This window comes from Pseudomonas sp. Pseusp21 (assembly GCF_059492145.1).
Genome location: NZ_CP168520.1, coordinates 2,739,469 through 2,853,504, shown reverse-complemented (window position 1 = coordinate 2,853,504; position 114,036 = coordinate 2,739,469). Strand labels below are relative to the sequence as shown.

Below are 114,036 nucleotides of genomic sequence, written 5' to 3'. Positions count from 1 at the left end.
TGTGAAGTTAAGACCCTGACGAACGCCTGGCAGTTCGCCGTTATACTCGCCGCTCTGTTTTGGAGCCAGTATGAATTCGTTGCCGATCGATGACGTTTTACCCGCCCTGCGTGAAGCCCTCGCGACACGTCACGAAGCCGTGCTCGAAGCGCCGCCCGGCGCCGGTAAAACCACCCGCGTGCCCTTGGCCCTGCTCAATGAAGCGTGGCTGAACGGGCAGACCATTCTCATGCTCGAACCGCGTCGGCTGGCCGCCCGCGCAGCCGCAGAACGGTTGGCCAGCGAGCTGGGCGAGAAGGTTGGTGAAACCGTCGGTTATCGCATCCGCCTCGACAGCAAAGTCGGCCCCAACACCCGCATCGAGGTGGTCACCGAAGGCATCCTCACCCGGCGCTTGCAGGACGACCCGGCGCTGGAAGGCGTGGGTCTGCTGATCTTCGACGAATTTCACGAACGCAGTCTCGACGCCGATCTGGCGCTGGCCCTCAGTCTGAACGGTCGCGAGCTGTTTCGAGCTGAACAACCGCTGAAGATTCTGCTGATGTCCGCCACCCTTGAAGGCGAACGTCTGGCCGGCTTGCTCGACGACGCACCGATCCTGCGCAGCGAGGGCCGGATGTTCCCGGTGACGATGCGCTGGGGCCGGCCGTTCCAGCCCGGCGAGTACATTGATCAACGCGTCACGCAAACGGTGCTCGAAGCGCTGCACGATGAAACCGGCAGCCTGTTGGTGTTTCTGCCGGGGCAGGCGGAAATCCGGCGGGTTCATCAGCAACTGGCGGACGCCATCGGTGAGCGCAGCGACGTCTTGCTCTGCCCGTTGCACGGCGAACTCGACCTGAATGCACAACGCGCCGCCATCGACCCGGCCCCGGCGGGCCAGCGCAAAGTGGTGCTGGCCACCAACATCGCCGAGACCAGCCTGACCATCAACGGCGTGCGCGTGGTGATCGACGCCGGGCTGGCGCGGGTGCCGCGTTTCGATCCGGGCAGCGGCATGACTCGCCTCGACACACAGCGCATCTCCAAAGCCAGCGCCACTCAGCGCGCGGGCCGGGCCGGGCGTCTGGAGCCGGGCGTGTGTTATCGCCTGTGGTCGCAGGACCAGCATGAGCAACTGGCGGCTTATGGCAGCGCGGAAATCCTCTCGGCGGATCTCGCCGGGCTGGCCTTGCAACTCGGTCGCTGGGGCGTGGCGCCGAGTGATCTGATCTGGCTGGACGTGCCGCCGGCCGCCGCTTATGCACAGGCTCAAGACCTGTTGCAGCGCCTCGGTGCACTGGACGGTGAAAGCCTCAACCGCCACGGTCAGGCCATGGCCGAATTGCCGGCCCATCCGCGCATCGCTCATTTGCTTTTGCGCGGTCAGGCACTGGGTCTGGCGAACATGGCATGCGACGTCGCCGCGTTGCTCGGCGAGCGGGACATTTTGCGCGGCGCCGGGGCGGATCTGCACAGTCGTCTGGTGCTGTTGTCCGGCGAAGAACGCGCGGCGCGCGGTGCCCAGGGCGGCGTGCAGCGTGCCCGGCAACTGGCGCGGCAATATCGCGGCTACCTGCGTGGGCAACCGAGCGAGCCGGTCGCCGATCCGGATCACCCACGCTGGCTCGGCGCCTTGCTGGCGCTGGCCTACCCGGATCGCGTCGCCCAGCAGCGACGTGCCGGTGGCGCCGAATATCGTCTGGCCAACGGCCGCGCGGCGCTGTTCGCCGAAGCCGACAGCCTGATGAAGGAACCGTGGATCGTGATCGCCGACCTCGGCAGCCGCCAAGGCCAGCGTGAAGAGCGGATTTATCTGGCGGCAGATTTCGATCCGGCGCTGTTCGATTCGGTGCTCGCCGAACAGGTGCACAACGTCGATCAACTGGACTGGGACGAGCGCGAAGGTGTGCTGCGCGCCGAGCGCCAACGCAAGGTCGGCGAACTGATCCTCAGCCGCGAGCCGCTGACCGGTCTCGACGAAAACGCCCGCAGTCAGGCGCTGGTCAATCTGGTGCGGCGCAAGGGTCTGGAACTGCTGCCGTGGACCCCGGAACTGCGCCAGTGGCAGGCGCGAGTCGCGTTGCTGCGCCAACTCGATCTTGACGCCAAGGGCGACAGCCAATGGCCGGATGTCAGCGACGCCACACTGCTGAAAACCCTCGAAGACTGGCTGATGCCCTACCTGAGCAAGGTCTCGCGCCTCAGCCACTTCGCCAACCTCGACCTGTCGAGCATCGTCCGAAATCTGTTGCCTTGGCCACTGCCGCAACAGCTCGACGAACAGGCGCCGCATCACCTGAGCGTGCCGTCGGGCTCGTCGATTCGACTCGACTACAGCGAGCAACCGCCGATTCTCGCGGTGCGCTTGCAGGAGCTGTTCGGCCTCGCCGACACACCGCGCATCGCCGGCGGCCGGCAAGTGGTCAAACTGCACCTGCTGTCGCCCGCACGGCGCCCGGTGCAGGTGACGCAGGATCTGGCCAACTTCTGGCGCAGCACCTATGCCGAAGTGAAGAAGGATCTGAAGGGGCGGTATCCGAAGCACTATTGGCCGGATGATCCATTGGTGGCTGAAGCCACTGCTCGGGCAAAACCACGGGGTACGTAACAGACGGCATTCAGGTAGGCCTTCCATCTTCCTCAATTATGCGTAATTATTTCTTTATTCATAAATTATGTATTTTGACATAAAGGCTCATAATGACTCCGGAAACCAAGGACTCGCTGCTCTTCCCTCGCACCAACCTGGCTGAAGGAATCCTGGTCACTTTCGAGTCACGCCTGCAGAACGCCGCGACGATATTCGCGCCTCGGCGCAAGGGCAAAACCACCTTTCTGATCAACGATCTGATACCGATTGCCAAGGCACACGGCTTTATTGTTGCAACAGCAGACCTGTGGTTTGACAAGGCGCATCCTGAGCGGGTGATCGCGGGTGCGTTGTATGAGGCCATCCACGGTACAGGGTTCTTGCGACGCAACTGGCTGAAGCTCATGCGACCGGGGTCTCTGGTCCAGTCGGTGGAGGCCGGCGCCAGTACCGACGGCGTAACAGTGAAGGCCGAGCTGGCGAAGGAGGGCGGACTGAACCTGATCGAGCTCTTCGAGCGCTTCCGGATACTCGGTAACGGCAAGGCGCTGCTGATCATCGATGAGGTTCAGCATCTGGCGAGCCGGAAAGAATTCGAAGACTTGACTGCTACGCTCCGTTCGCTACTGCAGCACGCGCACGGTGAAGTCTTTGCAGTGTTTACAGGGTCCTCCCAGGATGGCCTGCATCGAATGTTTCGTCGTACCAAAGCACCGTTCTATCAGTTCAGCCACGAGATCCAGTTTCCTAATCTTGGCCTGGAATTTGTCCAGCATCTGGGCCAGCGGTTCCAGGAAATCACCGGAAGGGAGTGGGAGGTAAACGCCGCTTTCGAGCGTTTCGCTGCCCGGGGATACATGCCCAAGTACATTCGCGACGTATTCCTGCTGTGCCTTACTGAGGGGCTCAGTGTGCGAGATGCAGATCATCGAGCCTGGAGCACTATGACCGACGAAGGCAACTTCGAAAACCTGATCCTGGAGATGGCACCTCTGGATTTCACCGTACTTATCGGGCTGGTGAGGGGGCTTCCCATTTTTTCTACCGAAGGACGCGAGTGGATTGGCAGCGAGATGCCCGGTGGCCACGTGCCCAGCGCGGCGACGGTTCAGACTGCCTTGAAGCGCCTGCAACGCCGCGACCTGGTCGGCAACCTCGGGCATGGTGAGTGGGCGATTGAAGACATTGCCATGGAAGGTTACTTGCGTCGGAACTTCGTTGAAATTGACCCTCAACTCGGTACGGAAAACGATCAATAGGTTTTTTGGGGGTTGGCATCGGCTTTCCGGCGACAGCCTGAGTTTTATAAAGCTGGTATCAAAAGATCGCAGCCTGCGATCTTTTGATTTTCATCGGCTGGCCTTCGCCGTCAGCTGCTCCCGACAATAATCGGCAAACAGCTGCGCCGGTTTGGTCAGTTGTCCGCGTTTGAGCCACGCCGCCACCAGGCCTGACCCGGTGACGTCTTCGACGATGTCCACGCACACGACTTTCTTGCCGTCGTAGGTGCATTCCGAATGCGGGCGGGTGACCAGGATCGAGAAGCCGAAACCCTGGCCGACCATGCCGCGCACCATTTCGATCGACGGCGAGCTGAACTCGATGCGTGGCGACAGGCCGAGTTCTTCGAACAGGCTGACGAAGTAGGTGCGGCTCGGTTGCACGTCGAGCAGGATCATCGGTTCCAGGCACAAGTCGCGCAGCGAAACCTGTTTGAGCTGGGCGAAGCGGTGATCGGCCGGGAGCAGGGCGTAAGGCCGTTGGGCCGGCATCAGCGGTTCGGTTTCGATGGTGGCGTCGAGGTCGTGCTTGTACAGGATTGCCAGATCGAAGGTGCCCGAGGTCAGGCCTTGCACCAGTTCCTGTTGTTCGCCGTCGCGGATGCGGATCTTCACCCCCGGATACAGCGCCGAGAAGCCGGCAATCAGTTGCGGCAGGTACAGCGGTGCCACCGTTTCAAAACAGCCGATATCGATCTGCCCGGCCACCACGTCGTTGTCGGCGAGGGCGTTCTGTTCGAACTCCTTGGCCATGCGCAGCAGTTCCTGAGCCTTGCGGAAGAACCGCGCACCGCTCGGCGTCAGGGACACGCCCTGGGCGTGATGGCGGATCAGCAGTTGCACGCCGAAGCTGTCTTCCAGCCCCTTGATCGCTGTGGAAATCGCCGGTTGCGCGATGTACAGCTTGCGCGACGCTTCGGCGACGCTGCCGCATTCGACGGTGGTGATGAAGTATTTCAACTGACGCAGGTTGTAAGCGGCCACGGTGAACCTCAAAGCGAACGGATTTCACATCCAAGCAATTTGTAAGCCGCCGGCCTCCGTTCTGTCGGCGGTTTTTTTGTCCCTGAACAATAGCCCCATACGCGCGCGAAGGGGCCATCGGCTGGTTACCTTTTTTATTGTCTGCGAAGACATTTTTACTGGTTTTAGCGCGCACGGGCCTGAGCGACTATCGACCCCGCACTGTTCTCAAAAGAATAAAAGTCCAAGGAGCAACCACCGTGTTCGAGCTTGCAGACTGGCAGCGCAAGGCCGCTGAATTGAGCTATCCGTACCAGGCCGTGATCGACGGCAAACTGCGTGCGGCGCAGTCGGGGCAGACCTTTGCCGCGATCAACCCGGCCACCGGCCAGCTGCTGGCAAACGTCGCCGCGTGTGGTGAAGAGGATGTTGACGCGGCGGTGCAGAATGCGCGACAGGTGTTCGAGGCCGGCACCTGGGCCGGGCGTTCACCGACCGAGCGCAAGCAAGTGCTGCTGCGGCTGGCGGATCTGATTCTGGCCAATCGCGAAGAACTGGCGCTGCTCGATTCGCTGAACATGGGCAAACCGGTGATGGACGCTTGCAACATCGACGTGCCGGGCGCCGCCGGGGTGTTGCGCTGGTACGCCGAAAGCCTCGACAAGCTCTACGATCAGGTCGCGCCGAGCGCCTCGAACGTGCTGGCGACCATCACCCGCGAAGCGCTGGGCGTGGTCGCGGCTGTGGTGCCGTGGAACTTCCCGCTGGACATGGCCGCGTGGAAACTCGCCCCGGCGCTGGCGGCGGGCAATTCGGTGATTCTCAAACCCGCCGAGCAATCACCGTTCTCCGCGTTGCGTCTGGCCGAGCTGGCGCTGGAAGCCGGGCTGCCGGCCGGTGTGATGAACGTGCTGCCGGGGCTCGGCGAACAGGCCGGCAAAGCCTTGGGCCTGCACCCGGATGTCGATTGTCTGGTGTTCACCGGCTCGACGCAGGTCGGCAAATATTTCATGCAGTACTCCGCGCAGTCGAACCTCAAACAGGTGTGGCTGGAGTGCGGCGGCAAGAGCGCCAATCTGGTGTTCGCCGACTGCAAGGATCTGGATCTGGCGGCGCAGAAAGCCGCGTTCGGGATCTTCTTCAATCAGGGCGAAGTCTGCTCGGCCAACTCGCGGTTGCTGGTGGAGCGCTCGATTCATGATGAGTTCGTCGAACGACTGAAGGCCCAGGCCGAACGCTGGCAGCCGGGCGATCCGCTGGACCCGGCGAGTGCGGCCGGGGCGATTGTCGACACCCGTCAGACCGAAAGCGTTCTGCGCTTCATCCATCAGGCCGAACGCGAAGGCGCGACCCGCGTCTGTGGCGGCCGTCAATTGAGTTTCAACGGCTCGGACAACTTCGTTCAGCCGACGATTTTCACCGACGTGCAGCCGCACATGACCCTGTTTCGTGAAGAAGTGTTCGGCCCGGTGCTGGCGGTGATGCCGTTCGATGACGAGGCCCACGCCTTGCGACTGGCCAACGACAGCGTCTACGGTCTGGCGGCGTCGCTGTGGACCGATGATCTGCACCGCGCGCACCGGGTGGCGCGGCAATTGCGAGCCGGTACGGTGTCGGTCAACAGCGTCGATGCGCTGGACGTGACCGTGCCGTTCGGCGGCGGCAGACAATCCGGTTTCGGCCGCGATCTGTCGCTGCACTCGTTCGACAAATACACCCAGTTGAAAACCACCTGGTTTCAACTGCGCTCATGACAGCCGCTCACAACAAGAAAGGAGATCCGGCGATGACCACCTCACGTGAAACCCGCGACTACCAGGCCGCCGATGCAGCGCACCACATTCATGCGTTCGTCGACCAGAAGGCCCTCAACGACGAAGGCCCACGGGTGATGGTGCGCGGTGAGCGTCTGCATCTGTGGGACAACGACGGTCGGCGCTACCTCGACGGCATGTCCGGGCTGTGGTGCACCAACCTCGGTTACGGGCGCAAGGATCTGAACGCCGCGGCGAGTCGGCAACTGGAGCAGTTGCCGTACTACAACATGTTTTTCCACACCACCCACCCGCAGGTGATCGAGCTCTCCGAGTTGCTGTTCAGCCTGCTGCCGGGCCACTACAGCCACGCGATCTACACCAACTCCGGCTCCGAGGCCAACGAGGTGCTGATCCGTACCGTCCGCCGTTACTGGCAGGTGCTGGGCAAGCCCGAGAAGAAAATCATGATCGGCCGCTGGAACGGCTATCACGGTTCGACCCTGGCGGCGACGGCCCTTGGCGGCATGAAGTTCATGCATGAAATGGGCGGGATGATTCCCGACATCGCGCACATCGACGAGCCGTACTTCTTCGCCCACGAAGGCAACCTGACCCCGGCTGAATTCGGCCTGCGGGCGGCGCAGCAACTGGAAGCGAAGATCCTCGAACTGGGCGCCGACAAGGTCGCCGGATTCATCGCCGAACCGTTCCAGGGCGCGGGCGGGATGATCTTCCCGCCGGAAAGCTACTGGCCGGAAATCCAGCGCATCTGCCGCAAGTACGACGTGCTGTTGTGTGCCGATGAAGTGATCGGCGGCTTTGGTCGCACCGGCGAATGGTTCGCCCACGAATACTTCGGTTTCGAGCCGGACACCCTGTCCATCGCCAAGGGTTTGACCTCCGGTTACATCCCGATGGGTGGCCTGATCCTGTCGAAGAAAATGGCCGACGTGCTGGTGGAGCAGGGCGGTGTGTTCGCCCATGGTCTGACCTATTCCGGGCACCCGGTGGCGGCGGCTGTGGCGATTGCCAACCTCAAGGCATTGCGCGATGAAGGCGTGGTGACGCGGGTCAAGGATGACATCGGGCCGTACCTGCAACAGTGCCTGCGCGAGGTGTTCGGCAATCACCCGTTGGTGGGCGATATCCAGGGCACGGGCATGGTTGCGGCGTTGCAACTGGCCGAAGACAAGGCCACGCGCAAGCGCTTTGCCAATGAGAACGACATCGCCTGGCGCTGCCGCACGATCGGTTTTGAAGAGGGGGTGATCATTCGCTCGACACTGGGGCGGATGATCATGGCGCCGGCGTTGATTGCCAGTCGTGAAGAGATTGACGAGCTGGTGGGTAAGACGTTGAAAGCGCTGGATCGTACGGCGCAGGAATACGGCCGGCTCTAACTCCCCCGATCGCTCGTTCCGTGTCCTGATCGTTCCCACGTCGAGGCGTCGAACCGTCTGCGTGGGAATGCCTCAAGGGACGCTCCGCGTTCCAGCTCTCGAATGGGACGCAGAGCGTCCCGGGCTGCATTCCCACGCAGAGCGTGGGAACGATCTCCGCCAGACTTTTTCCCATCTGCACCCACCTCGGGCACCCCCGCCCGACGCGCCCTTTCGCGGTGCGCACTACCCAGTTTTTTCATCGTTCGCGTCTAACTATTTCCTCGTTTTCCTGAGGCCAAGCCTGGGTCAACATCGATTTCGCCAGCCAAGGCATTGCCCGCCAGAGTCCAGCAGAGACCGCAGCGTGCAACCGCGAGACCACGGCTGGCCGTACTGCCCATGACAACTAAATCAACAGCGTTGGGAGTGCTCCATGAACAAGTCCTTGTTTACCCGTCTTGCAGGTCCTCTGGCGATTTCCGCCCTTTCCGTCACCGCCGCTCAGGCTGGCACCTTGTCGATCGGCCACACCACGTGGGTCGGTTACGGCACCCTGTATCTGGCTCAGGATCTGGGCTACTTCAAGGAAAACGGCCTGACCGTCGAATTGCCGGTGGTCGAAGAAGCGTCGATGTACATGGCCGCCCAGGCGTCCGGGCAATTGTCCGGCTCGGCCTCGACCATCGACGAAGTACTCAAGTACCGTCCGCAGTTCTGCTTCAAGGCCGTGGCCGCGCTGGATGACAGCCATGGCGGCGACGGTGTGCTGGTCGGCAAGAACGTGAAGAGCCTGCAAGAACTCAAGGGCCAGGCCGTGGCCGTCAACGAAGGGTCGACCTCGCAGTTCTGGCTGTCGTACCTGCTGAAAAAGAACGGCATGAGCATGAGCGACATCACCGTGCAGAACATGACCGCCGACGATGCCGCCACCGCGTTCATCGCCGGTCGCGTGCCGGCCGCCGTGACCTGGGAGCCGCACCTGTCGATGGTGCGCGACAAGCAGCAGGGCAAGGTGCTGATCGACAGTAGCAGTACGCCGGGGGTGATCGTCGATGTGGTGGCGCTCAATTGCACGGTGATCGAGAAGCAGCCGGAAGACGTCAAGGCGCTGGTCGCCGGCCTCTATAAAGCGGTGCAGTTCACCAAGGACCATCCACAGCAAGCCTACGAAATCATGGCCAAGGGCGTCGGTGGTTACCTGTCTGATCCGAAGGCACTGGCCGCCGCCGCGCAGGGCGTGCGCTTCTACGATCAGGCCATGAGCGAAAAACTGCTTGGCTCGCCGGGCAAGCCGGGTGACAGCGAGCCGTTGATCAAACTGGCCAACGAAACCGCCAGCGAATTGCAGGGCAAGCCCTACAACGTCAGCAACGACGATCTGGTGGATAACCGTTTCGTCAGCCCGCTCTAGGAGACTGCTCATGTTCAAGCGCAATTCATGGCTGAGCCGTTGCATCACGCCGAAGACCGGCTTGCCGGTGCCGGTGGTGTGGAGCGCCAGCGGGCTGGCCTGGGTGTTGCTGGTCGGCCTGTGGGCCGGGTTGTCCTACGGCGGCATCGTGCCGGAGATGTTCCTGCCGACGCCCGGCGCGGTGGTCGAGGCCGCGGTGCGCCTGAGCCGCAATGGCACCCTCGGCCAGCATGTCTGGGCGAGTGTCGAAGTGGTGATGGTCGGTTTCATTGTTTCGTCGCTGGTGGCGGTGCCGCTGGGGTTGCTGATGGGCAGCTTTCGCATCGTCCAGGCGTTCCTCGAACCGCTGGTCAATTTCATTCGCTACCTGCCGGTGACCTCGTTCGTGCCGCTGTTCATCCTCTGGATCGGTATCGGTCTGGAGCAGCGGGTGTCGGTGATCATTTTCGGTGTGTTCTTCCAGCAACTGGTGATGATCGCCGACGTGTCCAAAGGCATCTCCAAAGACTTGATCAACGCCTCCTACACTCTCGGCTCCACCCGGCGTGACGCGGTGCTGCACGTGATCGCCCCGGCGTCGTTGCCCGGCGTGCTCGACACCTTGCGGGTGACCATGGGGTGGGCCTGGACCTATCTGGTGGTCGCCGAACTGGTCGCCGCATCGAGCGGCCTCGGTTACTTGAGCCTCAAGGCCATGCGCGGCTTTCAGGTCGATGTGATTTTTCTCGCCATCGCGATCATCGGCCTGCTCGGCCTGGTCACCGATCAACTGTTCCGCTTCTTGCGTTTGAGGATTGCCGCATGGGCTCAGTAACCGCTGCCAACCGTCGTTTCATCGAGCCGGTCGCCGCACCGGCACACGCCGCGCCAAGGTTGCAGGTGGACAAGGTCAGCCTGCGCTACAGCAAACCCGGCGGCGGTACATTCACTGCGCTGGAAGAAGTGTCGTTCGAAGTGCCGGATCAGCAGTTCGCGGTACTGGTCGGGCCGTCGGGTTGCGGCAAGTCGAGCCTGTTGTACCTCACTGCCGGCCTGGCCGAGCCGACCTCTGGCGAAATCTACGTCGGCGGCCAGCAAGTGCAGGGCCCCGGCGCGGATCGCGGGATGGTGTTCCAGAGCTACACGCTGTTTCCGTGGCTGACGGTGCGGCAGAACGTCGAGTTCGGCCTCAAGCGACGGGGCATGCCGGCGGCGCGGCGCAAGGAAATCGTCGATCACTATGTGCACGAAGTCGGCTTGTCCGGGTTTGCCGACAACTACGCCAAGCAGCTCTCCGGCGGCATGATGCAGCGGGTGGCGATTGCCCGGGCACTGGCCAACGATCCGCAGATCCTGCTGATGGACGAACCCTTCGGCGCCCTCGACAGCCAGACCCGACTGCAAATGCAGCAGCTGTTGTTACGGGTGTGGGGCAACAGCAAGAAGACCGTGCTGTTCGTCACCCACGACATCGACGAGGCGATCCTGCTTGGCGACCGGGTGTATGTGATGGGCGCGCGGCCTGGGCGGATCAAGCAGATTCTCGATGTGCCGATCGAACGCCCACGCACCCTGGACATGGTGATGGAGCGCTCGTTCATCGACATGAAACGGCAGATCTTCGGGCTGTTGCACGATGATCTCGAAGAGACTCATTGAGGTCAGTTGGGTGGCAGGAGGAACTTGGCAATCACCGGCAGATGATCGGAAATGCGCAACGTATCGTCCTGCCGCACTGTGGCTTCGACTCGTTTGATCTTCGGGCTGTAGAACAAATAATCGACCGTGCGGTCCGGGCCGTTGAGGCCGGGGTCGTTGGGGTAATGGGTCAGCCATTTGGCGCGGTCGATGCCGCTGGCTTCGTTGTTGGTCGGGATCATCGGGTACTTGTCCCACAGCACATGCAGCGCACTGTCGGCGGAGTAAGGCGTGCGCTGCTCGGTGGGCAGGCGCCGGTACTGGCCGAGCGGCAACAGGTTGAAGTCACCGCCGATCAGCCACGGCGTGCCGTGGCTTTCGTGTTTGTCGAGAACCTTGGCCACCGCGGTCACCTGCGCCTGCAAGGTGTCGTCCGGCTGTACGGCGCGATTCAGATGGGTGTTGAACACCACCAGTTGCCCGCCATCGCTGAGCGGCAAAGTGGTGGCGAGCAGCGCATCTTTCGGCTGGAACTGACGGCTGATGAGGTTCGCCGGCTGCACCGGCAATTGCAGGCGCTCGGCGTGTTCGATGCGGTAGCGGCTGAGGGTCGCGAGTTGCCGGCCGACGCTGCCGAAGATGTGCGGTTCCGGGACGAAGTCGGCCTTCCAGTCAAAGGCGTGGGCGCTGCACGGATAGAGGTCGGTCAGACGTTCCTGCAACAGCTTGAGCTGGTTCTGATAGTCGCTGGCCTTGGCGCCGTCATCCAGTTCCTGCAACAGCACCACGTCGGGCTGTTCGTCGCGGATCACCCGCGCCACTTCATCGAGGCTGAACGCCATGTCTTCCGGGGTCGGGGCTTCGTCGTCGCCTTGCGCCAGGTCATTCCAGAACACGTAGCGCTTGCCGGCCAGGTATTGCACGTTCCAGGTCATGACTTTCAGGGCCTGGCCGGGGACCAGCGTCGGCGGTTGCCCGGTGCAACTGACCGGCAGGGTTTCCCGGGCGTCGGGGCGCCAGGTCAGGCTGTAGATCAGCGTGCCGATCAGGGCGAGGGCGAGCAGTACGGGCAACAGGATGTAGCGCAGTAGACGGGTCATGGCTCGGCTTATAGCGATACGGAAGTGGTCCCGAGCATACCCGAGACCCATCGATCAGCCCAAGCTCGGTGCAGTCAGACTAATCCGTCACGTTTGTCGGGCAATTCGCTGATCAGCATGAACAGGCGGAACAGCACCACGCTGGTGAACAGTTGCAGGAAGCTGTGACCGCTGTCGATCAGCACTGCAATCAACGGATTCTGCGGATCGGGATAGACCTGCAGGGTCAGGCCCTTGAGCAGCCACAGCGGCCCCATCACACACAGGATGCACGCCAGAATCCGCAGAAAATGCCCGCGGCTCAGGCGCAGGCTTTCCTTCATCGCCTGCAACGGGCCGTAACCGCGCAGCACCAGCAGATACTCACCGAAGGCCAGAGTGACCATCAGCCACAGCCCCGGCAGGAAATACAGGGAAAGACCGAGCAGGATCAACAGCGTGTTCAGCGCGGTCAGCAGGGCAAAGCGCGGCCACAGACGAGCGGCCATCGCCAGCAGATCGCGGGTTTGCGGGGATTCGCCGCGGGTGCGGGCATCGAGAAACAGAATCAGCGCGGCGGTGTACAGCGGATACACCAGCAGGCCGACGATCACGCTGATGGCCGAGTAACCGTCCGGGTCGCTGGCATGGTCGACCACCTGTTGCAGCACGGCTTCGACAATCACCAGCGGCAGGCACAACTGGACGATCCGGCCCAGATTGCGTTTGAAAAAATACAGGGAGTCGCGCAGCACATCGAAGGCATTCATCAGTCGGTATCGCAGGTCAAAAACAGTGGCCCACTTTAACCGATGATCCGTTTCGCTGCGCAAACGTAAACGTTCGGTAAAGGTCATTGAAACATTCTGTTGCTGCCTCCATTACAGAGGTGCGCCTGCTCCGACGTGGAGGAGGGCAACGTTATCCCCGGCAATCTACGAGGTCGCCATGAACAGCGAAGAACAAACCCTGATCGATGGACTGTTTTCCCGGCTGCAACAGGCCGAAACGGAGGCAGCCCCGCGCGACGCCCAGGCCGAGGCGCGGATCAAGGAACACCTGACGCGCCAGCCGGCCGCAGGTTATTTCATGACCCAGGCGATTCTGGTGCAGGAGGCTGCCCTCAAGAGCCTCGACGAACAGAACAAACAACTGACTCAACAGGTCAAGCAATTGCAGGCCGAACTGCAATCGGCCAAGGCGCAGAGCGCGCCGCCGGCCTCCAGCGGTGGTGGCTTCCTGTCGAGCATCTTCGGTGGCAGCAGCTCGCGCCCGGCGCCGACCCAGAGCGCCCCGGCCTCCACTGGCGGCTGGCGTGAGCCGGCACCGCAGCAGAGCTTCGGTGCGCCCGCGCCACAACAGAACTTCGGCGCGCCACCTCCGGGTTATGGCCAGCAACAAGCGGCCCCGGCAGCCGGCAGCAGCTTCCTCGGCGGCGCCCTGAAAACGGCGGCCGGTGTGGCCGGTGGCGTGATGCTGGCACAAGGCATCAGCAGCCTGTTCCATCACAATCAGCAGCCGGAAGAAATCGTCGAAGTCATCAAGGAAGAGCCGGCCCAGGTCAACGACCAGAGCAACAACGGCTGGGGCGATGACCAGCGCATGGCCAACAACGACTCCTACGGTAATGACCAGGGCGGTTTTGCCGACACCGACTACAGCGACAACAACTCATCGTTCTTCGATGACGACGATTCCTTCGTCTGATTCGCCATTCGTCCGGGGCGCCTGATCGCCCCGGGCCGATTATTCGCGGAACCTTCCTTCGGGCTGGCATACTGAGCGCCTTTTTCGGGCCAGGTGCCTGATCCGGCTCATGCGCGTCAGCGCTCACAGGAACTCCGGTGAAAAAAATCGCAGTGTTCGCCGATGTGCAGAACCTCTACTACACCGTGCGTCAGGCCTATGGTTGCCACTTCAACTACGCGGCGCTGTGGGCGGATGTCAGCCAGCACGGGCAGATCGTCGAGGCCTACGCCTATGCGATCGACCGGGGCGACAGCAAACAGCAGCAGTTCCAGCAGATCCTGCGCAACCTCGGTTTCACCGTCAAACTCAAACCCTACATCCAGCGCAGCGACGGCTCGGCCAAGGGCGACTGGGACGTGGGCATCACCCTCGACATCATGGACGCCGCCGACCACGTCGACGAAATCGTCCTGGCCTCCGGTGATGGCGACTTCGACATGCTGCTCGAACGCATCATCAACAAGCACGGCGTGCAAGCGGTGGCCTACGGTGTTCCCGGCCTGACCGCCAACTCGCTGATCCGTGCCGCCAGCCGTTATGTGCCGATCGAAGGCGCACTGTTGCTCAAGAATTGAACGGAGTTGAACCCGGTTTGGAACGCATTGCAGTCATCGACTTTGAAACCACCGGCATCTCGCCGAGCAGCAGCTGCCGGGCCACGGAAATCGCCGTGGTCATGCTGGAAAACGGCCGCATCGTCGAGCGTTACCAGAGCCTGATGAACGCCGGCGTCCGCGTCCCGGCCTTCATCGAACAACTCACCGGCATCAGCAACGCCATGCTGCGCACTGCGCCTTCGGCCGAACAGGTGATGAACGAAGTCAACGAATTCGTCGGCTGCACGCCGCTGCTGGCGCACAACGCCGCCTTCGACCAGAAGTTCTGGGACTTCGAACTGGGCCGGATCAAACGCACCCGTTTGCAGAATTTCGCTTGCTCGCTGTTGTTGGCCCGCCGTTTGATGCCGGCAGCGCCGAACCACAAGCTCGGTACGCTCACCACCTTCGCCCAGTTGCCGCATACCGGCCAGGCGCACAGGGCGATGGCGGATGCGGAGATGGCGGCGAATTTGCTGGCGCATCTGGCGGATGAGTTGCGGCGCAAGCATGGGGTGCGCGAGCTATCGCACGACTTGCTGTGCAAATTGCAGAAAATCCCGGCCGCTAAAGTCGGCGAGCACTTAGAGCGTTATCGCTGAATTCCGGCCCCGGTTGATCGTTCCCACGCTCCGCGTGGGAATGCAGCCCGGGACGCTCCGCGTCCCAGCTCTCGAGCGGGACGGGAAGGTTACTTGCCGTTGCCTTCGATATGCCCCAACGGCACCCGCTTCTCTATCGCACTCGACAACACGATCGACGTCTTGCTGAACCCGAATTTCGCCACCCGGTTGATCAGCTCTTCCAGCTCGGTCATCGAGCCCACGGCTGCCTGCATGATCACGCACGGGTCGCCGGTGACGCGGTGGCATTCGGTGAGTTGCGGAATTCTGATCAGTTCGTCGTACACCTTCGGGTTGCCGTGCTGGTTCAGGCGCAGTTCGATAACGCACTGGATCGGCAGGCCGAGTTTGGCCATGTCGACTTTGGCCGAGTAGCCGGTGATGACGCCGCTGGCCTCGAGTTTGGCCACGCGTTCGGCGACGGCGGGGGCGGAGAGGTTCACTTTGCGGGCGAGGTCGGCGTAGGACGCGCGACCGTTTTCGAGCAGGGCGCTGAGCAGCATGCGGTCGTATTTGTCCAAGGTCGGACTCCTGAAAATGCCAGACTTTCGAAATCGCGGTTTTGGCCGTCGATCTCCGTGTTTTCAAAAGTGTACCGGCGCTATAAACAGGTTTTGTAACTTATTTTTAGCGGTTGGCCTTTCTAGAATAATCAATCCCCTGAGTCTGACTTTCGAGCTGCCCATGTCTGCCTTGCGCCGTTTTTCCTTGCCCTTGATCGCTGCGTTTTTTGCGTTGTACGTGATTTGGGGATCGACCTATCTGGTGATCCGTATCGGCGTCGAGTACTGGCCGCCGCTGATGCTCGGTGGCGTGCGCTTCGTGATTGCCGGCACGCTGATGTACGCGTTCCTGCGCTGGCGCGGGGCACCGGCGCCGACCTGGGCGCAGTGGAAGGCGGCGGGGATCATCGGGATTTTGTTGCTCAGCTTCGGCAACGGCGCGGTGACTTTGGCTGAGCACAGCGGCGTGGCGTCGGGTGTTGCCGCGCTGGCGGTAGCGACGGTGCCGCTGTTTACCTTGCTCTGCGGTTATTTCTGGGGCGCGCGCAACACTCGCCTGGAGTGGGCCGGGGTGGTGATGGGGATTATCGGTATCGCGATGCTCAACATGGGCTCCAACCTGCAATCGAGTCCACTGGGCGCGGCGTTGCTGATTTTCGCGGCAGCGAGCTGGGCGTTCGGTTCGGTGTGGAGCAAACACTTGCCGCTGCCTCAGGGCGCAATGGCCAGTGCCGTGGAAATGCTGGTCGGTGGGGCGGTGTTGCTGATCGGCAGCGCGGCCAGCGGTGAACACCTGCAGGCCATGCCGCCGCTGGAAGGCTGGCTGGCGCTGGCGTATCTGATCTTCTTCGGCTCGATCATCGCCTTCAACGCTTACATGTATCTGTTGAAAAACGTTCGTCCGGCGGCAGCCACCAGTTATGCCTACGTCAACCCGGCGGTGGCGGTGTTGCTGGGGATCGTGTTTGTCGGCGAGACCATCGGCATCGAAGAAGCGCTGGCAATGCTGGTGATCATCGGTGCGGTGGTGCTGATCAGTCTGCCGCAGTGGCGCCGTCCACGGCAGCTGCCGGTGGTCAGCGAGCCGGCTGCCATAGCGACGGAGCAGCGTGCGAATTAGGGTAAACTGCGCGCCATCGCACACTTTGCTCTGATTTTTCCTACGGTACTCCCATGACTTTCGCCACCCTTGGCCTGATCGAACCCTTGCTGCGCTCCCTTGAGAAGCTCGGCTACCAGACCCCGACGCCGGTGCAGGCGCAAGCCATTCCGGCCGTGCTGGCCGGTCGCGACCTGATGGCTGCGGCCCAGACCGGCACCGGCAAGACCGCCGGTTTCGCTTTGCCGCTGCTGCAACTGCTGGCGATGGAAGGGCCGAAAGTCACCGCCAACTCGGTGCGTGCGCTGATTCTGGTGCCGACCCGCGAGCTGGCCGAGCAAGTCCACGAGGCCGTGCGCCAGTACGCCGAAAACCTGCCATTGCGCACTTACGCGGTGTACGGCGGCGTCAGCATCAACCCGCAGATGATGAAGCTGCGCGGCGGCGTCGATCTGCTGGTCGCGACCCCGGGCCGTCTGCTCGACCTGTTCCGCCAGAACGCGCTGAAGTTCAACCAGCTGCAAACTCTGGTGCTGGACGAAGCCGACCGCATGCTCGACCTGGGCTTTTCCGAAGAGCTGGCGAACATTTATCGCGCGCTGCCGAAGAAGCGGCAGACGCTGCTGTTCTCCGCGACCTTCTCCGATGACATCCGCCTGCTGGCCGGGCAGATGCTCAACGATCCGCAGAGCATCGAAGTCAGCCCGCGCAACGTCGCCGCCAACACCGTCAAGCAGTGGGTGGTGACGGTGGACAAGAAGCGCAAGCCGGAACTGTTCGTGCACCTGATGCGCAAGAACAAGTGGAAGCAGGTGCTGGTGTTCGCCAAGACCCGTAATGGTGTGGACGCGCTGGTCGAGAAGCTCCAGGGCCTGGGCGTGAACGCCGACGGCATCCACGGCGACAAGCCGCAAGCGACCCGGCAGCGGGCGCTGGACCGTTTCAAGCTGAGCGAAGTGCAGATTCTGGTGGCCACCGACGTGGCGGCCCGTGGTCTGGATATCGAAGACCTGCCATTGGTGGTCAACTTCGATCTGCCAATCGTTGCCGAGGACTACATTCACCGAATCGGCCGGACTGGCCGCGCGGGTTCGACCGGTGAGGCGATTTCGCTGGTGTGCGCCGATGAAGTGAACATGTTGTCGGCGATTGAAATGCTGACCCGCAGCACGTTGAAGCGCGAGGTTGAGCCGGACTTCGTGCCGGAGCACCGCGTGCCGGATACCGATGCCAGTGGTCAGGTGATCAAGAAGCCGAAGAAACCGAAAAAGCCCAAGGCTTCCGGTGGTGGCGGTGGCAAGCGCAATCTGGGCAAGTGGGTGGACAGCGGCGAGACTCAGGCGCCGGAGCCTTCGATCAAGCCTGTGCGCAAGGTGCCGGTGTTCAATACCGGGCCGCGTAAGCGTAAGCCATAAGGGCAGCGGCGAGTTTCAAGCTGCAAGCTACGAGTTAAGGGCGGTTTGTCGTTAGCTTTTGGCTTGTAGCTTGCCGCTGTTGTTGAGCCACTTCAGCATTCCAGCTCCGGCCGCCCGGCCGCTGGCAAAACACGCCGTCAGTAGATAACCCCCAGTCGGCGCTTCCCAATCCAGCATTTCCCCCGCACAAAACACCCCCGGCAACGCCTTGAGCATCATCCGCTCATCCATCGCCTCAAACGTCACGCCACCGGCACTGCTGATCGCTTCATCCAGTGGTCGGGTTTTCACCAGCGTCAGCGGCAAGGCCTTGATCGCTCCAGCCAACAGTGCCGGATCAGCAAACGTCGTCGCATCAGTGAGCTCTCGCAATAGCGCCGCTTTCAACCCATCAATCCCGACCTGACTGTGCAGATGCTTGGCCATCGAGCGCGAACCCCGTGGTTTGCTCAACGCCGCCTGCAATTTATCCACAGGACGGCCGGGCAGCAGGTCGATGTGAATGGTCGCCGCACCGTGCACATTGATCGCCTCACGAATCGGCGCCGACAGCGCGTAGATCAAACTGCCCTCGATGCCGGTTGCGGTAATCACGCATTCACCCAAACGCGGAACGTCGTCATTCAAACCAATGGCGATATTTTTCAGCGGCGCGCCGGCGAATTTGCTGACCATCAATTCGCTCCAGGCCTGCACCTCGAAGCCGCAATTGCTCGGCTGCAACGGCGCCAGTCCTACACCGCGTTGTTCCAGCGGCAGCATCCACGCGCCGTCGGAGCCCAGTCGCGACCAACTGCCGCCGCCGAGGGCGAGCAGGGTGGCGTCGGGGGAAAGGGTTTTCTCGCCATCGGGGCTGTCGATGCGCAGCGCGCCGTTTTCATCCCAGCCGAGCCAGCGGTGGCGGGTGTGGATAACCACGCCGCTGTCGCGCAGGCGCTTGAGCCAGGCGCGCAGCAATGGCGCGGCTTTCATGTCGGTGGGGAACACCCGGCCGGAGCTGCCGATAAAGGTTTCGATACCCAGCTCGTGAATCCAGCGGCACAGTGCGTCGGCGTCGAACGCGCGCAGCAGCGGGGCGATGTTCGGGGCGCGTTCGGCGTAGCGCGAGAGGAAGGCCGGCCAGGCTTCGGAATGGGTGATGTTCATGCCGCCGACCCCGGCCAGCAGGAACTTGCGGCCCACCGAGGGCATGCCGTCGTACAGATCGACGCGGACTCCGGCCTGGCTCAGCACTTCGGCGGCCATCAGGCCGGCGGGGCCACCGCCGATGATGGCGACGTGAGCGGGAAGGGCGGCGGAAGTCTGGGTCATGGCAGCGGCAATAGCGTGGCGGAATAAGCCGCGCATTCTAGCAGCAGCGGCCATCGTCAGACCTGATCAAAAAACAACCAGTGCGCTGCAAGCCATGTTCATCGTGGGCTGTAGTCCCTTTCGCTCAGGTTATCCACAGGCCGTTCCACAGCCATTGTGGGTAACGCAGCACAACTCAATGACAACCCGATGACTGCCAGACGCGCTGAGCACTGTGATGCAGGATGCCGTGGCGGCGGGCGAGGGCGTGGCGATCCTTGCTGTAACCGCCGCCGATCACCCCGACCACCGGGATGTCGCGGCCCAGGCAGTGGCGCATCACGCTTTCGTCGCGGGCGGCGACGCCTTCGTCGGTCAGTTGCAGATAACCGAGGGCGTCGTCCTTGTGCACGTCGACGCCGGCGTCGTACAGCACCAGATCCGGCTGATACAGCGGCAGCAGATAGTTGAGCGCGTCATCGACAACCTTCAAGTAGTCGGCGTCGCCCATGCCGTTGGGCAGCGGAATGTCCCAGTCGCTTTCGGCCTTGCGTGCAGGAAAGTTCTTTTCGCAGTGCAGGGAAACGGTGATCGCTTCCGGGGTGTTGTGCAGAATCCGCGCAGTGCCGTCGCCCTGATGCACGTCGCAGTCGAAGATCAGCACCCGGTTCACTCGGCCGCTTTGCAGCAGGTAGTGGCTGATGATCGCCAGGTCATTGAAGATGCAGAACCCGGCGGGGTAATCGTAGTGGGCGTGATGGGTGCCGCCAGCGAGGTGACAGGCCAGGCCATGTTCCAGGGCTTTTTCCGCTGCCAGAATCGAACCGCCGACCGCCCGCACGGTGCGTCGGGCCAGGGCTTCGTTCCACGGCAGACCGAGGCGCCGCTGGTCTTCGCGGGACAACTCGCCACTCATGTAACGTTCGATATAACCGCGGTCATGGGCCAGGGCGAGAATGTCGGCGGGGCACAGCTCAGGGCGCAGCAGGTCTTCGTCGCGGGTCAGGCCGCTGTCCACCAGGTGATCGCGCAGCAGGCGGAACTTGTCCATGGGGAAGCGGTGATCCGCCGGAAATTCCGGGCTGTAGTCTTCGTGGTAGATCAGCGGCAACGGCATGGTGGACTATTCATAAAGGCTGCAGGAAAGAGTGCAAAGCCTAACAGCGATGTAGACTGACGGCATCAAGCGGAGGGGCGGGATGGAACCGATACTGGAGCTGCAAAGCGCAAGGCTGCTGATGCGCCAATGGCAGGACGAGGATTTGCCGGCATTCGCGGCGATGTGCGCCGATCCGCAGGTGATGCGCTACTTCCCCGCGCCCTTGAGCCGGCTGGAAAGCGCCGCGCTGATCGGTCGGGTGCGCGGGCATTTTGCCGAGCACGGTTACGGCCTGTGGGCGCTGGAGCGCAAGGACAGTGGCGAGTTCATCGGTTTTACCGGGCTCGGCGTAGTCGGCTTCGATGCGCCGTTCACCCCGGCGGTGGAAATCGGCTGGCGGCTGGCCAAGGAACATTGGGGCCTGGGATATGCCAGCGAGGCGGCGTGGACTGCGCTGCGCTGCGGTTTTGACCGGTTAGCCCTGAAGGAAATCGTGTCCTTTACTGCGCAGAGCAATCTGCCGTCGGAAAAAGTCATGCAGGCGATCGGCATGCATCACGATCCAGCCGACGATTTTGATCACCCGAAACTGGCGGTCGACCATCCGTTGCGTCGACATGTGTTGTACCGCATCACCCGGGAGCAATGGCTGCAGACCTTGCATGGCTAAGCCGACACGGACGTTTACAATGGCGCGATCAGTGGCTCGCGCCAGAATCTGAATTGGCCGTCGCAGCCAGGACTGCGCGGCATAGCGTTGTGTGAGGAGAGTCTGAATGAGCCAAGTGTTGGAAGATCTGGTGGATCTGCTGACCCTCGAACCGATCGAGGAAAACCTGTTCCGTGGTCGCAGTCAGGATCTGGGCTTTCGCCAGTTGTTCGGCGGCCAGGTGCTCGGCCAGTCGCTGTCGGCGGCCAGTCAGACCGTTGAAGAAGCGCGTCATGTGCATTCGATGCACGGTTATTTTCTGCGTCCGGGCGATGCCAAGTTGCCGGTGGTCTACTCGGTTGACCGCGTGCGCGACGGCGGCAGTTTCAGCACCCGCCGCGTGACCGCGATCCAGAAGGGCCACCCGATTTTCACCTGCAGCGCTTCGTTCCAGTACGACGAAGAAGGCTTCGAGCACCAGAGCCAGATGCCGCAAGTGGTCGGCCCGGAAAACCTGCCGTCGGAGCTGGAACTGACCCAGCAACGCGCGCATCTGATCCCGGAACACATGCGCGAAAAGCTGCTGTGCCCGAAGCCGATCGAAGTGCGCCCGGTCACTGAAAAAGACCCGTACAACCCGCAACCGGCGGATCCGATCAAGTACGTGTGGTTCCGCGCCGACGGTGCGTTGGCCGATATCCCGGCGCTGCACAAATACCTGCTGGCCTACGCCTCGGACTTCGGTCTGCTGACCACCTCGATGCTGCCGCACGGCAAATCGGTCTGGCAGAAAGACATGCAGGTCGCCAGCCTTGACCACGCCTTGTGGTTCCACAACGATCTGCGCGCCGATGACTGGTTGCTCTACGCCATGGACAGTCCGTGGGCCGGCAACTCGCGCGGGTTCTCCCGTGGCAGCGTGTTCAACCGCGCCGGACAACTAGTGGCGTCGGTGACTCAGGAAGGCCTGATCCGTCATCGCAAGGACTGGGCATGAGTCTGGCGGATGTGCGGCACTGGGTGTTCGACATGGACGGCACCCTGACCGTCGCCGTGCACGACTTCGCGGCGATCCGCGTGGCGCTGGCGATCCCGCCGGAGGACGACATCCTTACCCACCTCGCGGCATTGCCCGCCGAGGAAGCAGCGGCGAAACATGCGTGGCTGCTGGAGCATGAGCGCGATCTGGCACTCGGCTCGACCCCGGCGGTCGGGGCGGTGGAGCTGGTGCGCGACCTGCACGCCCGGGGCTATCGCCTCGGCATCCTGACCCGCAACGCGCGGGAGCTGGCCCACGTGACGCTGGAAGCCATCGGCCTGGCTGACTGCTTCGCGGTGGAGGATGTGCTGGGCCGCGATGAAGCACAGCCAAAACCGCATCCGGGCGGTTTGCTGAAACTGGCCGAGGCCTGGCAAGTGCCGGCGAGCGAGATGGTGATGGTCGGTGATTACCGGTTTGATCTTGATTGCGGCCGGGCGGCGGGGACTCAAACGGTGCTGGTGAACCTGCCGGACAATCCATGGCCGGAGCTGACCGACTGGCATGCGAAGGATTGTGTGGAGTTGCGGCGAATGCTGTTCGCCTAAAAAAACGGGGGCTTGGGCCCCCGTTTTTTATTGCTCGAACAGTGCTTTCTGGCCTTCCGGCGAGGTCAGCATGCCGTCGCCGTTATGACCGACCCCGGGCACTTCGATCAGGCGCTGATTGATCCCTTCAGGGTGACGACGCAGCAAGTAACCGAAAAACAGCTTGCCGCGCTCCAGTCGATAAGCCCCCTGGGCTTTGGCGGCGCAGCTCTTGTCCAGCGCCGGGTGTTGCGGGTCGGTGTCCTGCTGACCCAGCAGATAAATCACCTCGCGTTTGACGTAACGGCCTTCAAGCTGCGCGGGCGTTTGCCCACCCGCGTAGATCGGCGGGTCCACCAGACCGTACTTCCAGCGGTTGAAACCCGGACACTTGGCATGATCGAAGGCCACCGGGCGTTGCTCATTGAAATAGGCGTACGACGACGGGTTGGCCACCACATAACGCAAGCGAATGCCTTCGGTCTTGAGCGCCGGTTGTTCCTGGGCCAGCAGCGCGTAACGCTGCACCACCTGCGCGCCGCCGGAGTGGCCGAAGATCACGATCTGCTTCACGTCTGGAAACTGCTTGCGATCGCTCAGCCGCCCGACGATTTCGTCCAGTGCGGCGTAGGAACTCAGCGGGTTCGGCCCTGTGGATAACCCGCCGCCCATCCAGTCGTTGCCTTGCCAGCGCAGCACGCTGGCGGGTAACGAGTAGAGCGCCACATCGCTTTCGTTGAGAAACTGCGGGGCGATCACCAGGGTGTTGGCGGTTTGCCCGGCCAGTTCCGCCGCGACTTCGCCGCTTTTGCGATAGGTCTCGGCGTTGCGCAGACGGCCATGAATGACGATCAGCACGCGCTCGATTTTCGCCGGCGCCGGGCCGATGCCTACCGCCATTTCGCCGGCCTGCAATTGCAGGCGCCCGGGACTGATTGCGTCGACGCCGGCCGCTTGGGCGGTGCCGCCGATGAACAGTAAAGCCAACAGCCATTTATGCATTTACAGGTTTTTCGCCGCAAAGGTATCGCACTGGCCGACCTGGCCCTGGGCGAATCCGGTTTTGAACCAGCGCACCCTTTGCGCCGACGTACCGTGGGTAAACGAGTCCGGCACCACGCGGCCCTGACCCTGTTGTTGCAGGCGATCATCACCGATGGCGTTCGCTGCGTTCAAGGCTTCTTCGATGTCGCCCGGTTCCAGCCAGTTCAAGCGTTTCTGCGCGTTGTAGGCCCAGACCCCGGCCAGACAATCGGCTTGCAGTTCCTGGCGCACAAGCAGTCCGCCGTCACCTTCCATCTGCCGGCCTTGCTGACGGGCTGTCTGAATTTTCGCCGAGACGCCGAGAAGCGTCTGTACATGGTGTCCGACTTCGTGAGCGATCACGTAGGCCTGGGCGAAGTCGCCGGCGGCCTTGAAACGCTGGGCCATTTCCTGGAAGAACGCCATGTCGAGATAGACCTTCTGGTCTGCCGGGCAATAGAACGGGCCGGTGGCCGAGGTCGCCAGACCGCAGGCGGAGTTGACCCGGTTGCTGAACAGCACCAGGGTCGGGTCCTTATATTGCCGGCCGGCCTGCTGGAAGATCGCGCCCCAGGTGTCTTCGGTGTCACCGAGGATCGAACGCACGAATTCGGCCTGTTCATCGTTGGCCGGCGGTGCCTGACGGGTTTGCGAAGTGGGGGCCGATTGTTCGGTCATCTGCCCGGTGAGCTGACCGAGGATCTGCAGCGGGTCCTGTCCGGTGATCCAGCCGATGCCGACGATCAGCAGGATCGCCCCGAGGCTCAGCCCCTTGCCACCGCCGAAGCGCATGCCGCCACCACCGCCCATATCATCGCCACGGGCATCGACGACGTTGTCACTGCGTCGGCCTTTTTTCCATAGCATGTGGGAATCCTCTATCTGTAGGTGGTGATGAGTGTTGCTGGTGTGTGAGTGTGGCGCCAGTCCGGTCGTCCGTCTATTCGCACACACGCACAAAGGCCCGGCCTCGGGGTGACGAGGTCGGGCCTGTTATTGACGAGCGCGAGCGCCGGGAATTCAATCCGCCGAAGGATTTCTTTCGCCGGGTCAGGTATCAGCGGTCGAAGGCATCCCACACCGGCGCGAAGTCCGGGCTGACCTGACGTTCGCGCTTGGGCAGCGCGGCGATCAGCGCCCGGTCGTCATCGTCCAGTTCGACCTTCAATGACGACAGATTGGCCAGTTGATTGGTCTTGCTGCTGGCCTTGGGAATCGCCGCGACGTTGTCCTGATCCAGCAGCCACTTCAGCGCGACCTGGGTCGGCAGCACACCGTGTTTTTCGGCGATCTGCTGAATCTGTGGAATCTCCGAGACCTTGTTACGTGCCAACGGGGTGTAGGCCGTCAGCGCCAGATCGTGTTGACGGGCGTAGTCGAGCAGGGCGTTTTGTCCGAGCAGGACGTGGTACTCGACCTGAATGGCTGACAGAGGAATGCCGTATTCCTCGACGACTTCGCGCAGCAGCGGCAGCGGAAAATTCGCTACGCCAATGTTGCGAGCCAGACCTTGCTCCTTGAACGACGCGAGGGCTTCAAGGGTGCGCGGCAGGTCCCAGTCGGTGGTTGGCCAATGGATCATGAACAGGTCGACGTATTCACTGCGCAAGGCCTTGAGGCTGCGATCCAGCGAGTGACGCATGGCGTCCGGTTGCAACTGATCCCACCAGACCTTGGTGGTGACGTGGATCTGCTCGCGGGGTGTCGGCGTATTCGCCAGCGCCTGTCCGACTGCGTCTTCGTTGTTGTAGGCCGCTGCCGTGTCGATGTGGCGGTAACCGAGTTCCAGGGCTTGCTCCACGGCGCGGGTGCATTCGTCGCCGAGCATCGGCCAGGTGCCGAGGCCGAGTTTTGGCAGGTTCAGTCCTTGTCTGTTAACGATGTGCTGCATGGTCGATCTCCTGTTCGAAAGCCGTGACGCCCGCCATGTGCCGGGCTGCGATGTAACCGAAAGTCAGGGCCGGGCCGAGGTTGATCCCGCCCGCCGGATAATGCCCGCCCATGATGCTGGCCATGTCGCCACCGGCGGCGTAGAGCCCGGCGATGGGCCGGTCTTCGGCGTCGAGCACTTGCGCATGCGGGTTGACCTTGAGCCCGGCGAAGGTGCCGAAGCAGCCCGGCTGCACCTTCACCGCGTAGAACGGGCCTTGTTCGATGGGCGCCAAGCACGGATTGGACCGTTGTGCGGGATCGCCCTGTTTGCAGTTGTACGGGGTCGAGCCGCGACCGAACTGCGGGTCTTCGCCGTGCCGGGCATGGTGGTTGTAGTCATCGACGGTGGCGCGTAAACCCTTCGCGTCGATGCCGCATGCGCCGGCCAATTCCTCCAGCGTATCGCCGGTTTTCAGATAGCCGCTGCGGATAAAACCTGACACCGGCACCGGAAACGGCCGAGACATGCCGAGCCCGTAACGCCGCTGGAACGCGCGGGTGCAGATCAGCCAGGACGCGACCTCTTCGCCCTCGGGGGCGGCGGCGACCATGGCGCTGACGTAGTCGTAATAGCCGTTGGCTTCGTTGACGAAGCGCTGGCCGTTGCGCAGCACGCCGATGACGCCCGGTTTGCCGCGTTCGATGATGTGCGGGAAATGGCCGATGCTGCCGTCGGAATGTGGCACCTGCGAGACCGGCGCCCACGCCACGGGCGAGGCCACATCGGTGTTGACCCGGCCCCCAGCGGTTTCGCCCAGTCGCAGACCGTCGCCATTGACTGCCAGCGGAGGCAGTGCCCAATGTTCATGACCGCTGGGCGTGCGAGGGAACAAGGCCTTGCGTCGCTCGATGTCGTTGGCAAACCCGCCAGCGGCGAGCACCACGGCTTTGCGGGCATGGACAGTGATCGGGCCTTTTGTGGTGTTCACGCGAGCGCCGGTGATGCGTGATTCGTCGCGCAGCAGTTCCGTCACTGGCGCCGATTCCCACAGCAGCACGCCGAGGTCTTCGGCGGATTTCGCCAGCCGCGCCACCAGCGCCACGCCGTTGACCAGTTGCATCGCTCGGCCGTGCAGCGCCAGGTCCAGCAGGTGGCGAGTGAAACGCCGGGTCACGTGCCAGGCCGCCGACAACGAGCGAGTCAGATTGAGAAACGCCGACAGGTCCGCGCCGGCCATGATCGGCATGCCCATGAACGATGTTTCCCGCATCGTTGTGCGAAGACGCTTGAGCAGGCGCCCGACCTTTCGTCCGTCGTAGGGAGCGGCAATCACCGAGCGTCCGCCGGTGCCGGCGCCCGGTGTTTCGCCGTGGATGTCGGCGATGGCGTTGCCGTCGGCGAATTGCAGGGCGGTGTGTTGTTCGAAGAACGCCACCATGCGCGGGCCGGCTTCAAGGAAGGCGTCGATCATGGCCGGGTCGTAGTGCTCGCCGAGTTCGTGGCGCAGATAGGTGCGCGGCAATTCCACGTCTTCCACGATCCCGGCGCGCCGGGCCAGCGGATTGCACGGCACCCACGCCCAGCCGCCGGACCACGCGGTGGCGCCGCCGAACACCGGATCCTTTTCCACCACGATGACCTTCAAGCCATGCCAGGCGGCGGTGACGGCGGCCGACAAACCGGCGGCGCCGGAGCCGACCACCAGAACGTCGCAGTGGATATCGGGAAGGGCAGGCATCAGGAAACGCTCCAGCAATCAATTATTTTTAGAATCAGGTTCCAGAAAATAACCAGTGCTGGCGAAGCAGATCAACCGACTGACGCGCAAAGTGGGCGGTTATCGGACGCCAGGTTCCAGATTTCGCATTCCTCGGGATGTCTTCTAGAATCGGCGAAATTTCACCGAGAGCGCACCATGGCCGGCAGTCAAATCGAACGGGTTTTCAGCGTGCTGGAAAGCCTCACCAGTGATCCGCGCGGGCTGCCGATGCAGACCCTGGCCGAGCAACTGGACATTCCGAAGAGCGCGACGCATCGCCTGCTCGCCGAGCTGATCCGCTTGGGTTATGTGCGGCAGAACCCGGAGACGTTGCGTTATCACCTGTCGACCAAACTGGTGGCGATGGGCTTTCAATACCTGTCGAGCAGCGGTGCCGACATTGTGCAGCCGGTGCTCGATCGACTGGCCCAGGAGACCGGTGAGCTGGTGCGTCTGGGGGTGATCGACGGCGAGCGCCAGACCTGGATCGCCAAGGCCCAGGGCGCTCGTAGCGGTCTGCGTTACGACCCGGACATGGGCCGCGACGCGCCGCTGTTCTACACCGCGTCGGGCCATGCGTGGCTGGCGTGCATGAGCGACGCCGAGGCGTTGTCGCTGGTCGAGCGCCAGGGCGCGGAGGTGCCGGCGGATATCGGGCCCAATGCGCCGCGCTCCAATATTGAACTGCTCGAACGCCTGCGCGTGGCCCGGGAACAGGGCTATGCCTGTGTGGAAGAAAGCTCGGCGGTCGGCACTTCGGCGATTGCTGCCGTGGTGAAACATCCCGCCGATGGCCGGGTGATTGGCGTGCTCAGCATCGCCGGGCCAAGCGCCCGGATGTCGGGGGCGCGATTGCATGAACTGGCTCCGTTGCTGCTGACGTTCACCGAGGAGTTGTCGGCGGCCAGCCTGGCCTCGGAGTTGTTCGTTTAAGCAAAGCTGTGCGCTGTTCGCCCACTTTTCAACCGAGTGGGTGTGAGAATCTGGAACCGGGTTCTAAATTGTTGATGGAGTGAGTTTTCCTACAACAATCACAAGAGGATCGCACCTTGAACCCGCCCCTTCGAATCGCCCTGATCGGCGCCGGCAACATGGGCCAGCAACATTACCGGCACTTGAAGAATCTCACTGAGGCCACGTTATGCGCCGTGGGCGACCCCGGCCCTCAGGCACCGGCCCTGGCGGCGGAGTGGGGTGTGGCGCATTTCGCCGATCACCGTCAGATGCTGGAGCAGAACCGGCCAGACGCAGTGATCGTTGCCAATCCCAATAATCAGCACGTCAGCACCGCGCTGGATTGCTTGGCCGCTGGCGTTCCGGTGTTGCTGGAAAAGCCGGTGGGCGTAAACCTGGATGAAGCGCGGGAATTGGTGGCAGCGGTGAAGCGCAGTGGCGTGCCGGTGCTGGTCGGCCATCATCGGCGGCACAATCCGTTGGTCGTGCGAGCCCATGAACTGGTCAAGGAGGGAGCATTGGGACGGCTGACGCTGGTGACCGCGTTGTTCCAGCTGCGCAAGCCTGACCAGTATTTCGAAACCGCGTGGCGGCGCGAAGCCGGTGCCGGAATTCTGTTGACCAATCTTATTCACGACCTCGATCTGCTGCGTCATCTGTGCGGTGAAGTGCGTTCGGTGCAGGCGATCACCGACCATTCGGTGCGCGGTTTCGCCAATGAAGACAGCGCGGCGATCCTGCTGCAATTTGCCGGTGGAGCGCTGGGCACGCTGACCGGTTCCGATGCGGTGGCGGCTCCATGGAGCTGGGAGTTGAACTCTGGTGAGAACCCGGTCTATCCACGTCAGGCCGATCAACCTTGTTACTTGCTGGCGGGAACAGCCGGGGCCTTGAGTATTCCGCAACTCAAGCGCTGGCATTACCGCGCCGATCAGATGGACGCCGGTTGGCATGAGCCGTTGCTGGCGGTCGATGAACCGTTCACGCCTGACGAAGCCCTGCGGTTGCAGTTGCAGCATTTCGTCCGCGTGGTACAGCGGGAAGTCGAACCATTGGTGAGTGCCGCCGACGCCGCCCGCACGCTGGCGCTGGTCGAGGCCATCCGTGAAGCGGCGGCCAGCGGTCGCGCCACCGAACCCGCGCAGATCGAGGCCTGAACATGAACGAACGAATTCTGTCCCTGGCCAGCCTGACCGTGCTGGAGTTGTCGCCACCCGAGATGGTCGAGGTCGCGGCCCGTGCCGGTTACAGCCATGTCGGCCTGCGTCTGGAGCCGGCGACGCCCGAGGAATATCACTTTCCGCTGGTAGCCGATGGCGATTTGCGGCGTCAGACACTGGCGCGTTTGCGTGACACCGGAATCGGCGTGCTCGACGTGGAAATCCTTCGATTGAAGCCGCAGACAGTGGTGGCGGATTTCGAGCCACTGCTCAGCGTTGGCGCGGAGTTCGGTGCCAGTGAATTGCTGGTCGCCGGTAACGATCCCGACGAACAGCGGCTCACCGATAATTTTGCGGCACTCTGCGATCTGGCGGCGCGCTACGGTTTGCACCCGCATCTGGAGTTCATGCCCTGGACCGATGCACGCAATCTTGAGCAGGCGTTGCGCATCGTCGCCAAGGCCGGGCGCGAAAACGGTGCGGTGCTGGTCGATGCGTTTCACTTCGACCGTTCCGGATCGCGGCTGGAAGATCTGGATGGCGTGCCGCCCTCACGGCTGCGCTATGCACAGTTGTGCGATGTTGCCGGGCCGAGGCCGACGGACATGGCCGAGATCTTGCGTCAGGCCCGCAATGAACGACGGTTTCCCGGCGAGGGCGATTGTGACTTGAGCGGCTTGTTGCGCAGTCTTCCGGCTAACCTTCCCCTGAGTCTGGAAATTCCCACGGTCAAATTGCTGGAGCAAGGCGTGAGTGGATTGCAGCGGGCGCAAATGGCGATCGACCGGACACGGGAATTGTTGGCCCGGCTTTAAGTCTGCTTCAAGGGGCGAGGGCGCACGCGACCTCGTCACCGTTTATTTTTCATTCAGAGAGAGCCCATGACCGTCAGCACTCCGCTTTCCGGCGTCAACCAACCCTTCAAGGGGATCTTGCTGATTGTCGTGGCGACGTTCCTGTTCTCCAGCCACGACGCGCTGTCGAAATACCTTTCGGGTTTTTATCCGATCGTCATGGTGGTGTGGGCGCGGTATCTGGTGCACACGCTGCTGATGGCGGGGATTTTCCTGCCGCAGTCCGGGCTGCGTGTGCTGCGCACCAAACGCCCGTTGTGGCAATTGGCGCGGGCGTTGTGCCTGTTGGGGACCAGCCTGTTTTTCACCACGGCGTTGCTGTACATCCCGTTGGCCGAAGCCACGGCGGTCAACTTTCTTGCGCCGGTGCTGGTGACGGCGCTGTCGGTGCCGTTGCTCAAGGAACGGGTGACGCGCGGTCAGTGGATCGCGGTGGTGTGCGGGTTCATCGGGGTGCTGATCATCGTCCATCCGGGCGGTGATTTGTTCACCCCGGCGATTTTGTTGCCGTTCTGCTCGGCGCTGTTTTTCTGCTTCTATCAATTGCTCACCCGCAAGCTCGCGGAAGTCGACAGCCCGACCACCAGCAACTTTTTCGCCGGGTTGTGCAACACGCTGGTGATGAGTGCGCTGGTGCCGTTCTTCTGGCAGGTGCCGAGCCTGGGGCATGCGTTGTTGATGCTGGCGCTGGGCAGTTGCGGAATGACCGCGCACCTGTTTCTGACCCAGGCTTTCCGCCATGCCGCACCAGCATTGCTGGCGCCGTTCGGTTATTGCCAGATCGTGTTCGCGGGGTTATTGGGCTGGTTGCTGTTTGCGCACACGCCGACCCTGATGACGGTGATCGGGATCGCAGTGATCTGTTGCAGCGGGCTGGCGGCAGCGTGGCAGCAGAGCCGGCGCTGAAAGCAAACCGGCCTGAAATCAGGCCGGTCGGTGCAGGAAGGTTACTCAGTGACGGTAGGAATCTTGCGCGGTGCCATGAAGTACATCCAGGTCAGCGCGATGAAGTACATCGCCGGGATCAGGGTGAACAGCACGGTGTAGTTGTTGTTGGTGACGGTCAGGATGTGGCCGACGATCTGGGTCATGAACATCCCGCCGATCGCCGCGCACATGCCGCCGAAACCGAACACCGTGCTCATCATGTGCTTGGGCGTGTAGTCCATCACCAGGCTCCAGATGTTCGCCGTCCAGGCCTGATGCGCGCCGATGGCCAGAGAGATGGCGGCAACCGCGATCCACAGGTTGGCGGAGCCGGCGGCCATGACCACGCCGATGATGCAGCAGGCGAACAGGAACATCGACAGCAGCCGTGCCTTGATCGAGTTCATGCCGCGACCGATCAGGAACGAAGACAGAATCCCGCCGCCCACGCTGCCGAAGTCAGCGGTGACGTAGATGATGATCAGCGGAATGCCCATCTGGGTGACGTTGATGCCCAGGTTGTATTGCTGATTGAGAAACGGCGGCAGCCAGTACAGGTAGAACCAGAACACCGGCGCGGTCAGCGAGTAGGCGAGGGCGAAGGCCCAGGTGCCGCGCATGCGCAGGATTTTCGAGAACGGCACGCGGGCCTGTTCCGGTTCGACTTCTTTCTGGATGTATTCCAGCTCCGACTGTTTCACGCTCGGGTGATCTTCCGGGTTGAAATACTTCAGGCCCCAGAACAGCAGCCAGATCCCGCCCAGTGCCGACATGCACAGGAACGCAGCCTGCCAGCCCCACACGTGAAGGATCAGCGGCAGCAGCATCGGGGTGAACATCGCACCGACGTTGGTGCCGGCGTTGAAGATGCCGGTGGCCACGGCGCGCTCGCCGGCCGGGAACCACAGGCGTGTGGTCTTCACACAAGCCGGGTAGTTCGCCGCTTCAGTCAGACCGAGGATGAATCGGCAGACCATGAAGCCCACCGCCGAGGTCGCCAGACCGTGGGCGCCGGTGGCCAGGCTCCAGAGCAGCACCGCGCAGAAGAACACGCGCTTGACGCCCACCCGATCGATCAACCGTCCTTGCAACACGAAGCCGATCGCGTAGCCGACCTGAAACCAGAAGTTGATGTTGGCGTAGTCCATCGCCGTCCAGCTCATTTCCTTGGCGAGGATCGGCTGCATGACGCCGAGGGCGGCGCGGTCGATGTAATTGAGGGTGGTGGCGAAAAACACCAGCGCCAGCATGCCCCAACGGGTCTTGCCGACGGCCATGGCGCCGCGGATCTTGTCGCCGATGCCACCCGTGGCAGTGCTCATGGCCGGAGCCATGCGGGAAGTCTGTGAAGGAATCATGTGTTCCACCCGTTTTTGGATTTGTTATTTGGTGTGCTTTTATTGTGCACGCTGCGACCGGTGGTTCAGTTCCGGACTCAAGGTGAGACGGATGTTGGGCAGTGGACGAAAAATCGTCAATTCGCCAAACCGGCATTCTGTTCGATAATCGCACGCAAAACTAACCGGGTAGTACAGTTTAAATTGCTCAATGAAAAACCGGGACCAATAATTCGCTCACCCTATAAAAGCGGCGCAATTTCCGTAGCCGACGTCTCCACCGGGAGTTGAAACATGCAGCGATCCATTGCCACCGTCTCCTTGAGCGGAACCCTGCCGGAAAAACTCGAAGCCATTGCCGCCGCCGGGTTCGACGGGGTGGAGATTTTCGAGAACGATCTTCTGTATTACGACGGCAGCCCCCGGGAAATCCGGCAGATGTGCGCCGACCTCGGGATTGCCATCACCCTGTTCCAGCCGTTCCGCGATTTCGAAGGCTGCCGCCGCGATCGCTTGGAGCGCAATCTGGAGCGGGCCGAGCGCAAGTTCGACCTGATGCAGGAACTGGGCACCGACCTGGTGCTGGTCTGCAGCAACGCCTCCCCCGACAGCCTCGGCGATCAACAGATCCTCATCGACGACCTGCGCCTGCTGGCCGAGCGCGCTGGTGCCCGTGGCCTGCGCATCGGTTATGAGGCGCTGGCCTGGGGCCGTCATGTGAACACTTATCAACAGGTCTGGGACATCGTGCGTCAGGCCGATCACCCGGCCCTCGGCGTGTTGCTCGACAGCTTCCACACCTTGTCGCTCAAGGGCGATCCACGGGCGATTGCCGAGATTCCCGGCGACAAGATTTTCTTCGTGCAGATGGCCGACGCGCCGATCCTGGCGATGGACGTGCTGGAGTGGAGCCGGCATTTCCGCTGCTTCCCGGGGCAGGGCGAATTCGATCTGCCGGGTTTCCTTGCGCCAATCATCCAGAGTGGCTACACCGGGCCACTGTCGCTGGAAATCTTCAACGACGGCTTCCGCGCCGCGCCGCCTCGGGCCAATGCCGCCGACGGTCTGCGTTCGCTGCTGTATCTGGAGGAGAAAACCCGCCAGCGTCTGGAGCAGGAAATCCGTCCTGTGGATAACCGCGACATCCTCTTCGAAACGCCGAAGGCCAGCGAATACAACGGCATCGAGTTTCTTGAGTTCGCCGTGGATGAAAGCCTGGGCGCCAAGCTGTCGAACTGGCTGGAACGGCTGGGTTTCGTCAAGGCCGGACAGCATCGCTCCAAGAGCGTCAGCCTGTTGCGTCAGGGTGATATCAACCTGATCCTCAACTCTGAACCCTATTCGTTCGGCCACAGTTTCTTCGAGGCCCACGGCCCGTCGCTGTGCGCCACCGCCGTGCGGGTCAAGGACAGCGCCAGCGCGCTGGCCCGCGCCGTCGCCTATAAAGGTCAGCCGTATCGCGGACTGGTCGGCCCCAACGAACTGGAGCTGGCGGCGGTGCGTGCGCCGGATGGCAGCCTGATTTATCTGGTGGATCAGGAGGCGGATGTCTACGGCACCGACTTCAATCTGCTGCCAAATGCAGTGGCGGGCGGTGGTCTCAAACGCATCGATCACATGGCCATGGCGCTGCCGGCAGACAGCCTCGACAGCTGGGTGTTGTTCTACAAGAGCCTGCTGGATTTCGAGGCTGACGATGAAGTGGTGCTGCCCGATCCGTACGGGCTGGTGAAGAGCCGCGCCCTGCGTAGCCGCGACAGTTCGATCCGTCTGCCGCTGAACATTTCCGAGAACCGCAACACCGCGATCTCACACGCGCTGTCGAGTTATCGCGGTTCCGGGGTGCATCACATCGCCTTCGATTGCGACGATATCTTCGCCGAAGTCAGCCGGGCGAAAGAGGCGGGCGTGCCGCTGCTGGACATCCCGCTGAACTATTACGACGACCTGGCGGCGCGTTTCGATTTCGATGACGAATTCCTCAGCGAACTGGCGTACTACAACGTGCTGTACGACCGCGATGCGCAGGGCGGCGAGTTGTTTCACGTCTATACCGAGCCATTCGAGGGGCGCTTCTTCTTCGAGATCATCCAGCGCAAGAACGGTTACGCCGGTTATGGCGCGGCCAACGTCGCGGTGCGGCTGGCGGCGATGGCCAAATCACGCAGTGGCGCCGTTCGCCAGGCCAAGTTGTAGGAAATTCGTAAACGCGGGATTAAACACCGGTCGCGCGGCTTCCTTCACTGGATCGCGCGGCCCATAATCGCCAGCCTGTGCAGTGATGGCCGTGAGCCCGCAATGACAATGACTTCAGAACTTCCCGCAGCTCCCGTTCTACCCGCGGTAGAGCCGCGCAAAAGTCGCAAGAACAACCCGGAAAAGACCCGCGAGAATATCCTGCAGGAGGCGATCGTCGAGTTCGTCCAGCAGGGGCTGTCCGGCGCCCGCGTCGATGCGATCGCCGAGCGCATCCACACCTCCAAGCGCATGATCTATTACTACTTCGGCAGCAAGGAGCAGTTGTACGTCGAGGTGCTGGAGAAGCTCTACGGCGATATCCGCAACACCGAGAACCGCCTGCACCTGGCTGAATTGCCGCCAGTGGAAGCGATCCGGCGTCTGGTGGAATTCACTTTCGATCACCACGATCGCAACGTCGATTTCGTGCGGATCGTCAGCATCGAAAACATCCACAACGCCGAGTATGTGAAGCGTTCCGACGCGATCAAGGCGATGAACAACACCATCCTCGATTCCCTGGGCGAGATTCTGCGTCGGGGTGCTGAAGAAGGGGTGTTCCGCGCCGGGCTCGACGCGCTGGACGTGCATCTGTTGATCAGTTCGTTCTGCTTCTACCGTGTATCGAACCGCCATACCTTCGGAGAGATCTTCCAGATCGACCTGCCGGACGAAAGCATCAAGCAACGTCATCGCGAGATGATTTGCGAGTCGGTGCTGCGCTACTTGCAGGCGTGACCGAAATCGAGGGGGCCAGGCCCCCTCACTGTTTTATCCATTCATGCTTTGAAAATGCGCGAGCATTCGCTGCGCATCCGGCACCTTGCCGCTGAACAGCTCAAACGCCTTCACTGCCTGAAACACCGCCATGTTGCCGCCATCCAGGGTTCGGCAACCCAGGGCGCGGGCGTTGCGCAGGAGTTCGGTTTCCAGCGGGAAATACACAATCTCCGCCACCCACAACTCGGGCCGCAGCAGCGCCGCCGGCACGGGCATGCCGGGCAATTTGGCCATACCCATCGGCGTAGTGTTTACCAGACCATCGGCCTGACTCAGCGTGCTCCCCAGATCATGTCCGGCCACGGCCCGACCGGCACCGAAATGCTGATTGAGGTTGTTGGCCAGGCTTTCGGCGCGCTCCACGTCCACATCAAAAATGCTCAGTTGCCGTACGCCTTCGCTCAACAAGGCGTGGGCGACTGCCGCACCGGCGCCACCAGCGCCCATCTGGACCACACGTTCGCGGGCGACGTCTGGCAGGCCGCGACGAAAACCTTCGGCAAAACCCAGGCAATCGGTGTTGTGGCCGACGCGTTTACCGTCTTTCAGTACTACCGTGTTCACGGCGCCGATGCCTCGGGCTTCCGGGGACAATTCATCGAGCAGCGGGATGATTGCCTGCTTGCACGGGAAGGTGATGTTCAGGCCGGTGTAATTCATGCGTTCGGCGGCCTGCAACAGATCGGGCAGGGCGCTGCTGTCCAGTTGCAGTTGATCAAGGTCGATCAGCCGGTACAAGTAGCGCAGGCCCTGTTCGTCGCCTTCGTGTTCATGCAGTGCCGGAGTGCGGGAAGCCTGAATGCCGGCGCCGATCAGCCCGGCGAGTATCACGTTGTTGCGGTTCATGCGGTTCGCCCCTTCAGCCGCTGGCTGAAATGTTCCAGGGCCAGGCGATAGCCGTGGCTGCCGAAGCCGCACATCACGGCGGTGGCGATGGCCGAGACGAACGAGTGATGACGGAATGGCTCGCGGGCGTGGACGTTGGACAGGTGCACCTCGATCACCGGCAATTCGCTGGCGACCAGAGCGTCGCGGATCGCTACCGAGGTGTGTGTCCAGGCGGCCGGATTGATCACGATACCGGCGCAGCGCTGACGGGCGCCGTGAATCCAGTCGAGCAGTTCGCCTTCGTGGTTGGTCTGGCGAAACTCCACGGCCAGGCCGAACTCTTCGGCGGCGCGCCCGCACAGGGCAGAGATGTCGGCCAGGGTTTCGTGACCGTAGGTCGCCGGTTCACGGGTGCCGAGCAGGTTCAGGTTCGGGCCGTTGAGCACCAGAACGATAGGGGGCATGGGGGCAAACTCCACTTATTGTTTTTGGCTTGGGCCGAGGGTTTCGACCTGTGGAGTTAAATTGTACTAGATGGTTACTTTAATCAATTGCTCTGCATCGGCAGCCCGGTTTTGTGTGCGGTGATCGCACACAGGTGAAATCACTGCGGCAACTGCTCGACCAGAAAATCAATGAAAGCCCTGACGCGCAGCGGCATGTGGCGATTTTGCGGGTACAGCAAGGTGAACGGTCGCGAGCGTCCGCTGTAGGGCTGGAGCACTTCCACCAACGAGCCGTCGGCCAGTTCCTTTTCGACAATGAAGCGATAGGTCTGGAACAACCCGGCGCCATGTTTGGCCAGGGTCACGCCACCGAGCACGTCATCGGAGCAGCAGAAGTTGCCCTCGGCGAGGATTTCCCGTGGCGCGTCTTCCTCATAGAACAGCCAAGTGATCCGCCGCCCGCTGCTGGGCAATTCGTACTGAATACACTCGTGTTGTTCGAGGTCTTCGAGGGTCTGCGGCGTGCCGGCGCGTTTGAGGTAGTCGGGGCTGGCGACCATCACCAGCGCTGCGTCCTCCAGATGGCGGGCGATCAGGCCGGAGTCGGGGATTGCCCGCACGCGGATCGCCATGTCGTAACCCTCGCCGACGAAGTCGATGTTGCGGTTGCTGATGTGCATGTCGACCTTCACCTGCGGGAAGCGCGCACGAAACGCGGGCAACAGCGGCAGGATCCGGTGATGGGCGTAGGTTGTAGGAATACTGATACGCAGGGTGCCGGACGGTTCCTGCTGCTGGCCCATGACTTCCCGTTGCGCCTCGACCAGTTGCGCCAGCGCCTGGCTGCATTCTTCGTAGTAGCGACGGCCGCTGTCGGTCAGTTTCACGCTGCGGGTAGTGCGCGCAAACAACCGTACGCCCAGCCGTTCCTCCATGCGGGATACCGAGCGGCTCACCGCTGCCGGCGTCACCGAAGCCGCCTGCGCCGCGCCGGTGAAACTGCCGCACTCGGCGGCCAGGCAAAACAGCTCGATGCTGCCCAGCTGAAGATCGTCGAAGTGTCGTTGCATGATTGATTACACCGGGGAATGAGTCTTCGTATGTAGCAAATGCGTGGCCGCTGCGAAAGAACTGCTTACCATTTTGCGCGGGGCTTTCCTGAATCCCGCACTAGGCTCGAAAACGTAATGACCATTTGAGGCAGCAATGCCGATGGTCGGAATTGTCAGGGAATGGCAGTTTTCGAAATTCTTTAACCTAACGGATGGGTTAGCATGAAAGTGTGCAGTTACAAGGGATTGTCGGTGGTGATCATGCTGCGAGACGAACATTGTCCGCCCCATGCGCACGTTGATTCAGGTGCATGGAGTGCCCGTTTCAAATTCAGCTTCTGGCACAACGGCGTGGAGTTATGGGATGTGGTGCCCCTGTCGCGTCGGCCACCGATTGCAGTGCTCGAGGGGCTGCGTCAATCGCTGCGTGAAACTGTTCATCTGCGGCGGGCCCGTCGAATCTGGTGGACTCGATTGCAGACGGCGTGTCTCGATAATCAATGGTGGGACGGGGACTCGAACGAAGTGGCCGTCATGCGCGCAGTCACCGGAGCAACCTTCAGAATCGGATCGGCGTATTACGAACCAGAAGAAAACAAAACCCTGCTGGCCCTGGTTGGTGCTCGGGAAGGTGTGGAGATCGAACTATGAAAACAGTAAAAGCCGGTTTGCATGCTGATCGACCGGTAACAGAAAAGCGTCTCGATGAAGCTGTTGAGCGGGGAGGGCTGCGCCGACGCAGCAGCCTTCAAGCCGTGTCGGTGGCCTTTCAGAAACCCTGCCTGGTGATTCACTTCGAGGACGACAGCGGCGTGCTGCTCCCAGTGAATCTCTACCGCGAATTCGATGATTTCGAACCGGAAGACTTCACTGGATTGAACGTTGGCTTTGCCGGCACAGCGCTCTGCCACGACGGCAAGGATCTGCAGGTTTCCATCGCCGGCATGATCTCGGCCAGTCAACCTTTGATGGCCATGGCTGCCTCGGTGATCGCCTCTCGCAATGGCCGCCAGAGCAGCACCGCGAAAGCCGAAGCTGCCCGGGCCAACGGCAGGAAGGGCGGGCGCCCGCGCAAGATCGATCCCGTGCCATGAACAGGCACAAAAAAGCCGTCGCTCAGGACGGCTTTCTTGTATCTGGCAGTGCGATCAACGCCGGGTCAATAGCACGCCGGATTCCATGTGGTGAGTCCAAGGGAACTGGTCGAACAGCGCGCAGCGGGTGATGCGGTGCGTGTCGTGCAGTTGGGCGATGTTGGCTGCCAGCGTTTCCGGGTTGCAGGAGATGTACAGGATGTTGTCGAAGCGCCGGGTCAGTTCGCAGGTGTCCGGGTCCATGCCGGCCCGTGGCGGGTCGACGAACACGCTGCCGAACTCGTAGCTTTTCAGGTCGATACCGTGCAGGCGACGGAACGGGCGAACTTCGTTCAGTGCTTCAGTCAGCTCTTCGGCGGACAGGCGCACCAGCGTGACGTTATCCACAGCATTTTCGGCCAGGTTGCTCAGTGCGGCGTTGACCGAAGTCTTGCTGATTTCGGTGGCCAGCACTTTGCGCACGCGGGTCGCCAGTGGCAGGGTGAAGTTGCCGTTGCCGCAATACAGCTCCAGCAGATCGTCGCTGCGATCACCCAGTGCTTCGTATGCCCAGTTGAGCATCTTCTGGTTCACGGTGCCGTTAGGCTGGGTGAACGCGCCTTCCGGCTGGCGGTAGCTGAACGTGCGACCACCGACGTCGAGTTTCTCGACCACGTAATCGAGGCCGAGCACTTCGCGCTTGCCCTTGGAACGGCCGATGATGCTGACGCCCAGATCAGCCGCCAGTTTGGTGGCCGCTGTATGCCAGTGCTCGTCCAGCGGGCGGTGATAGCACAGGGTGATCATCGCGTCGCCGGCCAGGGTGGTCAGAAACTCCACCTGAAACAGCTTGTGGCTCAGCGCCGCGCTGGCCTGCCAGGCCGCTTTCAATTGCGGCATCAACTGGTTGATGCGCAGGCTGGCGATCGGGAACTCTTCGATCAGGATCGGCGTGCGTTTGTCGTCCTGGGAAAACATCGCGTAATGCCGCTCACCGGCCTCGCGCCACAGGCGGAATTCGGCGCGCAGGCGGAAATTCTGCAACGGCGAGTCGAACACCGTCGGCTCCGGTGCATCGAACGGGGCCAGCAGGTCACGCAGGCGCGTGACCTTGTCTTCGAGTTGTGCGGCGTAGGCCTGGGAATCAAAAGTCATGCGTTGAACCAACCCAGCTTGATCACGAACAGAATCGACAGGATCACCAGCGCCGGGTTCAGCTCACGGGCACGGCCGGACAGCAGTTTGATCGCAGTCCAGGCGATGAAGCCGAAGGCGATGCCGTTGGCGATGGAATAGGTGAAAGGCATTGCCAGAGCGGTGACCACGACCGGCGCGGCGACGGTGATGTCGTCCCAGTCTATTTCCGCCAGACCGGAAGTCATCAGCACGGCGACGAACAGCAGCGCTGGTGCGGTGGCGAAGGCCGGTACGCTGGAGGCCAGTGGCGAGAAGAACAACGCCAGCAGGAACAGGATCGCGACGACGATGGCGGTCAGGCCGGTGCGGCCGCCGGCGCTCACGCCTGCGGCAGATTCGATGTAGCTGGTGGTGGTCGAGGTGCCCAGCAGCGAACCGGCCATGGCCGCGGTGCTGTCAGCGATCAGTGCACGGCCCATTTTCGGCATGTGGCCGTCCTTGCCCATCAGGCCGGCGCGCTTGGCGACGCCGATCAGGGTGCCGGAGTTGTCGAACAGGTCGACGAACAGGAAGGCGAAGATCACGCTGACCAGACCGATGTCCAGTGCGCCCTTGATGTCCAGTTGCAGGAAGGTCGGGGCCAGCGAAGGTGGCATCGAGGTCACGCCGCCGAACGGGGTGAAGCCCATCACGATGGAAACGATGGTCACCGCGAGAATGCCAATCAGCACCGCGCCGCGTACTTTCAGGGCCTCAAGGGCGACGATCAGCGCGAAACCGAGGGTGGCGAGGATCGGAGCCGGTTGTTTCAGGTCGCCGAGGCCGACCATGGTCGCCTGGTTACTGACCACGATGCCGGCGTTGTGCAGGGCGATCAGCGCCAGGAACAGGCCGATACCGGCGGCAATCGCCGAGCGCAGTGGCAGCGGGATGCTGTTGATGATCCATTCACGGATGCGGAAGATCGACAGCAGGAAGAAGCACACGGCCGAGATGAACACCGCGCCCAGCGCCACTTGCCAGGTGTGGCCCATGTGCAGCACGACGGTGTAGGTAAAAAAGGCGTTCAGCCCCATGCCCGGCGCAAGGGCGATCGGGTAGTTGGCGATCAGGCCCATGACCGTGGAACCGATGGCAGCTGCCAGGCACGTGGCGACGAACACCGCACCTTTGTCCATGCCGGTCTCGCCGAGGATGCTCGGGTTGACGAACAGAATGTAGGCCATGGCCAGGAAGGTCGTGACGCCCGCCAGAATCTCGGTTCGCACGTTGGTGTTGTGTGCCTTGAGTTGAAACAGCCTTTCCAGCATGTCTGCTCCCCGTGGCGCGCGTGGCGCCGTGAATGTATCGACCTCAACAGCAAAGCACAGACCGTCGCAAGCGCCTGGAAAATTGTGGTGGGCCGGAAAAAGCCGCGCATCATACCAGCAGCGTGAGGAAGATGGCGGATGTTGGTGTCGATCGTCGGCGAAGTTTTGCACCACGGCCAAGTACGCCATACTGCGCGCTGTTTTTTCGGGGATGGATCGCATGAACAAGGGTTGGATGAAGACCGCTGGACTGATGGCCTTGCTGCTGGCCGGTGTACCGACGGCACTCGCGGCGTCGGCACCGCCATTGAGCGAGGTGAAAGTCATCAAGGTTCAGTCGTCGTCCTGCGGGCTCGAAGACATTACCGATGGCCAGGTGCAGACCCGTTGCGATCACAGCGCGCCGGGCATCAAGGTCTATGTGCTGGAAATCGGTTACGGCCAGAGCCAGCCTCAGGCAGCGCTGGACGGCTTTGAAGTGAACGGCACCCGAAGCCCGGTCTGTGCTTTCGATAACGGCAACCTGACCGAATGCACGCCAGGCGCGAAAACCGTCGGTTCGCTGTACACCTTCGATCTGGCGACCCGACAGGAAGGCACCTTTACCTTCAGCAACACGTCGATCAACGCCCCGCGCAATACGATGTCGACCCAGCTTTACATCAAGTAACGGCTGTCGCCGAACAGGGCAGGGCAAAGCTGACTACGCTTTAAGGATCACCCAGCGGATGGCGCCCATGACCTTTAGAGCCCTGATTACCCTCGCCGAGGGCATCGATGATCTGCAATGCGTGACCCTGATCGACGTGCTGCGTCGCGCCGGCGTCGAAGTGGTGGCGGCCAGCATCGAGGGCCGGCGCATGCTGACCTGCGCCCGAGGCACTCGACTGACCGCCGACGGCATGCTCATTGATGTGCTGGCCCAGACCTTCGACCTGATTGTCCTGCCCGGTGGCGCTGTCGGCGCGCAACACCTTGCCGCGCACCAGCCTCTTCAACAACTGCTAAAGGATCAGGCCAGTGCCGGACGACTGTTCGCCGCCATCGCCGAAGCCCCGGCCGTCGCCCTGCAAAGCTTCGGTGTATTACGCCAACGCCGGATGACCTGCCTGCCCGTCAGCAGTCATAACCTTTCCGGTTGCACCTTTGTTGATCAACCGGTGGTGGTCGACGGCAATTGCATCACCGCCCAAGGCTCCGGCGCCGCGCTGGCATTTGCGCTGACGCTGGTCGAGCAACTGGCGGGCAAGGCCGTCAGAGCGAAGGTGGCGGGGGAGTTGCTGGCCTGAGAAGTTCAGGCCTTCACCTCTTCCACCGGCACATGCATCCGGTCGCGGTTGGCCAGGGTCGGGAACAGTTTGATCCAGGTTCCTGTCACCACCAGCGTGCCGACCCCGCCCATCACCACCGCCGGCACGGTGCCGAACCAGTGGGCGGTGAGGCCGGATTCGAATTCGCCCAGCTGGTTGGAGGCACCGATAAACAGGCCGTTCACCGCGCTGACCCTGCCGCGCATTTCGTCCGGGGTTTCCAGTTGCACGAACGAGGCGCGGATCACCATGCTGATCATGTCCGCCGCGCCGAGCACCACCAGCACCGCCAGGGAGAACCAGAACGAGGTCGACAGACCGAAGGCGATAGTGGCAACACCGAACACGCCGACGGCAGTGAACATCACCCGACCGACGTTTCGCTCAACGGCAAACCGCGCCAGGAACAGCGACATCATCAACGCCCCGACCGCCGGCGCCGAGCGCAGCAGCCCGAGCCCCCACGGCCCGGTCAGCAGAATGTCCCTGGCGAACACCGGCAGCAACGCGGTGGCGCCGCCGAGCAGCACGGCGAACAGATCCAGCGAAATCGCCCCGAGAATGTCTGGACGGCTGCGAATGAAGCGGATTCCGGCCAGCAACGAATCCAGCGTCGCCTTGCCTTTGTTCAGCGGTGTTTGCCGCGCGGGCAGGTTGAGCATCAGCGTGCAGGCGATGACATACAGAATGACCGTCGGGCCATAGACCCACACGCTACCGAAGGCATAGAGCAGACCGCCGAGCGCCGGGGCGACGATGGTGGCCGATTGCTGCGCCGATTGCGCAGCGGCAACCGCCCGTGGGAACAGCGTGCTGGGCACGATGCTCGGCAGCAGCGCCTGGGTGGTCGGCATTTCGAACGATCGTGCGGCGCCCAGCAGGAACGCCAGGATAAAGATCATTTCCCGGGTGACATGGTCGGTGGCGCTGCCGATGGCCAGTGCCAGGGCAATCAGGGCCTGCAACGACTGGCAGATCGCCGCGACCTTGCGCCGGTCGTAGCGATCGGCAACGTGCCCGGTGTGCAGCATGAACAATACGCGTGGCGCGAATTCCACCAACCCGACCAGACCCAGGTCGAGCACATTGCCGGTCAGTTGATAGAGGTTCCAGCCGATCGCCACGGTGAGCATCTGAAAACCGCTGGCGGTGAAGATCCGGGCCAACCAGAACGCAACGAAGGGACGGTGGTGACGTAACAGCAAGGGCTCTTGGCTGGGCATTTGCGGGCCGGTCTTGATCGAGGGGAACCGCGAGATTATCACCAGTCTGTAACAGGAAGTTGCTATGACAGAAAATTTAGTTAGCCAGACATCGATTTTTCCCCGTCGTGGCGCGAGCTCCGGCCACGGACGTATTTCAGAGCGTTGCCAGGTCTGTGAGGCAACTTGTCACGCGGCAAAAGACCACGCGGTTCTCCGTCGGAAATGGGACTACTCTTTCAACGTTGATTGATCCAGATCAAGACCCATCGCGGAACTGATCCCGGACCCGTCGGCAGACTCCCTGCGTCGCGATGCCTGTAAAAAGAAGAACGAATTCGAGTTCGCCGCACTCCATACCCGTGGGGGCAGTGGTTCAAGGCCGCCAGTCCTGGAACCGTTATCTGATAGAGGAAAGCTTATGTTCGGTTTAGAGGCCCTGGATCTCGCCCGAATTCAGTTCGCGTTCACCATCTCGTTCCACATCCTGTTCCCGGCGATCACCATCGGTCTTGCGAGCTATCTCGCGGTGCTGGAAGGCCTGTGGCTGAAAACCGGCAATGACACTTACCGTGACCTCTACCATTTCTGGTCGAAGATCTTTGCCGTCAACTTCGGCATGGGCGTGGTCTCGGGGCTGGTCATGGCCTACCAGTTCGGCACCAACTGGAGCCGCTTCTCGGACTTCGCCGGTTCAGTCACCGGCCCGTTGCTGACGTATGAAGTGCTCACGGCGTTCTTCCTCGAAGCCGGTTTCCTGGGGGTGATGCTGTTCGGCTGGAACAAGGTCGGGCGCGGCCTGCACTTTTTCTCCACGGTGATGGTGGCCATCGGCACACTGATTTCCACGTTCTGGATTCTCGCCTCCAACAGTTGGATGCAGACCCCGCAGGGCTTCGAGATCGTCAACGGTCAGGTCATTCCAACCGACTGGCTGGCAATCATCTTCAACCCGTCATTCCCCTATCGCCTGATGCACATGGCGACGGCAGCGTTCGTCGCAACGGCCTTCTTCGTCGGCTCGTCGGCGGCCTGGCACCTGCTGCGCGGCAAGGACAACCCGGCGATCCGCACCATGCTGTCGATGGCGATGTGGATGGCGCTGATTGTTGCGCCGATCCAGGCAGTCATCGGCGACTTCCATGGCCTCAATACCCTTGAACACCAACCGGCGAAGATCGCCGCGATCGAGGGTCACTGGGAAAACGTCGGCGACGAAGCGACACCGCTGATCCTGTTCGGCTGGCCGGACATGAAGGAAGAAAAGACCAAGTTTGCTGTCGAGATTCCATACCTCGGCAGCCTGATCCTGACCCACTCGCTGGACAAGCAAGTCCCGGCGCTCAAGGAGTTCCCGCCAGAAGACCGGCCGAATTCGACCATCGTGTTCTGGTCGTTCCGGATCATGGTCGGTCTCGGCTTCCTGATGATCTTCACCGGTCTGTGGAGTTTGTGGCTGCGCAAGCGTGACTCGCTCTACACCTCGCGGCCGTTCCTGTACCTGGCGCTGTGGATGGGGCCGTCCGGCCTGATCGCGATCCTGGCGGGCTGGTTCACCACTGAAATCGGTCGTCAGCCATGGGTGGTCTACGGGCTGATGCGCACGGCCGATGCGTCTTCAAACCACAGTTTCATGCAGATGAGCATCACGCTGATCATGTTCGTGGTGGTGTATTTCGCGCTGTTCGGTGCGGGGCTGGGCTACATGATGCGCCTGGTGCGCAAAGGGCCGAAGACCGACGAAGGCAAGGAAACCAACGACGGTGGTCCTGGCCAGAAACGCACACCGGCACGTCCGTTGTCCGCTGCCGACGACGACGGCGCCGAACACGACCGCAGCCTGACCAAGGAGATTTGAGTCATGGGTATTGATCTTCCGCTGATCTGGGCCGTGATCATCATCTTCGGGATCATGATGTACGTGGTGATGGACGGTTTCGACCTGGGGATCGGGATTCTCTTCCCGTTCATCCCCGGCAAGACCGACCGCGACGTGATGATGAACACCGTCGCCCCGGTGTGGGACGGCAATGAAACCTGGCTGGTACTGGGGGGCGCTGCGTTGTTCGGCGCATTCCCGCTGGCCTATTCGGTGGTGCTGTCGGCGCTGTATCTGCCGCTGATCTTCATGCTGATCGGGCTGATCTTCCGTGGCGTGGCGTTTGAGTTCCGGTTCAAGGCCAAGGACGACAAGCGTCACCTGTGGGACAAGGCGTTCATCGGTGGTTCGGTGGCGGCGACGTTCTTTCAGGGCGTGGCGCTTGGCGCGTTCATCGATGGTCTGCCGGTGGTCAACCGGCAATATGCCGGCGGTTCACTGGACTGGCTGACGCCGTTCACGCTGTTCTGCGGCGCCGCACTGGTGGTGGCGTATGCCTTGCTTGGCTGCACCTGGCTGATCATGAAGACCGAAGGCAAGTTGCAGGAACAGATGCATGACCTGGCGCGTCCTCTGGCCTTCGTGCTGTTGGCGGTGATCGGTGTCGTCAGTCTGTGGACGCCGCTGGCCCATCCGGAAATTGCGACGCGCTGGTTCAGCATGCCGAATCTGTTCTGGTTCATGCCGGTGCCGATTCTGGTGTTGGTGACGCTGTACGCACTGATCCGTGCGGTGGCGCGAAACGCCAACTACATGCCGTTCCTGCTGACCCTGGTGCTGATCTTCCTCGGCTACAGCGGTCTGGGCATCAGCCTGTGGCCGAACATCGTGCCGCCGTCGATCTCGATCTGGGACGCCGCCGCGCCGCCGCAAAGCCAGGGCTTCATGCTGGTGGGCACGCTGTTCATCATCCCGTTCATCCTGGGTTACACCTTCTGGAGCTATTACGTGTTCCGCGGCAAGGTCACCCACGAAGACGGTTATCACTAATGGTGATCACGATGGCGCCGAGCGCGGCGCCATTTCCCGCAACCGGAGGATGCAAGCATGACCGGCAAACATTCCCTGCACGATATTGAAGAAGCCGAAAAAAAGCCGCTGTGGCAGCGGCTCGGCTGGTTGGCCATGATCTGGGGCGGCAGCGTCGGTGCTCTGTTCATCGTCGCCAGCCTGATGCGCATGTTCATGAACGCCGCAGGTCTGACCACGCACTGAGACTTCCCATCCCGCTGCCTTGCGGCACGGATTTTTGACCCTCCGACCGGAGGTTTTTTTTTGCCCGGATTATTTGCGCGCCTTGAGGATCACGAATTTCGGTGTGGCCGCCACTTGCTCGACACCCCGAAACAGTCGCGCCAGTTTGCTGTGATAACCCAGGTGACGGTTGCCGACGATGTACAGCGCGCCACCGAGCACCAGCGATTCGCGGGCCTGCTGGAACATGCGCCAGGCGAGGAAATCGCCGACCACCTGTTGCTGGTGGAATGGCGGGTTGCACAGGACTACGTCCAGCGATTGCGCTTCCTGGCCGGCCAGACCGTCGCCGGCGCGCACGATCACTTCACGTTCACCCAGCGCCGCGCGCCAGTTCTCGGCTGCCGATTGCACGGCCATGAACGATTCGTCCACCAGCGTGTAATGCGCATCGGGGTTTTGCAGGGCGCTGGCGATGGCCAATACACCGTTGCCGCAGCCAAGATCCGCGACTCGCGCAGCGCCGAGGTTTTTCGGCAGGTGCGGAAGGAAGGCACGGGTGCCGATGTCCAGCCCTTCACGGCAGAACACGTTGGCGTGGTTGAGCAGTTCGATGGCCGGCTCGTCGAGGTGATAGCGGGTCGGGTAGGGCGAGACGGCCGGTGCCTTGGCCTCGGGCGTGGCGATCAGCAGTCGGGCCTTCTTCACCGCCAGCGAAGCCTGAACCGCGCCGATGTAGCGTTCCAGCAGATCACCGGCGGCACGGGGCAAATGCTTGACCATCGCGGCTGCCACCACTTGCGCACCGGGCGCCAATTGGCCTTGCAGGCGAATCAATTGTTCTTCCAGCAGTGCCAGGGTTTTCGGAACGCGGATCAGCACCCGGTCAAATGGCCCGGCTAACGGCTCGCTGGCGGGAATGCCGCGCAGCGCATCGAATGCCTGACCATTGCGCAGCAGGTTTTTTTCAAGGCCTTGAAACGCCAGGAACGAATCACCGCTGGTGCTGACCTGCACCTTGCCCGAAAGGCTGATGGCCAATGCGCCGAAACTGTCGTTGAGCACCAATACTCGGGTCTCCGCCGGCAGATTTTGTTCGGCCACATGATTGAGCAAGTACTCGTCGGCTGCGTCGAAGGCTTGCAGCGGTTCGTTCTGCTGTTCGGGCTGGCGGATCAGATCGAGCTGGGCGAAGGGCGTATCGAGCAAAGGCATGGGGCGGGGACTCTGGGTAATCGACGGGTGTCCCGCGGCCCAGGGGGAGTGCGGCGGAACCGTCCGAGTGGACAGCGGCGCAAAAGATCGCGTCATCACTCAGGAAGGTTGCAAATGGTACGTTTTTTTTGTTGGCAATACTCGCCTGATTTCAGTACGGGTGAGTGGGAATAAACCCAGCCCTGGTGGCGGCGATGACGGCTGACACCTTGTTGCAGGCGTTGAACTTAACGATCAGGTTTTTGATGTGATAGTTCACGGTTCGTTCGGCCACATTCAGAATCTGGCCGATTTCCCAGGCTGTCTTGCCCAATGCGCACAGCCTTACGATTTCGAGCTCCCGGGTAGACAGTCGTACGGGCGGTGATTTGGCCTGTGCCGGCGGGAGGGCGTGGACGATCATTCCACTCAAGTGCTGCGTGATGAAGTGCATCACACCGTATTGTTCGTAGAGCTCCAATGCAGAGATTTCGCAATGGGGTCGTGCCAGACTGATGGTGCAGCACAGGTCGTTCTCTTCGTCGAGATACGACTGTGACCAGCCATGTTCCATCCCGTGATTCTGAAGCGCACTCCACATTGTCGGTGCCTTGGAAAATGCTTTCCTGGTCCAGAGAAACGGCAACATTGAATGATGGCAAAAAGCTGTAATCGGGTCGTTTTCACAGCAATGTTTTTCGTATTCGTCGTTCCACGCCTCTGTGAAGTTATTGATATAAAACGGTTTGAATGACTGGGAGTCAGGCCGCGAGACGGTAATACCGCAGAATTGGAAACCGATGTTGTTGGCAAAGTTTTTCAAGATCGGGAATGCGTTTTCAATATTCTTCGCGCGCGTAAGCTGTTCTATTTGATACTCCTTCCACCTTTCCATTTTAGTTGTTCTCCAGTGTTTCATTTCCGCGGGGGGGGGGGCAAATTGGATCCAAGGAACCAGCACGGGTGGAAGTGTAGGAGGGTTCCTACAAAGCTGTTGGATTTTTTTGTTCTTGGACGGTGGCAGAAACTGGAATATGAATAATGAGTCTTTATATGCAGGGGGTCATTTAAAGGGTTGTATCGCTTCGGTTTCTATAATCGATGTCCGATACTGGCTTTTAGATGATGGCACTTTGAAATATCATTACAAATTGTCGGTGTTCCACTGAAGATTAATGGGTAACACTTGAGTCATTGTTGATGGAGTAACCCAATGACTGCCAGCAGTGAAAAATTCAGCCGCCAGACATTGCTCGATGTACAGCCGCTGACCCCCAGTCTGTTCACCCTGCGCACCACGCGGGATGCCGGTTTCCGCTTCCGCGCCGGGCAATTCGCTCGGCTTGGCGTTACGCGTGAGGACGGCAGTACGGTGTGGCGCGCCTACTCGATGGTATCTTCGCCGTTCGACGAATTTCTCGAGTTTTTTTCCATCGTGGTGCCGGGCGGCGAGTTCACCAGCGAACTGAGCCGGCTGAAGGCGGGGGATACCTTGCTGATAGAGCGCCAGGCCTTTGGCTATCTGACGCTGGACCGATTCATTGATGGCCGCGATCTCTGGCTGTTATCCACAGGCACGGGCGTGGCGCCGTTTCTGTCGATCCTGCAGGACTTCGAAGTCTGGGAGAAATTTGAGCGAATCATATTGGTCTACAGCGTGCGAGAGGCCCGGGAACTGGCTTATCAACAACTGATCGCGGAACTGACACAGCGCGACTACCTCGCGGAATACGCCCACAAGTTCCAGTTTATTCCGGTGGTCACGCGTGAGCCGTATGCCGGCGCCCTCAACGGTCGCATCACTACGTTGATCGAAAATGGCGAACTGGAAAAGATGGCCGGTGTGGAGCTGACGCCGGCGCATTCCCGGGTCATGCTCTGCGGCAATCCGCAGATGATCGATGACACCCGGGCCTTGCTCAAGCAACGCGGCATGGCCCTGAGTCTGACCCGGCGACCGGAACAGGTGGCGGTGGAAAACTACTGGTAAGGAAACGGCGCCCTAAGGCGCCGTTTCAGTCTTCAAGGCTGGTTGTTCTGGGCCTTGAGCAAATCGCGGATCTCACCCAGCAATTCTTCCTCTTTGGTCGGTACCGGCGGCAGGGTAGGGGCTACAGCTTCTTCGCGCTTCAGGCGGTTGATGGCTTTGACGCCCATGAAGATCGCGAAGGCGACGATCACGAAGTCCAGAACACTCTGGATGAACTTGCCATACGCCAGCATCACGGCAGGCGCATCGCCCTGGGCAGCCTTGAGTGTGATGGCCAGGTCACTGAAATCCACGCCGCCGATCAGCAGGCCGATGGGTGGCATGATCACATCGCCGACAAACGATGAAACGATCTTGCCGAAGGCCGCGCCGATGATGATACCGACGGCCATGTCGACCACATTGCCTTTGACCGCGAAGGCCTTGAACTCGCTGAGCACGCCCATAGTTATTTCCTTGTTACAGATGAGTTTGGTGTACGCAGTGTAAATCAGCATAACGCGTCCTGCGCGAAACACCTTCTTACAAAGCCCGCTTTTATCGACACACCATTTCGCAATTAGTTTGCAAAGTGCCACTAATCGCGCGCGCAATACGCTGCAACGTGCTGATCTTCAAGAAAAAATGATCAATCATCGCGTTACGAACTTTCTATTTATGTTTGGCAAGCCGAGCTTCTAGCCTCTGTCTGGCGCACCTGGATGCGCCTCAAAAAAACAGAGGAGCCTGAAATGAATTCCATGCCTGGCCTGGGGGGCTTTCCCCTTCGTCGTACCTTCGGTTTATTGACTGCCGGCCTACTGACCCTTTCTGCGAATGCGGCGCCCTTGACCCGGGATAACGGTGCCGCGGTTGGCGACAACCAGAACTCGCAGACCGCCGGCGCCAACGGTCCGGTGCTGTTGCAGGACGTGCAACTGATCCAGAAGCTGCAACGCTTCGACCGCGAACGCATTCCCGAACGCGTCGTGCATGCCCGAGGCACCGGTGCCCATGGCACGTTCACCGCGACCAACGATCTGAGCGATCTGAGCAAGGCCAAGGTATTCGCTGTCGGCCAGGTCACGCCGGTGTTCGTGCGTTTCTCGGCGGTCGTTCACGGCAATCACTCTCCGGAAACCCTGCGTGACCCACGGGGTTTCGCGACCAAGTTCTACACCGCCGATGGCAACTGGGATCTGGTGGGCAACAACTTCCCGACGTTCTTCATCCGCGATGCGATCAAGTTCCCGGACATGGTGCATGCCTTCAAGCCCGATCCACGTACCAACCTCGACGATGATTCACGTCGCTTCGACTTCTTCTCCCATGTACCGGAAGCTACCCGCACATTGACCGAGTTGTATTCCAACTCGGGAACTCCGGCCAGTTATCGGGAGATGGACGGTAATAGTGTGCATGCCTATAAGTTGGTCAATGCCAAAGGCGAAATCCACTATGTGAAGTTTCATTGGAAAAGTTTGCAGGGGATAAAAAATCTCGATCCAAAACAGGTCGTGCAAGTTCAGGGCCGTGACTACAGTCATATGACCAATGACTTGGTAACAAATATTTACAATGGCAACTTTCCAAAGTGGGACTTGTACATTCAGGTCTTGAATCCGCAAGACTTGTCCAAGTTTGATTTCGATCCTCTTGATGCAACCAAGATCTGGCCAGGTATTCCAGAGCGAAAAGTTGGACAAATGGTCTTGAATCGCAATCCTGCGAATGTCTTCCAGGAAACCGAACAAGTGGCCATGGCTCCCTCAAATGTTGTTCCGGGCGTCGAGCCCTCGGAAGACCGTCTGCTGCAAGGCCGGATATTTGCCTATGCCGATACGCAAATGTATCGACTCGGCGCCAACGCACTGCAATTGCCGATCAATGCCGCCAAAACCGCCGTAAATAATGGCAATCAGGATGGCGCGATGAATGCCGGTGCGAGCACCTCGGGGGTCAACTATCAGCCAAGCCGTCTGCAACCGCGTGAAGAGACGCCAAGTGCGCGATACAGTCAGACCGCGCTGCAGGGCAGTACGCAACAGGCGAAGATCCAGCGCGAGCAGAACTTCAAGCAGGCCGGTGATCTGTATCGCTCGTTCAGCAAGAAGGAGCGCCAGGATCTGATCGAGAGCTTCGGCGGTTCGCTGGCCGGCGCCGATGACGAGAGCAAGCACATCATGCTGTCCTTCCTCTATAAGGCGGATCCGGAATACGGCGCCGGTGTGACCAAAGTGGCCAAGGGTGACCTGGATCGGGTCAAGGTCCTGGCGGCCAAACTGGTCGACTGACAGCGGCCCTCTCAAGCCCCGGCAACTGTCGGGGATTGACCGGCAGCAGCGCCGCGCGTCCGGCCAGCGGAGAAATCCGTCCCGGCGCGGCGCGCTGATCGACGATGGCTGCGTTATCATCGCGGTTTTTGCCGGGGGTTCAGATGGCCAAGGCCAAGCGCATGTACGGCTGCACCGAGTGCGGCGCAACCTTTCCCAAGTGGGCCGGGCAATGCGGCGAATGCGGCGCCTGGAACACCCTGACCGAAACCATGGTCGAGAGCGGCGGTGCCGCCGCCCCGAGCGGGCGCACTGGCTGGGCCGGACAGCAGGCCCAGATCAAGACCCTGGCCGAAGTCAGCATCGAAGAGATTCCACGTTTCTCCACAGCCTCCGGCGAACTGGACCGAGTGCTCGGCGGTGGTCTGGTGGACGGCTCGGTGGTGCTGATCGGCGGCGACCCGGGCATTGGCAAATCGACCATCCTTTTGCAGACCCTGTGCAACCTCGCCAAGACCATGCCGGCGTTGTACGTCACTGGCGAAGAGTCCCAGCAACAGGTCGCCATGCGTGCACGTCGTCTGGGCCTGCCGCAGGATCAATTGCGGGTCATGACCGAAACCTGTATCGAAACCATCATTGCCACCGCCCGTCAGGAAAAACCCAAGGTGATGGTGATCGACTCGATCCAGACGATTTTCACCGAACAACTGCAATCGGCACCGGGCGGGGTGTCCCAGGTACGCGAAAGTGCGGCGTTGCTGGTGCGTTACGCCAAGCAAAGCGGCACGGCGATTTTCCTGGTCGGCCACGTGACCAAGGAAGGCGCGCTCGCAGGGCCGCGGGTTCTGGAGCACATGGTCGATACCGTGCTGTATTTCGAAGGCGAGTCCGATGGCCGGTTGCGTTTGCTGCGAGCGGTGAAAAACCGTTTCGGCGCGGTCAACGAGCTGGGCGTGTTCGGCATGACCGACAAGGGCTTGAAGGAAGTCTCCAACCCTTCGGCGATTTTTCTCACCCGCGCTCAGGAAGAAGTCCCGGGCAGTGTGGTGATGGCGACGTGGGAAGGCACTCGGCCGATGCTGGTGGAAGTCCAGGCGCTGGTGGACGACAGTCACTTGGCCAATCCGCGCCGGGTCACGCTGGGTCTGGATCAGAATCGTCTGGCGATGTTGCTGGCGGTGCTGCACCGTCATGGCGGCATTCCGACTCACGATCAGGACGTGTTCCTCAACGTGGTCGGCGGGGTGAAGGTGCTGGAAACCGCGTCCGACCTGGCGTTGATGGCCGCCGTCATGTCGAGCCTGCGCAACCGTCCGTTGCCCCATGACTTGCTGGTGTTCGGCGAAGTCGGTCTGTCTGGCGAAGTGCGCCCGGTGCCAAGCGGCCAGGAGCGTTTGAAGGAAGCCGCCAAGCACGGCTTCAAGCGCGCAATCGTGCCCAAGGGCAATGCGCCGAAGGAAGCCCCGCCAGGCTTGCAGATCATTGCGGTGACACGACTGGAGCAGGCGCTGGACTCGTTGTTCGAGTGATCAGACGTCGATCAGCGCCCCGAGCTCGCGTTCCAGTTCGGTTTCGTCGGCCAGATTGAGTTCGATCAAGCGACGCAGGCGCTGAATCGACTCCAGGCTGATGTGCCGGCACACGAAACCGAGCTGGCCGTGATCTTCATGAGCCAGTTGCACATCCATCTCGATGTGCACGTCTTCGCTCAGATGAATGTCGACGAAAAAGTCCTGCTCGGGATTGCCCAGCCAGGGCTCGGGCCGCTCGATCAGCAGCCCCTTGAGCGAGAGGTCGATCAGCTTCACCGGCCAGATGTATTCGCCCTGGCTCAATTCGGTTCTGGCATCGAACGCGATACGTTTGAAGCGGCGACGCTCGGACGGGTGCTCGCTCATGGCGCAATCCTCAGGAAGGTCAGCTGACTATAGACCCGACCGGCGGGGTGATGCCAACGAATGGACTGTCTAGACCAATGTCGGGGTATGGCCTTTGCCGCCAACAGCGCTAAACTCGGGGTGGCTGTCTTTCTTGTCCACCCTGGCTGGAATAATAAAATGAAAAATAATAATAGCCTGCTACGCCACTTACCCTGGCTGCTGCTGGCAATCGTAGGAGCGTGCGCCCTTGGCGTAGTGGCATTGCGCCGAGGCGAGGCGATCAACGCCTTGTGGATTGTGGTCGCCGCCGTGGCCATCTATCTGGTTGCGTACCGTTACTACAGTCTGTTCATCGCTAATAATGTGATGCAACTCGATCCGCGTCGGGCCACCCCCGCCGTGCTCAACAACGACGGTCTGGACTACGTTCCGACCAACAAACACATTCTCTTCGGTCACCACTTCGCGGCTATTGCCGGCGCGGGGCCGCTGGTCGGTCCGGTGCTGGCGGCGCAGATGGGCTATCTGCCCGGTACGCTGTGGCTGATCGCCGGCGTGGTGCTGGCGGGCGCGGTGCAGGACTTCATGGTCCTGTTCATGTCCACCCGCCGCAACGGCCGTTCCCTGGGCGACATGGTGCGTGAAGAAATGGGCCGCATCCCCGGCACCATCGCGCTGTTCGGCTGCTTCCTGATCATGATCATCATCCTCGCGGTGCTGGCGCTGATCGTGGTCAAAGCCCTGGCTGAAAGCCCGTGGGGCATCTTCACCGTGATGGCGACCATCCCGATCGCGATGTTCATGGGCATCTACATGCGCTACATCCGTCCGGGCCGCATCGGCGAGATCTCGGTCATCGGCGTGTTGCTGCTGCTCGGTTCGATCTGGCTGGGCGGGCAGATTGCCGCCGATCCGGTCTGGGCCAAAGCCTTCAGCTTCACCGGTGTGCAAATCACCTGGATGTTGATCGGTTATGGCTTTGTCGCCGCCGTGCTCCCGGTGTGGCTGATCCTTGCACCGCGTGACTACCTCTCCACCTTCCTCAAGATCGGTACCATCGTCGCTCTGGCGATCGGCATCCTGGTGACCATGCCCGAGCTGAAAATGCCGGCCCTGACCCAGTTCGTCGACGGCACCGGCCCGGTGTGGAAGGGCGGTCTGTTCCCGTTCCTGTTCATCACCATCGCCTGCGGTGCGGTATCGGGCTTCCACGCGCTGATCTCCTCGGGGACAACGCCGAAGCTGCTGGATAACGAAACCAACGCCCGTTACATCGGTTACGGCGGCATGCTGATGGAATCGTTCGTGGCCATCATGGCCATGGTCGCGGCCTCAGTGATCGAGCCAGGCGTGTACTTCGCCATGAACAGCCCGGCCGCCGTGGTCGGCGGTGATGTGGTGGCTGTGGCAACCGCGGTCAGCAACTGGGGCTTTGCCATTACCCCGGAAGCCTTGCAAGCCGTGGCGCATGACATCGGCGAAACCACCATCCTGGCCCGTGCCGGTGGTGCGCCGACCCTGGCGGTCGGTATCGCGCAGATCCTGCACAGCGTCCTGCCGGGTGAAAACACCATGGCGTTCTGGTACCACTTCGCGATCCTGTTCGAGGCGCTGTTCATCCTGACCGCTGTGGACGCCGGCACCCGTGCCGGGCGCTTCATGCTGCAGGACCTGCTCGGCTCCTTCGTACCGGCACTGAAACGTACCGAATCCTGGACCGCCAACCTGATCGCCACCGCCGGTTGTGTGGCGATGTGGGGCTGGTTGCTGTATCAGGGCGTGATCGATCCGCTGGGTGGTATCAACACCCTGTGGCCGCTGTTCGGCATCTCCAACCAGATGCTGGCCGGTATCGCACTGATGCTCGGCACCGTGGTCCTGATCAAGATGAAGCGCCAGCGCTACATCTGGGTCACCCTGTTGCCGGCCACCTGGCTGCTGATCTGCACCACGACCGCAGGCTTCATCAAGCTGTTCGACGCCAATCCGGCGATCGGCTTCCTGTCGCTGGCCAAGAAATACAACGACGCACTGGCCGCGGGTCAGGTGCTCGCTCCGGCCAAGAACGTCGAGCAGATGCAGCACGTGATCTTCAACGCCTACACCAACGCCACATTGACCGCGCTGTTCCTGTTCGTGGTATTCAGCATCCTGTTCTATGCGCTCAAGGTCGGCATCGCCGCCTGGGGCAAAAAAGAGCGTACGGACAAAGAATCGCCATTCCAGGCCCTGCCGGACGCGTAACCAGAGGATTGCAGCATGTTCAATGACCTGAGTCGCCTCGGTAAATACCTCGGTCAGGCCGCGCGCCTGATGGTCGGCATGCCCGACTACGACACCTACGTCGAGCATATGCAGACCAAGCACCCGGACAAACCGGTGATGAGCTACGAGATGTTCTTTCGCGAACGTCAGGAAGCCCGTTACGGTGGCAAGGGTGGGCCGAAGTGCTGTTGATCTGACAGCCTTCGGTTGATGCAGTCCCCAGCTGTGGGAGCGGGCTTGCTCGCGAAAGCGGTGTGTCATTGAGCAATGATGTCGACTGACACGACCCCTTCGCGAGCAAGCCCGCTCCCACATTTGTTTTGTGTTGTTCATCAATTTTGCGAAGGGGATCGATGTTGTCTTCTCCAATACCTGTAACGGTGCTCAGCGGTTTCCTCGGCGCCGGCAAGACCACCTTGCTGCGCCATCTGTTGAAAGCCGAGCACGGCCTGAAAATCGCCGTGATCGAAAACGAATTCAGCGACGCCGGTATCGATACCCAATTGCTGGGCGACGAGCCGGTGCAAGTCATGACCCTGGCCAACGGCTGCGTCTGCTGCACCATTCACACCGACCTGACCAAGGCCCTGTATCTGCTGCTCGAACGGCTGGACAGCGGCGAAATCGCTTTCGATCGACTGGTCATCGAATGCACCGGTCTGGCCGACCCGGCCCCGGTGGCACAGACCTTTTTCATCGACGAAGAACTGCGCGAGCGTTACCTGCTCGACGGCATCATCACCCTCGTCGACGCGGCCCACGCCGAACAGCACCTGACCCAGACCATCGCCCAGGCGCAGATCGGTTTTGCCGACCGCCTGCTGGTGAGCAAGACCGATCTGGTGGACGAGGCTGCGTTCACGGCGCTCAGCGAGCGCCTGACCCGCATCAACCGCCGTGCACCGATCCGCGTGGTCGAGCACGGCAACATCGATCTGGCGGAATTGCTCGATGTGCGCGGTTTCAACCTGAATGCCGATCTCGGCGGCGGGGTGAGTCTGCGACCGGTGAGCAAGGCGCCGTCCATCGACCGGATTTCCAGTCTGGTGCTGCGTACCGATCAGCCGCTGGATATCGATCAGCTCAGCGAGTTCATGAATGAATTGCTGGAAGAGCACGGCAAGCAATTGCTGCGCTACAAAGGCGTGTTGAACATCGCGGGCGAAGATCGGCGGCTGGTGTTCCAGGGCGTGCTGAAACTCTATGGCTTTGACTGGGACACCGAGTGGGCGGAAGGCGAGGCGCGGGAAAGCGTGATCGTGTTTATCGCCGACGATTTGCCGGAAGAGAAAATCCGGTTGGGGTTTGCCAGGGTGGCGGCGAACTGAGTCCGCCGCGCTTTCAGTGCGTGGAACCGCTGAGAATCGTCTGCTCCAGGTGATCCAGATGACGGTTCATCAGCGACACCGCCTCGACGGCGTCATCACGCTCGATCGCCTCGACGATCCGGGCGTGATCCTGCCAGCCGCAACAGCTGTGCGTGGTCTCAGTGCATCGCGCAATCGCCAGTGAGGTCAGCGGCACCAGCGTGCCGAGAAAATGCGCCAACGGTGCATTCCGCGCCATTTTCGCCACCTGCAAATGAAACTCCCCGGACAGGCGAATCGCCGCCCCGCGCCGATCTTTATCCACAGCCTGACGCTCCCGTTCGATCAACGCTCGCAGGCGCTTCAGATCTTCAGCCTGTGCGTGCTGGCAAGCCAATCGAACCAGCGTGTTCTCGGCCAGGCGCCGGGCGTGCAGGGCCTGACGTATCTGCTCGGTATCCGGCGCGGCCACTCGTGGTCGATGGTTGGCCCGCAGTACGATGATCTGTTCGTGGGACAGTTGGGTCAGCACCCGACGCACATCGGCGCGGCTGACGCCGAACATCTGCTTGAGACTTTCTTCGGTGAAACGGCTGGCAGCATCGATGCGCTGTTCGAGGATTGCGTCGAACAGGCGCGGATACAGATCCTCCACCGGCGCGTGCAGGCGGGAGAAGGGCAGGGCCGTCGAGATCGGGCGAGGGTGCGACGGCGTGGCAAGACTGTTCATGGCCGGTCTCCAGTGTGAGGCGTTTCAGTGGCTCAGGTTGTCATCCGGAATATTCAGCTCGATGCCCATCCGCTGGCCTTCACGCAGGATGTGCCGACGCATTTCGGCACTGGCCTGGGCGCTGTTCTTGCTGCGGATCGCGCGCACCACGGCTTCGTTTTCTTCAAGGCGTTCGGCCAGGTGCTCCGGCGAATTGCGCAGCACCTCGGCGCTTTGCTTGAGGGCGTTGCTGGTCTGTTGCACCACACTCTGGAAAATCGGATTCGAGGTCAGGGTGAACAGCTCCTCGTGGAACGCGATGTAGGCGCTGACCCCGGCCTCGCTGTCGCCCGCTTCGAGGGCTTCGCGCATGTCCATCAGGGTCAGGCGCAGCTGGCCGACTTCCTTGCTGCTGATCGACTGCGCCACCAGCCCGACGATGAACGGTTCGAGGGTGTAGCGCAGTTGCAGCACGTCTTCGAGGCTGGCGCCGGCCACTGCGCTGTCGTGGCTCTGACTGTCACTGGCCTGGGCGTCGAGCACCACCACGCCTTTGCCGGGCATCGAGCGCACCAGGCCGAGGGTTTCCAGCACGATCACTGCTTCACGCAGGCTCGGGCGGCTGATGCCCAGTTGTTCGGCCAGTTCGCGCTGACCCGGCAGCATCTCGCCGGAGCGCCACTGACCACGGGCCAGCGCAGCCCGAAGTTTTTCTACCACTGAGTTGACGACGGTTGATGAAGTAATCATGGGTTCGCTCCATGTGCCGTGCCTGCATTGGCGCAGGCACGGCGGTCATTCAGAATTCTTTGGCCGCCGCTTGAGCGACGGTTTTTCTCGGCTGAAAGTTATAGCCCTGCTCGCCGTTGAGCACCTTGTTCGCCCGTTGCACGTCGATGTCCTTTTCCCAACGGGCGATGGCCACGGTGGCAACGCAGTTGCCGATCAGATTGGTCAGTGCCCGGCCGATGCCCATGAACCAGTCCACGGCCAGCACCAGCACCAGACCGACCACCGGAATCGCCGGGATGGCCGTCAGCGTGGCCGCGAGAATCACCAGCGCCGAACCTGGAATGCCGTGGGCACCTTTGGAGGTAATCAGCGATACCAGCAAAATCGTCAGCAGATCGGTCATGGCCAGTGGCGTGCCGGTGGCGTTGGCGATGAACACGATGGCCAGGGTCAGGTAGATCGAAAAACCGTCGAGGTTGAACGAGTAACCGGTAGGAATCACCAGCCCGACGGTCGAGCTGCCGATGCCCAGATGTTCCAGTTTGCGCATGATCTGCGGCAGCACGGCGTCGGAGGAGGCGGTGCCCATGACGATCAGCAGTTCTTCACGCAGGTACTTGAGCAGCGGCCACATGCGCAGGCCGGAGAGGCGCATCACCAGACCGAGAATCAGCGCGACGAAGGCGATGCAGGTCAGGTAGAACAAGCCGACGAGGCTGCCCAGATGTTGCAGCGAATCCAGGCCGTATTTGCTGGTGGTGAAGGCGATGGCGCCGAACACGCCGATCGGTGCCAGACGCACGATCATGCCCATGATGCGGAAGATCACGTGGCTCAGTTCGTTGATCAGCCGCGAGATTCCGGAAGCGGCTTCGCCCACCAGATTCAACGCACTGCCGAACAGCACCGAGAACAGCAGCACCTGGAGGATATTGTTATCGGCGAAGGCGCCGAGTACCGAGGTCGGGATCAGGTCCATCAGGAACTGAGTGGTGGTGTGCATATGCTGGCCGCGTTCGGCGATGTCGCCCATGTCGGCGGCGGACAGTTGCTCCAGATGGATGTTGGCGCCGCTGCCGATTCCGGTGGTGAAGGCGAACACGAGACCGATCACCAGGGCGATGGTGGTCAGCACTTCGAAGTAGATCACCGACTTGAGGCCGATGCGCCCGACCTTCTTCAGATCGCCCGCGCCGCTGATGCCGCTGACCACCACGCAGAACACGATCAGGCCGATGAGCATCTTGATCAGTTTGATGAAACCGTCGCCGAGCGGTTTGAGCTGGGCCGAGTATTCGGGAAGGGTCAGCCCGCAGACGATGCCGAGCATCAGTCCGAGAACCACTTGGAGGAAGATTGAACGCGAGCACCATCTGAGCATGGGAGGAATCCTGGTCGGTGTCCTGGCTGCCGTGCGCGGGGCGCATCAGATTCAGGACTTAATTATTGTGGTCTTACCGGTATGTCCAGTGCGGGTGCAGTCTAGGCGCTGTTTTTTACGGATCGCAAGTGAAAAATGACGAATTGGCATTACCGGTCTGACCAGTTGAGCGGCAAGTCCCATTCTTGAGCGATTCAGCTGTTTGAAAAAATCCGGGCGAAAAAAAACCGGCCAATCACTTGGCCGGTTTTCTTGCTGCGGGTTTAACGTCGCGATCAAGCGCCGTATACAGGCAGTTTCTTGCAGATGGCTTTGACTTTCTCACGAACGGCGTCGATCACCGCTTCGTTGTTCAGGTCAGCCAGGATGTCGCAGATCCAGCCCGCCAGCTCTTTGCACTCAGCCTCTTTGAAGCCGCGAGTGGTCACGGCCGGAGTACCGAAGCGCAGGCCGGAGGTGACGAACGGGGAGCGTGGGTCGTTTGGCACGGAGTTCTTGTTCACGGTGATGAACGCTTTGCCCAGAGCGGCGTCGGCGTCTTTACCGGAGATTTCCTGCTTGATCAGCGACAGCAGGAACAGGTGGTTTTGAGTACCGCCGGAAACCACGTCGAAACCGCGTTCGATGAACACGCCGGCCATGGCCTGGGCGTTTTTCACCACTTGTTGCTGGTAAGCCTTGAACTCAGGCTGCAGTGCTTCCTTGAAGCAGATCGCTTTGGCGGCGATCACGTGCTCCAGCGGGCCACCCTGGGCACCCGGGAATACGGCGGAGTTCAGCTTCTTCTCGATGTCGGCGTTGGCGCGAGCCAGGATCAGGCCACCACGTGGACCGCGCAGGGTCTTGTGGGTGGTGGTGGTCACGACGTCAGCGAACGGAACCGGGTTCGGGTAGACGCCAGCGGCGACCAGACCGGCCACGTGAGCCATGTCGACGAACAGGTAGGCGCCAACCTTGTCGGCGATGGCACGGAAGCGCGGAAAGTCGAGGATCTGCGAGTAGGCAGAGAAACCGGCCACGATCATTTTCGGCTTGTGTTCAACAGCCAGGCGCTCGACTTCGTCGTAGTCGATCAGACCGTTGGCGTCGATGCCGTACTGGATGGCGTTGTACAGCTTGCCGGAGGAGGAAACGCTGGCGCCGTGGGTCAGGTGACCGCCGTGAGCCAGGCTCATGCCCAGGATGGTGTCACCGGCCGACAGCAGGGCCAGGTAAACAGCGGCGTTGGCCTGGGAACCGGCGTGCGGCTGAACGTTGGCGTAGTCGGCGCCGAACAGCTCTTTGGCGCGGTCGATAGCCAGTTGCTCGACAACGTCGACGTACTCGCAACCACCGTAGTAGCGCTTGCCCGGGTAGCCTTCGGCGTACTTGTTGGTCAGTACCGAGCCTTGAGCTTCCATCACCGCTGGGCTGGTGTAGTTCTCCGAAGCGATCAGCTCGATGTGTTCTTCCTGGCGCTGGGCTTCTTGCTCCATGGCGGCAAAAAGATCGGCGTCGTACTTGGCAATAGTCAAATCACGGCTGAACATGGCGGTCCTCAAGGATCGGGGGGCAGAAAAGGGGGGCATTCTAACCCAACGGGTTTTGGATGGCATATGAAACGACATCATGTCGCAGACAAGTGGCGTTCATGACCAGATGTGTGGCGTCCGTGCCGGCCTTTTCGCTGACCAGCCGGTTTGCACAATAACCGAGGCCGCCCCGCGATTTTGTGATCGACATCAATCCCTGTGGAAACGAGCTTGCTCGCGAAGAACGCGCCGCCGATCTTCAGTCGAACATGAACAGCGCATCATTGCTGAACTGCGCTTCGAACCGGCCCGCCGGCATCGGCCGCCCGAACAGATAACCCTGAACCTCGTCGCAGCCATGCTCGCGCAGGAAGTCCAGTTGCTCATGGGTTTCCACGCCCTCGGCGATTACCGCCAGATTCAGGCTGTGGGCCATGGCGATGATTGCCCGGGCGATCTGCGCGTCCTGCTCGCCGGACGGCAGGCCGTCGACGAAGGTGCGGTCGATCTTCAGCACGTCGATCGGGAATTGCTTGAGGTAGTTCAGCGACGAGTAGCCGGTGCCGAAGTCGTCGACTGCAATGCTCAGGCCGAGGTTCTTCAGACCGGCAAGAATCTGCATCGCCTCGCTGACTTCGCGCATCAGGATACTTTCCGTCAGTTCCAGCTCCAGGCAAGCCGGCGGCAGGCCGGTCTCGCGCAGGATCGTGGCGATCCGCGTGCCGAGCTGGCCGTCGGAGAACTGCCGCGCCGAGATGTTCACCGAGACCTTCGGTACGCGCACACGGTTCTGGTGCCAGGTCTTGAGCTGACGGCAAGCCTCGCTGATCACCCAGTCGCCGACGTCCACCACCAGCCCGAGTTCCTCGAGCACCGGTATAAAATCCCCCGGTGGCACCAGCCCGCGACGGGGATGACGCCAGCGCAGCAGGGCTTCGGTGCCGGTCAGGCGTTTGCCGTCGCCGCTGAACTGCGGCTGGTAATAGAGCACGAATTCATTCTGCTCCAGGGCGTGGCGCAGGTCGCTTTCCAGTTCCAGACGTTCCAGCGCACTGGCGTTCATGTCGGCCTGATAGAACTGGAAGTTGTTCTTGCCGCGCTCCTTGGCGTGGTACATCGCGGTGTCGGCGTTTTTCATCAACTGGCTGAGTTCATTGCCGTCCTGCGGGCTCAGGGCGATACCGATGCTGGCGGTGACGAAGAACTCGCGCCCCTCCAGCACGAACGGTCGCACCAGACTGCCAAGAATCTGTTCGGCCACGTGGATCGCACGGTTCAGCGCCATTTCGCGGCTGGAGCGGTGTTGCAGCAGCAGGGTGAATTCGTCGCCGCCCATCCGCGCCACGGTGTCGTCATCATCGACGCAGGCCAGCAAGCGCGTGGCCATGTCCTTGAGCATGCGGTCGCCGGCGGCGTGGCCGAGGGAGTCGTTGATCGGTTTGAAACGGTCGAGGTCGAGGAACATCAGCACCACCCACGACTTCTGCCGTTCGGCCGATTGCAGCGCGGTGTGCAGACGGTCCTGGAACAGCGTGCGGTTCGGCAGGTGGGTCAGGGCGTCGTAGTAGGCGAGGCGGTGAATCCGCTGCTCGCTGGCCTTGCGCTCGCTGATGTCGCTGAAGAAACACACGTAACTGGCCAGGTCGCCCTCGTCATCGAGCACGGCGGTGATGCCGACCCACGCCGGGTAGTGCTCGCCGTTGCGGCGCTTGAGCCAGACTTCACCTTCCCAGGTGCTGTGCTGGTGCAACTGCTTGAGCACGTAGCGCAGGTGTGCGTCCTGCTGTTCGTCGACGGTCAGCATGTTCGGCAGCTGGTCGAGCACTTCACCCACCGCGTAACCGCTGACCCGGCTGAACGCCTCGTTGGCCTGCACGATGTAACCGGCCGGGTCGGTGATCAGGATTGCCGAGGTCGAGTGTTCGAATACCGTGGCCGCCATGCGCAGGTCTTTCTCGGCGCGGCGCTGCTGACTGATGTCGCGACCGACCCCGAGCACGCCTTCGAAGGCGCCATGCTCGTCCCACACCAGCACCAGGCGCAGTTCGATCGGGATCTTGCGGCCGTCGGCGCGCAGGCAGTCGAACAGGAACAGCTGGGTCTGCACCTGGCTGCGCAAAATCACCAGTTGTTCGGGTTTGCCCAGGGCTTTGCTGACGCGATCCATCAGGTGATAGATGCCGCTCAGTTGCTGCGGGTTGGCGATGGTCGACTGCCAGCCGTTCTGGAAAATCCACTCGGCGTCATAACCGAGCACGGCTTGCACCGAGGGGCTGACGTAGTTCAGCGAGAGCTTGCTGTCGGTGGAGAAAATCACGTCGCTGATGCTTTCGGCGAGCATCCGGTAGCGCTGTTCGCTGTCACGCAGGGATTCGCTGGCTTCGATCTGCTCGGTGATGTCCTTGGCCACGCCGATGATCCGCGTGACCTGATCGTGCTTGTCCCGGGCCAGCGCCTGTTCGCGAATATCGAAGCGCCGCCACTCGCCGTCGCGATGACGGAAGCGCAGCTGGCATTGCAACAACTGGCTGTAACCGGCGTGACGCTGCATCTGCCGTGAGCGGTGGTAATAGTCGGCGTCTTCCGGGTGCAGGAGAATTTCCCAGAAGTACTCGCCCATCTGATGCAGTTCGGTGCGGTTGTAACCGAGGGTCTGGCCGAGGTGATGATTGCTGAAGATCATCCGCTGGCTGATCACGTCCTGCACATACAGATGATCCGGCACGGTGCGCACCACATCCGACCAGAAACCTTCGCGCTCCAGCAGCGACAGTTCGATCAGCTTGCGGCTGGTGATGTCGTTGATGCTCAGGATCACGGCCTTGTAGTCGTGCTGTTCCTGCGGCAGGCGCAGCACCAGCCACAGGTGCTGGTCGCGGCCATTGATGTCCGGCAGTCTGATTTCCAGTTCCAGCTGCTTTTGCTGCTGCAGCACCGCGTCGAGCACCTGATTGCCGATGGCGCACTGACTGTGCGGCTGACCGTCGATCAACAGTTGCCAGGCGTGGTCGCAGGAATTGACGTTGAGCAGTTGCAGCGCGACCTGGTTGACCTCGGTCACCCGCAGTTCGTGGAGCAATTGCTGGCGCTGTGCCGGCTGGTCGAGCCAGGCCTTGAGCTGGTCGCTGGTCTGGATCTGGGCCCTTTCGAAAACCTGTTTGAGCCCCGAAAGATCCAGCACGCACAACGCCACGCCGGTGCCTTCGAAAATATCCTGATAACGCCGACGCCCCTCATGCACCTGACGCTGACGGCGACGCATGTTGAGCAGGGCGATAAACGGCAGCAGCGACAGCGCCAGGCCCAACAGGCATTTGCCGATGAACGCCGGCAGCAGTTGTTCGAGCACATGCTGGCGGTCGAACAGGCCACGCAGTTGCCAGTCGCTGCTGCTCAGCGGCACTGTCAGCACGCTGTTGGCGAGATCGTCCGGGGTCAGGACGCTGGTGCTGCCGACGGGCATCGCTTCGTCGCGGCTGATGATCTGATGGTTGATGCGGTTTTCCACCAGCCACAGAGGACGGATGCCTGTTTCGCCTTGTTTGGTCAGTGCTTTAAAGAAGGTGGGTGTCAGCCGCAGCGCCCAGTAACCGCGAGTGCTGCCACTGGCCTGATGCAGCAGCAGATGCACCACCGAACCGTCTTCGTCGTTGCTGAAGTAATGCGCCTGAGCGCGACTGCGGCGCACCAGATCGCTGAGGTAATCGGCGTCATGGCTGTCGGCGGCGCTGTCGCTGAGGATCTTTCCGGACGGGCTGAGCAGGGCCAGGCTGCGCAGGTCGGGCAGTGATTTCTGAAGTTTGCGCAGGAGTGCCTGCTGTTCGTCGGCCGACTGCGGTTGTTCGACGATCGGTAGCAGGTTGAGGGCGATCTGCGCGTTCAACGCCATGTTCAGGCTGACCTGAGCGGCGAGGTCGGCGGTGTAGTCGATGGTGTACTGACGCTGGTTTTTCTGGGTTTCACGCAGTTGATCGAGCAGTTGCCAGAACAGCAGCGCCAGCAGCAAAAGCACCAGCGTCGCCAGCGCGCCTTTCAAGGTTCCGCGCAGGGACGAGCCGGGCGCCGGTTGGGTGCTGCTCACAGAGGCTGGCGGAGTGACGTTGGACAAGCTGTAATCCTGCGGTCTGGCTGGACTGGCGCGACGTGCACTATAAGCCGGACGCCCAAGAGGCGGCTAGCATGCCTTGAGTTGTGGCGAAGTGCCAGCCCCACTCGGCTGGACTGCCTTCCGTCATTAAGGTAGCTTTGCCGGTTACGCGGGAGCGTTCCAGCTCCTAGACTCAGACTTTTTCAGCGCGCACGCATTGATGACCATCAAGTGAACGACGCGCATCGGTCTGGCCGGGCATCGCCTGCGCTCCAATCATTCATCTGTCACTGACCCAAGGTTCTCCATGGCTCAATACGTCTTCACCATGCATCGGCTGGGCAAAGTTGTTCCGCCGAAGCGGGAAATCCTGAAAAACATTTCGCTGTCTTTCTTCCCCGGCGCCAAGATCGGCGTACTCGGCCTCAACGGTTCGGGTAAATCCACGCTGCTGAAAATCATGGCCGGCGTCGACACCGAGTTCGAAGGCGAAGCGCGCCCGATGCCGGAACTGAACATCGGTTACCTGCCGCAAGAGCCGCAACTGGATCCGACCAAGACCGTGCGTGAAGTGGTCGAGGAAGCGGTCAGCGTGATCAAGGATGCGCAAGCGCGTCTGGACGAGGTCTACGCGGCCTACGCCGATCCGGATGCCGACTTCGACAAGCTGGCCGCCGAACAGGCCAAGCTCGAAGCGATTCTGCAGGCCAGCGACGGTCACAACCTGGAGCGCCAGCTGGAAGTCGCCGCCGATGCGCTGCGTCTGCCGGCCTGGGACGCCAAGGTCGAACACCTGTCCGGTGGTGAAAAACGTCGTGTGGCCCTGTGCCGTCTGCTGCTGTCCGCCCCGGACATGCTGCTGCTCGACGAACCGACCAACCACCTGGACGCCGACTCCGTTGCCTGGCTCGAACACTTCCTGCACGATTTCCCGGGCACTGTGGTCGCGATCACGCACGACCGTTACTTCCTGGACAACGTCGCCGGCTGGATTCTGGAACTCGACCGCGGCGCGGGTATTCCTTACGAGGGCAACTACTCGGGCTGGCTGGAAGCCAAGTCCGATCGTCTGGCCCAGGAATCCAAGCAGCAATCGGCCCACGAAAAAGCCATGAAGGAAGAACTGGAGTGGGTGCGCAAAGGCGCCAAGGCCCGCCAGTCGAAATCCAAGGCTCGTCTGCAACGCTTCGAAGAAATGCAGTCGCAGGAATTCCAGAAGCGTTCGGAAACCAACGAGATCTACATCCCGGCCGGTCCGCGCCTGGGTGACAAGGTCATCGAATTCAAGAACGTCACCAAGGGCTACGGCGATCGCGTACTGATCGACAACCTGTCGTTCTCGATGCCCAAAGGCGCCATCGTCGGCGTGATCGGCGGTAACGGTGCCGGTAAGTCGACCCTGTTCCGCATGCTGATGGGCAAGGAAACCCCGGACTCCGGCAGCATCGAGATCGGCGAAACCGTGCAGCTTGCCTGTGTTGACCAGAGCCGCGAAGACCTGGACGGCAGCAAGACCGTGTTCCAGCAGATCTCCGACGGTTCCGACCAGATCCGCATCGGCAACTACGAGATCCCGTCGCGTACCTACGTCGGTCGCTTCAACTTCAAGGGCGGCGATCAGCAGAAGTTCGTCAAGGACCTGTCCGGTGGTGAGCGCGGTCGTCTGCACCTGGCGTTGACCCTGAAGGAGGGCGGCAACGTCCTGCTGCTCGACGAACCGTCCAACGACCTCGACGTTGAAACCCTGCGTTCCCTGGAAGAAGCCCTGCTGGACTTCCCGGGCGCCGCCATTGTGATCTCTCACGATCGGTGGTTCCTTGACCGCGTCGCGACTCACATCCTGGCGTACGAAGACGACTCGCAAGCGGTGTTCTTCGAAGGCAACTACACCGAGTACGAAGCCGATCGCAAAAAGCGCCTCGGCGAAGCAGCGGCCCAGCCACACCGGGTACGCCACAAGAAACTGGCCTGATTACGGGTTGGTTGCATGAAAAAGCGGAGCCTTCGGGCTCCGCTTTTTTTTGCCTGCAATGCAGACTGTTTTATACCTTGTGTACTATTTGTTTTCATAAATGCGACATTTTTGTCTGTTGCTGTGTACATGTCGTTTGTTACAGTCCGGCTCAATCGCTTCCAACGACAACAAATCTGCCGAGACTTTTCCCATGATCGAATCCGTCGAATCCTTCCTCGCCCGTCTGAAAAAACGCGATCCGGATCAACCCGAATTCCACCAGGCCGTCGAAGAAGTCCTGCGCAGCCTGTGGCCGTTTCTCGAAGCCAATCGGCACTATCTGACCTCGGGGATTCTGGAGCGCATCTGCGAGCCGGAGCGGGCGGTGGTGTTCCGGGTGTCGTGGGTCGACGATCAGGGCAAGGTGCAGGTCAATCGCGGTTTCCGCATCCAGATGAACAGCGCTATCGGCCCATACAAGGGCGGTTTGCGCTTCCATCCTTCGGTGAACATGGGCGTACTGAAATTCCTCGCCTTCGAACAGACCTTCAAGAACTCCCTGACCTCATTGCCCATGGGCGGCGGCAAGGGTGGCTCGGACTTCGATCCGAAGGGCAAGAGCGACGCAGAAGTCATGCGTTTCTGCCAGGCATTCATGAGCGAGCTGTACCGGCACATCGGTGCCGACGTGGACGTGCCGGCCGGTGATATCGGTGTCGGCGCACGGGAAATCGGTTTCCTGTTCGGCCAGTACAAGCGCCTGAGCAACCAGTTCACCAGCGTGCTGACCGGCAAGGGCATGACCTACGGCGGCAGCCTGATTCGCCCCGAAGCCACCGGTTTCGGTTGCGTGTACTTCGCCGAGGAAATGCTCAAGCGCCGCGAGCAGAGCGTCGAAGGCAAGCGCGTGGCGATCTCCGGTTCCGGCAACGTCGCGCAATACGCGGCTCGCAAAGTGATGGATCTGGGCGGCAAGGTGATTTCCCTGTCCGACTCCGAAGGCACGCTGTATTGCGAGGCGGGCCTGAGCGAAGAACAGTGGCTGGCGCTGCTGGAACTGAAGAACGTCAAGCGTGGGCGGATCAGCGAATTGGCGGCGGCATTCGGCCTGGAGTTCCGCGCCGGTCAATTGCCATGGTCGTTGCCGTGCGACATCGCGCTGCCATGCGCGACCCAGAACGAGCTCGACGCCGAATCCGCGCGCACCCTGCTGCGCAACGGCTGCATCTGCGTGGCCGAAGGCGCGAACATGCCGACCACCCTTGAGGCTGTGGATATCTTTATCGAGGCCGGGATTCTGTTTGCGCCGGGCAAGGCCTCGAATGCCGGCGGCGTAGCGGTCAGTGGGCTGGAGATGTCGCAGAACGCCATGCGCCTGCTGTGGACCGGGGGCGAAGTGGACAGCAAGTTGCACGGGATCATGCAGTCGATCCACCACGCCTGCGTGCATTACGGTGAGGAAAACGGCCGGATCAACTACGTCAAAGGCGCGAACATCGCCGGCTTCGTCAAAGTCGCCGACGCGATGTTGGCGCAAGGCGTAGTTTAAGAACGCTCTATACGGATCACTTCAATCAGTTGATCGCCGGCCGGGCGCTGCCACAGCACTTCATCGTTGAGCCGCGCGCCAAGCAGCGCACGGCCCAGCGGTGAAGCCCAGTTGATCAGCCCGTTGGCCGCATCGGCCTGGTCTTCACCGACCAATTGCACCCGGTGCTCGGTGTCGTGTTCGTCGGCGTAGGTCACCCAGCTGCCGATCTGCACTTTGTCGGTAGATGTCGGGGCCGGTGCGACCTGAGCACTGCCGACCCGTTGATTGAAATATCGCAAATCCCGTTCGAGATCGGCCAGCCGCTGTTTGTCAGCCTGTTCGCCCTTGGCCGACTGCTCGGCGTGCAGGCTTTGCAGCTCGGCGACTTTTGCCTGCAATTGGGCAAACCCTTGCGGCGTGACGTAATTGGGCTGGGTGCTGACCTGCCGTTCGACCGGCTGATCGGCTTGCGCAGCGGCATTGTCTTCGTTGACGAAAGCGCGACTCATGGTGGGCTCCTGTTATAGCCGTTGGGCCATGGTCGCAGGCAAAAGGTTTCGCTGGATGTCTGGAAGCGACCTACTGCGAACGATAAGCCCGCGCGGCGCCCTGATCCTTCTCCTGCTGCCAGGCGCGCTCGCGTTCGTCCCAGTGTTCGTTGCGATACTGTTCGCGGTCCTTGTTTTCCAGCATCGCCTGACACTGGCGGAAACCGTCGCTCCAGCCCTCGGCGTATTGCTTGTCCTTGAGATAACGCGGCACATTCTTGCGAAATTCGCCGCTGATCGAACCGGCGGCCTGACGACCGCTGATGCACCCGTCATCGAAACCGTCGGCGAACGCCGGTGGATAACCCTTGGCAATCAAGTCTTCGTGGGTGCTCTGACAGCCACCCAGCAACAGCAACACGCCCGCAAACACCGCACACCGCCACATCACACTCTCCCGGGCCGTCATACGGCTGATAGGGAAAGTCTAGAAGCGGATTCGTCGATGGGGCGTGAAAGAAAGATCAAAACCTCAGTAGTGATACCACTTCACTTCCAGCATCACTTCGGTCTCCGGTGTTGCCAGATGGCTGAACTCGCGCTGCGCACTCAGGCGCAGGCCGAGGTTGCGCGACAGTTCCCACTGTTGGTTCAGACTCAGGCTACGGCGCACTTCACCGTTGAAGAAGTAATCGCCTTTGGCCTCCAGGCTGAGATTGCCCAACGGGTTTTTCCACAGTACGCCGGTATTGAAACCGCCTGCGGGGGAAACGAACTCGGCGAAATCATTGTTGTGTTCAACGCGCACCGTGCCGAGGGCAAAACCCAGCACATCGTCGCCCAATGCCCAGGTACCGCCACCGCCGCCGTTGACATGGCTGACCAATGTCTCGTCATCGTGCTTGCCCGGCACACGCTCAAGACCGCCGGTGACTTGCCAAGACAGCGGCTGCAACAGCGCATTGCGCGGCGTCAGTGAGCGGATGGTCGCCAGATCCAGTTGCTGGAATTGCCAGTGATTGCCTTCGTACTGGCGCAGCTTCATCTGCAGGATTTCGATCTGTGCGCCGAGGGGGAAACTCTCCGCGTTGTCGTTGAGGTCGTGATAGGCCATGCGCAAGCCGTACTCGCCGAACGCGCGGTCACCCCGAGTGCCGAGACCGGCCTGCCAGGTGCGCGATTCATGGCCGTCCTCGGGCAGGCCCGGTTGGGGAATTTGCAGCTCCGGCGCCGGGTTCTTGTTGATCGCTCGCAGCAATTCGAAACTGCGTTGCGCTCGCTGTGGATCACGCTCCTGGCCGTTGGCGCGGTAGCGCTCCAGCCGATACGCCGCGTCAACAATCAGCGCCTGGCGATCCCGGGGCAGGGCCTGGAAGGCTGGATCCTGCAATTGCTGCTGGTCGGCGCTGACTTTCAGCACCCAGTCCTGTTCTTCGCCGCTCAGGGGCTCGGCACGGCTGAGCAGTTCGCGCTCGCGGGACGGACGATATTCGATGTGCTCGACCAGCCCGGCTTCCTTCACCGCTTTGACGGTGTCGGTGGGGATCGCCGTCAGCGGGAATTGCTCGGTCAGTCGCAGGCTCGGACGGGCGACTTGCAACAGTTCGAGCAGGCGATAGGAGCAGTTTTCATCGAAGAAGAAATAGTCGAACTGGATCTGCTTCAGCTCCCACACATGCTCGACCATGCGCGCGGTTTCGGCTTGCGTCAGATTGAGCCGGTACTCCCACAGGTCGCGGTTTTCCAGGCTGCGGTATTCCGAGAGTTTTTCCTGATAAGGCACGAGTGCGAACAGTCCCGGATAACCACCCATCAGGCCTTTCCAGGCGTAAAGAATGCTGTTGTCCGAGCCTTCGATGTAGGCGCCGAAGTTGATCGCGTAACTGAGCAGCGAAGTCTTGTCGCTCTGCACGTCGGCCTGGTCGATGCGCAGCAGGGTATGGCCGAACATCGACGACGGGCTGTTGAGATAGGCCGCCGGGAAAATCATCACTGCGCTGTGGGGCGAGACGTCCTTGAACCATTTCTTGAATTCGGCGCAGTCCGGCGCCGGTAAGTCGGTCAGGTTCAGTTGATCTTTCAACCAGCGGGTGCGTGCCGGGTAGACGCACTGGGCGTGTTGCTCACCGAGGCTGGCGGGGGCGTACAGCGCTTGCACGGTGGCGGCCAGCTCATGGTCGGGGTGTTCGTTGCCGTCGGGTGCGAGGAAGAATTTTTTGTCGCTGACATAGCTGCGCCAGCCACCGAGCTTGGCGGTTTCGTAATGACCGAGGGAAATCCAGAAGCGGTCGTTGGCCAGTTGCTGCAAACGTTGAGGGTCGATGTGAGGCGCGGCGGACAGCGGGGCGCAGACACACAGCGCCAGCCAGGCAAGGCGTTTGAGCATAAATGGCAACTTAAGTCGAAAAGAAATAAAGCCCGGGAAGGGCGGGCCTAAAAAATAAAACCCGCTTCCCGAAGGAAGCGGGTGGGTCGAGCTTAAGCCTGAGTCGCGTACTTGGCCAGACGTGGGTCTGCCTTCAGAACGGCCAGGGTGTTGGTATGCACGTCTTCAGCGGTCACGTCAGCCTTGCTGAAGATCTGCTGGAAGTGCTCGTGAGTGACGGCGGCGAAGTGCGCACGGTCTTCCGGCGCCACGCCCAGTACCACGGCATAGGTCGTCAGCGCTTCGCCGTTGCCTTTTGCCATGTCTTCGGACAGCTCGTTCATCATGCCATTCATGGCAAACCAGGATTTGCCGCCATAGGTCAGCGAAGCGTTGGTGGAGCAGCCGTTGGTGCCGGACGTCATGCCGAACGTCGCGTTGCCGGAGGTGCCGTTGGTGGTGGATGCCAGGAAGTGTGCCGGGGTGCCACGCTGACCTTCGAACAGCATGTTGCCCCAACCGCAATCCGGGCCGCCTGGAGCTTGCGCCATGGCGTTGATGGATACAGCGGTGAAGAGAGTACCGAGAAGAATCCGTTTCATAGCTTTGTTCTCTTTGTGTGCATACCAATGGACAGGGTTCTGGCCGGCTCTAAACGTAAGCTGCCTGCGCGACGATCATGCTGCGTTGAAAACAGGCTCGGAATGCTCATGTAGGACCCTACACTCCGCTTCCTCGCCTGTTTTCGCCTTGCCTGATCGCCGCTCGGCGAGCTTACGTTCAGAGCCAAACGAAGCCAGTGGGCCGGTATTAGTTCCAGCCGCGCAGTTTGGAGTTTAGGCACGTTCCGAGGGTTCCGTGAGTTTTTGCACAATATTTGGAATAAACCCCGGTTTCACGGGGCGGGGCCGCGTGCAGGGCGGTTGTCTATGCTTTGTCGTGTGGCGCGCCTTGCCAGTGGGGCTCGGGCAGCGCCAGAATGCCGCTATCTGCCCCGCCTGATTGTTAAGGAAGCCCGATGCCTGATCCTGTTGCTGCCAGCTTGCGTCTAGCGCCCGAAGCGCTGACCCGTCCGTTTTCCGCTGAACAGTTCAGCTTCACTACCACCAATGATCTGGAGCCCTTTCGCGGTGTGCTCGGCCAGGAACGTGCGGTCGAAGCCTTGCAGTTCGGTGTGGCCATGCCACGCCCCGGTTACAACGTATTTGTCATGGGCGAGCCCGGCACCGGCCGTTTCTCGTTCGTCAAACGCTACCTGAAGGCCGAAGGCAAACGCCTGCAGACCCCGGCGGACTGGGTCTACGTCAACAATTTCGATGAGCCGCGCGAACCCCGCGCTTTGGAGCTGCCATCGGGCAGCGCCGCTGCTTTCATCGGCGACATCAACGGCCTCATCGACAACCTGCTGGCGACCTTTCCTGCGGTGTTCGAGCACCCGTCCTACCAGCAGAAAAAAAGCGCCATCGACCGCGCCTTCAACCAGCGCTACGACAAGGCGCTGGACGTCATCGAACGTCTGGCCCTTGAAAAAGACGTCGCCCTGTACCGCGACAGCAGCAACATCGCCTTCACCCCGATGCTTGAAGGCAAGGCGCTGGACGAAGCCGAGTTCGCCCAGTTGCCGGAGGCCGAACGCGAGCGTTTTCATGACGACATCTCCGGGCTCGAAGAGCGCCTGAACGAAGAGCTCGCCAGCCTGCCGCAATGGAAGCGCGAGTCGAGCAACCAGCTGCGTCAGCTCAACGAAGAAACCATCACCCTGGCCTTGCAGCCCTTGCTCGCACCGCTGTCGGAAAAGTACGCGGAAAATGCGGCCGTCTGCGGTTACCTGCAAGCGATGCAGGTCTATCTGCTGAAAACCGTGGTCGAGCAACTGGTCGATGACAGCAAGACCGATGCGGTCGCGCGCAAGCTGCTGGAAGAGCAATATGCGCCGAGCCTGGTGGTCGGCCATCCGGCCAGCGGCGGTGCGCCGGTGGTGTTCGAACCGCATCCGACCTACGAAAACCTGTTCGGCCGCATCGAGTACACCACCGATCAGGGCGCGCTCTACACCACCTATCGCCAGTTGCGTCCGGGTGCGTTGCACCGCGCCAACGGTGGTTTCCTGATTCTTGAAGCGGAAAAAATGCTCGGCGAGCCGTTTGTCTGGGATGCGCTCAAGCGCGCCCTGCAATCGCGCAAGCTGAAGATGGAATCGCCGCTGGGCGAGATGGGCCGTTTCGCCACCATGACGCTCAACCCGCAGCACATTCCGTTGCAGGTAAAAGTGATCATCATCGGTGCCCGTCAGCTGTATTACACGCTGCAGGACCTTGATCCGGACTTCCAGGAGATGTTCCGTGTTCTGGTGGACTTCGACGAAGACATCCCGATGGTCGACGAAAGCCTGGAACAGTTCGCCCAGTTGCTGAAGACCCGCACTTCGGAAGAAGGCATGGCGCCATTGACCGCCGACGCGGTGGCGCGTCTGGCGACTTACAGTGCGCGTCTGGCCGAACACCAGGGGCGTTTGTCGGCGCGGATCGGCGATCTGTTCCAGTTGGTCAGCGAGGCGGATTTCATCCGGCATCTGGCCAACGATGAAATGACCGACGCCGGCCACATCGAGCGTGCCCTGAAGGCCAAGGCCACCCGCACCGGCCGGGTGTCGGCGCGGATTCTCGACGACATGCTGGCGGGGATCATCCTGATCGACACCGACGGCGCCGCAGTCGGAAAGTGCAACGGCCTGACCGTGCTCGAAGTCGGCGACTCGGCGTTCGGCGTGCCGGCGCGAATTTCCGCCACGGTGTACCCGGGCGGCAGCGGCATCGTCGACATCGAGCGCGAGGTCAATCTCGGTCAGCCAATCCACTCCAAGGGCGTGATGATCCTCACCGGGTATCTGGGCAGCCGTTACGCCCAGGAATTCCCGCTGGCGATTTCCGCGAGCATCGCGCTGGAGCAATCCTACGGCTACGTCGATGGCGACAGTGCGTCGCTGGGCGAGGCGTGCACGCTGATTTCGGCGTTGTCGAAAACCCCGCTCAAGCAGTGCTTCGCGATTACCGGTTCGATCAACCAGTTCGGCGAAGTGCAGGCGGTGGGCGGGGTCAACGAGAAGATCGAAGGCTTCTTCCGTCTCTGCGAAGCACGCGGGCTGACGGGCGAGCAGGGCGCGATCATTCCCCAGGCCAACGTTGCCACGCTGATGCTTGATGAAAAGGTGCTGGCGGCGGTGCGTGCCGGGCAGTTCCACGTTTACGCGGTGCGTCAGGCCGACGAAGCGTTGAGCCTGCTGGTGGGCGAGCCGGCCGGTGAGCCGAACGAAGAGGGCGAATTCCCGGAGGGCAGCGTCAACGCGCGGGTGGTGGAGCGTCTGCGGGTGATTGCCGAGATGATCAGTGAAGAGGATCTGAAAGAAGCCGAGAAGGAACTGGCGCAGGAGGCGCTGGCGGAGGCCAAGCCGGCCTGAGTCAGCGGCAGTCAAAAAACGGGAGCCTTGGCTCCCGTTTTTGTTTTGTCGCGAACGTCGGCAAAAGTGCCATCACTCTGGCGTCAATATTCACACAATGACCATTCGGCGCCTTCTGGTTCTGTGCGGCTTGCGCGGCGGACTTTTCTTCTATTCTCTGCTCAAGGACATCGACAGTATCACTGGATCGAAACAGCTCTTCAGCAAGGGCTGAACACCGGCTTTACCGAGGGTCGCCGCCATGTCGCGCAACCTCTGCCTCACCCGTCAGTGCCTGGGTCTCGTGACCCGTATCGAATGCGCCATCAAGCCGTTGGCCGGCGATAACGGCATGTGGACGTTGCTCTTCGCCGCCGGCATGGCCGGTGAACAACCTTCCGCCATCAAGGCCCAGGGCCCGTTCCACGGACCGATCGCCGCCGAGTCGATTCTCGACACCATCGTTGAAAGCCTGACGATGCACGGCTATGAGCTGGCCAATGATCCACAGATCTGGTCGTTGCATCTGCAGGCGCAGTTGCGGCAGATCAACGGTGGACGCGGACGCAGCATCGGCACCTTCGACCATTAGCGCCGATCATCAGCGCCGATCAGGGCGCAGCGCCCTGGGTCTGCGGCTTGTCGAGTTTGACCTCAAAGCCGTATTGCACGGTGGCGAGGTCGGTTCGCTGGTAGGTTTCAACGTGCGTCGGACGGCCGTAGAAATAATGCACGCCGAATAACGCCGGCCCTTCCGTGCTCGCGTCGTGGCTGACCGACAGAATCCGCTTCAGATAATGACCGCTGTCGTCCTTGACGAAGAATCGCCATTCGTTGGCGGGGAATCGCTTCAAATCCACCACCAACGCGTTGTTCCTGATTTCCAGACCTTTAGGCAGGGCCTTGGCTTCATAAGCCTGTTTGTCCACCGTGGCCAGGAACAACGGCATCGAGCCGACGGCAATCGCCGGGGTTTCCGGGAACAGGTTCAGGTCATAAGTGATGGTCGCCTGCAGCGGGTCGACCTGATACGCCTCGGGCGGCAGTTCGATCGGCTCGTCGAGTTTGCCATTGTGTTTTTCAGTGAAGAACGTCACCGGGCTTTCGCCGGGGCTGAAGTCGTCGCCGAGCATTTCATCGTTGAAGGTTTTGCGGTGGTCGAACTCGATCCGCGCGGCGCTCGGCTCTTCAACAGACTGGCGGATATGGACGCCGCTTTTCAGCTGTTCTTCAGTCAGGGACGCGCCTTTGAGCCATTCGGGCGCCTGATCGTCGTAGACAGTGATCGGCAGGTCGAGCGGCTGCACGGTTTTTTCCGTGGTGTGCGGATCGAATTCGCGCACGGGCAAGTCCAGCGCCTTGCGGGTGACGGTTGCTTCGGAAAAATCCAGCAGGCTGACTTCGAGGGTGTCGATCGGGCCGTTGAAGTACACCTTGTTGTAGTGGCGCGGATGCTGTTGTTCAAAGGCCTGTTGTTCATCGTCCAGCTTTTTTTCCAGGACGTCGCTCCAGGCTTTTTGCTGTTGCAGGTAGGCCAGCTGCTTTTGATAGAACGCCACCTGCTCGGGGTTTTCATTGATGGCGCCGGCGCGCACCAGAAACTGGCCCGTCGAGTCGCGGGCCTGGACGATCAACGGATTGAGCCGGGTATTGGCGACTTCCGGGGCGAGCGGCAGTTGGTTGCTGAACTCGAGTTCGGCGTAGTGTGTGTCCAGTTTCAGCAAGGTCACGCTGAGGTTGCCATCGGAGCGGGTCTGGCCGACGTCCTTTTTATCCAGATTGAAACTGTGCAGGCGTTTCGGGGCGATGACTTCCACCTGTCCTTGCAGGCTGACCGGGCGCGGCAGGTTCTTCTTGTCGACATTCAACCCTTCGATGAACGGGTAGGTGACGGTCAGGTCGTCGGGGTTGGTGACGTTGGAGCTGGACGGACTCAACTGAATACCCGGATCGGTTTCCGACCATTCCGGCTGATAGGCGATCACCCGTTTGTTGCTCAGGGTCACCGAGTGCCACTCCACGCCATGGGGGAACAGAAAGCCGCCGGGGATGTTGAGATTGAAGGGGAACACCGGTTGCAGATCGGTGAGGTAATCGGAACTGGAATCCTTGTGCAGCACGAACAGGCCATTGATGAAGGTATCGACCAGCGTCTGTGGCGTGGGGTAGTGCCTGAGCACGCCGAGGGCGTCTTCGCCGTATTCGGTAATGGACGGTTTGTTGTCGAGCTTCTGTTGCGCGCGCTCGAGCAACAGCAGCGAACCGCCGAGTTCGGTCACGGCGTCCTTGAGTTTGGGGTCGGTGATGGCGTCCAGCGACTGCTCGAACTGCGCAGTCTTTTCTTCAAGACTGACGGCAGGCTTTTCATCGCCGGGCGAACACCCGCCAAGCAACAGGGCAAAGCAAATTCCGGCAGTCGTTATCGGCAATCGCACATCCATTTCCCGTCTTCCTGTGCACTGTCGCTGGGCTGTCAATGGTTTGGACACTAGCAGAAAAACTTTGACACACACACGCAGGTGGCGGATTTCCGGGCGGTTTCTGGCTGTCATGGGCGGCTGGTATACTCGCCGCCGATTTCAACCCTTCTTGTGTGAGAGTCAATGGAACGCTTTATCGAAAATGCAATGTACGCCACGCGCTGGCTGCTGGCGCCGATCTACATCGGGCTGTCCCTCGGGCTGCTGGCGCTGGCATTGAAATTCTTCCAGGAAGTGTTTCATGTCATTCCCAACGTTTTCTCCATGGCCGAGTCCGAGCTGATTCTGGTGCTGCTGTCGCTGATCGACATGGCGCTGGTCGGCGGCTTGCTGGTGATGGTGATGATTTCCGGCTACGAGAACTTCGTCTCCGAGCTGAACATCGATGAAGGCAAGGAAAAGCTCAGCTGGCTGGGCACCATGGACTCCTCGTCGCTGAAGATGAAAGTGGCGGCGTCGATCGTTGCAATCTCTTCGATCCATCTGCTGCGGATTTTCATGGATGCCAAGAACGTCGATCCCGAGCACCTGATGTGGTACGTGATCATCCACATGACCTTCGTGATCTCGGCGTTTGCCATGGGTTATCTGGACAAGCTCACCAAGCACTGATGAGCTGACGATTGCTGTAACAAAACCGCCCGTCTGTTGCGAAACAGACGGGCGGTGTCGTTTGTGGCTTGTACTTTGATCCGCCGAGGCATATCCCTGTAGGTCTCAAGGCTCGTCACCGCGTGAGGTGCGTTCATGAACCTGCAAGAGTTGAATGCGTTTGCCGTCGCCAGAAAGGTCGACGAACTGAACCTGATCTCCATGGAAGGCGGGATCTATCTGCTTGAAGCCCGGATGCATGGCGCAGCGTACCCGCTGAGCGACCCGCAAGGGAAAATGCTGACGCTGCGTTCGGTCGAGCATGCCCGGGATCTACTGCATAACTTTCCGGTGCTGCCGTTCAACCTGGTACACACCTCGGTGCACGATGAAATGTGCGGTCTTGGCGCCAGTGCCGAAGAGAGCCTGAAGGTGCCGCTGGCCTGGCGATCCGCGCTGTAGGCGCTGGGGCCTGATCACTGCCGGAACATCTGTGCTAGTCTGCTCGCCCTTTTGGTTCCGGGCGCGCCGGGACGCGCTGTGTACGCACGGCAGGTCCTGAGGCCGTCCGCACAGCGGAGCAGTGTCATGTCCGAAGTAAATCTGTCCACCGACGAAACCCGCGTCAGCTACGGTATCGGCCGTCAGCTGGGTGACCAGCTGCGCGACAACCCGCCACCGGGTGTCAGCCTGGACGCCATCCTGGCCGGCCTGACCGACGCATTCGCCGGTAAGGAAAGCCGTGTAAGCCAGGAAGCCATGTCCGCCAGCTTCAAGGTGATCCGCGAGATCATGCAAGCCGAAGCCGCTGCCAAAGCTGAAGCCGCTGCTGGCGAAGGCCTGGCATTCCTGGCTGAAAACGCCAAGAAAGAAGGCATCACCACCCTGGCCTCCGGCCTGCAGTTCGAAGTACTGACTCAAGGTGAAGGCGCCAAGCCATCCCGTGAAGACACCGTGCGTACTCACTACCACGGCACGCTGATCGACGGCACTGTGTTCGACAGCTCCTACGAGCGTGGCCAGCCGGCTGAATTCCCGGTTGGCGGCGTTATCGCTGGCTGGACCGAAGCCCTGCAACTGATGAATGCCGGCAGCAAATGGCGTCTGTACGTGCCGAGCGAACTGGCTTACGGCGCTCAAGGCGTTGGCAGCATCCCGCCGCACAGCGTTCTGGTGTTCGACGTCGAGCTGCTCGACGTTCTGTAATCCCGTTACCCTGCACAAGCGTGGCTTGTGCAGGGTTTCTCCGCCGTTCTCATACTTCGATCTTGTGATGCAGCTCACTGGTCGGGCGCAAGGCCCGGGCATAGCAGAACAGGAACAGATTGCGCACCAGCTCCTTGAGCACCAATGGCTCGCTGGAACTCAGGCCGCTGACGTCCAGATCCCCTTGATCCTGCAACTCGTGCAGGGCTTCTTCTTCCAGTACGGCACAGACTTCACCGGTTTCCCGATGCAGGATCCTGAGGTACGGGTGCGGGCGATCCAGCCAGGCGTCGATCAAATAAGTCATGGGTCTCATCTCCATTGAAAGGGTTTCAATGAGAATAATTCTTATTCGTCAAATAGCAAGCGCCTATTGGCGGTTTGTGATTTTTTGCGGGTAAAGATTGCGTAAGGTCAAAACGGCTGGCGTTTGGCTATTGCGAGGATTTGTTGGGGATTGCGGGGGAGGGCGAAGCTCCATCCCACGGCGGGCGCGGGATGGAAGACAGCAGACTCAGACTTTTCTGACGAACTCGGATTTGAGTTTCATCGGGCCGATGCCGTCGATCTTGCAGTCGATGTCGTGATCGCCATCGCACAGGCGGATGTTCTTGACCTTGGTGCCGACCTTGACCACCAGCGAGGTGCCCTTGACCTTCAGGTCCTTGATCACGGTGATGGTGTCGCCGTCCTGCAGGACGTTACCGACCGAATCTTTCTTCACGGCGTCATCGGACGCCACTTCGGCTTCACCGCCGGCAGACCACTCGTGGGCGCACTCCGGGCACACCAGTTGGGTGCCGTCTTCGTAGGTGTATTCGGAATTGCATTTCGGGCAGGGTGGCAACGTGCTCACTAAGGCTCCTTGGAAAGGGGATCGCTAAAAGTCGCACATTGTATAGGGTTTTAGCCGCCGATGGCAGGCAACAAAAAACCGCAGGCTCCAACGGAGGCTGCGGTTTTTAGATGACGCGATGCTGATCAGTGCGTGCGGGCGACCGCGAACTCGCTCAGCTCAACCAGCGCATCGCGGTATTCGCTGGCCGGCAGCGCGTCGAGGCACTTGATCGCACGGGCCACGTAATCACGGGCCAGTTGCGCGGTGTATTCCAGCGAACCGGAGGCTTCCACGGCGATGCGGATGCTTTCCAGGTCTTCGATCCCGCCTTTCTGGATTGCCTGACGCACCAGTGCAGCTTGCTCTGGCGTGCCTTCGCGCATGGTGTAGATCAGCGGCAGGGTTGGCTTGCCTTCGGCCAGATCGTCACCGACGTTCTTGCCCAGAGTTTCGGCGTCGCCCTTGTAGTCGAGCAGGTCGTCGACCAGTTGGAACGCCACGCCCAGGTGATCGCCGAAGGTGCGCAGGGCTTCGCTCTGCTCGGCGGTGGCACCGGCCAGCGCCGCGGCACTGTGGGTCGAAGCCTCGAACAGCATCGCGGTCTTGCCGCGGATGACTTCCATGTAGGTTTCTTCGGTGGTGCTGGCGTCGCGGACCTTGGACAGTTGCAGCACTTCGCCTTCGGCGATGATGCGCGTGGCCTGGGACAGGATCTTCATCACCGGCATCGAGCCCAGTTCGACCATCATCTCGAACGAGCGCGAGTACAGAAAGTCGCCCACCAGTACGCTCGGGGCGTTGCCCCACATGGCGTTGGCGGTGGAACGGCCACGGCGCATGCCGGACATGTCGACCACGTCGTCATGCAGCAGGGTGGCGGTGTGCAGGAATTCGATGGTGGCGGCCAGCAGGCGCATGTCGTCGCCTTCGCGACCCAGGGCCTTGCCACACAGCAGCACCAATAAAGGACGCAGGCGTTTGCCGCCGGCCGACGTGATGTAATCGCCGATTTTCGATACCAGCGGCACTCGGGAAGTCAGCTGCTTCTTGATGATGCCGTCGACGGCGCTAAAATCGTCCGCCACCGCGCGGTAGAAAGCTTGGGGTTGCATCAGCGACAGGTGCTCCAGAAGGGTTGCGCGGCATGCTAGGACCCACGTCCGGGCCTGTCAAGGCGCGATGGACGGCCCCTTGCATGACTTCGAAGGCTTGCGTACAATCGCGCACCCTGAACTTCCTGGGCAGCACCTGCCTTACGCAATTGCACTTGGGCCGTTCCAGCCCCATGCAGCCATGCCAGCCAATACCTCTTCTTATAAAGAGCTGGGTGAGCAGGATTATCGGAGAAATACCATGTACGCAGTAATCGTTACCGGCGGTAAGCAATACAAGGTCGCTGAAGGTGAATACCTGAAGATCGAAAAACTGGAAGTCGCCACTGGCGAATCCGTGACTTTTGACCGCGTTCTGTTGGTCGCCAACGGCGACGACGTGAACATCGGCGCACCTGTTGTTGCTGGCGCAACCGTCAAGGCTGAAGTGATCTCCCAAGGTCGTCACGATAAAGTCCGCATCATCAAGTTCCGTCGCCGTAAGCACCACATGAAGCGTATGGGCCACCGCCAGTGGTTCACCGAGATCAAAATCACCGGTATTCAGGCTTAATTACAGCCTAATTCCTCACTAGGAGAATTGAACTCATGGCACACAAAAAAGCTGGTGGTAGTACCCGTAACGGTCGCGACTCAGAAGCCAAACGCCTTGGCGTGAAGATGTATGGCGGCCAGGTCATCAAGGCCGGCAACATCATCGTGCGTCAGCGCGGCACCCAATTCCACGCTGGCTACGGCGTTGGCATGGGTAAGGATCACACCCTCTTCGCGAAAATCGAAGGCGTGATCAAGTTTGAAGTAAAAGGCGCCTTCGGTCGTCGTTACGTGAGCGTTGTCGCAGCCTAACTGCGAGAGTGCTGGAGAAGCCCTGTCTTGCGACGGGGCTTTTTCGTTTGTGGGGTGAGTCTCTTGCAAAGCTGTTTGTATGGGCTGCCGGCGTGCGATGCAGGTCGTGGATTGGGGTCGCTGCGCTCATTTTTGCAAGAGTCTTATGTCTTGATTGTTTTTCGGCTCGTCCGTACGGCGAGAGGCGTTGGTTATGAAGTTTGTTGATGAAGTATCGATCCGCGTAAAGGCTGGCGACGGCGGCAATGGCTGCATGAGTTTCCGTCGGGAAAAGTTCATTGAAAACGGCGGCCCGAACGGTGGTGATGGCGGTGACGGCGGTTCCATCTACATGATGGCCGACGAAAACCTGAACACCCTGGTGGACTACCGTTACACCCGGCACTTCGATGCCGAGCGTGGCTCCAACGGCGGCAGCACCGACTGCACCGGCAAGAAGGGTGAAGACCTGATCCTGCGCGTGCCGGTCGGCACCACCGTGATCGACTCCGCCACCCAGGAAGTCATCGGCGACCTGACCAAGGCCGGTCAGAAACTGATGGTGGTGCAGGGCGGCTGGCACGGTCTGGGCAATACCCGTTTCAAATCCAGTACCAACCGTGCGCCGCGCCAGACCACGCCGGGCAAGCCGGGCGAGCAGCGCGACCTGAAGCTGGAAATGAAAGTGCTGGCCGACGTCGGTCTGCTGGGTCTGCCGAACGCCGGTAAAAGTACCTTTATCCGCTCGGTGTCGGCTGCCAAGCCGAAAGTTGCCGATTACCCGTTTACCACTCTGGTGCCGAACCTGGGTGTGGTCAGCGTTGATCGCTGGAAAAGCTTCGTCATCGCCGACATTCCGGGTCTGATCGAAGGCGCTTCCGACGGTGCCGGTCTGGGTATTCGTTTCCTCAAGCACCTGGCGCGTACCCGTCTGTTGCTGCACCTTGTCGACATGGCGCCACTGGATGAAAGCAGCGCTCCGGACGCCGCTGAAGTGATCGTCAACGAGCTGATCAAGTTCAGCCCGTCGCTGGCCGAGCGTGACCGCTGGCTGGTGCTGAACAAGTGCGACCAGATCCTCGAAGAAGAGCACGAAGCGCGGGTCAAGGAAATCGTCGATCGTCTGGAGTGGACCGGTCCGGTCTACGTGATCTCGGCCATCGCCAAAGAAGGCACCGAGCGCCTGACGCGCGACATCATGCGTTATCTGGAGGATCGTGCCGATCGCCTGGCCAATGACCCGGCCTACAAGGAAGAGCTGGCCGATCTGGATCAGCGCATCGAAGACGAAGCCCGTGCGCAGTTGCAGGCGCTGGATGACAAGCGTGCCCTGCGTCGCAGTGGCGTGAAGTCGGTCCATGACATCGGCGACGATGACTGGGACGAAGAAGATGTGGATGACGAAGACGGTCCGGAAATCATTTACGTGCGCGACTGATTCGTTGCAGTAAACTTAAGCGCCGCTCAATCGAGCGGCGTTTTAGTATCTGGAAATCGATTGTTGGTCACGAAGAACCACGAATAACGTCACGGGCAGTGCCAGGTCGCGCTGCCCTCAAGCTAAGGTTGAAGATGATGCGGAGCAAGGTGACAGGTGCGCAGCGTTGGGTCGTGAAGATCGGCAGCGCTTTGCTGACAGCGGATGGCAAAGGGCTGGATCGCGCGGCAATGGGTGTCTGGGTCGAGCAGATGGTGGCTTTGCACGAGGCCGGCGTCGAGCTGGTGCTGGTGTCCTCCGGGGCAGTGGCGGCGGGCATGAGTCGCCTCGGCTGGACCGCGCGACCCAGTGCGATGCACGAGCTTCAGGCTGCCGCTGCAATCGGTCAGATGGGCTTGGTGCAGGCCTGGGAATCGAGCTTTGCCGAGCATGGCCGGCATACTGCGCAGATTCTCCTGACCCACGACGACCTGTCTGACCGCAAGCGCTACCTGAATGCCCGCAGCACCTTGCGTGCGTTGGTCGAACTGAAAGTCATCCCGGTGATCAACGAGAACGACACCGTGGTTACCGACGAAATCCGCTTCGGTGACAACGACACGCTCGCGGCGCTGGTTGCCAATCTGGTCGAGGCCGATCTGCTGGTGATCCTGACGGATCGCGACGGTATGTTCGACGCCGATCCGCGCAATAACCCTGACGCCCAGCTGATTTACGAAGCGCGCGCCGATGATCCGACGCTGGATGCGGTGGCGGGCGGTACCGGTGGTGCGCTGGGGCGTGGCGGCATGCAGACCAAGCTGCGCGCGGCGCGTCTGGCGGCGCGTTCCGGGGCGCACACCATCATTGTCGGCGGGCGTCTGGAGCGCGTGCTCGATCGTCTGAAGGCGGGTGAGCGGATTGGGACGCTGCTGTCGCCTGAGCGCGGCATGCTCGCGGCGCGCAAGCAGTGGCTGGCCGGTCATCTGCAAACCCGTGGCACGCTGGTGCTGGATGATGGTGCGGTTTCCGCGTTGTCCCAAGGCAACAAAAGCCTGTTGCCGGTCGGGGTCAAGCTGGTTCAGGGCAGTTTCCGTCGCGGCGAAATGGTTGTGTGCGTGGCGCCGGACGGTCGTGAGATCGCCCGTGGCCTGGCCAACTACAGTGCACTGGAAGCACAAAAAATCATCGGTCAGTCGTCGGATGCGATTGTCGGTTTGCTGGGTTACATGGCTGAGCCGGAACTGGTTCACCGTGACAACCTGATTCTGGTGTAAGGAAAACGCGATGCGCATGGCAAAAGGATTGTTGGGGTTGTTGATGGTGTTGCCGTTGCTGGCCTCGGCCGAGGAAATCGGTCAGGTGTCGACGGTGTTCAAATTTGTCGGGCCGAACGACCGGATCGTGGTCGAGGCATTCGATGACCCGAAGGTTGAAGGTGTGACCTGCTACCTGTCGCGCGCCAAAACGGGTGGTGTGAAAGGTGGGTTGGGTCTGGCCGAGGATCGTGCCGAGGCGTCCATTGCTTGCCGCCAGGTCGGGCCGATCAACTTCAGGGGTGAGTTGAAGGATGGCGAAGAGGTGTTCAAGGAGCGTACCTCGCTGGTGTTCAAGACCATGCAGGTGGTGCGCTTCCTCGACAAGAAGCGCAATACGCTGGTGTATCTGGTCTACAGCGATCGCCTGATCGAGGGTAGTCCGCAGAATGCGGTGACTGCGATTCCGATTTTGCCGTGGGCGTCAGCTCATTAATCACGCGTAAAAAAAGAGGAGCCGATTGGCTCCTCTTTTTTTTGGCCTTGATTTCAGCAAATCGCAGGCAATAAAAAACCGACCCTGAGGTCGGTTTTTTAATGACTACGTCGCTTAGGCAGCTTCTTTCAGTGCCTTGACGTGGCCATTCAGACGGCTCTTATGGCGAGCAGCCTTGTTCTTGTGGATGATGCCTTTATCGGCCATACGGTCGATAACTGGCACAGCCAGAACGTATGCAGCTTGAGCTTTTTCAGCGTCTTTTGCGTCGATGGCTTTAACTACATTCTTGATGTAGGTACGAACCATGGAACGCAGGCTGGCGTTGTGGCTGCGACGCTTCTCAGCCTGTTTTGCACGTTTTTTGGCGGAAGGTGAGTTGGCCACCGTCGAGCTCCTCGAAAGACTTTTTAGGAAATAGCAAACAAAATAGGCCGCGAATCATGCCGATGAGTTGAAGTCTTGTCAAGGGCGCTTGAAACGTTCCGCTAAGTGGTAGGCGTGGTGCGACGGGATATTTCTTTCCGGCGTGTGACCTGTAAACTCGCGAGCTTTGGCTCTGTGCTGTTGCGGCGCGGAGTATCGCACAAGTGGGCGCGTTATTCGCCTGCTGTTTATCGACAGGCACACATTCCTTCAATGAATCTGCTCAAATCGTTGGCCGCCGTCAGCTCTATCACGATGCTTTCCCGGATTCTCGGGTTTGTTCGCGACACGCTCATCGCCCGCACCTTCGGCGCCGGAATGGCGACCGACGCCTTCTTCATCGCCTTCAAACTGCCCAACCTGCTGCGCAGGATTTTCGCCGAGGGCGCATTTTCCCAGGCTTTTGTGCCGATCCTGGCCGAATATAAAAGCCAGAAAGGCGAAGAGGCGACCCGCACCTTTATTGCCTACGTTTCCGGTCTGCTGACGCTGGTGCTGGCGCTGGTCACCGCGCTGGGCATGATTGCCGCGCCCTGGGTGATCTGGGCCACGGCGCCGGGTTTCACCGATACCCCGGAAAAATTCCAGCTGACCTCCGACCTGTTGCGAGTGACCTTCCCCTATATATTGCTGATCTCCCTGTCTTCCCTGGCGGGGGCGATCCTCAATACCTGGAACCGTTTCTCGGTGCCGGCATTCGTGCCGACGCTGCTCAACGTCAGCATGATCGTGTTTTCGCTGTTCCTGACGCCGTACTTCGATCCACCGGTCATGGCCCTCGGCTGGGCAGTGCTGGTCGGCGGCCTCGCGCAACTGCTCTACCAACTGCCGCACCTGAAAAAGATCGGCATGCTGGTGCTGCCACGTCTGAATCTGCGCGACACCGGCGTCTGGCGGGTGATGAAACAGATGTTGCCGGCGATCATCGGCGTCTCGGTCAGTCAGATTTCGCTGATCATCAACACTATTTTCGCCTCGTTCCTGGTGGCGGGCTCTGTGTCGTGGATGTATTACGCCGACCGTTTGATGGAGCTGCCGTCCGGTGTGCTCGGTGTGGCGCTGGGCACGATCCTGCTGCCGACATTGGCCAAGACCTATGCGAGCAAGGATCGCCACGAGTATTCGCGGATTCTCGACTGGGGTCTGCGCCTGTGCTTCGTGCTGGTGCTGCCATGCGCGCTGGCGCTGGGTATCCTGGCCGAGCCGTTGACGGTTTCGTTGTTCCAGTACGGCCAGTTCAGCGGGTTTGATGCGGAAATGACGCAGCGGGCATTGATTGCCTATTCTGTCGGTCTGCTCGGCATTATCGTGATCAAAGTGTTGGCGCCTGGCTTTTATGCGCAACAGAACATCCGGACACCGGTAAAAATCGCAATCTTCACCCTGGTGGTGACGCAGCTGTTCAACCTGGTGTTGATCGGTCCGCTGGCCCACGCCGGTCTGGCGTTGGCGATCAGCGCCGGTGCCTGCCTGAACGCCGGACTGCTGTTCTATCAACTGCGCAAGCAGCAGATGTATCAACCGCAGCCGGGCTGGCTGAAGTTCGGTTTCAAGCTGTTGGTCGCGGTGGCGGTGATGTCGGCCGTGCTGTTGATCGGCATGCATTTCATGCCCGCGTGGGATCAGGGCCACATGCTTGAGCGCTTCCTGCGCCTGGGCGCGTTGGTGATTGCTGGCGTGGTCGCCTATTTCGGCATGTTGCTGCTGCTCGGTTTCCGCCTGCGCGACTTCAATCGCAAGGCGTTGAGCTGAGGTTTCACCCCTGAAAGACGGGCGCGAGCCGGCAGTTTTGTCGGCTCGATCACTTTGGGTTACGGTGTTGCCTGTCGTCGGCCGTCGGGTGTGGTTATAATCGGCCACTTTATGAGCAAGAAGCGCGTTATGCAGCTGGTTCGAGGCCTCCACAATCTGCGCCCCCAGCATCGGGGCTGCGTCGCCACTATTGGCAACTTTGACGGTGTTCACCGTGGTCACCAGGCCATCCTGGCCCGACTGCGTGAGCGTGCGCTCGAGTTGGGCGTACCCAGCTGCGTGGTGATTTTCGAGCCGCAGCCACGGGAGTTTTTTGCCCCGGAGACCGCGCCGGCGCGTCTGGCCCGGTTGCGCGACAAGCTGCAACTGCTGGCCGCCGAAGGCGTCGACCGGGTCTTGTGTCTGGCCTTCAACCAGCGCTTGAGCAAGCTCAGCGCCAGCGAGTTCGTCGATACCATCCTGGTTGATGGCCTCGGCGTGCAGCATCTGGAGGTCGGTGATGATTTCCGCTTCGGTTGCGACCGCCTCGGCGATTTCGATTTCCTGTTGCAGGCCGGGCAGGTCCACGGCTTTACCGTGGAAGCCGCGCAAACCGTCGAGCTGGACGGCATTCGCGTCAGCAGCACCCAGGTGCGCAACGCGTTGGCCGCCGCCGATTTCGCGCTGGCTGAACGCCTGCTGGGTCGCCCGTACCGGATTGCCGGTCGCGTGCTGCATGGCCAGAAACTGGCCCGCCAACTGGGTACGCCCACGGCGAACATTCAACTGAAACGCCGTCGCGTGCCGTTCACCGGGGTTTACCTGGTCGACGTCGACATCGACGGCAAGACCTGGCCCGGCGTCGCCAATATCGGCGTTCGGCCCACGGTCCAAGGTGATGGCAAGGCCCACCTTGAAGTCCATCTTTTAGATTTTGCCGGCGATCTGTATGACCGGCGTTTGACGGTGGTTTTCCACCAGAAGCTGCGTGAAGAGCAGCGTTTCGCCTCCCTGGAGGCATTGAAAACGGCGATCAGCGCGGATGTCGCCGCCGCCCGTGCACTAGCCGCACCTAGCGCCCATCGCTAATGAAGAGCCTTAAATGACCGACTATAAAGCCACGCTAAACCTTCCGGACACCGCCTTCCCAATGAAGGCCGGCCTGCCACAGCGCGAACCGCAGATCCTGCAGCGCTGGGACAGTATTGGCCTGTACGGAAAGTTGCGCGAGATTGGCAAGGATCGTCCGAAGTTCGTCCTGCACGACGGCCCTCCGTACGCCAACGGTACGATTCACATCGGTCACGCACTGAACAAGATTCTCAAGGACATGATCATCCGCTCGAAGACCCTGTCGGGCTTCGACGCGCCGTATGTCCCGGGCTGGGATTGCCACGGCCTGCCGATCGAGCACAAGGTCGAAGTGACTCACGGCAAGAACCTGGGCGCGGACAAGACCCGCGAACTCTGCCGTGCGTACGCCACCGAGCAGATCGAAGGGCAGAAGACCGAGTTCATCCGCCTCGGCGTGCTGGGCGACTTCGCCAACCCGTACAAGACCATGAACTTCAAGAACGAGGCTGGTGAAATCCGTGCCCTCGCCGAAATCGTCAAGGGCGGTTTCGTGTTCAAGGGCCTGAAGCCGGTGAACTGGTGCTTCGATTGCGGTTCGGCCCTGGCCGAAGCGGAAGTCGAGTACGAGAACAAGAAGTCCTCGACCATCGACGTAGCGTTCCCTATCGCTGACGAGGCCAAACTGGCTGCCGCGTTCGGTCTGCCGTCCCTGGGCAAACCGGCCTCGATCGTGATCTGGACCACCACCCCGTGGACCATCCCGGCCAACCAGGCGCTCAACGTTCATCCGGAATTCACCTACGCCCTGGTCGACATCGGCGACAAGCTGCTGGTGCTGGCTGAAGAGCTGGTCGAATCCTGCCTGACCCGTTACGGCGTCGAAGGCACTGTATTGGCGACCGCACCGGGTTCGGCGCTGGAGCTGATCAATTTCCGTCACCCGTTCTATGACCGTCTGTCGCCGGTGTACCTGGCCGACTACGTGGAACTGGGCGCCGGCACCGGCGTGGTTCACTCCGCCCCGGCCTACGGTGTTGACGACTTCGTGACCTGCAAGAAATACGGCATGGTCAACGACGACATCCTCAACCCGGTACAGAGCAACGGCGTCTATGTGCCGTCGCTGGAGTTCTTCGGCGGCCAGTTCATCTGGAAGGCCAACCCGGCCATCGTCGACAAGCTGACCGAAGTCGGTGCGCTGCTGCACACTACCGTCATCGAACACAGCTACATGCACTGCTGGCGCCACAAGACCCCGCTGATCTACCGCGCCACCGCGCAGTGGTTCATCGGCATGGACAAAGAGCCAGTCAGCGGCGACACCCTGCGCGTGCGCTCGCTCAAAGCCATCGAAGAAACCAAGTTCGTTCCGGCCTGGGGGCAGGCGCGCCTGCACTCGATGATCGCCAACCGTCCGGACTGGTGCATCTCCCGTCAGCGCAATTGGGGCGTGCCGATCCCGTTCTTCCTGAACAAGGAAAGCGGCGAGCTGCACCCACGTACCGTCGAGCTGATGGAAGAAGTCGCCAAGCGCGTTGAAGTCGAAGGCATCGAAGCCTGGTTCAAACTCGACGCTGCCGAACTGCTGGGCGATGAAGCGCCGCAGTACGACAAGATCAGCGACACCCTCGACGTCTGGTTCGACTCGGGTACCACCCACTGGCACGTCCTGCGCGGTTCGCACCCGATGGGCCACGAGACCGGTCCGCGTGCCGACCTGTACCTGGAAGGTTCGGACCAGCACCGTGGCTGGTTCCATTCGTCCTTGCTGACAGGTTGCGCCATCGACAACCACGCGCCGTACCGCGAGCTGCTGACCCACGGCTTCACCGTGGACGAGTCCGGGCGCAAGATGTCCAAGTCCCTGGGCAACGTGATCGCGCCGCAGAAAGTCAACGACACCCTGGGCGCCGACATCATGCGTCTGTGGGTCGCGTCGACCGACTACTCCGGCGAAATGGCTGTGTCCGAGCAGATCCTGCAGCGCAGCGCGGACGCCTACCGTCGTATTCGTAACACCGCGCGTTTCCTGCTTTCCAACCTGACCGGTTTCAACCCGGCCACCGATCTGCTGCCGGCCGAAGACATGCTGGCGCTGGATCGCTGGGCGGTGGACCGTACCCTGCTGCTGCAACGTGAGCTGCAAGAGCATTACGGCGAATACCGTTTCTGGAACGTCTACTCGAAGATCCACAACTTCTGCGTGCAGGAGCTGGGTGGTTTCTATCTGGACATCATCAAGGACCGCCAGTACACCACCGGCGCCGACAGCAAGGCCCGTCGTTCGTGCCAGACCGCGCTGTTCCACATCTCCGAAGCGCTGGTGCGCTGGATCGCGCCGATCCTGGCGTTCACCGCCGACGAGCTGTGGCAATACCTGCCGGGCGAGCGCAACGAATCGGTGATGCTCAACACCTGGTACGAAGGCCTGACCGAGTTGCCGGAAGGCTTCGAGCTGGGTCGCGAGTACTGGGATCGCATCATGGAAGTGAAGGTGGCGGTCAACAAAGAAATGGAAATCCAGCGCGCGGCCAAGGCCGTCGGTGGCAACCTGCAAGCCGAAGTGACGCTGTTCGCCGAAGACGCGCTGACCGCCGACCTGGCCAAACTGAGCAACGAGCTGCGCTTTGTCCTGATCACCTCGACTGCCACTGTTGCGCCGTTCGTGCAGGCTCCGGCCGACGCTGTGGCCACCGAAGTCAGCGGCCTGAAGCTGAAGATCGTCAAATCCGCCTTCCCGAAATGTGCCCGTTGCTGGCACTGCCGCGAAGACGTCGGCGTGAACCCGGAACATCCGGAAATCTGCGGCCGTTGCGTGGACAACATCGATGGCGCTGGCGAGGTTCGTCACTATGCCTAATGCCGTTGGCCGTTTCGGACGGCTGAGCTGGCTCTGGTTGAGCTTGCTGGTTCTGGTCATTGACCAGGCCAGCAAGTTCTACTTCGAAGGCAAGCTCGAGATGTTTCAGCAGATCGTGATCATCCCTGATTACTTCAGCTGGACACTGGCCTACAACACCGGCGCTGCCTTCAGCTTCCTCGCGGACAGCTCAGGCTGGCAGCGCTGGCTGTTCGCCCTGATCGCGATTGCGGTCAGTGCAGTGCTGGTGGTCTGGCTCAAGCGCCTGGGCCGCAACGAAACCTGGCTGGCCATCGCGCTGGCGCTGGTTCTTGGCGGCGCACTGGGCAACCTTTATGACCGCATTGCCCTGGGCCATGTGATCGACTTCATTCTGGTGCACTGGCAGAACCGCTGGTACTTCCCGGCGTTCAACTTCGCCGACAGCGCCATCACCGTTGGCGCGGTGATGCTGGCACTGGACATGTTCAAAACCAAGAAATCCGGAGAAACCGTTCATGACTGAACAGGTATTGGCTGAGCAACGCATCGGCCAGAACACGGAAGTCACCTTGCACTTTGCATTGCGCCTGGAGAACGGCGACACGGTCGACAGCACTTTCGACAAAGCCCCTGCGACTTTCAAGGTCGGCGACGGCAACCTGCTGCCGGGCTTCGAGGCGGCGCTGTTCGGCTTCAAGGCCGGCGACAAGCGTACCCTGACCGTCGAGCCGGAAAACGCCTTCGGCCAGCCGAACCCGCAAAATGTACAGATCATCCCGCGTTCGCAGTTTGCGGACATGGAGCTGTCGTCGGGTCTGCTGGTGATCTTCAACGATGCGGCCAATACTGAGCTGCCGGGTGTGGTGAAAGAGTTCGACGATGCGCAAGTGACCGTTGACTTCAATCACCCGCTAGCTGGCAAGACGCTGACCTTTGACGTGGAAATCTTCTCCGTCAAAGCGCTGTAATTGCTGTTCTGCAGGAGCCGGCTGACCGGCTCCTGTAATGATCCAATCTTTCGCGCGCAAGACACGAGGCACCGCATGCAAATCAAACTCGCCAACCCCCGTGGCTTCTGCGCCGGCGTGGACCGGGCGATCGAAATCGTCAACCGCGCCCTGGAAGTCTTCGGGCCGCCGATCTATGTGCGTCACGAAGTGGTGCACAACAAGTTCGTGGTTGAAGACCTGCGCAGTCGTGGCGCAATCTTCGTCGAAGAGCTCGATCAGGTACCGGACGACGTGATCGTGATCTTCAGTGCCCACGGCGTTTCGCAAGCCGTGCGCACCGAAGCCGCCGGCCGTGGCCTGAAAGTGTTCGACGCCACCTGCCCGCTGGTGACGAAGGTGCACATCGAAGTCGCGAAATACAGCCGCGACGGCCGTGAATGCATCCTGATCGGCCACGCCGGTCACCCGGAAGTCGAAGGCACCATGGGCCAGTACGACGCCAGTAATGGCGGCGCGATCTACCTCGTCGAAGACGAGAAGGATGTCGCCGAGTTGCAGGTGCACAACCCTGAAAAACTCGCCTTCGTCACCCAGACCACACTGTCGATGGATGACACCAGCCGTGTCATCGATGCGCTGCGTACGCGTTTCCCGGCCATCGGTGGCCCGCGCAAGGACGATATCTGCTACGCCACGCAGAATCGTCAGGACGCGGTCAAACAACTTGCCGACGAATGCGACGTGGTGTTGGTGGTGGGCAGCCCGAACAGCTCCAACTCCAACCGCTTGCGTGAGCTGGCCGAGCGCATGGCCACCCCGGCTTACCTGATCGATGGCGCCGAAGACCTGCAAAAAAGCTGGTTCGACGGTGTCGAGCGTATCGGCATCACCGCCGGCGCCTCCGCTCCGGAAGTGCTGGTGCGTGGCGTGATCCAGCAGTTGCAGGCCTGGGGTGCCACCGGCGCCGACGAACTGGCCGGGCGTGAGGAGAACATCACGTTCTCGATGCCTAAAGAGCTGCGCGTCCGTTCGATCTGATCGCTTTATCCTTTCGGCACAACGCCTGTTCAGCCTTTTGGCTGGCCAGGCGTACGCGACCGGTCGCCGCCAGCACCACCTGAAGCTGGCTGACCGGTTCACGAGCCGAACATAGATGTATCGTCCCCGCCTGAAACTTGCGGTCCGGCACCAGTGGCTGGCCCAGGCTGCTGAAGCGTATGTAACGGCTCACCAGCCAGTTGCCGACAATCGGTATCTTTCCGTCACTCGCCTGCTCGGTCAGCAATGGATTACCCGCATCCGCCGGCCCCTTCCCATTGAGATCCAGGATGATCCGCCAGCCCTGACCCCAGTCACCGTTGATGCCATGAATCACCACACTCTGGTTGCGCGTGATGGCCATGCTCCGGGCATTACGAATCCCGTCGAGCAAAGAGTGCGCGGCCTGCTGCCGCCGGTTTGATTCGGTGAAGTCCGCCAGCGCCGGACTGACCAGCGACAGAACAATTGCGCCGATCGCCAGTCCCATAAGCAGTTCGACCAGACTGAAACCCTGTTGCGGCATGTGCGCCTCCTCCCTGGATTGTGCACGGCGGCGCAATCCGTGCGCCGCACGCGGTAAATCAACCGGCGCATGCCGGTCGAATGTTCTAGGTTTGTACAGGTATAGCCGACGGCAACGGAGGGCATCGATGGATCATCGTACAAAAGGTTTCACGCTGATCGAGCTGTTGGTGGCGGTCGCGGTGTTTGTGATCCTGATCACGATGGCGGTGCCGGCATTCACCCGTTCGGTGCAGGGCAGCAAGGCCGACACCGAGGTCGGCGACCTGCAACGGGCCCTCAACTACGCCAGGCTCGAGGCGATCAACCGGGGCGTCACCACTCGCTTGCGGCCGAGCGCCGGCGGCAGTGTCTGGACCGGCGAGTTGTCGGTCTACGACAGTACTGGCACTCCGGCCAATGTATTGCGGGTTGTTCCAGCGATGAGCAGCGGCGCGACTCTGACGCTACCCTCTGGAGTGACCGCGCTGGATTTCAATAATCTGGGCGGGCTGGCGGCGCCATCCACGGCGGTGGTGATCAGTTACACGCTGGGCACGCAAAGCAGGACGCTGAACGTGTGTCTGAACGGACGAATTCAATTGGGTGGAAGTTGCGGATGAGGGCAGGGAGCAAGTACGCACAGGAGGGCATGACGCTGATCGAAGTGCTGGTCGCGTTGTTGATTCTGACGGTCGGGTTGCTGGGCGCGGCGGCGGTTCAGCTCAATGCGCTGAAGTACACCGACAGCTCGCGCATGACCAGCCAGGCGAGTTTTATCGCTTACGACATGATGGACCGGATTCGCGCCAACTCGGGCGCCGACTACACCGTCACACCGCCGACCACGGGCAACCTGAGTGTCGCCCGGGATCAGGACCTCTACGACTTCACCACCAACATCGTCAATTTCGGTGGCCCGACCGCCACCGGCAGCATCACCCTCAATCAACGCGTGTACACCATCACCATCACCTGGAGTGACGCGCGCGCCGCCAATACGACCGGTGCAACCCGCAGTTTTGTCCTGACGAGTCGCGCCGCGGTCGATCCGGTGGCCACACCATGAAGCGCCAAAACCTGGGTTTCGGCCTGATCGAAATGCTGGTCGCTCTGGCGCTGGGGCTGATCGTGGTGCTCGGCGTGGTGCAGATCTTCCTGGCGGCGAAGAACACTTATGTCAGTCAGAACAGTGCGGCCGCCATGCAGGAGGACGCGCGGTTCGTGTTGAGCAAGATGATCCAGGAACTGCGCATGGTGGGCATGTTCGGCTGCCTGGTCACGATTACCGATTCCAGCTCGGCGGGAGATTTCACAGCGGCCCAGATCACGCCGATCAGCTGGGACAACGCCAATCTAAAACTGACCCTGGTCACCGCCGATGTCGGCAGCGCGGGCGGGACGCCGACCTGGACCGTGGTCTCCGATTGCCGCAACAGCGCCACGGCTTATACCGGTGCGCGGGTGGCGGCGACAGGACAGATCGCGTTTCCGATCCGTCGGCTGGTCTACAGCTTCAGCAATAACCAGATTCTGATGGGCACCGGCAGCGGCAACCCCGCCCAGCAGGTGCTGGTGAACAATGTCAGTGCGTTCACCGTGATGTTTGGTCTGGCGAGTTCCGCGACCGATGTTGCGGCGTCCACCTACAGCGCCAACCCCGGTGATCCGGCGCGGATTCGCAGCGTACGCCTGAGCCTGACCCTCACTGATCCGAATAATCGGGTCCGCAATCAAACCTTCAACGTGGTTGCCGCCTTGCGCAACCGCTTGCAGTGAGGGGCGAGCGATGAACGTTTCTCTCCATCGGCGACGGTCCCAGGGCGGCATGGTGTTGCTGGTCAGCCTGGTATTTCTGCTGCTCCTGACGCTGATCGGCCTGTCATCGATGCAAAGCGCCAACCTGCAGGAAAAAATGGCCGGCAGCGTGAGTTTGCGCAATCAATCGTTCCAGACTGCCGAGGCCGCGCTGCGCATCGGCGAAAGTGCGGTGCAACTGGATGGCTACGCGCTGGCGGTGTGCGCCAGCCCTACCCAATGCGCGCCGCCGGCGGAGTCCTCGGTGGTCAGCGCGGCCGGGTTCAATTCCACGTCGGGGGTCACCTGGATCGCCGCCGGCAGCGGGTTCTACGGGGTGCAGAATATCGGTACGACCCTGACGGCGGTGAACGTACCGAGCAACACCTCGGCGACGTTGTACCGGGTCACGGCCATCGGCATCGCCGGCACTTCGCGCAGTGTGGTGGAGAGTGTCTATGCGAAGTACTGAGCGCCGCTTCAAATGGTTGTCGCTGCTGCTCGGCGTGTTGACCGGGCTCTATCTGGCGGCACCGGCGTATGCTTTCACGCCGTCCGATTCGCCACTGTTAAGCGCGGCCGCCGTGCCACCGAACGTGATGTTGATGATCGACGACTCGGGCAGCATGAACAGCATCATCTATGCAGCAGGGTTCGATCCGACCGTGGATCGCACGCCGGCCCGCCAGTGCAACGCGGTCATCGGCCTGTGCCTGAGCTCAACTGCCATTACCGGCGATACGATCTTTCTCTCGAGCCTGCCAACCTCCGGCTGCTCCGGCGGTGCCTATGCGTTCTACAACAACAGCCTGACGCCGCTCTGCCTGAAGCTGCCGGATCCGGTGGGCAGCGGCAACACTCGCTATTCGGCGGATTACATTTCCTATGTGGTGAGTCTGGCGATCAACAACGGCACACGCGACTTCACCACCGGGGCAATTCCCAACGATTACCGGATCAACGTAGCGCGCAACGTTTCCACCGCACTGGTCACCAGCAACCGCAACCTGCGCATGGGCCTGGCCACCTTCAATCCGGCCACCAGCAACAACCCTGGCAACGGCGGTTTCATTGCCCGCTCCATCAGCGACCTGTCACCGGTCAGCGGCAGCGTGACCCAGGCCCAGGCCGACACCAACTACAACGCACTGATTTCCTCGATCAACGGACTGAGCGCGGTGGCCAACACTCCATTGGCCGAAACCTACTACGAGATCACCCGCTATATGCGCGGGATGGCGCCGTACTACAACACCACGCCGAGCACTTACACCAGCCCGATCCAGTATCGCTGCCAGAAAAACTACGGCGTGGTCATCACCGACGGTTTGCCGACCTACGACCGCACCTTTCCGAGCAACGACCCGCTGGGCGGCAGCCGCCTGCCGAACTGGGACGGCATCAACAATGACGGGAACAACCTCAACGGGGACGGGGAGGGCGATACGCTGTACCTGGACGATATCGCCAAGTTCGCCTTCGACATCGACATGCGTTCCACCGGCACCGATGCAGCGGGCAAGAGCTGGAACGCGGTGGATTTCCCCAGGCAGAACATGAACACCTACACCGTGGGTTTCACCGCTTCCAACGACATGCTCTCGGATGCCGCCGATTACGGACAGGGCCGCTACTACCAGGCGACCGACAGCGCCGGCCTGAATGCCGCGCTGTCTTCGGCGTTGAGCGACATCACCTCCAAGGCCGGTTCCGGCGGCAGCGGCGTGGCCAGTGGTACCACGCTGGCGAGCGGCACCAGTTATTTCCAGACCAGTTATGACCCCAAGGACTGGCGCGGCACGATCAAGTCCTTTGGGTTCAACTCGGCCGGGGCGGTCAATACTTCGGCGGTGCTGTGGACCACCGATACGGCCATCGTGCCCGGAGCCACTGCGCCGACCTACCAGTCGTGGAACTCCCTGAACAACGCGGCGGTGACGCTGGCTTACGGCAACTTCTCCCCGGCCCAGCAGACCGTTCTCAGCCAGGGTTTGCCCACCGGCATCAGCGGCATCGATCTGGTCGAGTGGAGCAAGGGCACCAACAAGGCCGGGCTCAAAGTGCGCAGCGTATTGCTCGGGGACATCATCAACTCGCCGCTGGTGCTGGCCTCGCCCACGGAAAAAACCGCCTCCGATCTGGCCGGTGACACCACCTACAGCACCTACCTGACCACCAAGGCTTCGAACATGAATGCCAGCCTGGTGGTGAACGCCAACGACGGTTTTGTCAGCGTCATCAACTCGGCCAACGGTACCCGGCGCTATGCCTACATGCCGTCCAGCGTATTGCCCTCGCTGCGCCTGATTGCCGATCCGAACTACGTCAACGGCGTCAGCCACAAGTTTCTGGTGGATGGTCAGATCGGTGTATTCGATGCGCAATTCGGTACGGCGTGGAAAACTCTGGCCATCGGCGGTACGGGTGCCGGCGGCAAGACGTTTTACGGGCTTCAGCTGTTCGACGCCTCGGCGGGCAACGTCATCCGTGCCTTGTGGGAAGTCAGCGCGCCGACAACCGCCAATACTTCCAACGCTTTCAATGATCTGGGTTACGCCTATGCCCGCCCGGAGGTGGCACGCTTGGCCGATGGTCGCTGGGCGGCATTCATTGCCAACGGTTACGGCAGCAACTCCGGGGTGGCGGCGCTATATGTGCTGGATGTGCGTGACGGCTCGCTGATCAAGAAAATCGTCATCGACAGTACGGAAACCACCAACGGTTTGTCCTCGGTGAAGCTGCGGGTCAATTCGCAGAACGTGGTACAGGCCGCATATGGCGGTGACTTGAAGGGGCGGTTGTGGAAATTCGACCTGAGCGCCACGTCCTCCGACAGCTGGGGCGTAGCGTTTTCCGGCAAGCCGTTGTTCACCACGGCCGGCGGGGCGACTCAGCCGATCACCGCGCAACCGTTGCTGGCGGACAACGCTCTGGGCGGTAAGCAGATTTTCGTCGGCACCGGTAAATTCAACGAAACCGCCGACAAGACCAACAAGGATTTGCAGGCGTTCTATTCGGTGTGGGACGCCGATGGCGGGTCGGGTCAGATCACGGTCAGCAGTTTGCAGGCGCAGGCGATTACCGGGGTGTTCTCCGGCAGTAACGGGCAGTTCGCCACCACCAGCCAGAACGACACGACCTATCCGGCGGAGAAGGGCTGGTATCTGCCGCTGGTGTACAACAACGCCTTGACTGGCGAACGGGTGATCAATCAGGCCAGTCTGGTGCTGGGACGAATCGTGTTCACCACGGCCAGTGTCGATACCACCGACCCGTGTTCCAGTTTCGGTACCGGCAAACTGATCGAACTCGATGCGTTCAGCGGTAAGATGCTCAACTACGCGGTGCTCGACACCAATGCCGATGGCGTGGTCGACAGCAACGACACGATTTCCAGCGGCGTGGTGTTCACCGGCGGTATCCCGACCCTGAACGCCATCGTCAACGGTGCATCACGCAAGGTCGTGAACGATTCCAGTGGCGGTATCACCACCCTGGTGGAAAAATCCGGCGGCGGCAGCCGTCGTATCATGTGGCGGCAAATTCAGTAAGCGAGAGTTCGAGGCATGCGCAGATCCAACCGAGGTTTCACCCTGATCGAAATCATGATCGTGATTGCGATCATCGGTATCGTCATCACCATCGGCTATCCGAGCCTCACCGAATACGTGAAGAAGGGCCGCCGTGCCGACGTAGTCAGCAATTTGTCGGAACAGGCACAGATCCTCGAACGCTTCTATTCGAAGAACAACGTCTACACCGGTGTCACCGGGTTGAGCACCGGCAACGATTTCTACACCATCACGCCGACGATCACCGATCAGACCTTCCTGCTGACCGCGACCCGCAAGACCGGCACGGCCATGGCCACTGACAAGTGCGGGGATTTCACCCTCACCAACACCGGTGTCAGAAGCATGAACAACGCGACCACCGGGCTGACCACCAAGGATTGCTGGGGCCGCTGAGCCGCTTTATTTCGGGCGCCATTTGCGCCCACTGTCTTTTTTACGGTTGGATCAAACATGACCAGGCAACAGCAAGTGGTGATTGTCGGTGGCGGGGTGATTGGCCTGCTTACGGCGTACAACCTCGCCTCCGAGGTCGGCAGCGTGGTGCTGCTGGATCGTTCGAACGTCGGCCAGGAATCGTCCTGGGCCGGCGGCGGTATCGTCTCTCCACTGTACCCGTGGCGCTACAGCCCGGCCGTCACCGCGCTGGCGCACTGGTCCCAGGATTTTTATCCACAGCTGGGCGAGCGTCTGTCTGCCGATACCGGGGTCGATCCCGAAGTACACACCACCGGCCTGTACTGGCTGGATCTGGATGACGAAGCCGAAGCGCTGGCGTGGGCCGCGCGGGAGAACCGTCCGTTGCGGGCTGTGGATATCTCCGCGGCGCATGATGCGGTGCCGGTGCTCGGTGGTGGTTTTTCCCGGGCGATCTACATGGCCGATGTGGCCAACGTGCGCAATCCGCGGCTGGTGAAGTCTTTGAAAGCGGCGTTGCAGGCGCTGCCGAACGTGACGATCCATGAGCAGTGTGAAGTCAGCGGGTTTGTCCGTGATGGCGAGCGGGTGGTGGGCGTGCAGACCTCCACTGGTGTGATCACCGGTGATCAGGTCGTTCTCACCGCAGGTGCGTGGAGCGGCGAACTGCTCAAGACCCTGGACCTGTCGCTGCCGGTGGAACCGGTCAAGGGCCAGATGATTCTCTACAAGTGCGCGGCGGATTTCCTGCCGAGCATGGTGCTGGCCAAGGGGCGCTACGCGATTCCGCGCCGTGACGGGCACATTCTGATCGGCAGTACGCTGGAACACGAAGGCTTCGACAAGACCCCGACGGACAACGCACTGGAAAGCCTCAAGGCCTCGGCAGTCGAGTTGCTGCCGGCGCTGGCCGATGCCGAAGTGGTGGGGCACTGGGCCGGGCTGCGACCGGGTTCGCCCGAGGGCATCCCTTACATTGGCCGGGTTCCGGGGTTTGACGGTCTGTGGCTGAACTGCGGGCATTACCGCAATGGGCTGGTGCTGGCGCCGGCGTCCTGTCAGTTGTTTGCCGATGTGATGCTGGGGCGCGCGCCGATCATTGATCCGGCGCCATATGCACCGGCCGGACGGATCTAGTCAGTTTTTCTTTCGGTGACTGACAAATCGCTTTCGCGGGCAAGCCCGCGAAAGAGGCGTTAATCCAGACCCAGTTTCTTCAGCCTGTAGCGCATCGAGCGAAACGAAAGACTCAACCGCTGCGCTGCCGCCGTGCGATTCCAGCGGGTTTCTTCCAGCGCCTGCAAAATCAGTTTGCGCTCGACGCTTTCCAGATAGTCTTCCAGGTTGTCGATCTGCGTGAGATCGGCAATGCCGCCTTCAGCAGTGCCGTTTCCTTCACTCAGACGTAAATCCTCTGCCTCGATCGTGCGGTTTTCACACAGGGTGTGCGCCCGCTCGAGCACGTTCTCCAGCTCCCGCACGTTGCCCGGGAAGCGGTAGTTTTTCAGTGCCTCGAGGGCATGGGGATGAAGGCGTGCCGCCGGTTGCCCGGTGCCATTGGCCAGGCGTTTGAGCATGTGGCCGGCCAGTGCTTCGATGTCCTCACGACGTTCGCGCAGGGACGGCACACGCAGTTCGATCACGTTCAACCGGTAATACAGATCCTGACGAAAGCGCTCGGCAGCCACTTCCGCGTCGAGGTCCTTGTGCGTCGCGCAGAGGATGCGCACATCGACCACGGTTTCCTGTTGCCCGCCGACGCTGCGCACGGCTTTTTCCTGGATCGCCCGCAGCAGCTTGACCTGCATCGGCAGCGGCAGATCCGCCACTTCATCGAGAAACAGCGTGCCGCCATGGGCCGCCTGAAACAGCCCCGGCTTATCCTCCACCGCGCCGCTGAAACTGCCTTTGCGGTGGCCGAAGAACTCGCTCTCCATCAACTCCGAAGGAATCGCCCCGCAGTTCACCGGCACGAACGGCTGGCTGGCGCGCGGGCCCTGCTCATGAATCAATCGGGCCACCAGCTCCTTGCCACTGCCGGACTCGCCGCTGATGTAGACCGGCGCCTGGCTGCGGGCCAGTTTGTCGATCTGCTTGCGCAGGTTGCGCATCGGCGGTGAATCGCCGAGCAGCCGCCGGTCGATCGAAGTGCAGACATTGCCCGGCGCCGGCATGCGCAACGCCGAGCCGACCAGCTCGCGCAGGCGTGTCAGGTCCACCGGTTTGGTCAGGAAGTCGAAAGCCCCGGCCTTGAGGGCGTTGATTGCTGTTTCCAGGCTGCCGTACGCGGTGATCATCGCCACCGGCAGTTGTGGATAACGTTGCTGAATGTGCTGCACCAGTTCCAGGCCGGTGCCGTCGGGCAGGCGCATGTCGGTCAGGCACAGATCGAAGCTCTCGCGGCGCAGCAGCGCCTGGGCTTCATTGAGATTGCGTGCGCTGAAGGTGTCGAGTTTCATCCGTCCCAGGGTGATTTCCAGGAGTTCGCGGATATCCGGCTCGTCGTCGACGATGAGGATTTTTTGCCGTGGGCTCGTGTTCAACTTTGTTTCCGTCCGTGAGCAAAGGTGATGCGAAAGCAGCCGCCGCCTTGGCGTGATTTGAAGTCTAGGCGCGCTTGATTGCTTTCGCACAGCTCACGGGACAGATAAAGCCCAAGGCCGGTGCCCTGGCTGCTGGTGGTAAAGAACGGTTCGAACAGGTGAGCCTGCTGATCGAGCGGCACGCCGGGGCCGTTGTCTTGCACTTCGAGCACGGCCAGCGTGCTCTCGGGGTCGATGAACAGCGTCAGCCAGACCTCGGCCGGATCGTGCAAAAGGGCGCTGTGGCGCCAGCCGTTGCGTAACAGATTGTCGAGAATCTGTGTGAGCTGGCCCGGATCCATCAGGGTGCGAAAATCCCCCGGGCCGATGTGCAGATGAATGTGCTGGCGCTCGCCGGCCTGTTCGCGGCTCTCGTCGACGAACTGCTCCAGCCACGGTTTGAGATCCAGCCGTTGCGGTGCGCTCTGCTGGCGGCGGGACAGTTGCAGGACGTTTTCGATGACTCGGTTCATGCGCTGGGAGTGGTCTTGAATGATCTGCGTCAGACGCCGATCCGCGCCGTCGAGTTCCTCGGATTCCTGCAACAGCTGCGCGGCATGACTGATGGCCCCCAGCGGATTGCGGATTTCATGGGCGATACCGGCGGTCAGCCGGCCCAGCGCGGCCAGTTTCAATTGCTGGGCCTGCTGGGCGATCTGGGCGAGGTCTTCGAGAAACACCAGGGTCTGGCGGTTCGGACTCTGTTCCAGGGCGATGAAGCTCGGCTGCAGCTCCAGGCCATTGCCGGCGATTTTCAGGCTTTGCGGGCGCAGGGTCGGGTTGTTCAGCCACAGTTGCAGGCGTTCGACCAATGCGCTCGAGTGCTCGTCGATCAGGTCGCCTTCAAGGTGCGTTTGTCCCAGCAAGGTCCTCGCGCTGTGGTTGGCCAGTTGCACCCGGCGCTGTTCGTCGAGAACCAGAATGCCGGTGCGCATGCGTTGCAGGATCAGCGCGTTGAGGGCTTCGAGCCCCACCACTTCGCTGGCGCGCAGCTCGGCCAGGTTCTCACTGACTTCGAGACGGCGCATCAATCCCTGCACCAGCAGCGAGGCGGCGAAGCACAAGGCGCCGAGGGTGCCGGCCTGCAGATAGTCGTTGGCGCTCAGGGGATGGCTGAAACTCAGCAGAAAGCTGAGCCCGACGATGCCGAGGGTGGCGATGGCGGCGATCAGCAAGCCGATACGTCGTCGCAGCAAGGTGTTGCTGATGGCCACCGAAACGATCAGCAAGTTGCCAATCGCACTGGCCACACCGCCCGCTGCGTAGAACACGCCGCACAGCAGCAGAATGTCGACCAGTGCCAGAGCGAACAACTGGGCCGGGCGGCGGATATTTTCGAGGAATACTACCAGCAGGATGTTCAGCACCAGGTACAACCAGCTGCCATTGCGCAGCAACTCGTCGTTGGCCGAGGTCAGCAGGCGGTTGTCCATGTTGCTGGAGATCAGCAACACCAGGGTGATGCCGACACTTAAACGGTACAGATGATAGAGACGCAGCAGTCGCTGGGCCTGTTTGCTGTCGGCGTTGTCAGCCTCAGCGATCACTGGAACCGGGGCCTTGCTCAAGGTGAGCCTGGCTGCAATACCACTGTTGTTGAAGGTTCAGCGCGCGGTCGCGGGGCAGGTGCACGCCGCAATGGGCGCAGCGCACCATCGGCGCGGCATCCTGTTCGCGAGGCGATCGGGTGGACGAGGCGGGGGCCTTGAATTTGCGCCACAACCACACAGCAGCGGCGATCAAGGCAATCCAGAACAGTAAACGAAGCATGATGGGCGGCTTTTCGGCTAATGATTCGGCAGTTTAGCCAAGGACCCGACAGGCGCACAGCCCAATCACACGCCGCAATAAAAAGGGAGATCCGAAGATCTCCCTTTTTGGCATCACCGCAGTGATCAGTCGAACAGACCGAAGGTCATGTAGCTGAAGATGGAACGGTCGCTGTCGCTCGACTCCGGTTCCGGCTCTTCGATCACGTCGCCGTTTTCGTCTTTCGGCTTGAGCTCGTTCGGGATCGCGTCTTTCGCGTCCTGGAACTGCTTCTGCACGTCCTGGTTGGCGCGGGTCTCTCCCGGTGGCAGCGGTGGACGGGATTCGATCAGACCCAGGGTGGCCTTGCTCAGGAACGAACGGTTGTCGGCTTCGGCAACGCGAGGCACGAACTGACCGTCCTGCAGGCTCGGGTGGTTCGGGTAGTTGAGCTTCAGGGTTTCCAGACTGGTGGCCGCCAGTTCGTCCAGATGCAGGCGCTGGTAGGCTTCGGTCATCACCGCCAGGCCGTCACCGACCGATGGGGTTTCCTGGAAGTTTTCCACTACATAACGACCACGGTTGGCAGCGGCGACATAGGCCTGACGGGTCAGGTAGTAGTCGGCCACGTGGATTTCGTACGCGGCCAGCAGGTTGCGCAGGTAGATCATGCGCTGCTTGGCGTCCGGCGCGTAGCGGCTGTTCGGGTAGCGGCTGGTCAGTTGGGCGAACTCATTGTAGGAGTCGCGGGCGGCACCCGGGTCACGCTTGGTCATGTCCAGCGGCAGGAAGCGCGCCAGCAGGCCGACGTCCTGGTCGAACGAGGTCAGGCCCTTGAGGTAGTAGGCGTAATCGACGTTCGGGTGCTGCGGATGCAGACGAATGAAACGCTCGGCAGCGGATTTTGCAGCTTCCGGCTCGGCGTTCTTGTAGTTGGCATAGATCAGTTCCAGCTGCGCCTGATCGGCATAGCGACCGAACGGATAACGCGACTCCAGAGCCTTCAGCTTGGCTGTGGCGCTGGTGTAGCTGTTGTTGTCCAGGTCCTGTTGAGCCTGCTGGTACAGCTCGGCTTCACTCAGGTTTTCGTCTACGACTTCCTTCGATGAGCAAGCAGCGGTCAATGCGAGGATGGCGATCAGCAGCAGGTGTTTCACTTGCATGGCGGCTTGCGTCCCTATGACGGCCGCTGTCTTGGGCGGGGCCGTCCTGTTATGATGAGCGCCCCGTTGAAAAGCCCCGGGGCAAAAGACGCCGTATTTAACCACAAGCGCGCAGCCGAAACCAAAGGCTGTAGCCGACGCCCAGTCCGAGCATGTCCGATAAAATTGAACTTCGCGCAGAGGTGCCGTCCGAATTGGGCGGCCAACGCCTCGATCAAGTCGCCGCCCAACTCTTCGCCGAGCACTCGCGCTCGCGCCTTTCCGCCTGGATCAAAGAAGGTCGCCTGACTGTGGACGGGGCGGTCATCCGCCCGCGCGACATCGTTCATGGCGGTGCCATTCTTGAGCTCACTGCCGAGCAGGAGGCCCAGGGTGAATGGGTCGCTCAGGACATCGAACTCGACATCGTCTATGAAGACGACGACATTCTGGTGATCAACAAGCCTGCGGGCCTGGTGGTGCACCCGGCTGCCGGTCACGCTGATGGCACCTTGCTCAACGCCTTGCTGCACCACGTGCCGGACATCATCAATGTCCCGCGCGCCGGTATCGTGCATCGTCTGGACAAGGACACCACCGGTCTGATGGTGGTGGCCAAGACCATTCAGGCGCAGACCAAACTGGTCGCGCAGCTGCAAAGCCGCAGCGTCAGCCGGATCTACGAGTGCATCGTGATCGGCGTGGTGACCGCCGGCGGCAAGATCAACGCCCCGATCGGCCGCCACGGCCAGCAGCGTCAGCGCATGGCGGTGATGGAAGGCGGCAAGCCGGCCGTCAGCCACTACCGCGTGCTGGAGCGCTTCCGTTCCCACACCCACGTACGGGTGAAGCTGGAAACCGGTCGTACCCACCAGATTCGCGTGCACATGGCGCACATCAACTTCCCGTTGGTCGGCGACCCGGCGTACGGCGGTCGTTTCCGCATTCCGCCGGCCGCGAGCCAGACCATGGTCGAATCCCTCAAGCACTTCCCGCGTCAGGCCCTGCACGCGCGGTTCCTTGAGCTGGATCACCCGACCACCGGTGAGCGCATGAGCTGGGAATCGCCGCTGCCGGAAGATCTGGTGTGGCTGCTGACCCTGCTCAAGCAGGATCGCGAGGCATTCGTCGGATGAACTGGCTGACGCCGGACTGGCCCGCGCCGGCCAGCGTCAAGGCCTGTGTCACCACCCGCGAGGGCGGCGTCAGCGAGGCGCCGTTCGACAGCCTCAACCTGGGCGATCATGTCGATGACCGCCCGGAGGCCGTCGCCGAAAACCGTCGGCGCCTGACCGAACACTTCTCTATAAAGCCTGCCTGGTTGCAGCAAGTGCACGGGATTGCCGTGGCGCATGCGGATCCGTCCGTGGTGGCCACGGCGGATGCCAGCTGGACGGCGACACCCGGTATCGCTTGTGCGGCGATGACTGCCGATTGCCTGCCGGCGCTGTTCTGCGACCGTGCCGGTACTCGCGTGGCGGCGGCTCATGCCGGTTGGCGTGGATTGGCAGCCGGCGTGCTGGAAGCCACCCTCGACAGTCTGGATGTGCCTGCCGAAGACGTTCTGGTCTGGCTCGGTCCGGCCATCGGCCCGCAAGCCTTTGAAGTCGGTCCCGAAGTCCGGGAAGTCTTCATCAATCAATTGCCCGAAGCCGAGACAGCCTTTGTCCCGAGCCACAACGCCGGCAAGTTCATGGCTGACATCTATAAGCTGGCGCGGCTGCGTCTGGCAGTCCGCGGTGTCACCGCTGTTTATGGTGGCGGTTTCTGTACAGTGACCGATCCGCGCTTCTTTTCCTATCGCCGTGCGCCTCGCACTGGTCGCTTCGCCTCTTTAGTCTGGCTTACCCGCTAAACTCTCTGATCTGCATCAACTCCCTGACGCTTGAATCTTCCAGAATCGACCGCATCTATAGCGGTATCTGGCAGGTTTCTTTATTCAGGATGGTTTTTTAGGTCCGGCCTGCTCAAAAGGAAGGTGACCCATGCGTATAGACCGTTTAACCAGCAAATTGCAGTTGGCGTTGTCCGATGCCCAATCTTTGGCCGTCGGCCACGATCATCCAGCCATCGAGCCGGCGCATCTGATGCAAGCCATGCTTGAACAACAGGGTGGTTCGATCAAACCCCTGTTGATGCAGGTGGGCTTCGACGTCAACAGCTTGCGTAAAGAGCTGACCAAAGAGCTCGATCAATTACCGAAAATCCAGAACCCGACCGGCGACGTCAACATGTCGCAGGATCTGGCGCGTCTGCTCAATCAGGCCGACCGTCTGGCCCAGCAGAAGGGCGACCAGTTCATTTCCAGCGAGCTGGTGCTGCTCGCCGCGATGGACGAGAACAGCAAGCTCGGCAAGTTGCTGCTCGGCCAAGGCGTGAGCAAGAAAGCGCTGGAGAATGCGATCAACAACCTGCGCGGTGGCGAGGCGGTCAATGACGCCAACCACGAAGAGTCGCGTCAGGCACTGGATAAGTACACCGTCGACCTGACCAAGCGCGCCGAAGAAGGCAAGCTTGACCCGGTGATCGGCCGTGACGATGAAATCCGTCGCACCATTCAGGTCTTGCAACGCCGCACCAAGAACAACCCGGTGCTGATCGGCGAACCTGGCGTGGGTAAAACCGCGATTGCCGAAGGGCTGGCCCAGCGCATCATCAACGGCGAAGTGCCGGATGGCCTGCGTGGCAAACGCCTGCTGTCTCTCGATATGGGCGCGCTGATTGCCGGCGCCAAGTATCGCGGCGAGTTCGAAGAGCGCCTGAAAGCGCTGCTCAACGAGCTGTCGAAGCAGGAAGGGCAGATCATTCTGTTCATCGACGAACTGCACACCATGGTCGGCGCCGGCAAGGGCGAAGGCTCGATGGACGCCGGCAACATGCTTAAACCGGCCCTGGCCCGTGGTGAGCTGCATTGCGTCGGCGCGACCACGCTCAACGAGTACCGCCAATATATAGAGAAGGACGCGGCCCTCGAGCGGCGCTTCCAGAAAGTGCTGGTGGACGAGCCGAGCGAAGAAGACACCATCGCGATCCTGCGTGGCCTCAAGGAGCGTTACGAGGTTCACCACAAGGTGGCGATCACCGACGGCGCGATCATCGCGGCAGCCAAGCTCAGCCATCGTTACATCACTGACCGACAGCTGCCGGACAAGGCGATCGATCTGATCGACGAGGCGGCCAGCCGCATCCGCATGGAGATCGACTCCAAGCCGGAAGTGCTGGATCGTCTTGAGCGGCGACTGATTCAACTGAAAGTAGAATCCCAAGCGCTGAAGAAAGAAAGCGACGACGCGGCGAAGAAACGTCTGGAGAAACTCCAGGAAGAAATCGATCGCCACGAGCGTGAGTACTCCGATCTGGAAGAAATCTGGAACTCGGAAAAAGCCGAGGTGCAGGGCTCTGCGCAGATTCAGCAGAAGATCGAACAGTCCCGTCAGGAGCTGGAAGCCGCGCGCCGTAAAGGCGATCTGAACCGCATGGCCGAGTTGCAGTACGGGGTGATCCCGGATCTGGAACGCAGCCTGCAAATGGTCGACCAGCATGGCAAAAGCGAAAACCAGTTGCTGCGCAGCAAGGTGACCGAAGAGGAAATCGCCGAAGTCGTTTCGAAGTGGACCGGTATTCCGGTGTCGAAAATGCTCGAAGGCGAGCGCGACAAGCTGATGAAGATGGAAAGCCTGTTGCATCAACGCGTGATCGGCCAGGACGAAGCGGTGGTTGCAGTGGCCAACGCGGTGCGGCGTTCCCGTGCCGGGTTGTCCGACCCGAATCGCCCGAGCGGCTCGTTCATGTTCCTCGGCCCGACCGGGGTCGGTAAAACCGAGCTGTGCAAGGCGCTGGCCGAGTTCCTCTTCGACACTGAAGAGGCGATGGTGCGGATCGACATGTCCGAGTTCATGGAGAAACATTCCGTGGCGCGGCTGATTGGTGCACCACCGGGCTACGTCGGCTATGAAGAGGGCGGTTACCTGACCGAAGCGGTACGGCGCAAGCCTTACTCGGTGATCCTGCTGGACGAAGTCGAGAAGGCGCACCCGGACGTGTTCAACATCCTGCTGCAAGTGCTGGAGGATGGCCGTCTGACCGACAGTCATGGCCGCACGGTGGACTTCCGCAATACCGTGATCGTCATGACCTCCAACCTCGGTTCGATGCAGATCCAGGAACTGGTCGGTGATCGTGAAGCACAACGGGCAGCGGTGTTGGATGCGATTTCCACCCACTTCCGTCCGGAGTTCATCAACCGGGTCGACGAAGTGGTGATCTTCGAGCCATTGGCGCGGGATCAGATCGCGGGCATCACCGAGATCCAGCTGGGCCGTCTGCGCAGCCGTCTGGCCGAGCGCGAGCTGAAGCTGGAACTGAGCCCGGAAGCGATGGACAAGCTGATTGCCGTCGGCTACGACCCGGTCTATGGCGCACGGCCGCTGAAGCGGGCTATCCAGCGCTGGATCGAGAACCCGCTGGCACAGTTGATCCTGTCGGGGCGTTTCCTGCCAGGCGAGACCGCGACCGGCGTCGTGGAGAACGACGAGATCACGTTCAACTGACGCCCGACGGTGGTGTCGTCATCAAGGCCTCGCAATGCGAGGCCTTTTTTTTCGCCAGGCTGTTGAACTCAAAGGAAAAGGCTTGTAAAGTGCGCCCCGCAGTCAGTCACCAACACGGTTTCAGCTCACTGGGCAGAAATCTGAAATAAGTTGCAAATCATTAACTTGAAAGCAATTTAGGGGGTTGACAGAGGTGTTCTAGGTTGTAGAATAGCGCGCCTCAGACACACGAACGCAGCGATGCGAAAACGATGTCGAGAAGCTGCAAGTTTCACCGTAGTAAATTGAAATGTGTAGTTCCGTGATAGCTCAGTCGGTAGAGCAAATGACTGTTAATCATTGGGTCCCAGGTTCGAGTCCTGGTCACGGAGCCAATTTCAAACCGGGGTATAGCGCAGTCCGGTAGCGCGCCTGCTTTGGGAGCAGGATGTCAGGAGTTCGAATCCCCTTACCCCGACCATTTTTGGGTCGTTAGCTCAGTTGGTAGAGCAGTTGGCTTTTAACCAATTGGTCGTAGGTTCGAATCCCACACGACCCACCATTTTTGAAACCAGGTAACACTGGGATCGAATCTTAAGATCAGAGGCCAAAAGCGCTGATCGAAGAAGGCGATCTTTGAAAGGTCGCCTTTTTTTTACCGGGGTATAGCGCAGTCCGGTAGCGCGCCTGCTTTGGGAGCAGGATGTCGGGAGTTCGAATCCCCCTACCCCGACCATATTAAAAATCCTCGTATCGAAAGATACGGGGATTTTTTTTGCCCTCCGGAAATGTTTCATTCAAGTCGTCATACAACTTGCCGATAGCCCGCTAACGAAAGGGGCCTGCCGCATCAAACGCCCCTGAACTCTGCCAATACAAGAAAAAGGGCGTTCGTCATGTTGCTTCGTCAGTTGAATATTGCTCCCCGCGCCGCTCTTGGCTTTGCCCTGATCGCGTTACTGGTGGCGTTGCTCGGGGTGTTCGCGCTGGGGCAGATGTCGAGCATCCGCGACAGTGAAGTGGCAGTGGAGACCCAGTGGCTGCCGAGCATTCGCGGCGGCGACGAGATCCGCGAAATCATGCTGCGCATCCGCACCATCTCCTTGCGCATGGCGCTGGACCAGGATCCAGCCAACATCGCCACGTACCGCAGCCAGATGGACACCCGGGACAAAGAGTTGAGCGAGAAAATCGCCGCTTACGACCGGCTGGTGACTACCCCGGAAGGGCAGCAGTTGTACGATCAGTTCAAAAAGACCTTTGCTGCCTACCGCACCGGCATCGCCCAGTCGTTCACCCTCGCCGAGCAGGGCAAGCGCGACGAGCTGACCAAGCTGCTGCTGGTGGACATGAAAACCGTGGTCGACGGCTCCGGCAAACAACTCAACGACCTGGCCGATTTGTTCGCTCGCCAGGTCGCCGCCGAAAGCCAGAACTCTGCGGCCCACTACGAAACCTCGCGCACCATCGTGACCCTGTTTATCGCTCTGGCGGCGCTGGCCACCGTGGCTCTGGCCATGTTGCTCACCCGCAGCATCGTCCGCCCCCTGAGCGCCGCTGTCGACGCTGCTGAGCACGTCGCCAGAGGCGATCTGACCCGCCCGATCGAAACTCACGGCAACGATGAGGTCAGCCGGTTGCTCAAGGCGTTGGCAACCATGCAGCAGAACCTGCGCGAAACCCTGCAGGGCATCAGCGGCTCGGCCACGCAACTGGCGACCGCTTCCGACGAACTGAGCGCGGTCACCCATGACAGCACGCAGGGCCTGCAACAACAGAACAACGAAATCGAACAGGCCGCCACCGCCGTCAATGAGATGACTACGGCGGTTGAGGAAGTCGCCCGCAATGCGGTGTCGACGTCCGACGCCACCCGCCAGTCCAGCGAATCGGCGCAGTTGGGCCAGGAACGGGTCAGCGAAACTGCCGACGCCATCAACGCCCTGGCCAGCGAAGTCGAGCACACCGGCGAACTGGTGCAATCGCTGGCCAATCAGTCACAAGACATCGGCAAGGTGCTGGACGTCATTCGAGCGATCGCCGAGCAGACCAACCTGCTGGCGCTCAACGCCGCCATCGAAGCAGCGCGAGCCGGGGAGAGCGGACGCGGGTTTGCGGTGGTTGCCGATGAGGTTCGCGCGCTGGCTTATCGCACTCAGCAATCGACCCAGGAAATCGAGCAAATGGTGCAGGGCATGCGCAACGGTTCGAGCCTGGCGCTGGAGTCGATGCAGGCCAGTGCCTCGCGCGCCGCTACCACGCTGCTGCTGGCCGAGCGAGCCGGTGAAGCGTTGCAGACGATCACGGCGTCGGTACACGAAATCCACGAGCGCAACCTGGTGATCGCCAGCGCCGCCGAAGAACAGGCGCAAGTGGCGCGGGAAGTGGACCGCAATCTGGTGAACATACGCGATCTGTCGGTGCGTTCGGCGGCCGGTGCCGATCAAACCAACGCGTCGAGCCATGAACTGTCGCAACTGGCCAACGCCCTGCAAGGCATGGTGCGACGCTTCCAGCTGTAATCGTGCAGGCGTGAAAAAGCCGCGCTTCTCGTCAGAGAAAGCGCGGCTTTGCTTTATCGGGCAGGCTGAGAAATCAGGCACCGTCCTGGTCTTTCAGGTGTTCGAACAGGCCTTTGGGCATTTTCTTGCCGTTGGCTTCGAAGTTGGCTTTGACGTTGTTGTACGCCTCTTGCTCGTCGATGAAACCGTCGTGGTTGGTGTCGATCTTGTCGAAGTCGGACTTCGGCGCGACCTTCAGGAACTCGGCGCGTGAGACCTTGCCGTCGCCATCGGTGTCGGTCTTGGCCATCGACGCATCGCCGCATTTGCCTTCACCGCATTTGCCTTCCGGGGTTTTCACCGAGGTCTCGGCCGAAGCGACCATGTAGCCCTGGGCCAGCGGTTGCGCGGCAAACACCGAGCCGGACAGCATCAGGCCGCCGGCCAGTACGGCACCGACCAGGCCAAGGGAGTTTTTGCCGATTTTCGCAGTACGGGACATTGCATTCTCCTTCGGTTGCACAGCGCAACCACACGTTAAGGGCGATCAAGCCGGAGCAGGTGTGCTCGGGTGTGGCCATTAAGCGGTGGCGGTGTATCGCGTCTGTGTCCGGGAGCGGGGCGTTTGTAAGCGAAGGTGGGGAAAGCGGGGGGCAGATACAGTAGAAAACAAAACACCGTGAGGGCGAGCCCGCCCCCACGGTGTTTTACATCAGTGCAGCTTCAGGCGTGGCTCGGTGCCGCGTCCGATCTTGCTGCCGAGCATCAGCATCGCCGTGCGGAACGGCCCGTACAGCGCCATCTGGTGCATGCGGTACAGCGACACGTAGAACATCCGCGCCAGCCAGCCCTCGAGCATCACGCTGCCGGTCAGGTTGCCCATCAGGTTA

At 61.1% G+C, this 114,036-nt stretch carries 105 protein-coding genes and 4 tRNA genes (1 of these 109 only partly in view); 67 read left to right on the top strand and 42 right to left on the bottom strand.

Going from position 1 to position 114,036, the window contains the following annotated elements; all coding sequences use genetic code 11:
• Positions 1–70 precede the first annotated feature (70 nt).
• On the top strand, positions 71–2,590 hold the full coding sequence (gene hrpB, locus ACEN93_RS12925) for an ATP-dependent helicase HrpB (RefSeq protein WP_495611486.1): 2,520 nt from the start codon (positions 71–73) through the stop codon (positions 2,588–2,590).
• A 92-nt stretch (positions 2,591–2,682) separates the two neighbouring features.
• Positions 2,683–3,831 carry an ATP-binding protein gene (locus tag ACEN93_RS12920; protein WP_169432045.1) on the top strand — a complete coding sequence of 383 codons (1,149 nt, stop codon included), beginning with the start codon at positions 2,683–2,685 and terminating at the stop codon, positions 3,829–3,831.
• A gap of 90 nt (positions 3,832–3,921) precedes the next feature.
• On the opposite strand, the gene ACEN93_RS12915 is transcribed toward ACEN93_RS12920, so the two are convergent.
• On the bottom strand, positions 3,922–4,836 hold the full coding sequence (locus tag ACEN93_RS12915) for a LysR family transcriptional regulator (RefSeq protein WP_007958716.1): 915 nt from the start codon (positions 4,834–4,836) through the stop codon (positions 3,922–3,924).
• A 239-nt stretch (positions 4,837–5,075) separates the two neighbouring features.
• On the opposite strand from ACEN93_RS12915, the gene ACEN93_RS12910 reads away from it, so the two are divergent.
• The 5 genes from ACEN93_RS12910 to ACEN93_RS12890 all read left to right on the top strand — a co-directional run bounded on the left by ACEN93_RS12910 (position 5,076) and on the right by ACEN93_RS12890 (position 11,003).
• Positions 5,076–6,569, top strand: coding sequence for an aldehyde dehydrogenase (locus tag ACEN93_RS12910; RefSeq protein ID WP_495611485.1), 1,494 nt, complete (start codon positions 5,076–5,078; stop codon positions 6,567–6,569).
• A 32-nt stretch (positions 6,570–6,601) separates the two neighbouring features.
• A complete protein-coding gene (locus ACEN93_RS12905; RefSeq protein ID WP_134333473.1) occupies positions 6,602–7,972 on the top strand; it encodes an aspartate aminotransferase family protein in 1,371 nt (456 codons plus the stop codon).
• Positions 7,973–8,387: 415 nt separating this feature from the next.
• The gene (locus ACEN93_RS12900; protein ID WP_495611484.1) at positions 8,388–9,365 is read left to right on the top strand and encodes an ABC transporter substrate-binding protein; all 978 of its coding nucleotides are present in this window, start codon (positions 8,388–8,390) and stop codon (positions 9,363–9,365) included.
• A gap of 10 nt (positions 9,366–9,375) precedes the next feature.
• Entirely contained in the window at positions 9,376–10,179 is an 804-nt protein-coding gene (locus tag ACEN93_RS12895) for an ABC transporter permease (RefSeq protein ID WP_495611483.1), read from the top strand.
• On the top strand, positions 10,167–11,003 hold the full coding sequence (locus ACEN93_RS12890) for an ABC transporter ATP-binding protein (protein ID WP_074691545.1): 837 nt from the start codon (positions 10,167–10,169) through the stop codon (positions 11,001–11,003). Before ACEN93_RS12895 ends, ACEN93_RS12890 begins: the two co-directional genes overlap by 13 nt.
• 2 nt (positions 11,004–11,005) lie before the next feature.
• Here ACEN93_RS12890 and ACEN93_RS12885 read toward each other — a convergent pair whose 3' ends face one another.
• Complete coding sequence (locus ACEN93_RS12885) at positions 11,006–12,082, bottom strand: endonuclease/exonuclease/phosphatase family protein (RefSeq protein WP_495611482.1); 1,077 nt, start codon at positions 12,080–12,082, stop codon at positions 11,006–11,008.
• 74 nt (positions 12,083–12,156) lie between these two features.
• Positions 12,157–12,831 carry a YciC family protein gene (locus ACEN93_RS12880; protein WP_218188769.1) on the bottom strand — a complete coding sequence of 225 codons (675 nt, stop codon included), beginning with the start codon at positions 12,829–12,831 and terminating at the stop codon, positions 12,157–12,159.
• A 178-nt stretch (positions 12,832–13,009) separates the two neighbouring features.
• Here ACEN93_RS12880 and ACEN93_RS12875 point away from each other — a divergent pair, with 178 nt between their 5' ends.
• The 3 genes from ACEN93_RS12875 (at position 13,010) to ACEN93_RS12865 (ending at position 15,008) form a co-directional block, all read left to right on the top strand.
• Positions 13,010–13,768 carry a DUF2076 domain-containing protein gene (locus ACEN93_RS12875; protein ID WP_074691543.1) on the top strand — a complete coding sequence of 253 codons (759 nt, stop codon included), beginning with the start codon at positions 13,010–13,012 and terminating at the stop codon, positions 13,766–13,768.
• A gap of 137 nt (positions 13,769–13,905) precedes the next feature.
• Positions 13,906–14,385 (top strand): NYN domain-containing protein, encoded by a 480-nt coding sequence (locus ACEN93_RS12870; protein WP_007958730.1) that lies wholly within the window; start codon positions 13,906–13,908, stop codon positions 14,383–14,385.
• Between the two features lie 17 nt (positions 14,386–14,402).
• A complete protein-coding gene (locus ACEN93_RS12865) occupies positions 14,403–15,008 on the top strand; it encodes a 3'-5' exonuclease (RefSeq protein ID WP_495611481.1) in 606 nt (201 codons plus the stop codon).
• Between the two features lie 89 nt (positions 15,009–15,097).
• On the opposite strand, the gene ACEN93_RS12860 is transcribed toward ACEN93_RS12865, so the two are convergent.
• Entirely contained in the window at positions 15,098–15,550 is a 453-nt protein-coding gene (locus tag ACEN93_RS12860) for an Lrp/AsnC family transcriptional regulator (RefSeq protein ID WP_039771800.1), read from the bottom strand.
• Positions 15,551–15,713: 163 nt separating this feature from the next.
• Here ACEN93_RS12860 and yedA point away from each other — a divergent pair, with 163 nt between their 5' ends.
• Both yedA and rhlE1 read left to right on the top strand, forming a co-directional pair.
• On the top strand, positions 15,714–16,652 hold the full coding sequence (gene yedA / locus ACEN93_RS12855; protein ID WP_495611480.1) for a drug/metabolite exporter YedA: 939 nt from the start codon (positions 15,714–15,716) through the stop codon (positions 16,650–16,652).
• Positions 16,653–16,705: 53 nt separating this feature from the next.
• Positions 16,706–18,046: an RNA helicase RhlE1 gene (gene rhlE1, locus ACEN93_RS12850; RefSeq protein WP_007958742.1), complete on the top strand. Its 1,341-nt coding sequence runs from the start codon at positions 16,706–16,708 to the stop codon at positions 18,044–18,046.
• 51 nt (positions 18,047–18,097) lie between these two features.
• On the opposite strand, the gene ACEN93_RS12845 is transcribed toward rhlE1, so the two are convergent.
• On the bottom strand, positions 18,098–19,357 hold the full coding sequence (locus ACEN93_RS12845) for a TIGR03862 family flavoprotein (RefSeq protein WP_074691537.1): 1,260 nt from the start codon (positions 19,355–19,357) through the stop codon (positions 18,098–18,100).
• A gap of 175 nt (positions 19,358–19,532) precedes the next feature.
• The gene (locus ACEN93_RS12840; RefSeq protein WP_007958746.1) at positions 19,533–20,453 is read right to left on the bottom strand and encodes a histone deacetylase family protein; all 921 of its coding nucleotides are present in this window, start codon (positions 20,451–20,453) and stop codon (positions 19,533–19,535) included.
• 82 nt (positions 20,454–20,535) lie between these two features.
• On the opposite strand from ACEN93_RS12840, the gene ACEN93_RS12835 reads away from it, so the two are divergent.
• From ACEN93_RS12835 to ACEN93_RS12825, 3 genes are all read left to right on the top strand, one after another.
• Positions 20,536–21,105, top strand: a complete 570-nt coding sequence (locus tag ACEN93_RS12835; RefSeq protein ID WP_039771794.1) for a GNAT family N-acetyltransferase — start codon at positions 20,536–20,538, stop codon at positions 21,103–21,105.
• Between the two features lie 106 nt (positions 21,106–21,211).
• The gene (gene tesB / locus ACEN93_RS12830) at positions 21,212–22,081 is read left to right on the top strand and encodes an acyl-CoA thioesterase II (protein ID WP_039771793.1); all 870 of its coding nucleotides are present in this window, start codon (positions 21,212–21,214) and stop codon (positions 22,079–22,081) included.
• Positions 22,078–22,671, top strand: a complete 594-nt coding sequence (locus tag ACEN93_RS12825) for an HAD family hydrolase (RefSeq protein WP_495611479.1) — start codon at positions 22,078–22,080, stop codon at positions 22,669–22,671. The genes tesB and ACEN93_RS12825 overlap by 4 nt, the downstream gene beginning before the upstream one ends.
• Positions 22,672–22,698: 27 nt before the next feature.
• Here ACEN93_RS12825 and ACEN93_RS12820 read toward each other — a convergent pair whose 3' ends face one another.
• From ACEN93_RS12820 to ACEN93_RS12805, 4 genes are all read right to left on the bottom strand, one after another.
• Entirely contained in the window at positions 22,699–23,652 is a 954-nt protein-coding gene (locus tag ACEN93_RS12820; protein ID WP_074691529.1) for an alpha/beta fold hydrolase, read from the bottom strand.
• Positions 23,653–24,540: a KPN_02809 family neutral zinc metallopeptidase gene (ypfJ, locus tag ACEN93_RS12815; RefSeq protein ID WP_039771788.1), complete on the bottom strand. Its 888-nt coding sequence runs from the start codon at positions 24,538–24,540 to the stop codon at positions 23,653–23,655.
• A gap of 190 nt (positions 24,541–24,730) precedes the next feature.
• Entirely contained in the window at positions 24,731–25,564 is an 834-nt protein-coding gene (locus ACEN93_RS12810; RefSeq protein WP_495611478.1) for an aldo/keto reductase, read from the bottom strand.
• On the bottom strand, positions 25,548–27,284 hold the full coding sequence (locus tag ACEN93_RS12805) for an FAD-dependent oxidoreductase (RefSeq protein WP_495611477.1): 1,737 nt from the start codon (positions 27,282–27,284) through the stop codon (positions 25,548–25,550). Before ACEN93_RS12805 ends, ACEN93_RS12810 begins: the two co-directional genes overlap by 17 nt.
• 177 nt (positions 27,285–27,461) lie before the next feature.
• On the opposite strand from ACEN93_RS12805, the gene ACEN93_RS12800 reads away from it, so the two are divergent.
• From ACEN93_RS12800 to ACEN93_RS12785, 4 genes are all read left to right on the top strand, one after another.
• Entirely contained in the window at positions 27,462–28,238 is a 777-nt protein-coding gene (locus ACEN93_RS12800) for an IclR family transcriptional regulator (RefSeq protein WP_163976533.1), read from the top strand.
• 116 nt (positions 28,239–28,354) lie between these two features.
• The gene (locus ACEN93_RS12795; RefSeq protein ID WP_495611476.1) at positions 28,355–29,416 is read left to right on the top strand and encodes a Gfo/Idh/MocA family protein; all 1,062 of its coding nucleotides are present in this window, start codon (positions 28,355–28,357) and stop codon (positions 29,414–29,416) included.
• Between the two features lie 2 nt (positions 29,417–29,418).
• Positions 29,419–30,234, top strand: a complete 816-nt coding sequence (locus ACEN93_RS12790) for a sugar phosphate isomerase/epimerase family protein (protein ID WP_236190073.1) — start codon at positions 29,419–29,421, stop codon at positions 30,232–30,234.
• Between the two features lie 66 nt (positions 30,235–30,300).
• The gene (locus ACEN93_RS12785) at positions 30,301–31,179 is read left to right on the top strand and encodes a DMT family transporter (protein ID WP_039771776.1); all 879 of its coding nucleotides are present in this window, start codon (positions 30,301–30,303) and stop codon (positions 31,177–31,179) included.
• Between the two features lie 41 nt (positions 31,180–31,220).
• Here the strand turns inward: ACEN93_RS12785 and ACEN93_RS12780 are convergent, their stop codons facing one another.
• Positions 31,221–32,558 carry an MFS transporter gene (locus ACEN93_RS12780; protein WP_007958787.1) on the bottom strand — a complete coding sequence of 446 codons (1,338 nt, stop codon included), beginning with the start codon at positions 32,556–32,558 and terminating at the stop codon, positions 31,221–31,223.
• 273 nt (positions 32,559–32,831) lie between these two features.
• Here ACEN93_RS12780 and quiC point away from each other — a divergent pair, with 273 nt between their 5' ends.
• Both quiC and ACEN93_RS12770 read left to right on the top strand, forming a co-directional pair.
• Positions 32,832–34,733: a 3-dehydroshikimate dehydratase QuiC gene (gene quiC, locus ACEN93_RS12775; protein ID WP_039771774.1), complete on the top strand. Its 1,902-nt coding sequence runs from the start codon at positions 32,832–32,834 to the stop codon at positions 34,731–34,733.
• A 102-nt stretch (positions 34,734–34,835) separates the two neighbouring features.
• Complete coding sequence (locus tag ACEN93_RS12770) at positions 34,836–35,513, top strand: TetR/AcrR family transcriptional regulator (protein WP_074691517.1); 678 nt, start codon at positions 34,836–34,838, stop codon at positions 35,511–35,513.
• Between the two features lie 33 nt (positions 35,514–35,546).
• Here the strand turns inward: ACEN93_RS12770 and ACEN93_RS12765 are convergent, their stop codons facing one another.
• From ACEN93_RS12765 to ACEN93_RS12755, 3 genes are all read right to left on the bottom strand, one after another.
• The gene (locus tag ACEN93_RS12765; protein ID WP_074691515.1) at positions 35,547–36,401 is read right to left on the bottom strand and encodes a shikimate dehydrogenase; all 855 of its coding nucleotides are present in this window, start codon (positions 36,399–36,401) and stop codon (positions 35,547–35,549) included.
• Positions 36,398–36,847 (bottom strand): type II 3-dehydroquinate dehydratase, encoded by a 450-nt coding sequence (gene aroQ / locus ACEN93_RS12760; protein WP_039771771.1) that lies wholly within the window; start codon positions 36,845–36,847, stop codon positions 36,398–36,400. Before aroQ ends, ACEN93_RS12765 begins: the two co-directional genes overlap by 4 nt.
• 140 nt (positions 36,848–36,987) lie before the next feature.
• Positions 36,988–37,899, bottom strand: a complete 912-nt coding sequence (locus ACEN93_RS12755; protein WP_039771770.1) for a LysR family transcriptional regulator — start codon at positions 37,897–37,899, stop codon at positions 36,988–36,990.
• A 204-nt stretch (positions 37,900–38,103) separates the two neighbouring features.
• Here ACEN93_RS12755 and ACEN93_RS12750 point away from each other — a divergent pair, with 204 nt between their 5' ends.
• Together ACEN93_RS12750 and ACEN93_RS12745 are read left to right on the top strand one after the other, a co-directional pair.
• On the top strand, positions 38,104–38,532 hold the full coding sequence (locus tag ACEN93_RS12750; RefSeq protein WP_074691513.1) for a DUF4160 domain-containing protein: 429 nt from the start codon (positions 38,104–38,106) through the stop codon (positions 38,530–38,532).
• Entirely contained in the window at positions 38,529–38,975 is a 447-nt protein-coding gene (locus ACEN93_RS12745; protein WP_039771767.1) for a hypothetical protein, read from the top strand. The genes ACEN93_RS12750 and ACEN93_RS12745 overlap by 4 nt, the downstream gene beginning before the upstream one ends.
• Positions 38,976–39,029: 54 nt before the next feature.
• On the opposite strand, the gene trmA is transcribed toward ACEN93_RS12745, so the two are convergent.
• Both trmA and ACEN93_RS12735 read right to left on the bottom strand, forming a co-directional pair.
• Positions 39,030–40,109 carry a tRNA (uridine(54)-C5)-methyltransferase TrmA gene (trmA, locus tag ACEN93_RS12740; protein WP_074691511.1) on the bottom strand — a complete coding sequence of 360 codons (1,080 nt, stop codon included), beginning with the start codon at positions 40,107–40,109 and terminating at the stop codon, positions 39,030–39,032.
• A complete protein-coding gene (locus tag ACEN93_RS12735; protein ID WP_074691509.1) occupies positions 40,106–41,401 on the bottom strand; it encodes an NCS2 family permease in 1,296 nt (431 codons plus the stop codon). The genes trmA and ACEN93_RS12735 overlap by 4 nt, the downstream gene beginning before the upstream one ends.
• Before the next feature lie 220 nt (positions 41,402–41,621).
• Between ACEN93_RS12735 and ACEN93_RS12730 the strand changes: the two genes are divergently transcribed.
• Entirely contained in the window at positions 41,622–42,071 is a 450-nt protein-coding gene (locus ACEN93_RS12730) for a DUF4879 domain-containing protein (RefSeq protein WP_085668054.1), read from the top strand.
• A 67-nt stretch (positions 42,072–42,138) separates the two neighbouring features.
• A complete protein-coding gene (locus ACEN93_RS12725; protein WP_039771994.1) occupies positions 42,139–42,690 on the top strand; it encodes a DJ-1 family glyoxalase III in 552 nt (183 codons plus the stop codon).
• 5 nt (positions 42,691–42,695) lie between these two features.
• Here ACEN93_RS12725 and ACEN93_RS12720 read toward each other — a convergent pair whose 3' ends face one another.
• Positions 42,696–43,934: an MFS transporter gene (locus tag ACEN93_RS12720; protein WP_039771764.1), complete on the bottom strand. Its 1,239-nt coding sequence runs from the start codon at positions 43,932–43,934 to the stop codon at positions 42,696–42,698.
• A gap of 400 nt (positions 43,935–44,334) precedes the next feature.
• Between ACEN93_RS12720 and ACEN93_RS12715 the strand changes: the two genes are divergently transcribed.
• From ACEN93_RS12715 to ACEN93_RS12705, 3 genes are read left to right on the top strand one after another with little or no spacing between them, the layout of a single operon-like run.
• On the top strand, positions 44,335–45,771 hold the full coding sequence (locus tag ACEN93_RS12715; protein WP_039771763.1) for a cytochrome ubiquinol oxidase subunit I: 1,437 nt from the start codon (positions 44,335–44,337) through the stop codon (positions 45,769–45,771).
• Positions 45,772–45,774: 3 nt separating this feature from the next.
• Positions 45,775–46,782: a cytochrome d ubiquinol oxidase subunit II gene (gene cydB, locus ACEN93_RS12710; protein WP_495611475.1), complete on the top strand. Its 1,008-nt coding sequence runs from the start codon at positions 45,775–45,777 to the stop codon at positions 46,780–46,782.
• 57 nt (positions 46,783–46,839) lie between these two features.
• Positions 46,840–47,007: a DUF2474 domain-containing protein gene (locus ACEN93_RS12705; RefSeq protein WP_495611474.1), complete on the top strand. Its 168-nt coding sequence runs from the start codon at positions 46,840–46,842 to the stop codon at positions 47,005–47,007.
• Between the two features lie 69 nt (positions 47,008–47,076).
• Here ACEN93_RS12705 and ACEN93_RS12700 read toward each other — a convergent pair whose 3' ends face one another.
• Both ACEN93_RS12700 and ACEN93_RS12695 read right to left on the bottom strand, forming a co-directional pair.
• A complete protein-coding gene (locus ACEN93_RS12700; RefSeq protein WP_495611473.1) occupies positions 47,077–48,201 on the bottom strand; it encodes a methyltransferase in 1,125 nt (374 codons plus the stop codon).
• Between the two features lie 151 nt (positions 48,202–48,352).
• A complete protein-coding gene (locus ACEN93_RS12695; RefSeq protein ID WP_103385468.1) occupies positions 48,353–49,075 on the bottom strand; it encodes a LuxR C-terminal-related transcriptional regulator in 723 nt (240 codons plus the stop codon).
• Between the two features lie 318 nt (positions 49,076–49,393).
• On the opposite strand from ACEN93_RS12695, the gene ACEN93_RS12690 reads away from it, so the two are divergent.
• Complete coding sequence (locus ACEN93_RS12690; protein WP_495611472.1) at positions 49,394–50,170, top strand: ferredoxin--NADP reductase; 777 nt, start codon at positions 49,394–49,396, stop codon at positions 50,168–50,170.
• 32 nt (positions 50,171–50,202) lie between these two features.
• Here the strand turns inward: ACEN93_RS12690 and mscL are convergent, their stop codons facing one another.
• Complete coding sequence (mscL, locus tag ACEN93_RS12685; RefSeq protein ID WP_039771752.1) at positions 50,203–50,616, bottom strand: large-conductance mechanosensitive channel protein MscL; 414 nt, start codon at positions 50,614–50,616, stop codon at positions 50,203–50,205.
• 285 nt (positions 50,617–50,901) lie between these two features.
• On the opposite strand from mscL, the gene katB reads away from it, so the two are divergent.
• Positions 50,902–52,443, top strand: a complete 1,542-nt coding sequence (gene katB, locus ACEN93_RS12680; RefSeq protein ID WP_495611471.1) for a catalase KatB — start codon at positions 50,902–50,904, stop codon at positions 52,441–52,443.
• A gap of 143 nt (positions 52,444–52,586) precedes the next feature.
• Positions 52,587–53,954 carry a DNA repair protein RadA gene (radA, locus tag ACEN93_RS12675; protein WP_039771749.1) on the top strand — a complete coding sequence of 456 codons (1,368 nt, stop codon included), beginning with the start codon at positions 52,587–52,589 and terminating at the stop codon, positions 53,952–53,954.
• On the opposite strand, the gene ACEN93_RS12670 is transcribed toward radA, so the two are convergent.
• A complete protein-coding gene (locus tag ACEN93_RS12670) occupies positions 53,955–54,323 on the bottom strand; it encodes a PilZ domain-containing protein (protein ID WP_064599557.1) in 369 nt (122 codons plus the stop codon).
• Positions 54,324–54,482: 159 nt separating this feature from the next.
• On the opposite strand from ACEN93_RS12670, the gene ACEN93_RS12665 reads away from it, so the two are divergent.
• From ACEN93_RS12665 to yjiA, 3 genes are all read left to right on the top strand, one after another.
• Complete coding sequence (locus ACEN93_RS12665) at positions 54,483–56,549, top strand: carbon starvation CstA family protein (RefSeq protein ID WP_039771745.1); 2,067 nt, start codon at positions 54,483–54,485, stop codon at positions 56,547–56,549.
• Positions 56,550–56,564: 15 nt separating this feature from the next.
• A complete protein-coding gene (locus ACEN93_RS12660) occupies positions 56,565–56,762 on the top strand; it encodes a YbdD/YjiX family protein (RefSeq protein ID WP_003228401.1) in 198 nt (65 codons plus the stop codon).
• A gap of 161 nt (positions 56,763–56,923) precedes the next feature.
• The gene (gene yjiA, locus ACEN93_RS12655) at positions 56,924–57,898 is read left to right on the top strand and encodes a GTPase (protein WP_166742305.1); all 975 of its coding nucleotides are present in this window, start codon (positions 56,924–56,926) and stop codon (positions 57,896–57,898) included.
• 13 nt (positions 57,899–57,911) lie between these two features.
• On the opposite strand, the gene ACEN93_RS12650 is transcribed toward yjiA, so the two are convergent.
• The 5 genes from ACEN93_RS12650 to ACEN93_RS12630 form a co-directional block, all read right to left on the bottom strand.
• Positions 57,912–58,607 (bottom strand): GntR family transcriptional regulator, encoded by a 696-nt coding sequence (locus ACEN93_RS12650; protein ID WP_495611470.1) that lies wholly within the window; start codon positions 58,605–58,607, stop codon positions 57,912–57,914.
• A gap of 24 nt (positions 58,608–58,631) precedes the next feature.
• Positions 58,632–59,336: a FadR/GntR family transcriptional regulator gene (locus tag ACEN93_RS12645; RefSeq protein ID WP_039771741.1), complete on the bottom strand. Its 705-nt coding sequence runs from the start codon at positions 59,334–59,336 to the stop codon at positions 58,632–58,634.
• A gap of 49 nt (positions 59,337–59,385) precedes the next feature.
• Positions 59,386–60,699, bottom strand: a complete 1,314-nt coding sequence (locus tag ACEN93_RS12640; protein WP_011336023.1) for a C4-dicarboxylate transporter DctA — start codon at positions 60,697–60,699, stop codon at positions 59,386–59,388.
• A 275-nt stretch (positions 60,700–60,974) separates the two neighbouring features.
• Entirely contained in the window at positions 60,975–62,228 is a 1,254-nt protein-coding gene (gene glyA / locus ACEN93_RS12635; RefSeq protein WP_009045723.1) for a serine hydroxymethyltransferase, read from the bottom strand.
• A 241-nt stretch (positions 62,229–62,469) separates the two neighbouring features.
• A complete protein-coding gene (locus ACEN93_RS12630) occupies positions 62,470–66,318 on the bottom strand; it encodes a bifunctional diguanylate cyclase/phosphodiesterase (protein ID WP_039771736.1) in 3,849 nt (1,282 codons plus the stop codon).
• A gap of 286 nt (positions 66,319–66,604) precedes the next feature.
• On the opposite strand from ACEN93_RS12630, the gene ettA reads away from it, so the two are divergent.
• Positions 66,605–68,269: an energy-dependent translational throttle protein EttA gene (ettA, locus tag ACEN93_RS12625; protein WP_007950976.1), complete on the top strand. Its 1,665-nt coding sequence runs from the start codon at positions 66,605–66,607 to the stop codon at positions 68,267–68,269.
• 193 nt (positions 68,270–68,462) lie between these two features.
• On the top strand, positions 68,463–69,800 hold the full coding sequence (gene gdhA, locus ACEN93_RS12620) for an NADP-specific glutamate dehydrogenase (protein ID WP_495611469.1): 1,338 nt from the start codon (positions 68,463–68,465) through the stop codon (positions 69,798–69,800).
• On the opposite strand, the gene ACEN93_RS12615 is transcribed toward gdhA, so the two are convergent.
• From ACEN93_RS12615 to ACEN93_RS12600, 4 genes are all read right to left on the bottom strand, one after another.
• The gene (locus ACEN93_RS12615) at positions 69,797–70,291 is read right to left on the bottom strand and encodes a GreA/GreB family elongation factor (RefSeq protein ID WP_103385464.1); all 495 of its coding nucleotides are present in this window, start codon (positions 70,289–70,291) and stop codon (positions 69,797–69,799) included. The genes gdhA and ACEN93_RS12615 overlap by 4 nt on opposite strands.
• 70 nt (positions 70,292–70,361) lie before the next feature.
• Positions 70,362–70,718: a hypothetical protein gene (locus ACEN93_RS12610; protein ID WP_007950973.1), complete on the bottom strand. Its 357-nt coding sequence runs from the start codon at positions 70,716–70,718 to the stop codon at positions 70,362–70,364.
• Between the two features lie 84 nt (positions 70,719–70,802).
• The gene (locus ACEN93_RS12605) at positions 70,803–72,656 is read right to left on the bottom strand and encodes an Lnb N-terminal periplasmic domain-containing protein (protein WP_495611468.1); all 1,854 of its coding nucleotides are present in this window, start codon (positions 72,654–72,656) and stop codon (positions 70,803–70,805) included.
• 92 nt (positions 72,657–72,748) lie between these two features.
• The gene (locus tag ACEN93_RS12600; RefSeq protein ID WP_007950971.1) at positions 72,749–73,237 is read right to left on the bottom strand and encodes a DUF3015 domain-containing protein; all 489 of its coding nucleotides are present in this window, start codon (positions 73,235–73,237) and stop codon (positions 72,749–72,751) included.
• 416 nt (positions 73,238–73,653) lie between these two features.
• Here ACEN93_RS12600 and ACEN93_RS12595 point away from each other — a divergent pair, with 416 nt between their 5' ends.
• Together ACEN93_RS12595 and ACEN93_RS12590 are read left to right on the top strand one after the other, a co-directional pair.
• Positions 73,654–76,092 carry a Lon protease family protein gene (locus ACEN93_RS12595; RefSeq protein WP_039771728.1) on the top strand — a complete coding sequence of 813 codons (2,439 nt, stop codon included), beginning with the start codon at positions 73,654–73,656 and terminating at the stop codon, positions 76,090–76,092.
• Positions 76,093–76,333: 241 nt separating this feature from the next.
• Positions 76,334–76,663, top strand: a complete 330-nt coding sequence (locus ACEN93_RS12590) for a PA4575 family protein (RefSeq protein ID WP_007950969.1) — start codon at positions 76,334–76,336, stop codon at positions 76,661–76,663.
• Between the two features lie 19 nt (positions 76,664–76,682).
• On the opposite strand, the gene ACEN93_RS12585 is transcribed toward ACEN93_RS12590, so the two are convergent.
• Positions 76,683–78,512 (bottom strand): hypothetical protein, encoded by a 1,830-nt coding sequence (locus ACEN93_RS12585; RefSeq protein ID WP_085668047.1) that lies wholly within the window; start codon positions 78,510–78,512, stop codon positions 76,683–76,685.
• Positions 78,513–78,674: 162 nt separating this feature from the next.
• Here ACEN93_RS12585 and ACEN93_RS12580 point away from each other — a divergent pair, with 162 nt between their 5' ends.
• The 3 genes from ACEN93_RS12580 (at position 78,675) to bamJ (ending at position 80,348) form a co-directional block, all read left to right on the top strand.
• A complete protein-coding gene (locus ACEN93_RS12580) occupies positions 78,675–79,163 on the top strand; it encodes a TIGR00645 family protein (RefSeq protein ID WP_007950967.1) in 489 nt (162 codons plus the stop codon).
• A gap of 135 nt (positions 79,164–79,298) precedes the next feature.
• Positions 79,299–79,604 carry a DUF6482 family protein gene (locus ACEN93_RS12575; protein WP_085668046.1) on the top strand — a complete coding sequence of 102 codons (306 nt, stop codon included), beginning with the start codon at positions 79,299–79,301 and terminating at the stop codon, positions 79,602–79,604.
• Positions 79,605–79,730: 126 nt separating this feature from the next.
• Positions 79,731–80,348: a BamJ family beta-barrel-assembly machinery protein gene (gene bamJ / locus ACEN93_RS12570; protein ID WP_007950965.1), complete on the top strand. Its 618-nt coding sequence runs from the start codon at positions 79,731–79,733 to the stop codon at positions 80,346–80,348.
• Between the two features lie 49 nt (positions 80,349–80,397).
• On the opposite strand, the gene ACEN93_RS12565 is transcribed toward bamJ, so the two are convergent.
• From ACEN93_RS12565 to ACEN93_RS12555, 3 genes are all read right to left on the bottom strand, one after another.
• Positions 80,398–80,655, bottom strand: coding sequence for a PA4570 family protein (locus ACEN93_RS12565; protein ID WP_039771721.1), 258 nt, complete (start codon positions 80,653–80,655; stop codon positions 80,398–80,400).
• A gap of 207 nt (positions 80,656–80,862) precedes the next feature.
• Positions 80,863–81,204, bottom strand: coding sequence for a zinc ribbon domain-containing protein YjdM (locus ACEN93_RS12560; RefSeq protein WP_007950963.1), 342 nt, complete (start codon positions 81,202–81,204; stop codon positions 80,863–80,865).
• 125 nt (positions 81,205–81,329) lie between these two features.
• Entirely contained in the window at positions 81,330–82,298 is a 969-nt protein-coding gene (locus tag ACEN93_RS12555; RefSeq protein ID WP_007950962.1) for a polyprenyl synthetase family protein, read from the bottom strand.
• 241 nt (positions 82,299–82,539) lie between these two features.
• On the opposite strand from ACEN93_RS12555, the gene rplU reads away from it, so the two are divergent.
• The 5 genes from rplU to ACEN93_RS12530 all read left to right on the top strand — a co-directional run bounded on the left by rplU (position 82,540) and on the right by ACEN93_RS12530 (position 86,292).
• Complete coding sequence (gene rplU / locus ACEN93_RS12550; protein ID WP_003228361.1) at positions 82,540–82,851, top strand: 50S ribosomal protein L21; 312 nt, start codon at positions 82,540–82,542, stop codon at positions 82,849–82,851.
• A gap of 35 nt (positions 82,852–82,886) precedes the next feature.
• On the top strand, positions 82,887–83,144 hold the full coding sequence (rpmA, locus tag ACEN93_RS12545) for a 50S ribosomal protein L27 (protein WP_003228360.1): 258 nt from the start codon (positions 82,887–82,889) through the stop codon (positions 83,142–83,144).
• Positions 83,145–83,337: 193 nt separating this feature from the next.
• Positions 83,338–84,561: an Obg family GTPase CgtA gene (cgtA, locus tag ACEN93_RS12540; protein WP_039771717.1), complete on the top strand. Its 1,224-nt coding sequence runs from the start codon at positions 83,338–83,340 to the stop codon at positions 84,559–84,561.
• 137 nt (positions 84,562–84,698) lie between these two features.
• Entirely contained in the window at positions 84,699–85,817 is a 1,119-nt protein-coding gene (gene proB / locus ACEN93_RS12535; RefSeq protein ID WP_045121906.1) for a glutamate 5-kinase, read from the top strand.
• Between the two features lie 10 nt (positions 85,818–85,827).
• Entirely contained in the window at positions 85,828–86,292 is a 465-nt protein-coding gene (locus tag ACEN93_RS12530) for a CreA family protein (protein ID WP_039771714.1), read from the top strand.
• Positions 86,293–86,406: 114 nt separating this feature from the next.
• Here the strand turns inward: ACEN93_RS12530 and rpsT are convergent, their stop codons facing one another.
• Entirely contained in the window at positions 86,407–86,679 is a 273-nt protein-coding gene (gene rpsT, locus ACEN93_RS12525) for a 30S ribosomal protein S20 (protein ID WP_003228351.1), read from the bottom strand.
• Positions 86,680–86,931: 252 nt separating this feature from the next.
• Here rpsT and murJ point away from each other — a divergent pair, with 252 nt between their 5' ends.
• The 6 genes from murJ (at position 86,932) to ispH (ending at position 94,353) form a co-directional block, all read left to right on the top strand.
• On the top strand, positions 86,932–88,470 hold the full coding sequence (gene murJ / locus ACEN93_RS12520) for a murein biosynthesis integral membrane protein MurJ (RefSeq protein ID WP_085668045.1): 1,539 nt from the start codon (positions 86,932–86,934) through the stop codon (positions 88,468–88,470).
• A 129-nt stretch (positions 88,471–88,599) separates the two neighbouring features.
• Positions 88,600–89,538, top strand: a complete 939-nt coding sequence (gene ribF, locus ACEN93_RS12515; protein WP_007959537.1) for a bifunctional riboflavin kinase/FAD synthetase — start codon at positions 88,600–88,602, stop codon at positions 89,536–89,538.
• 13 nt (positions 89,539–89,551) lie between these two features.
• Positions 89,552–92,383: an isoleucine--tRNA ligase gene (gene ileS / locus ACEN93_RS12510; protein ID WP_074691488.1), complete on the top strand. Its 2,832-nt coding sequence runs from the start codon at positions 89,552–89,554 to the stop codon at positions 92,381–92,383.
• Positions 92,376–92,888: a signal peptidase II gene (gene lspA, locus ACEN93_RS12505; protein ID WP_074691487.1), complete on the top strand. Its 513-nt coding sequence runs from the start codon at positions 92,376–92,378 to the stop codon at positions 92,886–92,888. The genes ileS and lspA overlap by 8 nt, the downstream gene beginning before the upstream one ends.
• A gap of 7 nt (positions 92,889–92,895) precedes the next feature.
• Positions 92,896–93,333, top strand: coding sequence for an FKBP-type peptidyl-prolyl cis-trans isomerase (fkpB, locus tag ACEN93_RS12500; RefSeq protein WP_170844943.1), 438 nt, complete (start codon positions 92,896–92,898; stop codon positions 93,331–93,333).
• Between the two features lie 75 nt (positions 93,334–93,408).
• Entirely contained in the window at positions 93,409–94,353 is a 945-nt protein-coding gene (gene ispH / locus ACEN93_RS12495) for a 4-hydroxy-3-methylbut-2-enyl diphosphate reductase (RefSeq protein ID WP_038361699.1), read from the top strand.
• Here ispH and ACEN93_RS12490 read toward each other — a convergent pair.
• A complete protein-coding gene (locus ACEN93_RS12490) occupies positions 94,325–94,879 on the bottom strand; it encodes a GspH/FimT family pseudopilin (protein ID WP_495611467.1) in 555 nt (184 codons plus the stop codon). The genes ispH and ACEN93_RS12490 overlap by 29 nt on opposite strands.
• A gap of 127 nt (positions 94,880–95,006) precedes the next feature.
• Here ACEN93_RS12490 and ACEN93_RS12485 point away from each other — a divergent pair, with 127 nt between their 5' ends.
• Genes ACEN93_RS12485 through thiO form a run of 7 tightly spaced genes read left to right on the top strand, consistent with a single transcriptional unit; the run spans position 95,007 to position 101,780 of the window.
• Positions 95,007–95,480, top strand: a complete 474-nt coding sequence (locus ACEN93_RS12485) for a GspH/FimT family pseudopilin (RefSeq protein ID WP_064599521.1) — start codon at positions 95,007–95,009, stop codon at positions 95,478–95,480.
• Positions 95,477–95,926: a type IV pilus modification protein PilV gene (pilV, locus tag ACEN93_RS12480; RefSeq protein ID WP_074691484.1), complete on the top strand. Its 450-nt coding sequence runs from the start codon at positions 95,477–95,479 to the stop codon at positions 95,924–95,926. Before ACEN93_RS12485 ends, pilV begins: the two co-directional genes overlap by 4 nt.
• Positions 95,923–96,636: a PilW family protein gene (locus ACEN93_RS12475; RefSeq protein WP_495611466.1), complete on the top strand. Its 714-nt coding sequence runs from the start codon at positions 95,923–95,925 to the stop codon at positions 96,634–96,636. The genes pilV and ACEN93_RS12475 overlap by 4 nt, the downstream gene beginning before the upstream one ends.
• 10 nt (positions 96,637–96,646) lie before the next feature.
• On the top strand, positions 96,647–97,126 hold the full coding sequence (locus tag ACEN93_RS12470; protein WP_074691482.1) for a pilus assembly PilX family protein: 480 nt from the start codon (positions 96,647–96,649) through the stop codon (positions 97,124–97,126).
• Positions 97,113–100,205, top strand: coding sequence for a pilus assembly protein (locus tag ACEN93_RS12465; protein WP_495611465.1), 3,093 nt, complete (start codon positions 97,113–97,115; stop codon positions 100,203–100,205). Before ACEN93_RS12470 ends, ACEN93_RS12465 begins: the two co-directional genes overlap by 14 nt.
• Positions 100,206–100,220: 15 nt before the next feature.
• Positions 100,221–100,622 carry a type IV pilin protein gene (locus tag ACEN93_RS12460; protein ID WP_039771691.1) on the top strand — a complete coding sequence of 134 codons (402 nt, stop codon included), beginning with the start codon at positions 100,221–100,223 and terminating at the stop codon, positions 100,620–100,622.
• A gap of 57 nt (positions 100,623–100,679) precedes the next feature.
• Positions 100,680–101,780: a glycine oxidase ThiO gene (gene thiO, locus ACEN93_RS12455; RefSeq protein WP_495611464.1), complete on the top strand. Its 1,101-nt coding sequence runs from the start codon at positions 100,680–100,682 to the stop codon at positions 101,778–101,780.
• A gap of 59 nt (positions 101,781–101,839) precedes the next feature.
• Here the strand turns inward: thiO and ACEN93_RS12450 are convergent, their stop codons facing one another.
• From ACEN93_RS12450 to ACEN93_RS12435, 4 genes are all read right to left on the bottom strand, one after another.
• Positions 101,840–103,186 (bottom strand): sigma-54-dependent transcriptional regulator, encoded by a 1,347-nt coding sequence (locus ACEN93_RS12450; protein WP_414882774.1) that lies wholly within the window; start codon positions 103,184–103,186, stop codon positions 101,840–101,842.
• On the bottom strand, positions 103,183–104,772 hold the full coding sequence (locus tag ACEN93_RS12445; RefSeq protein WP_495611555.1) for a sensor histidine kinase: 1,590 nt from the start codon (positions 104,770–104,772) through the stop codon (positions 103,183–103,185). The genes ACEN93_RS12450 and ACEN93_RS12445 overlap by 4 nt, the downstream gene beginning before the upstream one ends.
• Positions 104,762–104,995 carry a PP0621 family protein gene (locus tag ACEN93_RS12440; RefSeq protein ID WP_039771683.1) on the bottom strand — a complete coding sequence of 78 codons (234 nt, stop codon included), beginning with the start codon at positions 104,993–104,995 and terminating at the stop codon, positions 104,762–104,764. Before ACEN93_RS12440 ends, ACEN93_RS12445 begins: the two co-directional genes overlap by 11 nt.
• A gap of 125 nt (positions 104,996–105,120) precedes the next feature.
• Positions 105,121–106,137, bottom strand: coding sequence for an outer membrane protein assembly factor BamD (locus ACEN93_RS12435; RefSeq protein ID WP_007959566.1), 1,017 nt, complete (start codon positions 106,135–106,137; stop codon positions 105,121–105,123).
• Positions 106,138–106,289: 152 nt separating this feature from the next.
• On the opposite strand from ACEN93_RS12435, the gene rluD reads away from it, so the two are divergent.
• From rluD to ACEN93_RS12395, 8 genes are all read left to right on the top strand, one after another.
• On the top strand, positions 106,290–107,252 hold the full coding sequence (rluD, locus tag ACEN93_RS12430) for a 23S rRNA pseudouridine(1911/1915/1917) synthase RluD (RefSeq protein ID WP_011335991.1): 963 nt from the start codon (positions 106,290–106,292) through the stop codon (positions 107,250–107,252).
• Positions 107,249–107,971, top strand: a complete 723-nt coding sequence (gene pgeF / locus ACEN93_RS12425) for a peptidoglycan editing factor PgeF (protein ID WP_103385452.1) — start codon at positions 107,249–107,251, stop codon at positions 107,969–107,971. Before rluD ends, pgeF begins: the two co-directional genes overlap by 4 nt.
• 130 nt (positions 107,972–108,101) lie before the next feature.
• Positions 108,102–110,666: an ATP-dependent chaperone ClpB gene (gene clpB, locus ACEN93_RS12420; protein ID WP_039771676.1), complete on the top strand. Its 2,565-nt coding sequence runs from the start codon at positions 108,102–108,104 to the stop codon at positions 110,664–110,666.
• A 298-nt stretch (positions 110,667–110,964) separates the two neighbouring features.
• Positions 110,965–111,040 (top strand) — tRNA-Asn (locus ACEN93_RS12415).
• Between the two features lie 9 nt (positions 111,041–111,049).
• Positions 111,050–111,126, top strand: a tRNA-Pro gene (locus ACEN93_RS12410).
• 5 nt (positions 111,127–111,131) lie between these two features.
• Positions 111,132–111,207, top strand: a tRNA-Lys gene (locus ACEN93_RS12405).
• 97 nt (positions 111,208–111,304) lie between these two features.
• Positions 111,305–111,381 (top strand) — tRNA-Pro (locus ACEN93_RS12400).
• A gap of 160 nt (positions 111,382–111,541) precedes the next feature.
• Positions 111,542–113,167 (top strand): methyl-accepting chemotaxis protein, encoded by a 1,626-nt coding sequence (locus ACEN93_RS12395; RefSeq protein WP_495611463.1) that lies wholly within the window; start codon positions 111,542–111,544, stop codon positions 113,165–113,167.
• A gap of 73 nt (positions 113,168–113,240) precedes the next feature.
• Here ACEN93_RS12395 and ACEN93_RS12390 read toward each other — a convergent pair whose 3' ends face one another.
• Positions 113,241–113,648 carry an HvfA family oxazolone/thioamide-modified RiPP metallophore gene (locus tag ACEN93_RS12390; protein ID WP_074691474.1) on the bottom strand — a complete coding sequence of 136 codons (408 nt, stop codon included), beginning with the start codon at positions 113,646–113,648 and terminating at the stop codon, positions 113,241–113,243.
• 210 nt (positions 113,649–113,858) lie between these two features.
• On the bottom strand, positions 113,859–114,036 hold the 3' end of the coding sequence (locus ACEN93_RS12385; protein ID WP_495611462.1) for an NAD(P)/FAD-dependent oxidoreductase. Its footprint extends 1,121 nt past the window's final position; the window shows 178 of its 1,299 coding nt (coding positions 1,122–1,299); its start codon lies off the right edge, out of view; it ends in the stop codon at positions 113,859–113,861.

Coding starts and splice junctions, on each gene's coding strand:
- hrpB (WP_495611486.1), top strand. CDS start 71: ATGAATTCGTTGCCGATCGATGACGTTTTACCCGCCCTGCGTGAAGCC.
- ACEN93_RS12920 (WP_169432045.1), top strand. CDS start 2,683: ATGACTCCGGAAACCAAGGACTCGCTGCTCTTCCCTCGCACCAACCTG.
- ACEN93_RS12905 (WP_134333473.1), top strand. CDS start 6,602: ATGACCACCTCACGTGAAACCCGCGACTACCAGGCCGCCGATGCAGCG.
- ACEN93_RS12900 (WP_495611484.1), top strand. CDS start 8,388: ATGAACAAGTCCTTGTTTACCCGTCTTGCAGGTCCTCTGGCGATTTCC.
- ACEN93_RS12895 (WP_495611483.1), top strand. CDS start 9,376: ATGTTCAAGCGCAATTCATGGCTGAGCCGTTGCATCACGCCGAAGACC.
- ACEN93_RS12890 (WP_074691545.1), top strand. CDS start 10,167: ATGGGCTCAGTAACCGCTGCCAACCGTCGTTTCATCGAGCCGGTCGCC.
- ACEN93_RS12885 (WP_495611482.1), bottom strand. CDS start 12,082: ATGACCCGTCTACTGCGCTACATCCTGTTGCCCGTACTGCTCGCCCTC.
- ACEN93_RS12880 (WP_218188769.1), bottom strand. CDS start 12,831: ATGAATGCCTTCGATGTGCTGCGCGACTCCCTGTATTTTTTCAAACGC.
- ACEN93_RS12875 (WP_074691543.1), top strand. CDS start 13,010: ATGAACAGCGAAGAACAAACCCTGATCGATGGACTGTTTTCCCGGCTG.
- yedA (WP_495611480.1), top strand. CDS start 15,714: ATGTCTGCCTTGCGCCGTTTTTCCTTGCCCTTGATCGCTGCGTTTTTT.
- rhlE1 (WP_007958742.1), top strand. CDS start 16,706: ATGACTTTCGCCACCCTTGGCCTGATCGAACCCTTGCTGCGCTCCCTT.
- ACEN93_RS12845 (WP_074691537.1), bottom strand. CDS start 19,357: ATGACCCAGACTTCCGCCGCCCTTCCCGCTCACGTCGCCATCATCGGC.
- ACEN93_RS12840 (WP_007958746.1), bottom strand. CDS start 20,453: ATGCCGTTGCCGCTGATCTACCACGAAGACTACAGCCCGGAATTTCCG.
- ACEN93_RS12835 (WP_039771794.1), top strand. CDS start 20,536: ATGGAACCGATACTGGAGCTGCAAAGCGCAAGGCTGCTGATGCGCCAA.
- tesB (WP_039771793.1), top strand. CDS start 21,212: ATGAGCCAAGTGTTGGAAGATCTGGTGGATCTGCTGACCCTCGAACCG.
- ACEN93_RS12825 (WP_495611479.1), top strand. CDS start 22,078: ATGAGTCTGGCGGATGTGCGGCACTGGGTGTTCGACATGGACGGCACC.
- ACEN93_RS12820 (WP_074691529.1), bottom strand. CDS start 23,652: ATGCATAAATGGCTGTTGGCTTTACTGTTCATCGGCGGCACCGCCCAA.
- ypfJ (WP_039771788.1), bottom strand. CDS start 24,540: ATGCTATGGAAAAAAGGCCGACGCAGTGACAACGTCGTCGATGCCCGT.
- ACEN93_RS12810 (WP_495611478.1), bottom strand. CDS start 25,564: ATGCAGCACATCGTTAACAGACAAGGACTGAACCTGCCAAAACTCGGC.
- ACEN93_RS12805 (WP_495611477.1), bottom strand. CDS start 27,284: ATGCCTGCCCTTCCCGATATCCACTGCGACGTTCTGGTGGTCGGCTCC.
- ACEN93_RS12800 (WP_163976533.1), top strand. CDS start 27,462: ATGGCCGGCAGTCAAATCGAACGGGTTTTCAGCGTGCTGGAAAGCCTC.
- ACEN93_RS12790 (WP_236190073.1), top strand. CDS start 29,419: ATGAACGAACGAATTCTGTCCCTGGCCAGCCTGACCGTGCTGGAGTTG.
- ACEN93_RS12785 (WP_039771776.1), top strand. CDS start 30,301: ATGACCGTCAGCACTCCGCTTTCCGGCGTCAACCAACCCTTCAAGGGG.
- ACEN93_RS12780 (WP_007958787.1), bottom strand. CDS start 32,558: ATGATTCCTTCACAGACTTCCCGCATGGCTCCGGCCATGAGCACTGCC.
- quiC (WP_039771774.1), top strand. CDS start 32,832: ATGCAGCGATCCATTGCCACCGTCTCCTTGAGCGGAACCCTGCCGGAA.
- ACEN93_RS12770 (WP_074691517.1), top strand. CDS start 34,836: ATGACAATGACTTCAGAACTTCCCGCAGCTCCCGTTCTACCCGCGGTA.
- ACEN93_RS12765 (WP_074691515.1), bottom strand. CDS start 36,401: ATGAACCGCAACAACGTGATACTCGCCGGGCTGATCGGCGCCGGCATT.
- aroQ (WP_039771771.1), bottom strand. CDS start 36,847: ATGCCCCCTATCGTTCTGGTGCTCAACGGCCCGAACCTGAACCTGCTC.
- ACEN93_RS12755 (WP_039771770.1), bottom strand. CDS start 37,899: ATGCAACGACACTTCGACGATCTTCAGCTGGGCAGCATCGAGCTGTTT.
- ACEN93_RS12750 (WP_074691513.1), top strand. CDS start 38,104: ATGAAAGTGTGCAGTTACAAGGGATTGTCGGTGGTGATCATGCTGCGA.
- ACEN93_RS12745 (WP_039771767.1), top strand. CDS start 38,529: ATGAAAACAGTAAAAGCCGGTTTGCATGCTGATCGACCGGTAACAGAA.
- trmA (WP_074691511.1), bottom strand. CDS start 40,109: ATGACTTTTGATTCCCAGGCCTACGCCGCACAACTCGAAGACAAGGTC.
- ACEN93_RS12735 (WP_074691509.1), bottom strand. CDS start 41,401: ATGCTGGAAAGGCTGTTTCAACTCAAGGCACACAACACCAACGTGCGA.
- ACEN93_RS12730 (WP_085668054.1), top strand. CDS start 41,622: ATGAACAAGGGTTGGATGAAGACCGCTGGACTGATGGCCTTGCTGCTG.
- ACEN93_RS12725 (WP_039771994.1), top strand. CDS start 42,139: ATGACCTTTAGAGCCCTGATTACCCTCGCCGAGGGCATCGATGATCTG.
- ACEN93_RS12720 (WP_039771764.1), bottom strand. CDS start 43,934: ATGCCCAGCCAAGAGCCCTTGCTGTTACGTCACCACCGTCCCTTCGTT.
- ACEN93_RS12715 (WP_039771763.1), top strand. CDS start 44,335: ATGTTCGGTTTAGAGGCCCTGGATCTCGCCCGAATTCAGTTCGCGTTC.
- cydB (WP_495611475.1), top strand. CDS start 45,775: ATGGGTATTGATCTTCCGCTGATCTGGGCCGTGATCATCATCTTCGGG.
- ACEN93_RS12705 (WP_495611474.1), top strand. CDS start 46,840: ATGACCGGCAAACATTCCCTGCACGATATTGAAGAAGCCGAAAAAAAG.
- ACEN93_RS12700 (WP_495611473.1), bottom strand. CDS start 48,201: ATGCCTTTGCTCGATACGCCCTTCGCCCAGCTCGATCTGATCCGCCAG.
- ACEN93_RS12695 (WP_103385468.1), bottom strand. CDS start 49,075: ATGGAAAGGTGGAAGGAGTATCAAATAGAACAGCTTACGCGCGCGAAG.
- ACEN93_RS12690 (WP_495611472.1), top strand. CDS start 49,394: ATGACTGCCAGCAGTGAAAAATTCAGCCGCCAGACATTGCTCGATGTA.
- mscL (WP_039771752.1), bottom strand. CDS start 50,616: ATGGGCGTGCTCAGCGAGTTCAAGGCCTTCGCGGTCAAAGGCAATGTG.
- katB (WP_495611471.1), top strand. CDS start 50,902: ATGAATTCCATGCCTGGCCTGGGGGGCTTTCCCCTTCGTCGTACCTTC.
- radA (WP_039771749.1), top strand. CDS start 52,587: ATGGCCAAGGCCAAGCGCATGTACGGCTGCACCGAGTGCGGCGCAACC.
- ACEN93_RS12670 (WP_064599557.1), bottom strand. CDS start 54,323: ATGAGCGAGCACCCGTCCGAGCGTCGCCGCTTCAAACGTATCGCGTTC.
- ACEN93_RS12665 (WP_039771745.1), top strand. CDS start 54,483: ATGAAAAATAATAATAGCCTGCTACGCCACTTACCCTGGCTGCTGCTG.
- ACEN93_RS12660 (WP_003228401.1), top strand. CDS start 56,565: ATGTTCAATGACCTGAGTCGCCTCGGTAAATACCTCGGTCAGGCCGCG.
- yjiA (WP_166742305.1), top strand. CDS start 56,924: ATGTTGTCTTCTCCAATACCTGTAACGGTGCTCAGCGGTTTCCTCGGC.
- ACEN93_RS12650 (WP_495611470.1), bottom strand. CDS start 58,607: ATGAACAGTCTTGCCACGCCGTCGCACCCTCGCCCGATCTCGACGGCC.
- ACEN93_RS12645 (WP_039771741.1), bottom strand. CDS start 59,336: ATGATTACTTCATCAACCGTCGTCAACTCAGTGGTAGAAAAACTTCGG.
- ACEN93_RS12640 (WP_011336023.1), bottom strand. CDS start 60,699: ATGCTCAGATGGTGCTCGCGTTCAATCTTCCTCCAAGTGGTTCTCGGA.
- glyA (WP_009045723.1), bottom strand. CDS start 62,228: ATGTTCAGCCGTGATTTGACTATTGCCAAGTACGACGCCGATCTTTTT.
- ettA (WP_007950976.1), top strand. CDS start 66,605: ATGGCTCAATACGTCTTCACCATGCATCGGCTGGGCAAAGTTGTTCCG.
- gdhA (WP_495611469.1), top strand. CDS start 68,463: ATGATCGAATCCGTCGAATCCTTCCTCGCCCGTCTGAAAAAACGCGAT.
- ACEN93_RS12615 (WP_103385464.1), bottom strand. CDS start 70,291: ATGAGTCGCGCTTTCGTCAACGAAGACAATGCCGCTGCGCAAGCCGAT.
- ACEN93_RS12610 (WP_007950973.1), bottom strand. CDS start 70,718: ATGTGGCGGTGTGCGGTGTTTGCGGGCGTGTTGCTGTTGCTGGGTGGC.
- ACEN93_RS12605 (WP_495611468.1), bottom strand. CDS start 72,656: ATGCTCAAACGCCTTGCCTGGCTGGCGCTGTGTGTCTGCGCCCCGCTG.
- ACEN93_RS12600 (WP_007950971.1), bottom strand. CDS start 73,237: ATGAAACGGATTCTTCTCGGTACTCTCTTCACCGCTGTATCCATCAAC.
- ACEN93_RS12595 (WP_039771728.1), top strand. CDS start 73,654: ATGCCTGATCCTGTTGCTGCCAGCTTGCGTCTAGCGCCCGAAGCGCTG.
- ACEN93_RS12590 (WP_007950969.1), top strand. CDS start 76,334: ATGTCGCGCAACCTCTGCCTCACCCGTCAGTGCCTGGGTCTCGTGACC.
- ACEN93_RS12585 (WP_085668047.1), bottom strand. CDS start 78,512: ATGGATGTGCGATTGCCGATAACGACTGCCGGAATTTGCTTTGCCCTG.
- ACEN93_RS12580 (WP_007950967.1), top strand. CDS start 78,675: ATGGAACGCTTTATCGAAAATGCAATGTACGCCACGCGCTGGCTGCTG.
- ACEN93_RS12575 (WP_085668046.1), top strand. CDS start 79,299: ATGAACCTGCAAGAGTTGAATGCGTTTGCCGTCGCCAGAAAGGTCGAC.
- bamJ (WP_007950965.1), top strand. CDS start 79,731: ATGTCCGAAGTAAATCTGTCCACCGACGAAACCCGCGTCAGCTACGGT.
- ACEN93_RS12565 (WP_039771721.1), bottom strand. CDS start 80,655: ATGACTTATTTGATCGACGCCTGGCTGGATCGCCCGCACCCGTACCTC.
- ACEN93_RS12555 (WP_007950962.1), bottom strand. CDS start 82,298: ATGCAACCCCAAGCTTTCTACCGCGCGGTGGCGGACGATTTTAGCGCC.
- rplU (WP_003228361.1), top strand. CDS start 82,540: ATGTACGCAGTAATCGTTACCGGCGGTAAGCAATACAAGGTCGCTGAA.
- rpmA (WP_003228360.1), top strand. CDS start 82,887: ATGGCACACAAAAAAGCTGGTGGTAGTACCCGTAACGGTCGCGACTCA.
- cgtA (WP_039771717.1), top strand. CDS start 83,338: ATGAAGTTTGTTGATGAAGTATCGATCCGCGTAAAGGCTGGCGACGGC.
- proB (WP_045121906.1), top strand. CDS start 84,699: ATGCGGAGCAAGGTGACAGGTGCGCAGCGTTGGGTCGTGAAGATCGGC.
- ACEN93_RS12530 (WP_039771714.1), top strand. CDS start 85,828: ATGCGCATGGCAAAAGGATTGTTGGGGTTGTTGATGGTGTTGCCGTTG.
- murJ (WP_085668045.1), top strand. CDS start 86,932: ATGAATCTGCTCAAATCGTTGGCCGCCGTCAGCTCTATCACGATGCTT.
- ribF (WP_007959537.1), top strand. CDS start 88,600: ATGCAGCTGGTTCGAGGCCTCCACAATCTGCGCCCCCAGCATCGGGGC.
- ileS (WP_074691488.1), top strand. CDS start 89,552: ATGACCGACTATAAAGCCACGCTAAACCTTCCGGACACCGCCTTCCCA.
- lspA (WP_074691487.1), top strand. CDS start 92,376: ATGCCTAATGCCGTTGGCCGTTTCGGACGGCTGAGCTGGCTCTGGTTG.
- ispH (WP_038361699.1), top strand. CDS start 93,409: ATGCAAATCAAACTCGCCAACCCCCGTGGCTTCTGCGCCGGCGTGGAC.
- ACEN93_RS12490 (WP_495611467.1), bottom strand. CDS start 94,879: ATGCCGCAACAGGGTTTCAGTCTGGTCGAACTGCTTATGGGACTGGCG.
- ACEN93_RS12485 (WP_064599521.1), top strand. CDS start 95,007: ATGGATCATCGTACAAAAGGTTTCACGCTGATCGAGCTGTTGGTGGCG.
- pilV (WP_074691484.1), top strand. CDS start 95,477: ATGAGGGCAGGGAGCAAGTACGCACAGGAGGGCATGACGCTGATCGAA.
- ACEN93_RS12475 (WP_495611466.1), top strand. CDS start 95,923: ATGAAGCGCCAAAACCTGGGTTTCGGCCTGATCGAAATGCTGGTCGCT.
- ACEN93_RS12470 (WP_074691482.1), top strand. CDS start 96,647: ATGAACGTTTCTCTCCATCGGCGACGGTCCCAGGGCGGCATGGTGTTG.
- ACEN93_RS12465 (WP_495611465.1), top strand. CDS start 97,113: ATGCGAAGTACTGAGCGCCGCTTCAAATGGTTGTCGCTGCTGCTCGGC.
- ACEN93_RS12460 (WP_039771691.1), top strand. CDS start 100,221: ATGCGCAGATCCAACCGAGGTTTCACCCTGATCGAAATCATGATCGTG.
- thiO (WP_495611464.1), top strand. CDS start 100,680: ATGACCAGGCAACAGCAAGTGGTGATTGTCGGTGGCGGGGTGATTGGC.
- ACEN93_RS12440 (WP_039771683.1), bottom strand. CDS start 104,995: ATGCTTCGTTTACTGTTCTGGATTGCCTTGATCGCCGCTGCTGTGTGG.
- ACEN93_RS12435 (WP_007959566.1), bottom strand. CDS start 106,137: ATGCAAGTGAAACACCTGCTGCTGATCGCCATCCTCGCATTGACCGCT.
- rluD (WP_011335991.1), top strand. CDS start 106,290: ATGTCCGATAAAATTGAACTTCGCGCAGAGGTGCCGTCCGAATTGGGC.
- pgeF (WP_103385452.1), top strand. CDS start 107,249: ATGAACTGGCTGACGCCGGACTGGCCCGCGCCGGCCAGCGTCAAGGCC.
- clpB (WP_039771676.1), top strand. CDS start 108,102: ATGCGTATAGACCGTTTAACCAGCAAATTGCAGTTGGCGTTGTCCGAT.
- ACEN93_RS12395 (WP_495611463.1), top strand. CDS start 111,542: ATGTTGCTTCGTCAGTTGAATATTGCTCCCCGCGCCGCTCTTGGCTTT.
- ACEN93_RS12390 (WP_074691474.1), bottom strand. CDS start 113,648: ATGTCCCGTACTGCGAAAATCGGCAAAAACTCCCTTGGCCTGGTCGGT.